This window comes from Actinoallomurus acanthiterrae (assembly GCF_054775715.1).
This window is the reverse complement of record NZ_BAAHCO010000002.1, coordinates 1-106,162: the sequence shown is the minus strand read 5'-3', so window position 1 is coordinate 106,162 and position 106,162 is coordinate 1. Positions and strand designations below refer to the sequence as shown.

Here is a 106,162-nt window from a genome sequence, read left to right as displayed (position 1 = left end):
CAAGACCAACCGAGCCAGTAGATGTAATAACCAATTGCTAAGGTTAACCTGGTAAACTGGGACAAGACTCAAGCACCTGCTCACCAACGAGACGACGCTGCGTTGGGTGGCGACGAAGGCACCAGGCGCGTTCCTGCTCGGTATGAGTTGCCGCTGGCGGTAGAGCACCGCCGCCGATTGGGAACACGTGCTGGACGTGGCGCGCCACGGCGGTGACAGGTGCTGGAACTTGTGTCCCAGTTACCAGGTCAACCTTAGCAAGACGCAACTGAACGAAGTAGACGCACAACCACTACCCAGGGGCCGTGCGCCGCCGGTGCCGCAGCGGGCGACCGCTACCCGGCGGCCCAGATGGCACACCTCGAGCTGAACGGGGCTCCGGGTACGGTCCGGGCATGCCACCACGACCAGCGAGACTTGACCGCCGAGCGCATCCTCGAGGCCACCGAGGAGGCGCTGCGCCGTCACGGCCCGGCCAAGGCCACCGTGGTGGACGTGGCGCGCGCGCTCGGTGTCAGCCACGGCAGCGTCTACCGCCACTTCCGGACGAAGGCGGCCCTGCGCGAGGCGGTCACCAAGCGCTGGCTGGACCGCGCCTCCGGGCAGCTGTCCGGGATCGTCGCCGCGGACCGCGTGCCGGAGGACCGGCGCTGCTCGGGACTGGCTCGCCGCGCTGTTCGCCGCAAGCGCCGCGAGGCGGGTGAGGACCCGGAGCTGTTCGCCACGTACATGGTCCTCACCGACGAGAACGGCACGGCGGTGGGCGAGCACATCACCGACCTGGAGACGCAACGACCCGCATCATCCAGGCCGGCGTCGAGGCGGGTGACTTCGCCGCCACCGACCCGGAGGCCTCGGCCCGCGCGGTCTTCCAGGCCACGGGCCGCTTCCACGACCCCGGTTACGCGAGGGAGTGGAGGAGCCGGGCACCGAGGCCGACTTCGCGGCGGTCGTCGACTCGCCGGTGCAGGGCCTGCGGCGAGCCCAGTAGTCCGGCGCGTCAGCGGCCTGAGCCTGCCCTGCCCCGGAGCCCCGTAGCCCCCGGCGGCTGCGAGCCCACCCTGCCCGAGGCGGCCGTCGGGTCCACGGTGGCCTGGTGGGCCTCCGGCAGCTGCTCCTCCGCCTTCAGCCAGGGCAGGAACTGGGCGCCTCTGTGCCAGCCGCAGTGTCGCGTACTGATCGTGCGCTGGACACCCGCTCCGGTGCACCCGCGCCCACGTGTTCCCGGCCGTGCTGGTCCCGCCCGGCTGACCTTGCTCGTGCTCGATCTGCGCCAGGACGCCTCCCGCGTCGAGAAATCCGCCGTCCCGATCCGCTCGCGGCACAAGGAGTGTGCAGCAAGACCGGCATCACAGGGCTTCCCGGAAGAGCTGTATCAGCTCGTGAGCGACCTCAGGCGATGGTGCGGGGCAGCCGCAGGCTGAGCAGGCCGGTCAGCACGACACCGCAGATCTGCACCAGCACGGTCGCGATCAGGGCGTCCCGCATGCCCCATCCCGGGACCAGGACAGGAACAGCGTGCCCAGGGTCGCCACACCGAGGGCCAGCGCGCCGTACTGCTGGGTCGTGATCGTCCGCGCCGCTGCCGACACCGGCGCGGGCGGGCGGCACCTCCTCGGAGAGGATCACCCGGTAGATGACGGGGAGTTGCAGCGCCTGTCCGGCACCGGCGACCAGCACCGCCCGGGAGCAGCTCGACGAAGCCGAGGTGCGGCCAGACCCACAGCGGCCAGACGCCATCAGGGTCAGGCCCGCCCCTGGAGAACGGCACCGGCCGTCACCACGCGCGTGCCGTACCGGGCGATCAGGCGCGGGCCCAGCAGCGAGAACCGAAGAACACCACCGCCAGCGAGGGCGAGCGCCAGGCCGGCGGCCACCGGACCCAGCCCGGCGCCCTGCTGCAGCGCGCCGCGATCACGAACATGAAGCCGCTGGAGCCGATCGAGAAGGGCAGTACCAGCAGCAGTCCGCGGCGCAGCGAGGTGAGCGCGAACAGGCTCGCGCGGCGGCACGCGGCGTACGGCCCTCGCGGTCGGCCCGCCGCTCCACCGCGTAGAACGCCGCCGCCACGAAGGGGAACGCCGCCAGCGACAGCCACGTCCACAGCGGCCAGCCCGCCGCCGGCCCTCGGCGGAGCGGGACGAGCAGCGTGAGGAGCGAGGCCGCGAGAAGGAACGTGCCCGGACGTCGACCGGCTCGGGCACGTGCGCACCTGGTCTCCAGGGGACGGCACGGGCGGCAGCACCAGCCCGGCGAGCACGACCGGCACGTTGACGAGAACGCCGACCGCCAGCCAGGTCCCCGCGATGTCGGCGGCCACCAGCACCCAGGTGCTGAAGAAAGTTGTCGGGGTCTTGTGTTAACCTTAGCATAGGAACTGAACCAGTGTACGACACAACACGATTACCCAGAGACTCGTTTTAACCTTAAGTGCTGTCGACGGTTCGAAGACTCGTTTTAACCTTAGCAATACGATGAATGAATGAACAAAGCACCGCGACTGCCCCAGTGCACCGGGAACGTGTGCTGAGGCGGCGGCTGTGGGCGACGGAGTGCTGGTCGCGATCTCGGTGACGGTCCGGCGGTGCCGCCTTCCGCGACCCTGCCCGCCGAGACGCCCGCCGAGACGCCCGCCGAGACGCCCGCCGGGTTGCTCGCCGGGATGCCCGCCGCCCCGGTGCCGGCCGCGCCGCCGGAGGGCGCCGAGCGTGCACGAGGACCAGCGCTGGGTGCTGGAGATGCTGCGAGCGCCAGGAGCGTGGAAGGTACCGGGGCGCGGGCGTCACCGTGGCCCTGGTCGACAGCGGGGTGGACGCCCAGGTGGCCGAGCTGCGCGGGCGGGTGATCTCCGGGCCCACACTATCGGTGAGTTCAGCACAGGAACTCCCCGGACGCCGGACGGCACGGCACCGCCATGGCCTCGCTCATCGCCGGGGCGGGCAACGGCGAGGAGGTCTTCTCGGGATCGCCCCCGAGGCCAGGATCCTCTCGCTGCCGCTGATCGTCGAGGAGCGGCCCGAGGACGGTTCCGTGCTGCCGGAGGAGGATCTGCGCTCTCGCGCAGCGACAGCCCGCTGGCCCGGGCGATCCGTTACGCCGCGGACAACGGGGCCAGGTCATCAGCATGTCGCTGGGCGCCTACGGACCGCACCGGAGCGAGCGGGAGGCGGTCTCCTACGCGCTGTCCAGGGGCGTCGTGCTCGTCGCCGCGGTGGGCAACGACGGGGACTCCCAGTACGCCAAGGACAACTCCACCTCCTTCTGGAACTTCCCCGCGGATATTCCGGGGTCATCGGTGTGGGCGCGGTGGACAGGCTGGGCAAGCCGGCGAGGTTCAGCAGCGACAATCTGTCGGTCCTGGTTTCGGCGCACCGGTCGCGGCCCTCGGGGCCGCCGGGCCGTACGGCGAGGAAGACCCGGCCGGGTCGAACCAGGGCTCCGCTCGCGCAGCCTCGAGGTCGTCAAGCGTCCACGCGCCCTGCTCCGGGTGGTCGGCGAAGGCCTTGGGGTTGAGGGCGAGCCAGGACCCTCCTGGTCGGAGGTGCCGGGCTGGAAGGTGCGGAGCCGTACGCCTCCGGGGAGGTCGAAGGCACCGATGTCGTGCGAGCGGGCGGCGCATCGGCCACAGCGACCTCGCCCTTTCGAACCCCTCCGACAGGGCGAGGGCGTCGGCCGCCGGGTGTCCGCCGTGCGCCCAGATACGCAGCGCCCGCTCGCGCGGTCGAGCACGGCCCGCAGCAGCCGCCGTCCGTATCCCCGCCCGCGGAACGCCGGTGGACTGACCAACTCGCGCTGGGCCCCTCGACGGGGTCTGTCGGGTCCAGGTGGCGTAGCCGCGCGGTCGTCCCGGCGGACAGGAGCACGAGCTCCGGCCCGCCCGTCGCCGCCGTAGCGCAGGTGCAGCATGACATGTTCGTTGCGTGGCCGGACCCCGTCGGCCTTCGTGGCCGCATCCACCACCGTGAGGACCTCGGACACCTCTTGTTCGCCGAGTGCTCCCCGGTGTTCAACACGCGCGTTCATGTTCTGGACTCTAGGCGGGGGCACGTCTCGTGAGAGACCGGGGACTGGCAAAAGCCGCCAGCTACCGGTCGGGTTAATCGTTATCTCTCGGACATTCCTTGCACAGATAGTCCCTAGTGTCGTGGACCATGATGTCTCGTTCCTTCCTGCGGCTGGCCATGGTGCGTGCTCGCCGGGGCCGGTGTAACGCTTGCGACGGGGCCTGCCTAGGCGGGAACAAGCGCCAAGACGGTGCCGGTCCGCCTGCTTCCCTCAAGGATTTTGACTGGACCCTTGAACTGTGGACTGGGCCCTCCTGGCCTGAATGGCTGACTGAGACTGTGTGGACGGGCTGAGTGGGTGGGGGCTGTTATGTGGCCACCAGGTGCTGAGTATGTGACTGTGAGTTGAAGCGTGACCTTAGTAGATGCTGAGTGAGTAGGCAGTAACATGGCCAATTGTGAAGGTTAGATATAAGTGATGATGAAATTCCTATTAGTACTCAGGGGTGTGTGATTAAAATTCAATGTTACGCCTTCTTTATTTCTTCTATAATTTAAGGACATTATCACCAAAAATGTCGTCTATTTTCCTCGCGTGCTCAGTCAAATGATTAGGCGCAAGGTGAGCATATCTACGAACCATTTCTCTGGACTCCCATCCGCCCATTTCCTGAAGCACTGATAATGGGACGCCTGACGGAATCAACAGCTTGCCCAGGTATGCCAGAGGTCATGGAAACGGAAATTTTCAACTCCTGCACGACGACAAGCTGATAGCCATGCTGTCTTGCTGTCAATGCGCATCTTCCTGAGCGCAGGCGTTGATGTTCCATCTGCTCGCTTAGCCGCCTGGTATGTACACCCACATTTGTGATGCTTGCCTGTTTGATCACGCAACACTTTAGAGGCGGTATCGTTCAGCGCCACACCAATGGCGCGGTTTGATTTGCTATCTTCTGGATTCACCCTGGCAACTTGTCGCTGCATGTCGATCTGTTGCCACTCCAGATTTATGATGTTCGACTTTCTCAGAACAGTTACCAGCGCAAACTTGACGACAGATTTCAGTGGCTTCGGGGCTCTCATCAATCAGGCGTTTTTGCCTGATTCTTTTGTAAGTCTCTTGTGCCATTCCACCTCATACAGGTTTGCCTGCAAACAGTACCGATATTGCACCGCCAGATATTCCGGCTGGCTTCGTGGTTGTTTTCAACAGTGATGAGGCATCGTGGCATCTCGTTGAAGACCATCGGGGTAAAACGGTTTATGACGTGGCATCAGGGGACGCGTTATTTATTTCTGAACTCGGTCCGTTACCGGAAAATGTTACCTGGTTATCGCCGGAAGGGGAGTTTCAGAAGTGGAACGGCACAGCCTGGGTGAAGGATACGGAAGCAGAAAAACTGTTCCGGATCCGGGAGGCGGAAGAAACAAAAAACAGCCTGATGCAGGTAGCCAGTGAGCATATTGCGCCGCTTCAGGATGCTGCAGATCTGGAAATCGCAACAGAGGAAGAAACCTCGTTGCTGGAAGCCTGGAAAGAAGTATCGGGTGTTGCTGAACCGTGTTGATACATCAACTGCACCTGATATTGAGTGGCCTACGAACCCTGTCAGGGAGTAATCATTGGGATTATGCCGCAGCACGTCTTAAGCAAGAACGTGCTGCGGTTGGATGCTATTTTTTCCCTGAAGCGGAAAACATTACTACAGTACCTTGAACCTTGGTTTTAACATTCTCGAAATGCTCTGAGAGTATATGTGTTAAGCCTTCTTCGGAATCTTTTGTGTTTGAAAAGATGCCTTTCTGATTGTAAATGCGCATCAGTTTTTGACCGAAGCTATTGTGCACAACTCCATCGCCAAGAATTGTGGCTCCGTATAGAGTTCCATCGTCAGTTAAGGCCTGCGCCGCATTGCGTATTACACAGCTTTTTGTAGATATATTTCCAGGCAGGCAGTGAAGAAGGTAAAACATGGAAATGGAATCAAATTGACCATGTAACGCCGCGGGATAAGGTTCAAAAACATCATGGCTAATTTTATGTTTAATTTTTGATTCCCCAGCCCTTGTAGATGCCGCGTTCAGGCTAGCTTCGTTCAAATCCATTAAAGATATCAGACTACTCTCAGGTACGTGAGTAAGGTAAAACCCAGTTCCAACACCAATATCCAGATGGTTGTTACCTAAATGTTCCAGAAAGTGTGGAAGAAGGTGTTCCTTTGTAGGACATCCCCATGCAAGCCGATTTGATACTCCCAAAACCCACCAGTCATAAAGCTTTAGGGTAAGTGGTGTGTAAATTTTAGCCCCATCATCTGTGTTTTTTTTCATTAATTTCACCATGTTATAGTTTTATTTGTGAATTAAATCAATTATGGCGATGAATTACAAGGGGTTAAATGATGCCACGGCATAACGAATTTGAATATATTGGGTCTTGTGTTGCGGTAAGAGGTTACACGTCATGACATCAGGTTAAATGCTTACAAAATTAGTGGGATATTGTCTGCTTGTAACGGTAAACAAATTCCCCGGGGCTATACAATACCACCGGGGAGAAAATCTGGTTAACGTTGTTAAAAGGTGTACTTAAGACCAGCAGTAGTGATGAAGTTATAGTTTTCTATGCCTGCACCATTTTTGCTGTAGTCTGAAGTGTTATCATTGTGATCATAAAGTGAAGTATTACCTTTTTTATTCGTAACCCGATTCCATGCGCCTTCAACATAAACTTTTGCGTTAGGTGTTACGTAATAACCTGCATTGACTGCAACAGAATAGTAATTTTGGTCTTTGACTTTACTGCGATAAGTGATTCTTTTCTTAACCACAGTGTCCTCATCTGTGATTGAAGAGGTGCCTCCAGAGTGCTGATGATAATGGAGTTGCTGGATGTTAACCTTAGCAATACTAACTGAACCAATATATACAACATAACCATTGCCAATTGCTAAGGTTAAGTAAGTTGGGTATGCAACGCAATGCAGCACCTCATAGAACGTAAACGCAGCATCATGCCGCTCTTAATCATCCACGGCGCTTTGACGATGCTCCACTCCTGCCCTTGCCAACGCAAACGCCCGTCCATCAACAAGCGAATTTCCCCCTGGCGAGCATTAATGCGCCGCTGGCTGCGAACGCAATCAAACACCACCAGCGAAAGTAACACCATCCATAACGGGGTGTAACTGAGCGGCCAGGGCATGAGTAAAATAACAGCGGCAACCAGCCCATGAATCAGCAAGGAAAGCCACTGTGCGCGCCAGGAGACGCGCAAATCAGATTGCCACAGGACCACGTTCCCGGTTCCGTGTCTGGATGAGTCGGACCATCATTTCCAGTTCTGCATCGGCCGGTTTACCGTGATTCATCAGCCAGTTAAACAGGTCCGGATCGTCACATTCCAGCAGACGAATAAAGATGCGTTTTTCGTCATCGCTTAAGCTGTCGTACTCATGTTCGAAAAACGGCATGATTGAAATATCGAGTTCGCGCATACCACGGCGGCATGCCCAATGAATGCGGGCTTTGTTGTTAATGTCCATCTTCTTCCTGTCTCACGAAAATCCAGTACCCCGCTATTGTAACGTGTTTTTCGACTTCTTTTACGGGAATATCAGTAAACACCATCGCGATCGCGAAATTAATTCACAACAATTCAAGGGCTTCATTTTTTTGGAAGTCGCCTCGCAGAAGGCACAGATCGCGTAGTGAAAGCACTTGCATTGCCTCATAGCTCTTTTACCATTAGTGATTAATACGCCGTTAAGCAACTCAGGACTCTATTATGGCTTTTACACCTTTTCCTCCCCGTCAGCCTACGGCTTCTGCCCGTTTACCGCTGACGCTGATGACGCTTGATGACTGGGCGCAGGTGCTGCATTGGGTTGCATACCCAACTGACTGAGCCTTAGCAATACGTAACTGAGCCAAGCAAACAGCACTGCCAAATTGCGGTGCCCACCAGTAAAGTCCTATAATGCTATCAGCACCTAGATCGTGAGTTCACGCGAGCAAGACTTGAGGTCATCAACACGCCAACGTAAATCAGCGCACCAGCTGCAGCGTAGCCTGGCACCATCCCCGCCAGCGGCGACAGAAAGATAACCAGCAGGAACAGCAGACCAACAACCACTGCCGTCAGACCGGTACGACCGCCAACGGATACGCCGGAAGAGGACTCAATATACGCCGTAACGGAAGAAGTACCGATAAACGAACCGGTCACGGAAGAGATACTGTCGACATACAGCGCCTGCTTCATGCGCGGGAATTTACCCTTCTCATCCGCCAGACCTGCTTTATCGGTCACGCCAATCAGCGTACCGGAGGAGTCAAACAGGTTGACCAGCATGAAAGAGAAAATCACCCCTGCCAGCCCGAGGTTAAACGACCCGGCTAAATCTACATGACCCACAACTGTCATTACGCTCGGCGGCGCAGAAACGATGCCATTGTAGTGGACATCACCCAGCATCCAGCCCAGCAGCGTCGTCACCACGATAGAAACCAGCACCGCTGCGTGAATGTTGCGCGAGGCCAGAATAGCGATGATGAAGAAGCCGAGGATACCCCAGCAGTACGCTGTGAGAAGTCAGATTACCGATGCTCACCAGCGTTTCCGGGTTAGCGACAATCACACCTGCGTTTTTCAGCCCCATCATGCCAATGAACAGACCGATACCGCTGGTAATGCCCACACGCAGACTCACCGGGAATGTTGGCTATCATCCAGTAGCGAACGCGGAAAATCGTCAGTAACAGCAGACCAATCGCGCCCCAGAAGATTGCGCCCATCCCGACCTGCCACGGCAAGCCCATCGCCTGTACAACGACAAAAGCGAAGAACGCATTCAGGCCCATAGCGGGTGCCAGTGCAACTGGCAGGTTAGCAAACAGTCCCATCATAATACTGCCGAATGCAGCGATCAGACAGGTAGTGACGAAGACGGCGCTGGTATCCATGCCAGCAACGCCAAGAATTTGCGGGTTAACAAAAACGATGTAAACCATCGTCAGGAAGGTGGTAAAACCGGCGATCACTTCGGTCCGTGCCGTCGTGCCATGTTCGCGCAGTTTAAACACGCGTTCCAGCATCCCCTGGCCAGAAGCCTGGGTTGTGTGTTGTTGACTCATTATCTATTTCCGAACAAGGAGGGAAAATCCGTCGCTATCGTATACCAAAATGAGACAATATGGACGGCTGAAGATAACTTTTTTTCATTGTATTTGCTTATACGGCAACGATTGCGTCATGCGAATTGGCATGACGAAAACGTTAAACTAACGATAAAGGAAAGACATGTCCCAGATAGAAGCGGTATTTTTCGACTGCGACGGTACGCTGGTCGATAGCGAGGTCATTTGCTCTCGCGCCTATGTCACGATGTTCAGGAATTTGGCATTACGCTGATCCTGAAGAGATATTCAAACCCGTTTCAAAGGCGTAAAACTGTACGAAATCATCGATATCGATCAGTAAAGAACAGGGCGTGACGTTAGCGAAAGGCAGAAGCCGAACACGTTTACCGTGCAGAAGTCGCTCGGCTGTTTGATTCAGAACTGGAAGCCATCGCAGGGGCTGAACGAATTGCTGGCAGCGATAACGTGCCGATGTGCGTGGTCTCTAACGGCCCGAAATAACAAAATGCAGCATTCGTATGGGCAAGCTGAACATGCTGCACTACTTCCCGGATAAACTGTTCAGCGGCTACGATATTCAGCGCTGGAAGCCCGATCCCGGCATTAATGTTCCATGCGGCAAAAGCGATGAATGTGAACGTTGAAAACTGCATTCTGGTTGATGACTCCAGTGCCGGTGCGCAATCAGGGATCGACGCAGGTATGGAAGTGTTCTACTTCTGCGCTGACCCGCACAATAAAGCCGATCGTTCACCCGAAAGTCACCACCTTTACCCATCTTTCGCAGTTACCGGAACTGTGGAAAGCGCGTGGTTGGGATATTACGGCATAGTTCTTCACACTCCCTTCACTTACCCCGCTTAAATTGGCACTCAAAGGTAAGTAAAGGGAGTTTGATATGTCTGTTTCACGTCGGGTAATTCATCACGGACTTTATTTTGCGGTTTTAGGGACCGTTAATTGGTGTTCTGTTTCTTGTCCTCTACATATTCTTCGCAAAAGAACCGCTGGTTCTTTTGGGTGATAATACAGGTACTTCCATTGTTTCTCTTATTGTCGATAACTACGGGAGCTATTCCTGCATGTTAACCGGCGTAATGGTCGCCTGTCTGCCGGAAAAGATCGGGTCACAGAAACGTTATCGTTGTCTGGCTGGTGGCATAGGTGGAGTCGTTATCACCGAGATCTATTGCGCTGTTATCGTACATATTAAGGGCATGGCTTCCTCAGCGTTGTTTGAAAACATTCTTTCTGGTGACAGTCTCGTTGTCCGCATCATTCCTGCATTGCTGGCAGGTGTGGTGATGAGCAGAATCATTACACGTCTACCCGGATTGGATATTTCATGTCCTGAAACAGACTCTTTAAGTTAAGCGGGATGACTTTATCTTTGGGCTACTCAAAAGCAGACAGGATGTTTCTATGACTCAAAATATCAGGCCGTTACCCCAATTCAAATATCATCCCAAGCCACTGGAAACAGGCGCATTTGAACAGGATAAAACCGTAGAGTGCGATTGCTGTGAACAACAGACGTCAGTTTATTACTCGGGTCCCTTTTATTGCGTTGATGAAGTTGAACATCTCTGTCCGTGGTGTATTGCGGACGGTTCTGCTGCTGAAAAGTTTGCAGGTAGTTTTCAGGATGATGCCAGCATAGAAGGTGTTGAATTTGAGTATGATGAAGAGGACGATTTGCCGGTATTAAGAACACATATCCTGATGAAATGCTGAAAGAGTTGGTTGAACGCACGCCAGGTTATCATGGATGGCAACAGGAATTCTGGCTCGCGCATTGTGGCGATTTCTGTGCTTTTATCGGCTATGTGGGCTGGAATGATATAAAAGATCGCCTCGATGAATTTGCCAACCTTGAAGAAGATTGTGAGAATTTCGGTATTAGAAATTCTGATCTAGCTAAATGCCTGCAAAAGGGTGGTGATTGTCAGGGTTATCTCTTCCGCTGTCTCCACTGCGGCAAGCTGAGACTGTGGGGTGATTTTTCGTAGTTATTTAAATAATGAGAACAGGCCGGAGCGTAATTCACACATCCGGCCTTATTTCTTAAGCTTAACCGAGCGCTAATTCTGCGGCAGCGGCTTTATCAGCGATTACCATCAGCGAAGGATGCAGCTGCAACACGGAAGCAGGAACATCTTCGGTAACCGGACCTTGCAGAACATTTTTCAGTGCCTGCGCTTTACCCTGCGCCACTGACAATTATCAGCAAGTTTTTCGCCGCCATGATGCTTTTCGGCCCCATCGTCACGTAGCTGTCAGGCACTAATGAAAAGTCGCCGCCCAACTCGCCATGCGCCACAATATCAACCATCTCTCCCTGGATCGGGAACTCCACGGTTTGCTCATGGAAATGGGTCGTATTTGGCAAATTGCCACAAAAATGACCATCTACACCTAATCCCAACACCACCAAATCCAGGCCGCCTTCACGCGCCAGTTTCTGATCATGCTCGCGGTAGTTATCAATAGTGAGCTTCTGGATATCTCTTCTTTGATCCCCTGCAGGGGTGAAAAACAGATTACGCAGATTGGTAATCGTTACGCCTTCTCCCTCTTTGCCGCGAAATGGAATTTCATCGAAATTGTAGAAATAGCAGTTATCGTACCAGGGCTTACCTTTAACCAGAGTGATGAGATATTCGTACATGCCTTTGGGCGTGCTACCGGCGGTAATTGCCAGGTTAACGCGACGCGTCTTCGACATATAACCAAGCAGATGATGTGCCGCGACACGGCTCATTTCCTGGTAATCTTCGGTAATGATTAATTTCATCTTAATGCCTTATTTTATTTAAATAATTTCTGTACGAAGGCTGCATAGGCAGGCCGCCAGACATCCATTTCATGGTTCAGACCCGGATATTCCTGGTAATCAAACTTAATTTTTTTCTGCTCAAGCTCAGTTTTCAGCCCGGCGATATCCTTGCCGGTTACGACATCTTTATCGCCCACGACCACAGTAAAATTACGTAGTTGCTGGTTAATAGCTGCCGGATCGTTCAGCCGGGCCGCGACACCCTTCATCCGGTACGGTTGTCGTGGTAACACCACTGAATGTGGCCAGCCAGCCAAAGCTTTCCAGATGATTCATTCCCGAAACCAGTGCCTGATACCCGCCTTGTGAAAGCCCTGCCAGCGCGCGACCATCGGCATCTTTACGGACATTAAAACGCTTGCTAATCAGCGGGATAATATCGTTCATCAGTTCGCGATCTGCCGCTTTAGCATTTAACGGATAAAAGACTTTACGTCTCTCCTGAGGAACGAAATCTTCGGGAATAATGCCCTTCGCATCGGTTTCGGTATCCGGGATCACCACCAGCATCGGTTTAATTTTCCCTTCAGCCAGCAGGTTATCCATGATTTGCGGGATACGCCCCTGATCAATAGCGGAACGTCCGGTATCACCAAAGCCGTGATAGAAATAGAGCACTGGCAAAGGCTCGCCTATGCCGGTGTATCCTGGCGGGGTCCAGACATACATCTGACGTTCGGATTGCAATGCGTTGGAGTGGTAAGTTATGGCGATCAAATCACCATGCACAACAGAACGTGTATCCAGATAACTGCCCGGTACCAGAATCATACTGGAGTTAACCTGGCGCTGAGGCTTAGTCATTGCGGTGCCTGTATCAATGCTGCGTACACCATCAACATTGAAAAAATACTCGTACAGGTTGCCTTTCAGAACAGGCGTGCGCCACGACCAGACTCCCGCTTCATCTTTGGTCATCGGGTGAATATTGTCCGGAACCGGAACACCCACCACTACGGAGACATTTTTTGCCCCAGGGGCAAAGTAGCGAAAGGTCACGCTGTTATCGGTATTGACCTGAGTCACATACTGTTTCACCGGAATAGTGGGTGCCGGGCTGGCTGGCATATCCGCTGCTATGGCCCATTGAGCAGAAATACCGCTGGCAATAGCCAGCGTTAAAGCAGCAATTTTTATATTCATCGTAATATTCCTTTTATTAAGTTCCATTACCACCAGATTTCAGCCTGGGCACCGACAGCAAACTGGTCGTCTTTATTGTCTTCAAAGGTGAAGCCATCCAGTTCGTTTTCCAGAGCTTTGATATACGTAGCGTAGAAACGAATTTCCGGGCGCGAGGTCAACATACTGGTATTGACTTTAAAGGTATGGAAGAGCGTGGTTTTATAACCAGACTCATTATATTTATTGCTATTCGCATCTTTGTTTTGCTGGGTGAAATAGCCCAGTTCAACACCTGTCTGGTTATATTGGTCCCAAATATAGGCCGGGCGAACAACCGCACGAATAGATTCGAAATCAGAATGTGCGCCTGTTTCGTAGCTATAAATATCGTTACCGAAGGAGTAAACAATCGCGTTAGCCACAATAAAATGATCGCCGATATAAGCTTCGCCCTGCGAAGTCAGACGAACTGCAGTTCCGCCTGTGTGATCACCATAATAACGACCATTAAAGGTAGTAAATGGACTTGCACCAGCATAACGACCAAAGTTACTGGCGATAGAGTTATTCGCAACCAGGAAGGAGAATTCGTTGAAGCCACCCTTTATCAAATTTCTGCGTTAAAGATGTACCAAACATCCAGGTATCTTTCCAGTCATAATACCCGTTATTATCCTGATTATCTTTTTCCGATGCGCTTTCATTTGCTGAGACATAACGACCGCTCACCATTAAGGTGGCTTTATCCCATAACGGGATATCTTTATAGCGTAAATCAATGGTATTGGTATTAATCTGCTGTTTGTTTTGCAGGCTGCGATCGTAATCATCGACATCTTCACGAACCAGCGCGATATCAATTTTACCCGGACCGACTTTCCAGTTTTCCAGACCTACACCCTGCGGCAGCATCGGTACGCTGCGTTTTCCAGTCAAGCATCTGGATTTCAATTTTCGGCGCACCGTGTTTACCCACCCAGAAATCAGCCTCTGGCGCAAAGGGCAGGAAACCTTTGGTGGTAACGTACATATCGGAGAACTGCATAAAGTTCTCGCCACCGGCGTTATCGCCAAACCAGCCGGTAGAGTACTGCTGACCCAACGTTACCATCCATCATCACGATGGCATCAACCCGTTTGCCGTTTTCGTTGTAGACACGTTGTTTTAACTGCAAATCAAACCAGCCGGAGTATTCGTTACCAAAGCGGCCCAGAGAACCAATTGCCCATGATTTAGGTGAACCATGAGAGGCTGTCCCCCAACCAGAACGGTAGTAGCCGTTGTAACTAAAGCCGATTTCATCTTTCACAAATTTACTGAAATCTTTCAGAGTCATGGAAGAATAAATCGAGCCTGTCTCACTGGCATTTTTCTCTTCATTTTTAACCAGTACAGCATCAGGCTTTGCGGCACGACTGGTCGGGAACGGATTGGCGGCATACCCTTGATCATTCGTACTTACGCTACGATTCACCGTCGCTGGCGTATACTTTTTCTTCTCTTCATCTTTATACTTTTTTCAGTTCGCTTTGCGTTTCTCTTAACGCCTTTTCTAATAGCTCAAGGCGTTGTTCCACTGTTAATGATTCAGCCAATGATTGTGCGGAAAAGGCTAACGGTGCCATTAATAAGATGGCAGAGGTAATAAGATTTCGTCTAAACATAATATCCCTTTATGGTGCAAAGAAAGAATTAACGCATCGCATCCAGACTGTTCTGAATGCGACGATAATTTAAGGTGCTTTATTGGTTATTTTTTTAATGACAGCCCCCGAGTTTTGATCACTTCTGCATACCATCCGAAGCTTTTCTTGCGCGTTCTTGTGAGGCTTCCTTCACCATTATCATCACGATCCACATAAATAAAGCCGTAGCGCTTAGACATTTGTGAATGAGATGCACTGACTAAATCAATTGGCCCCCAACTGGTGTACCCCATAATATCCACACCATCGGCAATCGCTTCATTTACCTGTACCAGGTGATCGTTTAAATAGGCAATTCGATAATCGTCCTGTATCGAACCATCCGCTTCAACGCTGTCTTTTGCGCCTAATCCGTTCTCGACAATAAATAACGGTTTTTGATAACGATCCCAAAGCGTATTTAACAGAACCCGTAATCCAACCGGATCAATTTGCCACCCCCACTCTGAACTTTTCAGATGCGGATTGGGGATCATATTCAGTATGTTGCCCTGCGCATTTTTATTAATGCTTTCGTCGTGGGAAACACAACCGGTCATGTAATAACTAAAAGAGATGAAATCTACGGTATGTTTTAAATCTTCTGCGTCACTTTCAGTCATCTCAATGGTGATATTGTGGTCGCGGAAGAAACGCTGCATATAGCCGGGATACTGACCACGCGCCTGAACATCACCAAAGAACATCCAGCGCCGGTTCTCTTCCATGGCCTGCAACATATCCTGTGGCTGGCAGGTGAGGGGGTAAACCAGCCCACCGAGAAGCATATTGCCGATTTTCGCTTCGGGGATCAGGCTATGACAGGCTTTAACTGCCCGCGCACTGGCAACCAGTTGATGATGGATCGCCTGATAAACTTCCGCCTCGCCACTCTCTTCTGCCAGCCCCACGCCCGTGAATGGCGCGTGTAATGACATGTTGATTTCATTAAATGTCAGCCATAACGCAACTTTATGTTGGTAGCGGGTAAAGACCGTGCGTGCGTAATGCTCGAAGTGATCGATGACCGCCCGATTAGCCCAACCGCCGTAGTTTTTCACCAGCCCATATGGCATTTCGTAATGGGATAACGTTACCAGCGGCTTGATCCCCGCCTGCGCCATTTCATCAAACAGCCGCTCGTAAAACGCTAACCCCGCTTCATTCGGTTCGGCTTCGTCGCCCTGAGGGAAAATTCGCGCCCAGGCAATGGAAATACGCAGACAGGTGAAGCCCATCTCGGCAAATAACGCGATATCTTCCGGGTAACGGTGATAAAAATCGATGGCGACATCTTTGATATTCTCTTTCCCCAGGATGCGCGGTTCCATTTTTCCCATTACGCCATGAGGCTGTAAATCTGAGGTCGAGATCCCTTTGCCATCTTCCTGCCAGGCACCTTCCACCTGATTGGCAGCTGTTGCGCCACCCCAAAGAAATGTTTCTGGAAATGCTTTCATAATTAACTCCTTTTATCGTTAGCGAATGATGGATAACAGCGGCTCACCAGCGTTTATCTGCGCCGTGCCGTGGGGTAATACGTCCGTAAAATCATCGCTATTACTGATTAATACCGGCGTCGTCAGATCAAATCCGGCCTCGCGAATAGCAGGGATATCAAAAGAAATCAGCCGATCGCCTGTATTGACCTTGTCACCCACGTTGACGTGAGCGGAAAAGAATTTGCCGTCCAGTTTTACGGTGTCGATACCGACATGAATCAGGATCTCCACACCATCATCTGACTCAATGCCAATGGCGTGTAATGTGGCGAACAACGAAGCAATTCGACCCGCAACCGGAGAACGCACTTCACCAACCGAGGGCAGAATGGCAATACCTTTACCCAACAGGCCACTGGCAAACGTGGTATCAGCGACGTGAATGAGCGGCACAATCTCTCCCGTCATCGGTGAACAGATACCGCCCTGCTCAGGTGTAATAACCTCTGGTGTTTCTCTTGCTGGGGCACCTGCGCTGGCTGACGTTTAGCGGTGATGAAATGAAGCATCACCGTACCGACAAATGCGCAACCGATGGCAATGACACCGCCAATAACGCTGGCCCATACGGTGAAATCAATTCCCCGTTGACGGGATGGTTTGCATGAAGGTGAAAATACCTGGCAAACCAAAGGAGTAAACTTTCGTTTGCGCGTAGCCAATGATGGTGGCCCCCAAAGCCCCACTGATGCAGGCGATAACGAAAGGGGTACTTACGCGGCAGATTGACGCCATATACCGCTGGTTCGGTGATACCAAACAGACCGTCAACGCCGCTGATCCCGCCACCACTTTTTTCTGCGCATCGCGTTCGCAGAGGAAGACGCCGAGCGCCGCCCCGACTGCGCCATAATGGCGGGCATTAACAGCGGGATCATGGTGTCGTAGCCCAGCACGGTGAAGTTATTGATAATTACAGGTATCAAAGCCCCAGTGCAGTCCGAACATCACGAAAGATTTGCCAGAAGCCGCCCATTACCGCGCCTGCAAATGCAGGAACCGCCTGATAAAGCCAGAGATAACCGGCGGCAATCAGTTCGCTTATCCAGGTTGATAGCGGCCCCACCAGCAGAAAGGTGACGGGTGTGATGACCATCAGACATAGCAAGGGTGTGAAGAAATTTTTGATTGCCGAAGGTAACCACGCATTAAGTCGGCGTTCCAGAATGCTGCACAACCAGGCAGAAAAAATAATGGGAATAACCGATGACGAGTAATTCAACAATGTGACCGGAATACCCAGGAAATCCAGCCCCAGCGCATCCGCTTTTTGCCCGTTCTCGAAAGCAGTCAGAATTAATGGATGCACTAACGCTCCGCCAATCACCATGGCAGTAAATGGATTACCGCCGAAGCGTTTCCCCGCGGTGTATCCCAGGATTATCGGGAAGAACCAAAACAAGGCATCACTGGCGCTGAAATAAAATTAAATAAGTACCACTTTGTTCGGTCGTCCACTGAAAAGTGAGTGCCAGAGCCAGCATACCTTTCAGGATCCCGGTTGCCGCCATCAAACCGATCAGAGGCGTAAAAATACCTGAAATAACATAAACAAAGCGGTTTAACAGATTACCTTTATCATCATTTTCCGGTGCCTGTTGCGCTTTTTCGCCAAGGCCTGCCACGCTGTTAACCGCCAGGAAGACATCGGCCACATGGTTACCTATGACAACCTGAAACTGGCCACCGCTTTCCACCACCATAATAATACCGGGGGTCTTTTTCAGTACCTCAGCTTGCGCTTTGCTTTCATCCTTTAACTTAAAACGTAATCGCGTTGCGCAATGCATCAGACTCACAATGTTATCTGCGCCCCCGACTCCTGCGACTATTGTTCTGGCTAACTCCGTCATAACTTGCCCTCTACCGCTTTGCGGCAAAACTCCAAAAAAAACCTGAAAAAAACGGCCTGACGTGAATCAAGCAATTTTTTTCAGGTTTTGCCCGCTTAGTGCGGTAACAATCCTTTACTCAGTAATAATATTTCAGTGTTCTTTGCGCACGCGCTCTATATTTATGGCTAAAAACATAATCTCTGCAGGGTGAAATTTTACGTTGATACTGCAAACCAATAAAAATGGCGATCCGTTCCGCACATTGCCATGCTTGCGGGTAATTTTGCTTTACTGCTTGTTGTAATGATTCATCACTATCGTTAATCGATGCATGTTCAAGAATACGCCAGGATAAAAATTTCAGATGCGTAACCAGTCGCTGATAACTCAAGCTTTCTTCCTGGTAATTAAGGCTGAACTGAAATTTTATTAATTGCAGCATTTCGCGCATTAATTGCGTGACACCTGCAACATCCTCCATATTTCCGCTCATTTGGGCACTGACCAGATGCATGGCAATAAAGCCCACTTCATCTTTCGGTAACTGCACGCCCAACCGTTTATCAATAATGGTTAACGCTTCTTCCCCTAGCTGGAACTCTTTCGGGTAAAGCCGCTGGATATCCCACAGCAGCGGGTTGGGCAGCAGCACGTTTTGCTGAAAGCGTTTAATCGCAAACTGGCAATGGTCAGTTAGCGAGATATAAATACTGTCCTGCAACTTTTCCCAGACGCTCCTGCGCCAGAGAGATAATACGATCACAGGTTGCCATCACCTCAAGAGGCATATGACTTAAGAGTTCGCTTAATCGCCCGTTCAGTTCATGACTGCTCAAGGCATACTCTTTTTCTATTCCACTTGAGTTAATTCTTTCGCCAGGCGTTTTTGAAAGCCAATTCCGCGCCCCATGACGACTTTTTCCCGCTGTTGATCATCAATAACCACCACAACATTATTGTTGAGAATTTTGGTGATTTGCATGTTCATAGCAAGGACCTTTTTTATAAACAAAAAAACCCGACTTCACCAGTATTCTCTGGTTATGTCAGGTTTTGCCTGCGAATGCAGTAACAATCCAGTCATTAATTAATGGTTTTTATAACGAACATCCAGGTTCGAAAATTAATTTAGTTGCGTGCAGAAAAAATAGCAATGCTCTATTTATAAAAGTATGACCATGCTCGCAGTTATTAATTTTGTGTAATTTTAGGATTTTATAAAGTTATATATAACAAATCCCAATAATTAAATTATTGGGATTTGCTTGGTGAATTATTTATCGCTATCTTTTTCCCGCCAGCAGTTTATCCAGCTCATCACCGCCGACATGACGGAAATCCTGCCCCTTCACGTAGTAGAAGATAAACTCACAAATATTCTGGCAGCGGTCGCCAATACGTTCGATAGAACGCGCACAGAACAGCGCGGTAAGTACGCTCGGAATGGTACGCGAATCTTCCATCATGTAGGTCATCAGTTGACGAACAATACCTTCGTACTCCTGATCGACTTTTTTATCTTCACGATAAATACGTACCGCTTCGTCAATGTCCATCCGCGCGAACGCGTCCAGCACGTCGTGCAGCATCTGGATGGTATGACGGCCCAGCGACTCCAGACTTACCAGCAACGGCTGATGCTGCTGGGAGAATTTCTCCAGCGCAGTACGGCAGATTTTGTCCGCCACGTCGCCAATACGCTCCAGCTCGGCAATGGTTTTACTGATCACCATAACCAGACGCAGGTCGCTCGCCGTCGGCTGACGTTTGGCGATAATGCGCACGCAGGCTTCATCGATCGCCACTTCCATCATGTTGACGTTCTTGTCGCCTTCGATGACGCGCTTCGCCAGATCGCTGTCCTGGTTATGCATCGCGGTGATTGCATCAGAAAGCTGCTGCTCCACCATGCCGCCCATGGTCATCACCTGCGTGCGGATGCTTTCCAGTTCGGCGTTGAACTGGCCGGAAATATGTTTATTAAGATTGAGACTGTCCATAACGCACTCCTGAATCAACCGTAACGACCGGTGATGTAGTCTTCTGTTTGTTTCTTCGCTGGCTTGGTGAACAGATCGTCCGTGTTGCTGAACTCAATCAATTCGCCCAGGTACATAAACGCCGTGTGGTCGGAACAACGCGCAGCCTGCTGCATGTTGTGGGTGACGATCACCACGGTGTAATCCTGCTTCAGTTCGGTGATCAGCTCTTCAATACGCCCGGTAGAGATAGGGTCGAGCGCCGAACACGGTTCGTCGAGCAGCAGCACTTCCGGGCGAATGGCGATACCACGCGCAATACACAGACGCTGTTGCTGACCACCAGAGAGAGTAACCGCTCTGGTGCAATTTATCTTTGGTTTCGTTCCACAATGCGGCTTTGGTCAATGCCCACTGCACGCGCTCGTCCATGTCGGCACGGGAGAGCTTCTCAAACAGACGCACGCCAAAAGCGATGTTGTCGTAGATGGACATCGGGAACGGCGTCGGTTTCTGGAACACCATGCCCACTTTCGCACGCAGCAGGGCGATATCCTGAGAGTTGGTCAGGATGTTGTCGCCATCAAGCAGAATTTCACCTTCCGCACGCTGCTCCGGGTACAGTTCAAACATTTTGTTGAAGGTACGCAGCAGCGTCGATTTACCGCAGCCGGACGGCCCGATAAACGCCGTTACCTGGTTTTTGGCGATATCCAGGTTGATGTTTTTCAGGGCATGGAATTTGCCGTAGTAGAAGTTCAAATTACGAACCTGAATTTTACTCGGGGCAGTTTCAACCATACTCATTGCAATCTTTTCCTCATCGTGCCTGATGCACTTCGCTAATCAGGCTTACCGTAGGCCGGATCAGGCGTTCACGCCGCATCCAGCAAAGTGTTAACCGTGTTTATTCTTCGCAAAAACAACGCGCGCCAGAATGTTCAGCAGCAGTACGCACAGGGTAATGATCAATACCCCGGCCCAGGCCAGTTGCTGCCATTCCGCAAACGGGCTCATCGCAAACTTAAAGATCGTCACCGGCAGGTTGGCGATCGGCTGCATCATGTCCGTGCTCCAGAACTGGTTGGAGAGCGCGGTAAACAGCAGCGGCGCGGTTTCACCAGCAATACGGGCAATCGCCAGCAGGATACCGGTCATGATCCCGGACACCGACGCTTTCAGCGTAATCGCGGAGATCATCTTCCACTTCGGCGTACCCAGCGCATAAGCCGCTTCACGCAGGCTGTCCGGCACCAGTTTCAGCATGTTCTCGGTGGTGCGGATAACAATCGGCACCTGCAACAGCGCCAGCGCAATCACGCCCGCCCAGCCGGAGAAGTGCTCCATCTGCGCCACCACGATGGTGTAAACAAAAGACCAACCACAATCGACGGCGCAGAGAGCAGAATGTCGTTAATGAAGCGAATCACTTCTGCCAGCCAGGATTTACGACCATATTCAGCCAGATAAATCCCCGCCATAATGCCCAGCGGCGTACCGAATACCGTGGCCCACAAAATTAACAGCCCGCTACCCGCCAGGGCGTTCGCCAGACCACCGCCTTCCGTATTGGGCGGCGGCGTCATTTCAGTGAACAGCGCCAGCGACATACCGTCGATACCGCGAGTGATGGTGGACATTAAAATCCAGATCAGCCAGAACAGACCGAAGGCCATCGTCGCCATCGAGAGCGTCAGCGCAATACGGTTTTTGAGGCGGCGACGCGCCTGCATTTTGCGGCGGGATTCAGCCAGCGCCGCAGTGGTTTGCATTTCAACCATAGCCATTAGCGTGCCCCCTCATTCTTAGCCAGGCGCATAATCATAAACTTCGATGCGGCGAGGACGATGAAGGTAATCACAAACAGGATCAGGCCCAGTTCCATCAGTGCGGCAACGTGCAGACCGGATCCGCTTCCGCAAATTCGTTCGCCAGCGCAGAGGTGATACTGTTGCCCGGCATATACAGCGAGGCGCTGTCGAGCTGGTAGGTGTTACCGATGATAAAGGTCACCGCCATGGTTTCACCGAGCGCGCGGCCCAGCCCCAGCATGATGCCGCCGATAACACCATTTTTGGTGAACGGAAGAACGATACGCCAGATAACTTCCCAGGTGGTGCAGCCAATACCGTAGGCCGACTCTTTCATCATCACCGGGGTTTGTTCGAACACATCGCGCATTACCGCCGCAATGTACGGAATAATCATGATGGCGAGGATCACGCCTGCCGCGAGGATACCGATACCAAAGGCCGGGGCCAGAGAACAGCGCGCCAACAATCGGGATATTCGACATGATATTGCCGACCGGCTCCTGGAAGTAAACGGCGAACAGCGGCGCAAAGATAAACAGGCCCCACATGCCGTAAACGATACTTGGAATGGCTGCCAGCAGCTCAATGGCGATACCCAGCGGGCGTTTCAGCCAGCCAGGCGCAAGCTCGGTCAGGAACAGGGCGATACCGAAACTCACCGGGACGGCGATCAGCAGCGCGATAAACGAGGTCACCAGCGTACCGTAGATCGGCACCAGCGCCCCGTAGATATCGTTCGGCGCATCCCACTCTTTGGTCCACAGGAAAGCCAGACCAAATTTCTGAATGCTCGGCCAGGAGGAGATGATCAGAGAGACAATAATGCCACCCAACATCAATAGCACAATCAGCGCCGCCAGTTTTACCAGCACGCTGAAAATTATGTCGCCCTTTTTACCCGGTGGGTTAAAAGCAGGCTTGGTTGCAGCCATAAGTTACTCTTCAGTTAAACGCGTTTACAAAGTCATTTTGTAATGCCGGATGCGGCGTAAAACACCGTACCCGGCCTGGAGTTTTATTAGTACAGCGGCTTGCCGCTACTGTCTTTAATATTGGTCTTCCACGCAGCGCGAACCTGTTCAACTACGCTATCCGGCAGGCTGGCGTAATCCAGGTCGTTCGCCTGTTTAGCCCCGGTTTTGTATGCCCAGTCGAAGAACTTCAGCACTTCTGTGCCTTGTTCTGGTTTCTTCTGATCTTTGTGGATCAGAATGAACGTGGTAGAGGTAATAGGCCATGCATCTTCGCCTTTCTGGTTGGTCAGATCCTGAGCGAAGGTTTTGCTCCAGTCTGCGCCTTTTGCTGCATTAGCGAAGTTTTCTTCGGTCGGACTAACCGGTTTACCATCAGCGGAGATCAGTTTGGTGTACGCCAGGTTGTTCTGCTTCGCGTAAGCATATTCAACGTAACCAATTGCACCCGGCAGACGCTGAACGAACGCGGCGATACCGTCGTTACCTTTACCGCCCAGACCGATCGGCCATTTTACGGTAGAGCCAGTACCAACGTTGTTTTTCCACTCTTCGTTCACTTTCGCCAGGTAGCTGGTGAAGACGAAGGAAGTCCCGGAGCCATCTGCGCGGCGTACTACAGCAATGTTCTGTGAAGGCAGTTTCAGACCCGGATTCAGTTTGGCGATGGCTTCATCATCCCACTTCTTGATTTTGCCCAGGTAGATGTCGCCGAGGGTTTTACCATCCAGCACCAGTTCGCCAGACTTCAGCCCTGGAATGTTAACCGCCAGCACCACGCCGCCAATCACGGTCGGGAACTGGAACAGACCTTCCTGAGCCAGTTTTTCGTCAGACAGCGGCGCGTCAGAGGCACCAAAATCAACGGTATTAGCGATAATCTGTTTTACGCCACCGGAAGAACCGATACCCTGGTAGTTAACTTTATTACCGGTTTCTTTCTGGTAAGTGTCAGCCCATTTGGCATACACCGGCGCAGGGAAGGTTGCACCTGCACCTGTCAGGCTTGCTTCTGCAAACACAGAGAAAGCGCTCATCGATAAGGTCGCGGCGACAACAGTTGCGACGGTGGTACGCATAACTTTCATAATGTCTCCTGGGAGGATTCATAAAGCATTGTTTGTTGGCTACGAGAAGCAAAATAGGACAAACAGGTGACAGTTATATGTAAGGTTTATGACAGTTTTATGACAGAGAGAGAAGTCTTCAGTCTGATTTAAATAAGCGTTGATATTCAGTTAATTACAAATATTAATAACGAAGAGATGACAGAAAAATTTTCATTCTGTGTCAGAGAAAAAGTAGCCGAAGATGACGGTTTGTCACATGGAGTTGGCAGGATGTTTGATTAAAAACATAACAGGAAGAAAAATGCCCCTGCTTACGCAGGGCATCCATTTATTACTCAACCGTAACCGATTTTGCCAGGTTACGCGGCTGGTCAACGTCGGTGCCTTTGATCAGCGCGACGTGGTAAGCCAGCAGCTGCAGCGGAACGGTGTAGAAGATCGGTGCAATCACCTCTTCCACATGCGGCATCTCGATGATGTGCATGTTATCGCTACTTACAAAACCCGCATCCTGATCGGCGAAGACATACAACTGACCGCCACGCGCGCGAACTTCTTCAATGTTGGATTTCAGTTTTTCCAGCAATTCGTTGTTCGGTGCAACGACGATAACCGGCATATCGGCATCAATCAGCGCCAGCGGACCGTGTTTCAGTTCGCCTGCAGCGTAGGCTTCAGCGTGAATGTAAGAGATCTCTTTCAGCTTCAATGCGCCTTCCAGCGCGATTGGGTACTGATCGCCACGGCCCAGGAACAGCGCGTGATGTTTGTCAGAGAAATCTTCTGCCAGCGCTTCAATGCGTTTGTCCTGAGACAGCATCTGCTCAATACGGCTCGGCAGCGCCTGCAGACCATGCACGATGTCATGTTCAATGGAGGCATCCAGACCTTTCAGGCGAGACAGCTTCGCCACCAGCATCAACAGCACAGTTAACTGAGTGGTGAATGCTTTAGTGGATGCCACGCCAATTTCCGTACCCGGCGTTGGTCATCAGCGCCAGATCGGATTCGCGCACCAGAGAAGAACCCGGAACGTTACAGATTGCCAGCGAACCAAGGTAACCCAGCTCTTTCGACAGACGCAGGCCCGCCAGGGTATCCGCGGTTTCGCCAGACTGTGACAAGGTGATCATCAGGCTGTTACGACGCACGGCAGATTTGCGATAGCGGAATTCAGAGGCGATTTCGACGTCGCACGGAATACCTGCCAGCGATTCAAACCAGTAGCGGGAAACCATACCGGAGTTATAAGAAGTACCACAGGCGAGGATCTGAATATGCTCAACCTTCGACAGCAGTTCGTCGGCGTTCGGTCCCAGCTCGCTTAAATCAACCTGACCGTGGCTGATGCGCCCGGTAAGGGTGTTTTTGATCGCGTTCGGCTGTTCGTAGATCTCTTTCTGCATGTAGTGACGGTAAATACCTTTATCGCCCGCGTCATATTGCAGATTGGATTCGATATCCTGACGTTTTACTTCCGCGCCAGTTTTATCGAAGATGTTTACCGAACGGCGAGTGATTTCCGCAATATCGCCCTCTTCAAGGAAGATAAAGCGACGGGTCACTGGCAACAGCGCCAGCTGGTCAGAAGCGATAAAGTTTTCGCCCATACCCAGGCCAATCACCAGCGGACTACCAGAACGTGCCGCCAGCAGGGTATCCGGGATGACGGGAGTCCATGATCACTGTACCGTACGCACCACGCAGTTGCGGGATAGCACGCAGAACTGCCTCACGCAGAGTACCGCCTTGTTTCAGCTCCCAGTTCACCAAATGTGCAATCACTTCGGTGTCGGTTTCAGAAACGAAGGTATAGCCACGCGCTTTTAACTCTTCACGCAGCGGTTCATGGTTTTCGATGATGCCGTTATGCACCACCACAATGTGTTCAGAAACATGCGGATGCGCGTTAGCTTCTGAAGGTTCACCGTGGGTCGCCCAGCGAGTATGAGCAATACCGGTGCCGCCATGCAGAGGATGTTCTTCCGCTGCCTGAGCCAGCATCTGGACTTTACCGAGGCGACGCAGGCGGGTCATATGACCTTCTGCATCAACAACGGCCAGACCGGCAGAGTCATATCCGCGGTATTCCAGACGACGTAAACCTTCAAGAAGGATTTCTGCTACATCACGTTGCGCGATCGCGCCAACAATTCCACACATAGTTTTTGATTCCGATTTATATCGTTGTCGGTCAACCTGTATGCCCGTTTTTTCGGGCGCCCCGAGCCTTGTAGAGAGTGGGGTTATTTTTATAGTTACTGCTTGTGGGCGGGAGATTATGTTATCTCCTCATCCCATGTGACCGGATTACCCGGCCAGAATTACTTTTTCTTTACCGGACGACGCCAGCCTTCTTTTTGAGTCTGCGGCACACGGCTGATAGCCAGGGCATTTTCGCCGACATTACGCGTCACAGTTGTACCCGCAGCAATGGTCGCGCCTTTGCCTACTGTTACCGGGGCCACCAGCTGAGTGTCGGAACCGACAAACACATCGTCGCCGATAATGGTCTTAAATTTATTCGCACCATCGTAGTTGCAGGTAATGGTTCCCGCGCCGATGTTAACGTTATCGCCAATTTCCGCATCGCCCAGGTAAGTCAGATGACCAGCTTTCGAGCCTTTACCCAGACGCGCTTTTTTCATCTCAACGAAGTTACCGACGTGTGCACCTTCCAGCAACTCAGCACCAGGACGCAGACGGGCAAACGGGCCAATGGTACAGGCCGCTGCCAGATTCGCATCTTCCACAACGGTATACGGACTGATTTCGCAATCATCGCCAATCACGCTGTTTTTAATCACGCAACCGGTGCCGATTTTCACGCGATGACCGAGAGTCACGTTGCCCTCGATGATAACGTTAGTATCAATTTCAACATCGCGCCCGTGAGTAAGCGTACCGCGCAGATCAAAACGCGCCGGATCGCGCAGCATAACGCCTGCTAACAGCAGTTTTTCAGCCTGTTCGGACTGGTAAACGCGCTCCAGTCGGGAGAGTTGCAGGCGGTTATTCACGCCTTCTACTTCGCTTAAACGTTGCGGATGAACGGCGACGATTTCACGCCCTTCCTGATACGCCAGCGCAATAATGTCGGTGATGTAGTATTCGCCCTGAGCATTATTGTTGGTCAGCTTCGCCAGCCAGCGTTTCATATCTGCGCCGTTGGCAATCAGAATGCCGGTGTTGATCTCCTGAATCTGACGCTGCTCGTCGGTGGCATCTTTGTGCTCAACAATGCCGGTAACTTTGCCGTTTTCACGGGTGATACGTCCATAACCGGTCGGATCATCCAGTTTTACCGTCAGCAGACCAATGCCACCCTGCGGTTTAGCATCACGCAGGCGCTGGAGTGTTTCGACAGAGATCAGCGGCACGTCGCCGTAGAGCATTAAAATGTCTTCATCATCGGCAAAGAAAGGTGCGGCCTGCTGCATCGCATGACCCGTACCCAGCTGCTCTGCCTGAAGCACCCAGTTCAGGTTGTCGTCTTTCAGCGCCTGTTTAAGCAGATCGCCGCCGTGACCGTACACCAGGTGAACGTGCGCTGCGCCTAATTCATTCGCAGCATCAATGACATGCTGAACCATCGCTTTCCCGGCAAGGGTATGCAGCACTTTCGGAAGATCGGAATACATGCGCGTGCCTTTGCCTGCGGCAAGGATCACTACGCTCATAGCATTATTCAACATACGCGTCCTGACTGTAATTTGAGAACGAATTTAAACCGCTTCACCTTGAAAAAACTACATTTTTTTCATCGTGAAATGGACAGAGGATAAATTGTTCAATAACGGATTATCCCCGCTGACGAAAGCGCCATTTTCGACCATCGTCACGCCTTTTGTCTGCAGAAAATTAAGGCAGTACCTTCATTTAAGCGTCAGGTGGATGTTTTTGCTCTTATTTCGATCAATGAATAAACGGGAAAACAGGGGGTGTTTTATATCATCAGGATCTATGTGAACGCTTTTCAGGACGGGTCAATACGCGTAAAAAAAGCCAGCCTGTTGCCAGACTGGCTTTTGTGCTTTTCAAGCCGGTGTTACATCGCTTTTTTGGTCAACTCGATAACGCGCAGCTGCGCGATCGCTTTGGCCAGTTCCGCAGACGCCTGAGCGTAATCTACGTCGCCGTGAGAGCTGCTAATGTGCTCTTCAGCCTTACGTTTCGCTTCCATGGCTCGCGCTTCGTCGAGATCCTGGCCGCGAATTGCGGTGTCGGCCAGAACGGTCACGTTGCCAGGCTGCACTTCAAGAATGCCGCCAGACAGATAGATAAACTCTTCGTGACCGTGCTGTTTCACGATGCGAATCATACCAGGCTTAATGGCGGTGAGCAGCGGTGCGTGGCCAGGGTAGATCCCCAGTTCACCTTCGCTACCCGTTACCTGGATTTTCTCGACCAGACCAGAGAACATTTGTTGCTCTGCGCTGACGACGTCCAGGTGGTAAGTCATTGCCATATCACCCTCCGATTAAGGCGTTAAAGTTTTTTGGCTTTTTCCACAGCTTCTTCGATGGAACCGACCATGTAGAACGCCTGCTCCGGCAGGTGATCGTATTCGCCTTCCATGATGCCTTTAAAGCCACGGATGGTGTCTTTCAGGGAGACGTATTTACCCGGAGAACCGGTGAATACTTCTGCCACGAAGAACGGCTGGGACAGGAAGCGCTGGATCTACGAGCACGCGCTACCACCAGTTTGTCTTCTTCAGACAGTTCATCCATACCCAGGATGGCGATAATGTCTTTCAGTTCCTGATAACGTTGCAGGATGGACTGAACGCCACGCGCGGTGTCGTAGTGTTCCTGACCAACCACCAGCGGGTCCAGCTGACGGCTGGTGGAGTCCAGCGGGTCAACGGCCGGGTAGATACCCAGAGACGCGATCTGACGGCTCAGTACCACGGTTGCGTCAAGGTGCGCAAAGGTGGTTGCCGGAGACGGGTCAGTCAAGTCATCCGCAGGTACGTATACCGCCTGTACGGAGGTGATAGAACCAGTTTTGGTGGAGGTGATACGTTCCTGCAGAACGCCCATCTCTTCCGCCAGGGTCGGCTGATAACCTACCGCTGAAGGCATACGGCCCAGCAGTGCGGATACTTCCGTACCGGCCAGGGTGTAACGATAGATGTTGTCAACGAACAGCAGAACGTCACGACCTTCGTCACGGAATTTCTCAGCCATGGTCAGACCGGTCAGAGCAACGCGCAGACGGTTTCCCGGCGGCTCGTTCATCTGGCCATACACCAGGGATACTTTGTCGATAACGTTGGAGTCGGTCATTTCGTGGTAGAAGTCGTTACCCTCACGAGTACGTTCACCTACGCCCGCAAACACAGAGTAACCGGAGTGCTCGATCGCGATGTTACGAATAAGCTCCATCATGTTTACGGTTTTACCTACACCCGCACCACCGAACAGACCAACTTTACCGCCCTTAGCGAACGGACACATCAGGTCGATAACTTTGATACCGGTTTCCAGCAGTTCCTGAGAGTTTGACAGCTCTTCGTAGGAAGGTGCTGCGCGGTGAATCGCCCAACGCTCTTCTTCACCGATCTCGCCTTTCATGTCGACCGGTTCACCCAGTACGTTCATGATACGGCCCAGAGTCGCTTTACCTACCGGGACTTCGATCGGGTGTTCGAGGTCTTTTACATCCAGACCGCGACGCAGACCGTCGGAGGAACCCATTGCGATGGTACGCACGATACCGCCGCCGAGCTGCTGCTGAACTTCCAGCACCAGACGCTCATTACCATTTTGCACCTCAAGAGCATCGTACACGCGCGGTACGGCATCCTGAGGGAATTCGACGTCAACTACGGCGCCGATTACCTGGACAATCTTTCCAGTAGCCATCTTAAATCCTCTACGAAATAACCTGTTTAAACCGCGGCGGCCCCCGAGACGATCTCGGTGAGTTCCTGAGTAATGCTGGCCTGACGAGCTTTGTTGTATACCAACTGCAGCTCTTTAATCAGGCTGCCGCCATTGTCGGTCGCGGCTTTCATCGCCACCATACGGGCGGCCTGCTCGCTGGCCAGGTTTTCAACCACGCCCTGATAAACCTGAGATTCGACATAACGACGCAGCAGGGTATCCAGCAACGCCTTCGGATCGGGTTCGTACAGGTAATCCCAGGATTTATGTTTCAGATCATCATCATCTGATGCCGGTAACGGCAGCAGCTGGCTGATGGTCGGAACCTGAGACATGGTGTTAATAAATTTGTTGCTGACAATGTAAAGCTTGTCCAGACGGCCTTCGTCGTAGGCCTGCAACATCACTTTTACCGGACCGATCAGTTCGGACAGGGAAGGGTTATCCCCCATGCCGGTGACCTGGGCAACAACATTGCCGCCCACGGAGTTGAAGAACGACACGCCTTTCGAGCCGATCATTGCGAGGTCGCATTGAACGCCTTTGTCGGTCCAGGTCTTCATTTCCGCCAGCAGTTTTTTGAACAGGTTAATGTTCAAACCACCGCACAAACCACGGTCGGTCGACACCACCAGGTAGCCCACGCGTTTAACGTCGCGGTCTTCCAGGTAAGGGTGCTTATATTCCAGATTACCGTGTGCAAGGTGACCAATCACTTTGCGCATGGTTTCTGCATAAGGACGGCTGGCCGCCATGCGATCCTGCGATTTACGCATTTTGGAAGCGGCGACCATCTCCATCGCTTTAGTGATCTTTTGCGTGTTCTGGACGCTTGCGATCTTACTACGTATCTCTTTTGCGCCGGCCATGAGCTTCTCCTCAATGCCTTGCGGCCTGCCCTAAGGCAAGCCGCCAGACGTTACCAGGATTGGGTTGCTTTGAAGGAATCGAGGATGCCTTTCAGCTTGCCTTCGATTTCGTCGTTGTAGCCACCGGTCTGGTTGATCTCTTGCATCAACGGAGCGTGATCACGGTCGACGTAAGCCAGCAGAGCGGCTTCGAAGCTGCCGATTTTCGACAGTTCAACATCCGCCAGGTAACCACGTTCTGCTGCGAACAGAACCAGAGACTGTTGCGCAACGGACATCGGCGCATACTGTTTCTGTTTCAGCAGTTCGGTCACTTTCTGACCGTGGTCAAGCTGCTTACGTGTTGCATCGTCAAGGTCGGATGCAAACTGAGAGAACGCTGCCAGTTCACGATACTGTGCCAGAGCGGTACGGATACCACCGGACAGTTTTTTCATGATCTTGGTCTGTGCTGCACCACCAACACGGGATACGGAAATACCCGGGTTAACCGCAGGACGAATACCGGCGTTGAACAGGTTGGTTTCCAGGAAGATCTGACCATCGGTAATGGAGATTACGTTGGTCGGAACGAACGCAGAAACGTCACCCGCCTGAGTTTCGATAATCGGCAGCGCGGTCAGAGAACCGGTTTTCCCTTTCACTTCACCTTTGGTGAAGGCTTCAACGTATTCGGCGTTAACACGCGCAGCACGCTCCAGCAGACGAGAGTGGAGGTAGAATACGTCGCCCGGGAATGCTTCACGTCCTGGCGGACGACGGAGCAGCAGGGAGATCTGACGGTAAGCAACAGCCTGTTTAGACAGGTCATCGTAAATGATCAGCGCATCTTCACCGCGGTCACGGAAGTATTCGCCCATTGCGCAACCGGCATACGGTGCCAGGTATTGCAGTGCAGCGGATTCAGACGCGGTTGCTACCACAACGATGGTGTTAGCCAGTGCGCCGTGCTCTTCCAGTTTACGTACCACGTTAGAAATGGTGGACGCTTTCTGGCCGATAGCGACATAGATACATTTGATACCGGAATCGCGCTGGTTGATGATGGCATCGATAGCCAGTGCGGTTTTACCGGTCTGACGGTCACCGATGATCAATTCACGCTGACCACGACCGATTGGGATCATGGAGTCAACGGCTTTATAACCGGTCTGTACCGGCTGATCTACGGACTGACGTTCGATAACGCCCGGAGCGATTGCTTCTACAGCAGAGAAGCCGTCGTGATCCAGCGGACCTTTACCGTCGATTGGTGCACCCAGAGTGTTAACCACACGGCCCAGCAGGCCACGGCCAACCGGAACTTCCAGGATACGGCCAGTACACTTAACTTTCATGCCTTCGGCAAGGTCAGCGTACGGACCCATAACAACCGCACCTACAGAGTCGCGCTCGAGGTTCAGTGCGATAGCGTAACGGTTACCCGGCAGGGAGATCATTTCACCCTGCATACAATCGGCCAGGCCGTGAATGCGGATAACACCGTCACTTACAGAAACAATAGTACCTTCGTTGTGAGCTTCACTCACAACATTGAACTGAGCAATGCGCTGCTTGATCAGTTCGCTGATTTCGGTGGAATTCAGTTGCATGCTCCAGTCCCCTTAAGACTGCAAGACGTCTGCAAGGCGCTCAAGACGACCGCGTACGCTGCCATCAATGACCATATCACCCGCTCGGATGATAACGCCTGCCATTACAGACTTATCGATTTTGCAATTCAGCTTAACTTTGCGTGACAGACGTTTTTCCATCGCAGCAGAAATTTTCGCGAGCTGTTGTTCACTCAGTGCGGCAGCGGAAATGACGTCTACCTCAGCGGTAGCCTCACTCACGGCACGCAGGTGAATAAACTGCTCCAGAACATCCGGGAGCGCGTTAAGACGACCATTTTCAGCCATTACCCGAATCAGGTTCTGACCGTTTTCGTCCAGTTGCTCACCACAAACTGCGATAAACGACTCGGCGAGCGTTTCTGGCGCAAGCGCGCCAGAGAGAAGCTCTGCCATTTGTTCGTTTTTGGTTACCTCGGCGGCAAACGCCAGCATGTCCTGCCAGCGTTCTACACTTTGGTGTTCGACGGCAAAGTCAAAAGCTGCTTTGGCGTAGGGGCGAGCTACCGTAATAAATTCAGACATCAGCCCCTCCCTCCTTACAGTTCAGCGACAAGTTTATCCACGATGTCGCTGTTAGCAGCTTCATCCACGGAACGTTCGATGATCTTCTCGGCGCCAGCAACAGCCAGGATAGCAACTTGCTTACGCAGCTCTTCACGGGCACGTTTACGCTCGGCTTCAATTTCCGCCTGCGCCTGGGCCACGATTTTAGTACGTTCCTGTTCTGCCTCAGCTTTCGCTTCGTCCAGAATCTGCGAGCGGCGTTTGTTCGCCTGCTCGATGATTACCTGGGCTTCCGCTTTCGCTTTTTTCAGCTGGTCGGTCGCGCTGGCCTTTGCAAGGTCAAGGTCCTTATGTGCTCGTTCTGCGGAAGCAAGGCCGTCAGCAATTTCTTTTTGACGTTTTTCGATGGCTGCCATTAATGGCGGCCATACGTACTTCATGCAGAACAGAACGAACAGGACAAACGCGATGGCCTGGCCGAGGATTGTTGCGTTAAGATTCACAGCACAATGCCTCTATTTAGTTAACGTTCTGATATTGCTCTTTAAATAAAAGCAACGCTTACTACGCGACAGCGAACATCACGTACAGACCCAGACCTACAGCGATCATCGGGATAGCATCCACCAGACCCATAACGATAAAGAACTGAGTACGCAGCAGAGGAATCAGATCAGGTTGACGCGCTGCGCCTTCCAGGAATTTACCCCCGAGGATGCCGATACCGATCGCAGCACCGATTGCCGCCAGACCCATCATCACAGCGGCAGCCATGTACAGCAGATCCATATTCAGGTTTTCCATGACAGTCTCCAGTTTGTTTCAGTTAAAACGTAGTAGTGTTGGTAAATTAATGTTCTTCAGACGCCATCGACAGATAGACGATCGTCAGAACCATGAAGATGAAGGCTTGCAGCGTAATGATCAGGATGTGGAAAATGGCCCACGGCACATTCAGGATCCACTGTGACCACCACGGCAACAGACCAGCAATCAGAATGAAAATCAGCTCACCGGCATACATGTTACCGAACAGTCGCAAACCGAGTGAAACTGGTTTGGACAGCAGGCTTACCCCTTCAAGGATTAAGTTGACAGGAATGAACGCCCAGTGATTGAACGGCTGCAGCGTCAACTCTTTCGTGAAGCCGCCGATGCCTTTCATTTTGATGCTGTAGAACAGAATCAGGATAAATACGCCCAGTGCCATAGACAGCGTTACGTTCACGTCCGCAGACGGAACCACACGCAGTGCAGGCAGACCCAGTACATGTTCAGCAATGTACGGCAGCAGGTCGATAGGCAGTAAATCCATCAGGTTCATCAGGAATACCCAGACGAAGATCGTCAGGGCCAGCGGAGCAATCAGCTTGCTTTTGCCATGGTACATGTCTTTCACGCTACCATTAACAAAGCCGATCACCAGCTCAATCGCGGTCTGAAACTTACCTGGCACACCGCTGGTCGCCTTTTTGGCTACGCTACGGAATAAAACCAGGAACAACAGACCCAGCACCACCGAGAAGAACATGGAGTCAATATTGATTGTCCAGAAGGTGGCTGGGGGGTTATGTGGATCCACCAGCGAGAATGTACGCAGGTCCAGCTGAAGGTTATTCAGGTGGTGTCCTATGTAATCCTGCGGCGTCATATTTTCTGAAGCCATGATGCCTTTTACCCTTTGTTGTTAATTACAGCCGGTGCCAGTATCTGAACCACCAGCACCAAAACCCACGTAACGATCAGCGGCAAGAATACCGCCTTTAAAACCGCCAACGCCACCACCAGTAACACCAACATCGCCAGAACTTTGAAAGCTTCGCCAAATGCGAATGTCCAGGCCACCCGGCCTTTCGCTGGTGTATGCGCCTGGTGACGCCAGGCAAATATCATAAACAAAACGTTAGGCAGAAAGACTGCCAGGCCCCCGCTTATTGCAGAGACGCCCCAGAAGGGGTCTTTGAGGCTGAACAGCAATCCACTTGCTATCACCACCAGTAACTGAACGAGCAGAAGCTTCCGAGCAACGTTTCGACTCACGAGCGACACAGACATCACGTTTTTCACTCCTGCTCCCTTCGAGGTATGCCGCGTGTCGTATAAAACTTTCTTTAAGGCTTAGAGTCAAGCATCAAAAAGCGGTCAAATTATACGGTGCGCCCCCGTGATTTCAAACAATAAGTAGCCAAAAGGTGAATAAATGTTTAAATATTTTTCCAGTGCATACAATTGCGACTTTTCTGCAAACCCTGTTCGATCATGAAAAACTGTAAATAACGCGTAAACACTGGTGATAAAGCGTGCTTCAGATCACATATTGCGCATGTTCGCGCACAGCATATTTATTTACTTGGCAAATGATGCCTTTGCAAGTTTATGATATTTCAGTCTAAAAACAGATACTGTTTTAATAAATGACATTTACACAACAAAAACCACCCATTGACATTTTTAATAATGTTTTAACAGCCAATGATGGTTCTTAGCGCCGATTTTTAGCAGACTGATATTTTCACTTATGACTTATTTTCTGCTTACCAAAAAAAGCCACGTTATCTTGTTGATGCAAAAGAGTGAACGTGGCGTTAAATGTAACCAGTTATATCAGTAGAAAACCTGGTTGTTGTTAACAGTCTAACCGGTCAATTTTTTATGATTTTTTTGATAAAAATTAAATTTTATTTGCTTTAATCACCACCAGATGACGTTCGCCATCCAGGGCTGGAACCTGAAGTTTAACCACTGATTCGACCTGATATTCTTCGGGCAACAAAGCGATTTCATCTTCCGGCATTTGCCCTTTCAGCGCGTAGAAACGGCCTTGCTCACCAGGAAGATGGTGGCACCAGCTCACCATATCGTTCAGAGAGGCAAAAGCGCGGCTAATTACGCCATCAAATGGCGGCTCTGAAGGAAACTCTTCTACCCTGCTCTGTACTGGCTCAATATTCTCCAGTTTAAGCTCATGTTGCACCTGACGAAGGAAACGCACGCGTTTACCAAGGCTATCCAACAGAGTGAAATGGGCTTCAGGACGCACGATAGAGAGTGGAATGCCAGGCAGTCCCGGTCCGGTGCCGACATCGATAAACCGTTCACCTTGCAGATACGGTGCCACCACAATGCTATCGAGAATATGGCGTACCAGCATCTCATTAGGATCGCGGACCGAAGTCAGGTTGTACGCTTTATTCCATTTATGCAGCATATTCACGTAGGCAATAAGCTGGTTTTTCTGGTGATCGGTAAGCGAAATACCTGCGTCTTTCAGCAGTAAGGAGAGTTTGTTGAGCACGGTGATTACCTGTTCTTGATGCGTTGCCTGGTAAGCGGGTGCTTACCAGGCATTTTTAATGCGTTATGCGCTACGACGCAGCATACCCTGTTTTTTCAGCCACACCAGCAGAATGGAGATGGCCGCAGGCGTGACGCCAGAAATACGCGAAGCCTGGCCGATAGAGGCCGGTTTGTGATCGTTAAGTTTGGCGATCACTTCGTTAGAAAGACCGGATACCTGGCGGTAATCCAGCGTCGCGGGTAGCAGGGTGTTCTCGTTACGCAGCTGCTTTTCGATCTCATCTTGCTGGCGCGCGATATAACCTTCGTATTTAACCTGAATCTCAACCTGTTCCGCCGCCTGTTCGTCTGTCAACGCAGGGGCAAACGGCGTCAGCGTGGTTAATTTTTCATAAGTCATTTCCGGACGACGCAGCAGATCTTCACCACTGGCTTCACGGGAAAGCGGCGCAGTCAGGTGAGCATTCACTTCGGCTGCAGCTTCCGCCGACGGGGTTACCCAGGTCGATTTCAGACGCTGACGCTCACGCTCGATATTCTCAAGTTTCTCGTTAAAGCGCGCCCAACGTTCGTCATCCACCAGGCCCAGTTCACGACCGATTTCAGTCAAACGCAGATCCGCATTATCTTCGCGCAGCATCAGACGATATTCTGCGCGCGAGGTAAACATACGATACGGTTCTTTGGTTCCTAAAGTGCACAGGTCATCAACCAGTACGCCGAGATACGCCTGAGAACGCGCCGGAGCCCAACCTTCTTTGTCAGCAGACAGACGGGCAGCGTTAAGACCAGCCAGCAAACCTTGCGCAGCGGCTTCTTCGTAACCGGTAGTGCCGTTAATCTGACCAGCAAAGAACAGCCCCTGGATAAACTTGCTCTCCAGCGTCGGTTTCAGGTCGCGTGGATCGAAGAAGTCATACTCAATGGCATAACCCGGACGCACGATCTTCGCGTTTTCCATCCCCTGCATGGAGCGGACGATTTGCATCTGCACATCGAACGGCAGGCTGGTGGAGATACCGTTCGGATAAATTTCGTTAGAGGTCAGCCCTTCCGGTTCAAGGAAGATCTGATGCTGATTTCTGTCGGCGAAGCGCATGACTTTGTCTTCGATCGACGGGCAGTAGCGTGGGCCGACACCTTCGATCACCCCTGCGTACATTGGGCTACGATCGAGGTTACTGCGGATCACATCATGGGTTTTCTCGTTGGTATGAGTGATATAACACGGCACCTGCTGGGGATGCTGGGACGCATTGCCCATAAACGAGAATACCGGCATTGGGTTATCGCCATGCTGTTGCGCCAGCACGCTAAAGTCGATGGTTCGAGCATCAATACGCGGTGGTGTCCCGGTTTTCAGACGACCAACGCGCAGCGGCAGTTCACGCAAACGGCGAGAAAGCGGAATGGACGGCGGATCACCAGCACGGCCACCGCTGTAATTATCCAGACCGATATGAATTTTACCGTCGAGGAACGTCCCAACGGTGAGCACGACGGCTTTGGCACGGAACTTCAGTCCCATTTGGGTAACAGCACCGACCACGCGATCGTTTTCGACAATAAGATCTTCAACCGCCTGCTGGAAGATCATCAGGTTCGGTTGGTTCTCCAGCGCCGTACGTACCGCCTGACGGTAGAGCACACGATCCGCCTGAGCTCGGGTAGCGCGAACCGCCGGTCCCTTGCTTGCGTTTAGTATCCTAAACTGGATACCCGCCTGATCGATCGCTTTCGCCATCAGACCGCCGAGTGCATCCACTTCTTTTACCAGATGTCCCTTCCCAATACCGCCGATCGCCGGGTTGCAGCTCATCTGCCCCAGAGTGTCGATATTGTGTGTCAAAAGCAGAGTCTGTTGACCCATACGCGCCGCGGCCATCGCGGCCTCGGTGCCTGCATGACCCCCGCCAATGATGATGACGTCAAAAGGATCCGGATAAAACATGGTGATTGCCTCGCATAACGCGGTATGAAAATGGATTGAAGCCCGGGCCGTGGATTCTACTCAACTTTGTCGGCTTGAGAAAGACCTGGGATCCTGGGTATTAAAAAGAAGATCTATTTATTTAGAGATCTGTTCTATTGTGATCTCTATTAGGATCGCACTGCCCTGTGGATAACAAGGATCCGGCTTTTAAGATCAACAACCTGGAAAGGATCATTAACTGTGAATGATCGGTGATCCTGGACCGTATAAGCTGGGATCAGAATGAGGGGTTATACACAACTCAAAAACTGAACAACCGTTGTTCTTTGGATAACTACCGGTTGATCCAAGCTTCCTGACAGAGTTATCCACAGTAGATCGCACGATCTGTATACTTATTTGAGTAAATTAATCCACGATCCCAGCCATTCTTCTGCCGGATCTTCCGGAATGTCGTGATCAAGAATGTTGATCTTCAGTGTTTCGCCTGTCTGTTTTGCACCGGAATTTTTGAGTTCTGCCTCGAGTTTATCGATAGCCCCACAAAAGGTGTCATATTCACGACTACCAATACCGATTGCGCCAAAGCGGACCGCAGAAAGATCGGGCTTCTGTTCCTGCAATGCTTCATAGAAAGGAGAAAGGTTGTCCGGAATATCTCCGGCACCGTGGGTGGAGCTGATAACCAGCCAGATCCCCGAGGCAGATAAATCTTCCAACAGCGGACCGTGCAGCGTTTCGGTGGTAAAACCCGCCTCTTCCAGCTTTTCAGCCAGGTGTTCTGCTACATATTCGGCACCGCCGAGGGTGCTGCCGCTGATAAGAGTGATATCTGCCATAAACCGCCACCTTTATTAAGAGTGGCGTATTGTACGCTGTGAACGCGTTGGGATCTACCTGTGGAAAAGTATGGGATTAAAAAAGCCGATCAGGGCTTGATGGTACGCATGATCGGGTTTTGCAGGACGATCAATGTCTCGGTGGACTGAATTTCATCAATTGTTTGGATCTTGTTGATAAGTACATGCTGGAGAGCATCGATCGAACGGCACATCACTTTTATAAAGATGCTGTAGTGGCCGGTTGTGTAATAGGCTTCAGTGACTTCATCAAGGCTTTCCAGCTTTGCCAGCGCGGAAGGGTAGTCTTTGGCGCTCTTTAATATAATGCCGATAAAGCAGCCTACGTCATAACCGAGCTGCTTCGGGCTGACATCAATACGCGCCCCGGTAATGATCCCCGCCTGCTTCATTTTCTCTACTCGAACGTGAATCGTCCCCGGACTGACGCCAAATTGTTTCGCCAGTTCGGCGTAAGCGGTGCGCGCATTGCCCATTAATGCTTCCAGGATGCCACGGTCCAGATTGTCGATCAGATAATTTTCCATAGGATTTTCTTATGCGGATTGATGATTCATTCTATTTTAGCCTTCTTTTTTAATGAATCAAAAGTGAGTTAGGCTTTTTATTGAATGATTATTGCATGTGTGTCGGTTTTTGTTGCTTAATCATAAGCAACAGGACGCAGGAGTATAAAAAATGAAAACCGCTTACATTGCCAAACAACGTCAAATTAGCTTCGTGAAATCTCACTTTTCTCGTCAACTGGAAGAACGTCTGGGGCTGATGAAGTCCAGGCGCCGATTCTTAGCCGTGTGGGGGATGGCACGCAGGATAACTTGTCGGGCTGTGAAAAAGCGGTGCAGGTAAAAGTGAAAGCTCTGCCTGATGCCCAGTTCGAAGTGGTTCATTCACTGGCGAAGTGGAAACGTCAGACCTTAGGGCAACACGACTTCAGCGCGGGCGAAGGGCTGTACACGCACATGAAAGCCCTTCGCCCCGATGAAGACCGTCTTTCTCCGTTGCACTCGGTCTATGTTGACCAGTGGGACTGGGAACGCGTAATGGGCGACGGTGAGCGTCAATTCTCGACTCTGAAAAGCACGGTAGAGGCGATCTGGGCGGGAATTAAAGCAACCGAAGCTGCGGTTAGCGAAGAGTTTGGCCTGGCACCGTTCCTGCCGGATCAGATCCACTTCGTACACAGCCAGGAGTTACTGTCTCGTTATCCGGATCTCGATGCCAAAGGGCGTGAGCGGGCGATTGCGAAAGATCTTGGCGCGGTATTCCTCGTCGGGATTGGCGGCAAGTTGAGTGATGGTCATCGTCACGACGTGCGCGCACCGGATTATGATGACTGGAGCACCCCGTCAGAGCTGGGCCATGCGGGTCTGAACGGCGATATTCTGGTATGGAACCCGGTACTGGAAGATGCGTTTGAGCTTTCTTCCATGGGGATCCGCGTGGATGCCGACACGCTGAAGCATCAGCTGGCGCTGACCGGTGACGAAGATCGCCTGCAGCTGGAGTGGCATCAGGCGCTGCTGCGCGGTGAAATGCCGCAGACCATCGGCGGCGGTATCGGGCAGTCTCGTTTGACCATGCTGCTGCTGCAACTGCCGCATATCGGCCAGGTTCAGTGTGGTGTATGGCCGGCAGCTGTTCGCGAGAGCGTCCCTTCTCTGCTGTAATAATTTATCGCCGCCAGCGTCTGAGCAGGCGGCTTCGCATCCCGGTATCAAAGCGCCAGATATGATCGAAAATGCGCATGATGCCGGGTTTGCCGTGTGCCGACATCGCCACGGCATGAAAGCGATGCTGATGTACCCGCTGCAGCTCTTTCACTTTACTCGTCACGTCGTCAGGCAACCGCTGGGCGATAAAATCAGAAATCACCACCGCATCGGCATCAAACCATTCCCTGCTTTGCAAGCGTTCCATAATGGCGCGAAAACAACTGGCAAGATCGGTGCCGCCACGAAACTGCTGGCTTAAAAAACGGATTGCTTGTTCGATGCCTTGTGGGCCTGAAAGCTCATAACGGACGATCTCGGTGGAAAATAGCATAATATAGCAGCGCCGGTTTTCAGCGAGAGCAATGCGCATCAAGGCCAGGCAGAACGCTTTCGCACACTGTTCATTAAAGCCGCCCATTGAGCCGGAAGTATCCACACAGACAATAAACGGTCCCGCGCGGCTGTTCGTCGTAATCTTTATGCACCACCGGGCGTTCGATCACTTTTTCACGCCACGACTCACCGTGCAGGCGATAGGTGAGCAACTGTTTTTCCACCAGCCGACGGTAAAACTCATACTCCAGTTCCGTTATCCCTAGTGTCGCCAGTTCTGGCGGCAGAGACGTAAAATATCATCGCTTTGTTGCAGACCATCAACCTGCTCAGGAACCGTCGCCGGTTCGCGCACCATGGTGCGGAAGGTTTCCATCTGCGCATCGTTGCGCGGTATTGATTTGGCTTCCCGGGAACGCCCCAGCTGTTCTGCCAGGCGTTTCAGTTCCGGCTGTTCGTTAAGAAATTCACCGTATTTCACAATCAACTGATAGTCGCCACGTTTAAGCTGACCGGCGCTCATATCCCACAGACGACCAGCTGCGGTATTGTTATCTGCGAGAATCGGTTCAAGTTGTCCCGCTCAGCGTCATGCGTTCCTGAACTTCACTCAACAGTTGTTCGCGTTCTTCTTCTAATAGCTGCTGATTTAACGTCGTTGCTTGCACGATCAGACTTAAACGCCAGCGCTGGAGAAAAAGCGTGTGTAACGCTGAAGTGATCGTGCTGTTAGCATCAACCAACTGTCGGGCTTGTTCTGCCCATGGGGAATTCAGACGATGCAGTAAGTCCAGGATCTGTGGTAGCTGCACAATAAACTGCGGCGTGGAGAGGAGCTGGCTTTGCTGATAGCACATCACCTCTTCGGTGAGTTCCGGCGGGACTCGGGCATCTTTCAGCCGACTGCGCAGCGCCTCACGCCAGCGGGGAACATCATCAGTGATTGCCGCCTTCAGTCGTGGGAATTTTTCAAAGAAGACTGCCAGCTGCGGTGAGGCCAGCAGCGCGATGATCATCTCTTCGATCAATCCCTCTTCGCTGACGGCCAGCATCACATTAAGCGTATCCAGCGTTAGCATTGTTGTGCCTGGCGAATCTGTGCGCCGACATCCTGTAGGCTGGCTTCAATGCGACCTAACCAGTCGCCAGGGATAAACAGACATTTTTGCTGTTCGCTGAATAAAGCGTGTTGCTTGCGCCAGTCGCTTTCAAGCTCTTCCAGTTGTTGTTTTATTTCACCTGGCAGACCTTCAGCCGATGAACCGGGAAGTGCCAGCGTACTGCCTTGTAAACTTACATCGCGTACAACAAGATGTTGGGCGCTATCAACTTCCAGATTCAGTTTCTGGGCAAAGCCGATACCGTTCAGTTTGCCGCGAATTTCACCACCTTTACTCAGCCACTGTTCCAGCGCGCTACGCTCAAAGGAGATATGAACCACTTCCATATCATGCAGTTTTAACGGTTTTTGCAGCAGCAGAGTCAGAGTGGAAGCAGTAACGTTAACAGGAAGTTGATACTGCTGACGACGGCTGAAAATGCCGCCCAGACGAATTACCGTTAAGGCTGTTTTATCGCTTTGTTGCTGCTGGAGTTGCAGGTGACGTTGCACAATCGCGCCCAGGCGGGTCAACATCCCTTGCTGTTGCCAGGCGTGACCGGTCATCAATACATCAATTTGTTGTTGTATCAAATTCAGGCTTTGCGCGTCATACCACAGGCAATCTTTCAGCAAAATGAGATCTACCGGGGCAACAGCACTGCGACCGCTAAAAAAGGCGCTGGCCTGCAATAATCGGATCGCTTTTTTCCAGCGACGATCCGAGACATAAGGCGCATCCGGTAATTTATCCAGTTGCTGGCGCAGCATAAAAATCAGCTCAAATACATGATCGGGCAGCGTAATTTCACCAATCTCTTTCTGCCAGCGTTCATATTCTTCATCTGTGACCTGCAAGGAGGCAGGAACCGGATTGTCGTTTTCATCCTGTTGACTGGTCAGCATGGAGCGGAAATTCGCTTTATCCTGCACTTTATCTAACCACAGACGAATCAGCATGCGGTCATATAACGCTTCCAGACTGCTGTCTGCTTCCGGCAGCTCGTTGGAGGCCGCCACCAGCAGACGCATCGGGATTTTTTCTACGTGTGCACCGTTGCGGAACTGGCGCTCGTTAATGGCGGTGAGCAAGGGTATTAAGAATTGCCGGGACCCGCTTTCCAGATCTCATCCAGAAAGACGATTTCTGCTTCCGGCAGGTAACCGCTGGTTAAACGTTCATAGCGCCCTTCATCTTTTAGCGCCTGAATAGAAAGGGGACCAAAAACTTCTTCCGGCGTGGAGAAGCGGGTCATCAGATATTCAAACGCGCGGGCATTCTGAAAGGCGAATTTTAAGCGCCGGGCGATCAAACTTTTGGCAATACCTGGCGGGCCAAGGAGGAACACACTTTCACCACTTAATGCCGCTAATAAACACAAGCGGATGGCGTGGCTACGTTCATAAAGCCCCTTTTCCAACGAACTGCTCAGGCGGGAAATTCTTTCCGCTAATAAATGAGGGTGAGCCATAATGAAGTGGCGTCCTTTCGTCAAAAGTTCTGCGTAAATTGCGAGTATAGACGTTTCTTGCTGGTGGCTAAAATAGTCTCAAAGGGGGGGTATTTTTCTTTGAGCCAGGTTAATGTGGCCGCATTTAGGAGTACGATTTTGCCGTTAATCGTGCATACTGTGCGCTTTTTTGTGGGCCAAGGGACTAAGCACACATTTCATATTTCAACGAAAGACTAGTCTATGAGCACTGATAATAAGCAATCATTGCCCGCGATTACCCTCGCGGCGATTGGAGTTGTCTACGGCGATATTGGTACCAGCCCGTTATATACACTTCGTGAATGTTTGTCCGGCCAGTTTGGTTTTGGCGTTGAACGCGATGCCGTGTTTGGCTTTTTATCGCTGATCTTCTGGCTGCTAATCTTTGTGGTTTCCATTAAATATCTCACCTTCGTGATGCGGGCAGATAACGCCGGTGAAGGGGGGGATCCTGACGTTGATGTCGCTTGCCGGGCGTAATACGTCGGCGCGAACCACATCAATGCTGGTGATTATGGGGCTAATCGGCGGCAGCTTTTTCTATGGTGAAGTCGTCATAACACCCGCTATTTCGGTGATGTCAGCCATTGAAGGTCTGGAAATCGTCGCCCCGCAGCTGGATACCTGGATAGTTCCCCTCTCAATTATCGTTCTCACTTTATTATTTATGATTCAAAAACATGGCACGGCTATGGTCGGTAAGCTGTTTGCGCCGATCATGCTGACCTGGTTTTTGATTCTGGCAGGGCTGGGGTTACGTAGCATTATTGCTAACCCGGAAGTGCTGCATGCGCTGAATCCGATGTGGGCGGTGCATTTCTTCCTTGAATACAAAACGGTTTCTTTTATTGCATTAGGGGCAGTGGTGCTGTCGATTACGGGGGTCGAGGCGCTGTATGCTGATATGGGGCACTTTGGTAAGTTCCCTATTCGCCTGGCGTGGTTCACCGTCGTATTACCTTCCTTGACCCTTAATTACTTCGGTCAGGGAGCGCTGTTGTTAAAGAACCCGGAAGCGATTAAGAACCCGTTCTTCCTGTTGGCACCGGACTGGGCGCTGATCCCGCTGCTGATCATCGCCGCACTGGCGACGGTAATTGCCTCGCAGGCGGTTATCTCTGGCGTCTTCTCATTGACGCGTCAGGCGGTACGTCTGGGATATTTGTCGCCGATGCGCATTATTCACACCTCCGAAATGGAGTCAGGGCAAATCTATATTCCCGTTTGTGAACTGGATGCTCTATGTCGCGGTCGTGATTGTGATTGTCAGCTTTGAGCACTCCAGCAACCTGGCGGCGGCGTACGGGATTGCGGTGACCGGAACCATGGTGCTGACGTCTATTCTCTCGACTACCGTGGCACGTCAGAACTGGCACTGGAATAAGTATTTTGTTGCGCTGATCCTGATTGCTTTCCTTTGTGTCGATATTCCATTGTTCACCGCTAACCTCGATAAACTGCTCTCCGGCGGCTGGTTGCCATTGAGCCTCGGTACGGTGATGTTTATCGTGATGACCACCTGGAAGAGCGAGCGTTTCCGCTTGCTGCGGCGGATGCATGAACATGGTAACTCTCTGGAAGCGATGATTGCTTCGCTGGAGAAATCACCGCCCTGTTCGCGTGCCCGGGACCGCGGTGTATATGTCGCGTGCAATCAACGTCATTCCCTTTGCGCTGATGCATAACCTTAAACATAACAAGGTATTGCATGAGCGGGTGATTCTGTTAACTCTGCGCACCGAAGACGCGCCATATGTCCATAACGTCCGTCGGGTACAGATTGAACAACTGTCGCCCACTTTCTGGCGCGTGGTGGCAAGTTATGGTTGGCGAGAAACGCCAAACGTGGAAGAAGTTTTCCACCGCTGCGGTCTGGAAGGATTAAGTTGCCGGATGATGGAAACCTCCTTCTTTATGTCGCATGAGTCGTTGATCCTCGGCAAACGCCCGTGGTATTTGCGTCTGCGCGGCAAGCTGTACTTGCTGCTGCAACGTAATGCGCTGCGTGCACCAGATCAATTTGAAATCCCGCCAAACAGGGTTATCGAACTGGGTACTCAGGTCGAAATCTAACGCCAGACGCCTCCTTTCTCCATAAGGGGGCGTTTTTGTTTTCATGGTTAATCACCATGTAAAACGTTTCGAGGTTGATCACATTTCCGTAACGTCACGATGGTTTTCCCAACTCAGTCAGGATTAAACTGCGGGTCAGCGAAACGTTTCGCTGATGGAGAAAAAAATGAAAAAAGGCACCGTTCTTAATTCTGATATTTCATCGGTGATCTCCCGTCTGGGACATACCGATACGCTGGTGGTGTGTGATGCTGGTTTACCCATCCCCAAAAGTACAACGCGTATCGATATGGCATTAACCCAGGGTGTACCTTCTTTTATGCAGGTGCTGGGCGTCGTCACAAATGAAATGCAGGTCGAGGCTGCCATTATCGCGGAAGAGATCAAACAACATAATCCGCAACTCCACGAAACGTTGCTCACTCACCTTGAGCAGCTGCAAAAACACCAGGGAAATACCATTGAAATTCGTTACACCACGCATGAACAATTCAAACAACAAACCGCAGAAAGTCAGGCGGTAATTCGCAGCGGAGAATGTTCTCCGTATGCGAATATCATTCTCTGTGCTGGCGTGACGTTCTGAGGCCGTCATGGAAGCATTACTTCAGCTTAAAGGCATCGATAAAGCCTTCCCGGGCGTAAAAGCCCTCTCGGGCGCAGCGTTAAATGTCTATCCGGGCCGCGTGATGGCGCTGGTGGGCGAAAACGGCGCGGGTAAATCCACCATGATGAAAGTGCTTACTGGTATCTATACTCGCGATGCCGGTACGCTTTTATGGCTGGGGAAAGAAACGACATTTACCGGGCCGAAATCTTCCCAGGAAGCCGGGATTGGGATTATCCATCAGGAACTGAACCTGATCCCGCAGTTGACCATTGCCGAAAACATTTTCCTCGGTCGTGAGTTTGTTAATCGCTTTGGCAAAATTGACTGGAAAACCATGTATGCCGAAGCGGATAAATTGCTGGCTAAACTTAACCTGCGCTTTAAAAGCGACAAGCTGGTGGGCGATCTTTCCATCGGTGACCAGCAAATGGTTGAAATCGCCAAAGTGCTGAGCTTTGAGTCGAAAGTCATCATTATGGATGAACCGACCGATGCGCTGACCGATACCGAAACCGAATCCCTTGTTCCGCGTCATCCGCGAGCTGAAATCGCAAGGCCGCGGTATTGTCTATATCTCCCACCGCATGAAAGAAATCTTCGAGATTTGCGATGACGTTACCGTTTTTCGTGACGGGCAATTTATTGCTGAGCGCGAAGTGGCATCACTGACCGAAGATTCGCTGATTGAGATGATGGTGGGCCGCAAGCTGGAAGATCAATATCCGCACCTGGACAAAGCGCCGGGAGATATCCGCCTGAAAGTCGATAATCTCTGCGGACCTGGCGTTAACGATGTCTCTTTTACTTTACGCAAAGGCGAAATTCTTGGCGTCTCTGGTTTGATGGGCGCAGGTCGTACCGAACTGATGAAAGTGCTCTACGGCGCACTGCCGCGCACCAGCGGTTACGTCACCCTGGATGGGCATGAAGTCGTTACCCGTTCACCGCAGGATGGCCTGGCAAACGGCATTGTGTATATCTCCGAAGACCGTAAACGTGACGGTTTAGTGCTGGGCATGTCAGTAAAAGAGAACATGTCGCTGACCGCGCTGCGCTACTTCAGCCGCGCTGGCGGCAGTTTGAAGCATGCCGATGAACAGCAGGCTGTGAGTGATTTCATTCGTCTGTTTAATGTGAAAACGCCGTCGATGGAACAGGCAATTGGTCTGCTTTCCGGTGGCAATCAGCAAAAAGTGGCGATTGCCCGCGGTCTGATGACACGCCCCAAAGTGTTGATCCTTGATGAACCTACCCGTGGCGTAGATGTCGGCGCGAAAAAAGAGATCTATCAACTGATTAACCAGTTCAAAGCCGATGGCTTGAGCATCATTCTGGTGTCATCGGAGATGCCAGAAGTATTAGGCATGAGCGATCGCATCATCGTCATGCATGAAGGGCATCTCAGCGGGGAATTTACTCGTGAGCAGGCCACCCAGGAAGTGTTAATGGCTGCCGCTGTGGGCAAGCTTAATCGCGTGAATCAGGAGTAAAAAAATGACAACCCAGACTGTCTCTGGTCGCCGTTATTTCACGAAAGCGTGGCTGATGGAGCAGAAATCGCTTATCGCTCTGCTGGTGCTGATCGCGATTGTCTCGACGTTAAGCCCGAACTTTTTCACCATCAATAACTTATTCAATATTCTCCAGCAAACCTCGGTGAACGCCATTATGGCGGTCGGGATGACGCTGGTGATCCTGACGTCGGGCATCGACTTGTCGGTAGGTTCTCTGTTGGCGCTGACCGGCGCAGTTGCTGCATCTATCGTCGGCATTGAAGTCAATGCGCTGGTGGCTGTCGCTGCCGCTCTCGCGTTAGGTGCCGCAATTGGTGCGGTAACCGGGGTGATTGTAGCGAAAGGTCGCGTCCAGGCGTTTATCGCTACGCTGGTTATGATGCTTTTACTGCGCGGCGTGACCATGGTTTATACCAACGGTAGCCCAGTGAATACCGGCTTTACTGAGAACGCCGATCTGTTTGGCTGGTTTGGTATTGGTCGTCCGCTGGGCGTACCGACGCCAGTCTGGATCATGGGGATTGTCTTCCTCGCGGCCTGGTACATGCTGCATCACACGCGTCTGGGGCGTTACATCTACGCGCTGGGCGGCAACGAAGCGGCAACGCGTCTTTCTGGTATCAACGTCAATAAAATCAAAATCATCGTCTATTCTCTTTGTGGTCTGCTGGCATCGCTGGCCGGGATCATTGAAGTGGCGCGTCTCTCCTCCGCACAACCCACGGCGGGGACTGGCTATGAGCTGGATGCTATTGCTGCGGTGGTTCTGGGCGGTACGAGTCTGGCGGGCGGAAAAGGTCGCATTGTTGGGACGTTGATCGGCGCATTAATTCTTGGCTTCCTTAATAATGGATTGAATTTGTTAGGTGTTTCCTCCTATTACCAGATGATCGTCAAAGCGGTGGTGATTTTGCTGGCGGTGCTGGTAGACAACAAAAAGCAGTAATAACGACTACAGGACATCTTGAATATGAACATGAAAAAACTGGCTACCCTGGTTTCCGCTGTTGCGCTAAGCGCCACCGTCAGTGCGAATGCGATGGCAAAAGACACCATCGCGCTGGTGGTCTCCACGCTTAACAACCCGTTCTTTGTATCGCTGAAAGATGGCGCGCAGAAAGAGGCGGATAAACTTGGCTATAACCTGGTGGTGCTGGACTCCCAGAACAACCCGGCGAAAGAGCTGGCGAACGTGCAGGACTTAACCGTTCGCGGCACCAAAATTCTGCTGATTAACCCGACCGACTCCGACGCAGTAGGGTAATGCTGTGAAGATGGCTAACCAGGCGAACATCCCGGTTATCACTCTTGACCGCCAGGCAACGAAAGGTGAAGTGGTGAGCCACATTGCTTCTGATAACGTACTGGGCGGCAAAATCGCCGGTGATTACATCGCGAAGAAAGCGGGTGAAGGTGCCAAAGTTATCGAGCTGCAAGGCATTGCTGGTACATCCGCAGCCCGTGAACGTGGCGAAGGCTTCCAGCAGGCCGTTGCTGCTCACAAGTTTAATGTTCTTGCCAGCCAGCCAGCAGATTTTGATCGCACTAAAGGTTTGAACGTAATGCAGAACCTGTTGACCGCTCATCCGGATGTTCAGGCTGTATTCGCGCAGAATGATGAAATGGCGCTGGGCGCGCTGCGCGCACTGCAAACTGCCGGTAAATCGGATGTGATGGTCGTCGGATTTGACGGTACACCGGATGGCGAAAAAGCGGTGAATGATGGCAAACTAGCAGCGACTATCGCTCAGCTACCCGATCAGATTGGCGCGAAAGGCGTCGAAACCGCAGATAAAGTGCTGAAAGGCGAGAAAGTTCAGGCTAAGTATCCGGTTGATCTGAAACTGGTTGTTAAGCAGTAGTTTTAATCAGGTTGTATGACCTGATGGTGACATAAATACGTCATCGACAGATGAACGTGTAATATAAAGAAAAGCAGGGCACGCGCCACCCTAACACGGTGGCGCATTTTATGGACATCCCGAATATGCAAAACGCAGGCAGCCTCGTTGTTCTTGGCAGCATTAATGCTGACCACATTCTTAATCTTCAATCTTTTCCTACTCCAGGCGAAACCGTAACCGGTAACCACTATCAGGTTGCATTTGGCGGCAAAGGCGCGAATCAGGCTGTGGCTGCTGGGCGTAGCGGTGCGAATATCGCGTTTATTGCCTGTACGGGTGATGACAGCATTGGCGAGAGCGTTCGCCAGCAGCTCGCCACTGATAACATCGATATTACTCCGGTCAGCGTGATCAAAGGCGAATCAACAGGTGTGGCGCTGATTTTTGTTAATGGCGAAGGTGAGAATGTCATCGGTATTCATGCCGGCGCTAATGCTGCCCTTTCCCCGGCGCTGGTGGAAGCGCAACGTGAGCGTATTGCCAACGCGTCAGCATTATTAATGCAGCTGGAATCACCACTCGAAAGTGTGATGGCAGCGGCGAAAATCGCCCATCAAAATAAGACTATCGTTGCGCTTAACCCGGCTCCGGCTCGCGAACTTCCTGACGAACTGCTGGCGCTGGTGGACATTATTACGCCAAACGAAACGGAAGCAGAAAAGCTCACCGGTATTCGTGTTGAAAATGATGAAGATGCAGCGAAGGCGGCGCAGGTACTGCATGAAAAAGGTATCCGTACTGTACTGATTACTTTAGGAAGTCGTGGTGTATGGGCTAGCGTGAATGGTGAAGGTCAGCGCGTTCCTGGATTCCGGGTGCAGGCTGTCGATACCATTGCTGCCGGAGATACCTTTAACGGCGCGTTAATCACGGCGTTGCTGGAAGAAAAACCATTGCCAGAGGCGATTCGGTTTGCCCATGCTGCCGCTGCGATTGCCGTAACACGTAAAGGCGCACAACCTTCCGTACCGTGGCGTGAAGAGATCGACGCATTTTTAGACAGGCAGAGGTGACGCTTGGCTACAATGAAAGATGTTGCCCGCCTGGCGGGCGTTTCTACCTCAACAGTTTCTCACGTTATCAATAAAGATCGCTTCGTCAGTGAAGCGATTACCGCCAAAGTTGAAGCGGCGATTAAAGAACTCAATTACGCGCCATCAGCTCTGGCGCGTAGCCTCAAACTCAATCAAACACATACCATTGGCATGTTGATCACTGCCAGTACCAATCCTTTCTATTCAGAACTGGTGCGTGGCGTTGAACGCAGCTGCTTCGAACGCGGTTATAGTCTCGTCCTTTGCAATACCGAAGGCGATGAACAGCGGATGAATCGCAATCTGGAAACGCTGATGCAAAAACGCGTTGATGGCTTGCTGTTACTGTGCACCGAAACGCATCAACCTTCGCGTGAAATCATGCAACGTTATCCGACAGTGCCTACTGTGATGATGGACTGGGCTCCGTTCGATGGCGACAGCGATCTTATTCAGGATAACTCGTTGCTGGGCGGAGACTTAGCAACGCAATATCTGATCGATAAAGGTCATACCCGTATCGCCTGTATTACCGGTCCGCTGGATAAAACTCCGGCGCGCCTGCGGTTGGAAGGTTATCGGGCGGCGATGAAACGTGCGGGTCTCAACATTCCTGATGGCTATGAAGTCACTGGTGATTTTGAATTTAACGGCGGGTTTGACGCTATGCGCCAACTGTTATCACATCCGCTGCGTCCTCAGGCCGTCTTTACCGGAAATGACGCTATGGCTGTTGGCGTTTACCAGGCGTTATATCAGGCAGAGTTACAGGTTCCGCAGGATATCGCGGTGATTGGCTATGACGATATCGAACTGGCAAGCTTTATGACGCCACCATTAACCACTATCCACCAACCGAAAGATGAACTGGGGGAGCTGGCGATTGATGTACTCATCCATCGGATAACCCAGCCGACCCTTCAGCAACAACGATTACAACTTACTCCGATTCTGATGGAACGCGGTTCGGCTTAGATTTACGCTGTCTTTTGATCAAATTATTACCATCGGTTGTTTTCAGAAGCATGAACATTGCTGCTGAAGCAACAGTAATAATGCCCATCGTGATAAACGTATAGTGGAATTGTTCGACAGTCGTTGTGCCTTCCATCCCTTCATAAACGCGAAGGACGGCCGCACTTACAGCAACGCCTAAACTGATAGACAGTTGCTGCGTGACCGCCAGAACACTGTTACCGCTGCTGGCGTTGTCATCGGTCAGATCGGCAAGTGTGATGGTATTCATCGCGGTAAATTGCGTCGACATAGCCATCCCTAATATAAACAACGGCAAGATCAGCATCCATATCGCCATTGCTGGTGATTGCAAAGAGAACTGAGCGATCATTAGCCCAATAATCACCGTGATCCCCACTAACGTATGGCGATAGCCCAGACGACGTAAGACTTGGGTAACCATCGATTTTGCAATAATGGAACCTAACGCTGTCGGTGCCATCATACAGCCAGCAATAAACGCCTGATAACCAAATCCTACCTGTAACATCAATGGCATAAGGAACGGTACACAGCCGGTCCCCAGACGGGTTGCAATATTGCCTACGATACCGATCGAGAAAGTGCGGGTTTTAAATAAATCTAATGAAATTAATGGGTTTGGCGTGCGTCGCGCATGGAGAATATAGAGAAGCAGTAACCCGATGCTGGTGACAATTACCGTCAAGGCAATCCAGCTGGCGACAATCTTTTCCCCGAATAGCTCTATTCCGCTTGAGAAGAGAACAAGGCTGAGGCCAAACAGCAAAAAGCCAGTGATATCGAATCTGCGTCGTGCGGTGGTGAAATTGGGCATATGTTTGCGCGCGTAAAGAAGGCCCGCAATACCTATGGGGATATTGATTAAAAATATCCAGTGCCAGGTTGCCCAGGTGACCAGCACGCCGCCAAGAACGGGGCCTAAAATTGGCCCCACCAGACCCGGCATGGCGACAAAATTCAATACAGGAAGAAGTTCATTACGAGGATAAGCGCGCAGTAAGGCCAGCCGAGCAACAGGCATCATCATTGCGCCGCCTATCCCCTGAATAACCCGGAAGACAACCAGCTGTGGTAGCGAGTTAGAAAGTGCGCAGGCCAGAGAACCCAACGTGAACAGACTCACGGCAAGGGTAAAAATGCGACGCGTACCGAAGCGATCGGCTAGCCATCCGCTTACCGGAATAAGCATCGCCACCGTCAGCGTATAACTGATGATGGCTGATTGCATCGCGAGAGGAGAACGATTAAGGCTATGAGCGATTGCGGGTAAGGCGGTATTCAGAATAGTGGCATCAAGTGCCTGCATGAAGAAGGCCATCGCCGCGATCCACGGCAAACCCGCCATACTGCGCTTCTTTTTATCGCTCATTCAATGTCCTGTTATCGGGTGTCACTTATCAGGTGAGCGTAGCAGCGCCTGACAAGCTTTAAATGCCGCGTCGCCATCGCTTTGGATAATCGCATCGACAATCGCCTGGTGCAGATCCAGCTTTATCACTGTGTCGCTGGTAATTGACGTGAAGTAAGTGTGATAAACCGAATGGAATAGCGAGGCGAATGAGGTCAAAAACGGATTGGCGCTCATTTCATAGATATGCTCATGCCAGGCCATATCGACTTCGATCCAGCGTTCACGGCGAAAGTTCTCTTTTAATGCCGCCATTTCGGCCATTAACGTATTGAGATGCGCCTTCTGTTCCGCGGTGCCAACCGTTGCTGCCAGTAGGCAAGCTTGCGGCTCCAGACAGATACGCATAACCAGAAAGTGATCGATGACCTGATGAAAGTTCTCTTCTGTCATCCACCAGGTAAGCAATTCCTGATCAAGAAAATTCCAGTTTCGATTGTGGCATGACCCGGGTACCAATTCGCGGTCGCGGTAAAACCATCCCTTTTGCCGTTAACGTTTTGACCGCTTCGCGTACCGCTGTACGACTCACTCCAAATTGCTCGCCCAGCTCAATCTCACCAGGCAAAATGGTGCCGGGTTCATATTCACCTTTTAAGATGCGTTGCGCCAGCTTCTCAGCCAGAACATACGAAAGGTTTTTCTGTGCAGCTAACTGTTGTGCGCTTAAAGGCATTACTAATCTTCCTTTTTCTTTTTATTCCTCCTTAGTATGCCACCAGGAAGTGTGATTACGGTTGCAAAAACGGCAAATTGCTTGTTTTATGGCACATTAACGGGGCTTTTGCTGAAAAAATGCGCGGTCAGAAAATTATTTTAAATTTCCTCTTGTCAGGCCGGAATAACTCCCTATAATGCGCCACCACTGACACGGAACAACGGCAAACACGCCGCCGGGTCAGCGGGGTTCTCCTGAGAATTCCGGCAGAGAAAGCAAAAATAAATGCTTGACTCTGTAGCGGGAAAGCGTATTATGCACACCCCGCGCCGCTGAGAAAAAGCGAAGCGGCACTGCTCTTTAACAATTTATCAGACAATCTGTGTGGGCACTCGAAGATACGGATTCTTAACGTCGCAAGACGAAAAATGAATACCAAGTCTCAAGAGTGAACACGTAATTCATTACGAAGTTTAATTCTTTGAGCATCAAACTTTTAAATTGAAGAGTTTGATCATGGCTCAGATTGAACGCTGGCGGCAGGCCTAACACATGCAAGTCGAACGGTAACAGGAAACAGCTTGCTGCTTTGCTGACGAGTGGCGGACGGGTGAGTAATGTCTGGGAAACTGCCTGATGGAGGGGGATAACTACTGGAAACGGTAGCTAATACCGCATAACGTCGCAAGACCAAAGAGGGGGACCTTCGGGCCTCTTGCCATCGGATGTGCCCAGATGGGATTAGCTAGTAGGTGGGGTAACGGCTCACCTAGGCGACGATCCCTAGCTGGTCTGAGAGGATGACCAGCCACACTGGAACTGAGACACGGTCCAGACTCCTACGGGAGGCAGCAGTGGGGAATATTGCACAATGGGCGCAAGCCTGATGCAGCCATGCCGCGTGTATGAAGAAGGCCTTCGGGTTGTAAAGTACTTTCAGCGGGGAGGAAGGGAGTAAAGTTAATACCTTTGCTCATTGACGTTACCCGCAGAAGAAGCACCGGCTAACTCCGTGCCAGCAGCCGCGGTAATACGGAGGGTGCAAGCGTTAATCGGAATTACTGGGCGTAAAGCGCACGCAGGCGGTTTGTTAAGTCAGATGTGAAATCCCCGGGCTCAACCTGGGAACTGCATCTGATACTGGCAAGCTTGAGTCTCGTAGAGGGGGGTAGAATTCCAGGTGTAGCGGTGAAATGCGTAGAGATCTGGAGGAATACCGGTGGCGAAGGCGGCCCCCTGGACGAAGACTGACGCTCAGGTGCGAAAGCGTGGGGAGCAAACAGGATTAGATACCCTGGTAGTCCACGCCGTAAACGATGTCGACTTGGAGGTTGTGCCCTTGAGGCGTGGCTTCCGGAGCTAACGCGTTAAGTCGACCGCCTGGGGAGTACGGCCGCAAGGTTAAAACTCAAATGAATTGACGGGGGCCCGCACAAGCGGTGGAGCATGTGGTTTAATTCGATGCAACGCGAAGAACCTTACCTGGTCTTGACATCCACGGAAGTTTTCAGAGATGAGAATGTGCCTTCGGGAACCGTGAGACAGGTGCTGCATGGCTGTCGTCAGCTCGTGTTGTGAAATGTTGGGTTAAGTCCCGCAACGAGCGCAACCCTTATCCTTTGTTGCCAGCGGTCCGGCCGGGAACTCAAAGGAGACTGCCAGTGATAAACTGGAGGAAGGTGGGGATGACGTCAAGTCATCATGGCCCTTACGACCAGGGCTACACACGTGCTACAATGGCGCATACAAAGAGAAGCGACCTCGCGAGAGCAAGCGGACCTCATAAAGTGCGTCGTAGTCCGGATTGGAGTCTGCAACTCGACTCCATGAAGTCGGAATCGCTAGTAATCGTGGATCAGAATGCCACGGTGAATACGTTCCCGGGCCTTGTACACACCGCCCGTCACACCATGGGAGTGGGTTGCAAAAGAAGTAGGTAGCTTAACCTTCGGGAGGGCGCTTACCACTTTGTGATTCATGACTGGGGTGAAGTCGTAACAAGGTAACCGTAGGGGAACCTGCGGTTGGATCACCTCCTTACCTTAAAGAAGCGTACTTTGCAGTGCTCACACAGATTGTCTGATGAAAATGAGCAGTAAAACCTCTACAGGCTTGTAGCTCAGGTGGTTAGAGCGCACCCCTGATAAGGGTGAGGTCGGTGGTTCAAGTCCACTCAGGCCTACCAAATTTGCACGGCAAATTTGAAGAGGTTTTAACTACATGTTATGGGGCTATAGCTCAGCTGGGAGAGCGCCTGCTTTGCACGCAGGAGGTCTGCGGTTCGATCCCGCATAGCTCCACCATCTCTGTAGTGATTAAATAAAAAATACTTCAGAGTGTACCTGCAAAGGTTCACTGCGAAGTTTTGCTCTTTAAAAATCTGGATCAAGCTGAAAATTGAAACACTGAACAACGAAAGTTGTTCGTGAGTCTCTCAAATTTTCGCAACACGATGATGAATCGAAAGAAACATCTTCGGGTTGTGAGGTTAAGCGACTAAGCGTACACGGTGGATGCCCTGGCAGTCAGAGGCGATGAAGGACGTGCTAATCTGCGATAAGCGTCGGTAAGGTGATATGAACCGTTATAACCGGCGATTTCCGAATGGGGAAACCCAGTGTGATTCGTCACACTATCATTAACTGAATCCATAGGTTAATGAGGCGAACCGGGGGAACTGAAACATCTAAGTACCCCGAGGAAAAGAAATCAACCGAGATTCCCCCAGTAGCGGCGAGCGAACGGGGAGGAGCCCAGAGCCTGAATCAGTGTGTGTGTTAGTGGAAGCGTCTGGAAAGGCGCGCGATACAGGGTGACAGCCCCGTACACAAAAATGCACATGCTGTGAGCTCGATGAGTAGGGCGGGACACGTGGTATCCTGTCTGAATATGGGGGGACCATCCTCCAAGGCTAAATACTCCTGACTGACCGATAGTGAACCAGTACCGTGAGGGAAAGGCGAAAAGAACCCCGGCGAGGGGAGTGAAAAAGAACCTGAAACCGTGTACGTACAAGCAGTGGGAGCCTCTTAATGGGGTGACTGCGTACCTTTTGTATAATGGGTCAGCGACTTATATTCTGTAGCAAGGTTAACCGAATAGGGGAGCCGAAGGGAAACCGAGTCTTAACTGGGCGTTAAGTTGCAGGGTATAGACCCGAAACCCGGTGATCTAGCCATGGGCAGGTTGAAGGTTGGGTAACACTAACTGGAGGACCGAACCGACTAATGTTGAAAAATTAGCGGATGACTTGTGGCTGGGGGTGAAAGGCCAATCAAACCGGGAGATAGCTGGTTCTCCCCGAAAGCTATTTAGGTAGCGCCTCGTGAATTCATCTCCGGGGGTAGAGCACTGTTTCGGCAAGGGGGTCATCCCGACTTACCAACCCGATGCAAACTGCGAATACCGGAGAATGTTATCACGGGAGACACACGGCGGGTGCTAACGTCCGTCGTGAAGAGGGAAACAACCCAGACCGCCAGCTAAGGTCCCAAAGTCATGGTTAAGTGGGAAACGATGTGGGAAGGCCCAGACAGCCAGGATGTTGGCTTAGAAGCAGCCATCATTTAAAGAAAGCGTAATAGCTCACTGGTCGAGTCGGCCTGCGCGGAAGATGTAACGGGGCTAAACCATGCACCGAAGCTGCGGCAGCGACGCTATGCGTTGTTGGGTAGGGGAGCGTTCTGTAAGCCTGTGAAGGTGTGCTGTGAGGCATGCTGGAGGTATCAGAAGTGCGAATGCTGACATAAGTAACGATAAAGCGGGTGAAAAGCCCGCTCGCCGGAAGACCAAGGGTTCCTGTCCAACGTTAATCGGGGCAGGGTGAGTCGACCCCTAAGGCGAGGCCGAAAGGCGTAGTCGATGGGAAACAGGTTAATATTCCTGTACTTGGTGTTACTGCGAAGGGGGGACGGAGAAGGCTATGTTGGCCGGGCGACGGTTGTCCCGGTTTAAGCGTGTAGGCTGGTTTTCCAGGCAAATCCGGAAAATCAAGGCTGAGGCGTGATGACGAGGCACTACGGTGCTGAAGCAACAAATGCCCTGCTTCCAGGAAAAGCCTCTAAGCATCAGGTAACATCAAATCGTACCCCAAACCGACACAGGTGGTCAGGTAGAGAATACCAAGGCGCTTGAGAGAACTCGGGTGAAGGAACTAGGCAAAATGGTGCCGTAACTTCGGGAGAAGGCACGCTGATATGTAGGTGAAGCGACTTGCTCGTGGAGCTGAAATCAGTCGAAGATACCAGCTGGCTGCAACTGTTTATTAAAAACACAGCACTGTGCAAACACGAAAGTGGACGTATACGGTGTGACGCCTGCCCGGTGCCGGAAGGTTAATTGATGGGGTTAGCGGTAACGCGAAGCTCTTGATCGAAGCCCCGGTAAACGGCGGCCGTAACTATAACGGTCCTAAGGTAGCGAAATTCCTTGTCGGGTAAGTTCCGACCTGCACGAATGGCGTAATGATGGCCAGGCTGTCTCCACCCGAGACTCAGTGAAATTGAACTCGCTGTGAAGATGCAGTGTACCCGCGGCAAGACGGAAAGACCCCGTGAACCTTTACTATAGCTTGACACTGAACATTGAGCCTTGATGTGTAGGATAGGTGGGAGGCTTTGAAGTGTGGACGCCAGTCTGCATGGAGCCGACCTTGAAATACCACCCTTTAATGTTTGATGTTCTAACGTTGGCCCCGTAATCCGGGGTTGCGGACAGTGTCTGGTGGGTAGTTTGACTGGGGCGGTCTCCTCCTAAAGAGTAACGGAGGAGCACGAAGGTTGGCTAATCCTGGTCGGACATCAGGAGGTTAGTGCAATGGCATAAGCCAGCTTGACTGCGAGCGTGACGGCGCGAGCAGGTGCGAAAGCAGGTCATAGTGATCCGGTGGTTCTGAATGGAAGGGCCATCGCTCAACGGATAAAAGGTACTCCGGGGATAACAGGCTGATACCGCCCAAGAGTTCATATCGACGGCGGTGTTTGGCACCTCGATGTCGGCTCATCACATCCTGGGGCTGAAGTAGGTCCCAAGGGTATGGCTGTTCGCCATTTAAAGTGGTACGCGAGCTGGGTTTAGAACGTCGTGAGACAGTTCGGTCCCTATCTGCCGTGGGCGCTGGAGAACTGAGGGGGGCTGCTCCTAGTACGAGAGGACCGGAGTGGACGCATCACTGGTGTTCGGGTTGTCATGCCAATGGCACTGCCCGGTAGCTAAATGCGGAAGAGATAAGTGCTGAAAGCATCTAAGCACGAAACTTGCCCCGAGATGAGTTCTCCCTGACTCCTTGAGAGTCCTGAAGGAACGTTGAAGACGACGACGTTGATAGGCCGGGTGTGTAAGCGCAGCGATGCGTTGAGCTAACCGGTACTAATGAACCGTGAGGCTTAACCTTACAACGCCGAAGATGTTTTGGCGGATGAGAGAAGATTTTCAGCCTGATACAGATTAAATCAGAACGCAGAAGCGGTCTGATAAAACAGAATTTGCCTGGCGGCCTTAGCGCGGTGGTCCCACCTGACCCCATGCCGAACTCAGAAGTGAAACGCCGTAGCGCCGATGGTAGTGTGGGGTCTCCCCATGCGAGAGTAGGGAACTGCCAGGCATCAAATTAAGCAGTAAGCCGGTCATAAAACCGGTGGTTGTAAAAGAATTCGGTGGAGCGGTAGTTCAGTCGGTTAGAATACCTGCCTGTCACGCAGGGGGTCGCGGGTTCGAGTCCCGTCCGTTCCGCCACTTATTAAGAAGCCTCGAGTTAACGCTCGAGGTTTTTTTCGTCTGTATTTCTATTATTGCCAAAATCGCAAAAATCCTCTGCGTTTTACGCCTTTTTCCGCAACAGTCTGAAGCCCATAATCACCTCAGTTAACGAAAATAGCATTAAAAGAGGCATATTATGGCTATCCCTGCATTTGGTTTAGGCACTTTCCGTCTGAAAGACGACGTTGTTATTTCATCTGTGAAAACGGCGCTTGAACTTGGTTATCGCGCAATTGATACCGCACAAATCTATGATAACGAAGCCGCAGTAGGTCAGGCGATTGCAGAAAGTGGCGTGCCACGTCATGAACTCTACATCACCACTAAAATCTGGATTGAAAATCTCAGCAAAGACAAATTGATCCCGAGTCTGAAAGAGAGCCTGCAAAAATTGCGTACCGATTATGTTGATCTGACGCTAATCCACTGGCCGTCACCAAACGATGAAGTCTCTGTTGAAGAGTTTATGCAGGCGCTGCTGGAAGCCAAAAAACAAGGGCTGACGCGTGAGATCGGTATTTCCAACTTCACGATCCCATTGATGGAAAAGGCGATTGCTGCTGTTGGCGCTGAAAACATCGCTACTAACCAGATTGAACTCTCTCCTTATCTGCAAAACCGTAAAGTGGTTGCCTGGGCTAAACAGCACGGCATCCATATTACTTCCTATATGACGCTGGCGTATGGCAAGGCCCTGAAAGATGAGGTTATTGCTCGTATCGCAGCTAAACACAATGCGACTCCGGCACAAGTGATTCTGGCGTGGGCTATGGGGGAAGGTTACTCAGTAATTCCTTCTTCTACTAAACGTGAAAACCTGGAGAGTAATCTTAAGGCACAAAATTTACAGCTTGATGCCGAAGATAAAAAAGCGATCGCCGCACTGGATTGCAACGACCGCCTGGTTAGCCCGGAAGGTCTGGCTCCTGAATGGGATTAAGCCTCTCTGACAGCTCCTCCGGGAGCTGTTTTTACATGCTCGCTAAGGAAATCGATAAAAGCCCGGATGCGCGTACTTACCGCACGGTCGCTGTAATAGACTGCACTGAATGGCATTTCCACTGGCAACACTTTATCTGCCATTAACTCCACCAATTCTCCGCGAGCGATTTCTTTGTCGATCATGTAGTCGGACAAACACGCAATCCCGTTGCCACTCAGGCAAAGCTGTTTCAGTGTTTCCCCACTATTGGATGACAAACCGTACTTCACCTCATGTAATTGTCCATCGCTACAGGCTATCGGCCAGGTATTGAGGGAAGCGGGTTCAGTGAATCCCAGGCAAACATGTTGCTTTAAATCGTCGATCGTTTCTGGCTTCCCGTAGCGGGAAATATAATCGGGGGAGGCGATAATTTTTCGATAACTGTTAAATAACGGCCTGGCACGTAAGCTGGAATCCGTTAACGTACCGGCGCGTATCGCGACATCCACTTTTCTTTCGATCAAATTAATAATCGTTTCGGAGGAGACTAGCGATAAAGTGACTTCCGGATAGCGTTCACGAAAAGGCTTAATCAACGGCATCAGAAAGTGCAGCACCACTGGAGTTGCGGCATCGATCCGTAACAGTCCACGCGGTGTATTACGCGTCTCCATAATTTCTGATTCTGCCGCTGCCATCTCCTGCAAAATTGACTGTACGCGACGAAAATAACGCTCGCCTTCTTCCGTCAGGCTAAGTTGCCGCGTGGTCCGATTAAGCAGGCTAACGCCAAGTTTCATCTCCAGCTTTTTCACCGCCCGGCTTACCGCTGAGTTTGCTTGCCCTAATTGTTCCGCTGCCCGGCTAAAGCTGCCGCTTTCGACGACTGAAACAAAAATGGCGAGTTCTTCCGACGTGGCTTTCATTTTTGCTCCTGTTGCAAAATAGAAGAGATATTTTGAATTTATTTGTCATTAAACCATCAGGATGCGTGATATGTCATCCGATTTAATGTTCTCAATAATGAGCAAAATTCTGACCGGTGTAAGCACTTGCTTACATAACAATATACAATTGCTCGTTGAAAGAGTGAGCTAAAATCCCTATAACAGTAGAACCCTCCCGAGTGCGGAAGGGTTGACGTGATAGAGGTTTCAAAGTCAAAAGTGCGAAAAAACACCTATGCCATGCGCTATGTTGCCGGACAACCTGCGGAAAGGATCTTACCGCCGGGGTCTTTTGCGAGCATCGGCCAGGCATTACCACCTGGAGAACCGTTAAGTACCGAAGAGCGTATTCGGATCCTGGTGTGGAACATATACAAACAGCAACGCGCTGAATGGTTGTCGGTATTAAAGAACTACGGCAAAGATGCACATCTGGTGTTATTGCAGGAAGCGCAGACAACGCCAGAGTTAGTACAGTTTGCGACTGCTAACTATCTTGCCGCCGATCAGGTACCCGCTTTCGTGCTGCCACAACATCCTTCTGGCGTAATGACCCTTTCGGCGGCACATCCAGTGTATTGCTGCCCGTTACGTGAACGAGAACCCATTTTGCGTCTGGCGAAGTCGGCACTGGTGACGGTCTATCCATTACCTGACACCCGCCTGTTGATGGTGGTTAATATACACGCCGTCAACTTCAGTCTGGGCGTGGATGTCTATAGTAAGCAGTTACTTCCTATTGGCGATCAGATAGCTCACCACAGCGGCCCGGTCATTATGGCGGGAGATTTCAATGCCTGGAGCCGTAGAAGGATGAACGCGTTATATCGCTTTGCGCGGGAAATGTCGCTGCGCCAGGTGCGTTTTACCGATGATCAGCGCCGTCGGGCGTTTGGTCGCCCGCTCGATTTTGTTTTCTACCGTGGTCTGAACGTCAGCGAAGCTTCTGTACTGGTTACGCGCGCTTCCGATCACAATCCGCTACTCGTTGAATTCAGTCCCGGCAAGCCTGATAAATAAGGTATGTCAGGTCTGCCACAGGGCAGACCAACGTTTGGCGCTGCCCTTTTATACTCAAATAACAAAAGGACAGCGCAATGACAACACAATCCCACCATGACCACGTAGAAAAGCAGTTTAGCTCTCAAGCCAGCGAATATCTGACCAGTACCGTACATGCATCCGGACGAGATTTACAGCGCCTGGCGGTGCGTCTGGCTGATTATCCTGATGCAAGTGTACTTGATATGGGCTGCGGAGCAGGGCATGCCAGCTTTGTCGCTGCGCAAAACGTGAGCACGGTGGTGGCGTATGACTTATCTGCCCAAATGCTGGATGTCGTGGCACAAGCTGCCGAAGCCCGGCAACTGAAAAATATCACCACCCGCCAGGGTTATGCCGAAAGTCTGCCATTTGCCGATAACGCATTTGATATTGTTATCAGCCGTTATTCTGCCCATCACTGGCATGATGTTGGTGCAGCACTGCGTGAAGTGAACCGGGTATTGAAACCCTGGCGGTAGGCTGATTGTGATGGACGTAATGTCTCCGGGTCACCCAGTGCGCGACATCTGGTTACAGACGGTAGAAGCATTACGCGATACCTCTCACGTACGAAACTACGCCAGCGGTGAGTGGTTGACGTTAATCAATGAAGCCAATCTGATAGTTGATAATTTAATTACAGATAAGTTACCGCTGGAATTTTCTTCATGGGTAGCGAGAATGCGTACGCCAGAAGCGTTAGTAGACGCTATTCGCATTTACCAACAGAGCGCATCGACAGAGGTGAAAACGTATTTTGCCTTGCAGAATGATGGCTCTTTCACCAGTGATATCATCATGGTAGAAGCACATAAAGCGGCATAAATAAAAAAGGCACCGGGGGAATCGGTGCCTTTTTATTATCTGGTTTGTCAGGAATCTGGCATGTTGTTGTTTTTCACAAACAACGTCAGCTTATCGCCTGGTTGCAGATTCGCAGTGTCGCTGTTCCAGCGCATCACATCTTTGATGTTCACGCCGTGGCGTTTAGCAATGCTTGAAAGCGAATCGCCTTTGCGCACACGATACGTAATGCTATCGCTGTTGTTTGCCAGTCGCTGTGCGCTACTGCCTGCGCCAATCGTCAAACTTTGGCCTGGCTTCAGCTTAGATCCGCGCAGTTTGTTCCACTGCTGCAAATCTTTGGTGCTTACGCCGAGACGTGAAGCGATACTTGAAAGCGTGTCGCCAGAGCGTACGGTGTAAACACGGCTGTTAAGCGGCGTATTGTCGGCAACCAGCGTCGACTGTACAGCAGCAATTTCGCCTGAAGCCAGAGATTCACGCAGTTGATCTGCATGCTTCTTTGGCACCATCACGTACTGCGGACCACTTGCGCCCAGCGTGGAGCCTTTCACGCCAGCGTTGAATGTCTTCAGCTTGCTGACGGAAATCCCCGCCATATCTGCAACCTTCGCCATTTCAACCGGGCTGCTCAGGTGCACACGCGCCAGAGCACGGCTTTCATCGGTCGTTGGCAGACGTACGCCATAACGCTTGCTGTTTTTGAGAATATCACTCAATGCCAGCATTTTAGGCACGTACTGCTTCGTTTCCTGCGGCAACGGTAACGACCAGAAGTCCGTGGATTTCCCACGCGCTTTGTTCGTTTTAATTGCCTTCATGACCCGACCTTCGCCGCTGTTATAAGCCGCTACGGTCAGAAGCCAGTCGCCGTCAAACATCTTGTTCAGACGCTGCATCATGTTCAGCGCGGCAGTTGTTGAAGCAACAACATCGCGACGCGCGTCATAATTGCGGGTCTGTTTCAAACCATAATTGCGCCCCGTGCTCGGAATGATCTGCCAGATGCCTGCGGCATTGGCGCCAGACGTTGCGTGAGGATCAAAAGCGCTCTCCACTATGGGTAGTAGTACCAGTTCCATAGGCATGTTACGTTTTTTAACTTGCCCGGCTATCCAGTACATATACGGCTCTGCCCGTAAAGTTACATCGTGGAGATAGCTCTTATTGCGTAAATATTTCTGTTTCTGTTCGCGAATCCGGTCATTTTCCGGAATTCCCATCTTTAGCTCGTCGCCAATGAAAGCCCACAAGTCACCATCTGGCGCGATAGACGTCCCATCGTCCATCCATCGTGCCTGACTTGTAAACTTTGCTGCTTCCCCTTGACCAGCTGCAGAAAGGCTCTGTGCGTGCTGTTGAACGTTGCCGGTACTCTGGCAACCCACGAGCAGGACAGAGGCGAGTAATATCGCTTTTGCCTTCATGTGTGTGTCAATAGTTGCTTAAAAGACGACCGATCATAACGGCGAACGGAGCCGATGACAAGAAAGTTTTATCAGAACCTATCTTTCTTTGACCTTAACCATGCAAAACGTTCTTCAGGTTGTTGCAATAATGTTTCTTCATTAATTACATTAATTAAATCAATATCTTCCGTTCTTAAAAAAACATTAATTTGCCGCTCATTTTTCAGAATTACGGGTAGTGTTATTTGATTTTTTGCCCGTAACTCCTTAACTTTACGATAATAATCATTTATGGACAAATCGTGCGGAAGAATACTCAAAGCAAACTTCATATTTGATAAGGTATATTCATGAGCACAACATACCAATGTATCGTCAGGTAACGCACTTAACTTTTTAAGTGATTGATACATTTGTGATGCTGTCCCTTCAAACAACCGACCACACCCACCAGAAAACAGCGTGTCGCCGCAAAATAGATAAGGTTTACTGAAGTAACAGATATGTCCTAAAGTGTGACCCGGTGTGGCAATTACACTAAATTCATGCCCCAAAACGAAGGCAGTTTCGCCATCTTTGACTACCTGTGTTGTTCCCTTATCTTGTGTCTCTTGTGGACCATACACCACAATTTGCGGAAACTTTTCCACCAGTTCTTTTACGCCGCCAACGTGATCGTGGTGATGGTGGGTGAGAAATATGGCCTCCGGTTGCCAGTTATTGGCGGCAATGGCGTTTAATACTGGCTCTGCGTCTCCGGGATCGACAATCAGGCAGCGACCTGCTTCATCATTCAAAACCCAGATGTAATTGTCATCAAAGGCGGGAATACTGTTAAGATTCATAGATTACCTCTCAGTGTGAAACGGAAGGTTGTGATGAAACCGGCAAGAGTCCCTCAAACTGTCGTGGCTCCTGATTGCTGGGGCGATTTGCCCTGGGGAGAGCTTTATCGCAAGGCGCTGGAGCGCCAGCTCAACCCGTGGTTCACTAAAATGTATGGTTTTCATCTGCTTAAGATTGGCAATTTAAGCGCAGAAATCAATTGCGAAGCGTGCGCGGTTTCTCATCAAGTGAATGTTTCTGCGCAAGGAATGCCCGTCCAGGTGCAGGCGGACCCACTTCATCTTCCTTTTGCCGATAAATCCGTTGATGTTTGTCTACTGGCACATACATTGCCGTGGTGCACCGATCCGCATCGTTTATTGCGTGAAGCCGATCGGGTATTGATTGATGATGGCTGGCTGGTGATTAGTGGCTTCAATCCCATCAGTTTAATGGGATTACGCAAACTTGTGCCGGTATTGCGCAAAACCTCGCCCTATAACAGCCGGATGTTTACTCTGATGCGGCAGCTGGACTGGCTCTCTTTGTTGAATTTTGAAGTGCTACACGCCAGCCGTTTCCACGTTCTCCCGTGGAACAAACACGGAGGAAAACTATTGAATGCGCATATTCCTGCGCTTGGTTGCTTACAACTTATTGTTGCCCGGAAACGGACTATTCCTTTAACGCTAAATCCGATGAAACAGAGTAAAAACAAGCCACGAATTCGCCAGGCGGTTGGAGCCACCCGGCAATGTCGTAAACCACAGGCTTAAACTTCGACTTGATAGCCTGTATCTTCCAGTGTGGGATTCATTGCCGCAGCACGAGCCAGTTCATCACAGCGTTCGTTTTCCGGGTGTCCGGCATGGCCTTTAACCCATTCCCATTTGATTTGATGCTGCCCCAGAGCAGCATCAAGACGTTGCCAGAGATCGACATTTTTTACTGGTTTTTTGTCTGCTGTTTTCCAGCCACGTTTTTTCCAGTTATGGATCCACTGGGTGATACCCTGGCGGACATACTGGCTGTCGGTACTCAAAATGACTTCGCAATGTTCTTTTAACGCCTCCAGCGCGACAATAGCGGCCATCAACTCCATACGGTTGTTGGTGGTGCGGGTGTAGCCAGCGCTAAAGGTTTTCTCGCGTCCGCGATAGCGTAAAATAGCGCCGTAACCCCCAGGTCCAGGATTACCCAGACACGAACCATCGGTGAAAATTTCTACCTGTTTAAGCATCTCTGGTAGACTTCCTGTAATTGAATCGAACTGTAAAACGACAAGTCTGACATAAATGACCGCTATGAGCACTGCAATTACACGCCAGATCGTTCTCGATACCGAAACCACCGGTATGAACCAGATTGGTGCGCACTATGAAGGCCACAAGATCATTGAGATTGGTGCCGTTGAAGTGGTGAACCGTCGCCTGACGGGCAATAACTTCCATGTTTATCTCAAACCCGATCGGCTGGTGGATCCGGAAGCCTTTGGCGTACATGGTATTGCCGATGAATTTTTGCTCGATAAGCCCACGTTTGCCGAGGTAGCCGATGAGTTCATGGACTATATCCGCGGCGCGGAGTTGGTGATCCATAACGCAGCGTTTGATATCGGCTTTATGGACTACGAGTTTTCGTTGCTTAAGCGCGATATTCCGAAGACCAATACCTTCTGTAAGGTCACCGATAGCCTTGCGGTGGCGAGGAAAATGTTTCCCGGTAAACGCAACAGCCTCGATGCGTTATGTGCCCGCTACGAAATAGATAACAGTAAACGAACGCTGCACGGGGCATTACTCGATGCCCAGATCCTTGCGGAAGTTTATCTGGCGATGACCGGTGGTCAAACGTCGATGGCTTTTGCGATGGAAGGAGAGACACAACAGCAACAAGGTGAAACAACAATTCAGCGCATTGTGCGTCAGGCAAGTAAGTTACGCGTTGTTTTTGCGACAGATGAAGAGCTTGCAGCACATGAAGCCCGTCTGATCTGGTGCAGAAGAAGGGCGGAAGCTGCCTCTGGCGGGCATAAATACCTGTAAAAGGCGCTAAAAATAGCGACTTGGGCGATTTTTGCAGCAAACGATTCAAAAGATGAGAAAAACCGTTGACGAAGGGTGAGGCAATCCGTAATATTCGCCTCGTTCCCAACGGAACACAACGCGGAGCGGTAGTTCAGTCGGTTAGAATACCTGCCTGTCACGCAGGGGGTCGCGGGTTCGAGTCCCGTCCGTTCCGCCAATATTGCAGAAAGCCCGAATCATTACTGATTCGGGATTTCGTCGTTTTGGTGAAGCGAGAAGTTCTTCACTCTCAAGTAAAACGAATATGATCTGAAAAAATGGCCAGATAATATAAATTCTGGCCACTTCTGTTACTCCAGCGCATCCCATTTTTCCAGCAGTTCTACTGGAATTTCATTTATTACCTCCGAGCAAGCGTTTTCCGACCAGACGTTCTGCCTGCGCAGCAAAGGAATGGTCGGGCTGCTCGGTTCGCTGTGCTCAAACCAGCGACGGATGACACGCAGGCGTTCCAGCGCGTCGTTCCGGTAACCTGCGCGACTCCGCTGCGGGTCTGCGCCGGACATCGGCGAGCATCTTCTCCGGATATGCACCGGTAGCGCAATCTGCTCTGATGATATCTGTTCAGTATGAACGATGGCGTGCTCTCCGCCTGTTCAGCCACTGGTTGTGGCAGGATCTCCGGCGCGTGGTCGATGATCGCTCCCGGCAACAGGGCCAGCAATTGTGTCAGACGGGATAGGTTCGGTGCCTGGTCATTCAGCGTTTCACGCGCATGGCGTTGCAGCCGCTCAGTGGTCTCTGCGGCCTGGCGAAAGGCATCCAGCGGCAGTGTGCCGCGCGCCTCCAGGTCGGCCAGTTGCTGGCGTACCGATTCTGGTGCCAGCGCATCCGCCGGGCGTGACGCAGACAGCGAACGACTCGACATCCCGTACTGAAGGCGTATGGCAGCATTGTTTGACAGTGTAATGCCACGAATATCCGCGCATCACGCCTTCATGGTCCAGCAACGCCGCCAGGGCGTTGCGACGCGCCACATGCACGCCTCTTCGGCGGTGATATCTTCAGTCGCGAGCAGTTGCGGGTGGTGGACGGCGTTCGGGTACGTGGCGCACAACGTTTCCAGCAGCGCGAGCGCCTCCGCCAGTCCCCTGGCACCGGCCTGCTGGATACGGCAGCGCAGCAGGACAACCAGAATGCGGAGATCTCTTTGCTGCGCGTCAGCAGGCGGCAGGCATCCCGCTCGAGCTCCGCCCAGTTAATGGTTTCCGGCGTACTGACAAAATCGCCGTATTGCGCTTCTTCACGCGGTGCGGCGCGCGTGAACAGTAGCAGGTATTCCGGATCGTACTCCAGATCCGGGCCGCAGGGGCATTCTTCCGAAATTGGGCTCAGACAGGGATGTATCCATTAAATGATCCTGAGTGCGCCAGGTAGTGTTCCGGGTCGACAATCAGGCCCGTCACCGGGTTTTCGTGCATGGCTTTACCCGCCCATGCGGTCCAGCCCAGTTGGTACGAACCATCGGTAACAGCCGGAGGGGCGGCGTGGGGCTTTAGCTGTAGCTGAATTTCCCAGCAGTATTCAAAACCGCTAAAGGCGCGACCAGTTCTGTCAGCAAGGACCGCAGGTTATTGCCGCCAGGCAGAAAACGTCGGTAACTTCGCTCAGCATCAGCGGGCCGATAACCAGCCGGAAGTTACAGATCTGCATGTCCGGCACGGCCTGGCCGATGAGTGCACCGTTGCCAATAACGGAAGAGGGGCTGGCATCCCCAGCCGGGTGATCTCATCTGCTTCGCGACGGCTATCCAGTGCAGGACATACTCCTGTATCCGGAAAGGTACACCGAAATAGTGCGCCAGCGTGGCGGCCAGACCGTCCGGATTGCGGTACTTACACGCACCAGATGGGCCGATGCCGCCAGCCGCGAGTGTGATCCGGCAACGGGCTGTCGGCGCTCTCCCGCACCTGCCCGCTGAGGCTGGCGATATAAAAGGCAAAACGGTCATGTTGTGGTTTATCCAGACCGCCCCCAGCGGACTGGCGCTGCGCCACGCCTGGTAAAACTGCGTCAGCCAGCGGTGATGAAAAGATCAGAAAAACGGGTTAGCGTCGGGTCTCTTTGGCTTTCAGTCGGTTGCGCGCCAGTTCGGTGAAGTGCAGCGGCAGCTGGACCGTTCGGCCCCCACAGCCCGAGACTGTAGACAAACCGAACGACGCAGCCTGCTCTTCCTGCCAGCTCACACTGGCGATTTCCCGTGGCGCAAAGGTCAGCGCGGAGTTCGTCCGAGGCGAAATTTTTCCATCGTGGTTGCCAGGTGTTGCCTGCCGGAACGGTACTCGAACTGCACATCCACGAAGCGGCGCATCAGGTTCAGAAAACCGTAACGCCAGGGGGTTTCCTGCGCCTGAGTGAAATCGTCGCTCATACGCTTCCCCGCTGTCCCTGTCCTGGCAGGCCGAAAGCGTGCCAGACCTTCGCCGCGCTGCATGCTGTGCAGCGTCATCGTGCGAGAAGGTATTAATGGAAACATGACGGGCGATACAGCGCTCCAGCACCAGACCTGAACAGATACGGACTGATACCGGAGAACCCTCATCCACGGTCAGTTCACAACGCTCGACGCCGCGCCCATAGCACCAGCAGCCGGAGACCGGGCAGACGGCGGGTGACCGGGGTGGCGTTCGCAGCCAGATCGAGAAAGCTGCGCACCTGGCGCGACTGCGGACTGTCATGCAGCGGAATAAACAGGTTAAGCAGATCGCGCAGCGCCTGACCACCGGTACGGTGATCCAGATCGGCCAGCGGCAGAGTAGCTCAAGGAGAACTGGCGGATCAACTGCCAGGCGATTTCACGTTCAGCCAGCGGAGGCTGCGGCGGACGCGGCGGGCAGCGGATAAGCCCACACACCCGCCACCGGGATGGCCGCATCCACGGTCAGATTGTCCCGTCGATTGCGGCAATAAGACAGGGCAGATCGCGGTTGGTGACCATAGCCGTGATGGTGATATGGCGCAGATTTTCCGGGTACGGCGCTTCATACTGGTCAACGAGCGACAGGAACACTTCGGATCCTGTATAGGAGGTGCGGGTGCCATAGCGGCGGGCATTTTCCGACAACCGGCGCGGCTCCCGTGGCGCAGGGAAAAATAACGTCCGTGATTGCCTTCATCATTATTGCGGGGGCGTGGTAGAGCGGGCGAAAAGCCACTTCCGTGCGGCGTCAGTTTCCAAGCCCTTCCACTTCTTGGACCGAGAACACCTCATAATCCAGCGGATGGGTTCTGTCCACCACCAGATGCTGTTCCGTCGTGCTGTGCGTGCACTCATTTGGGCGGCGACGCGGGAAACAGGTTGATAACCGGGGTACAGAACAGGCTGAACTGTGCCGCGTTTGTCTGGTGGATCACGATTCGGCGGCAGGCGGTTCAGCAGGATAACAATCTCCGCCACGCCGCCGTTAATTTTCTGAACTTGTTAGACAGGCCTGTCGGGGTGAAAAAAGAAGCGTTCCGGACAGGTAAATATTCATGTAGCAGGTTATGGCCGGTGAACACATTCCACGCCAGCGGCAACAGTCCCTACTGCATCGGTGCCTTCGTAATACAACCGGCTTGTTCCAGATTCACATCCAGTGCGCCTTAAAATGCCCCGGAATGCCAGCCAGGCTCGCGATGGCGCTGGTATGCAGTAGTTCGAACAGGTGCTAGGCCGTGCGCTCCTCGCCGCAGAGATAAAATGGCAGCTTGTTCAGCCCTGCAAGCTGACTGAACGTCAGTTCACCAGGCGCGCAGGGTAATACGCAGCGCACCAGCGACGTGAATGTTGGCTGGCAGGTAGCGGTGCAGGGCAGGCATATCCGGCGGCGCGGCGCAGCCGCACCTCTTCGATGGCAAGCGGCCACAGCGTCACATTCTGGCTGCTACGAAACTGGCAGGCTGGTACTTTCGCCTTCCGGAATGGCGGAAAAAAGGCCGTGTTGCGCGGGACGGTGAATCCCTTCGCCAGATCGCCTTCTTCCGGATCGGGATGAAGCTGCGCCACGCTCATTGAGGGCGTGGGTGTGACGTACTGGGCGCTGACCACTTCCAGCAGACGCTGGGTGAAACGGGGGAATTCAGCGTCAGGTTTCAGCCGCGTGCGGGCGGTCAGGAAGCTGAAGGCCTCGACCATTCGCTCCACATACGGATCGCGATATCCGTTCCCTGCATACCCAGTCGGGCGGCGACTTTAGGATGAATGACGGGCGGCAAGTCTGGTAACTCCTGTTTCCCGCAGATAGCTCAGTTCGCGGTTGTAGTATTCCAGTAGCCGTGGATCGATCGGTTTCTCTCTGAATTAAAAACGTAATGCGGCTCTGTTCCATATCCAGCGCGCTGCGTACCCGGATGCCATCGGGTAGGGCTGCGTGTAAGGATCTCGCCGCGAATTTCAAACTGTAATGTGTTATGGCCGCTCTGGTGGCGCTCATCCTGAAGTGGATGATTTGCAGGGTGGACGCTTTCAGCCGGGGTTCAAACCGGATGTACGGTACGCAAAATGGCCCTGCGAATATCGTCCCACTTGTGTTCATACACGAAAAGCTGCCCGCCAGTGGCGGCAGGCCGTAGTTCAGTACGGACGCTGCCGCGTCCGGATAACGTGCAGCATCAATATCATCTTCATGGCTGACGGTGTTGAGCAGAAATGACAAATCCCGGCGAATGATCTCCTTAAGCTGAACCGGGCTGACGCTGATATCGTGGTCGCGTTTCCTGTTTGGGGCATCATCACACAGGCGGTCAAAAGCAGCGTGGGCAGCAGGTGATTGCCCGGACGCTGGCGGGAAGCGCTCGACGCGTCGCTTCCTTCAGCGGTGTTAAAGGTACAGGTGGACAAATCCAGCAGGCTGATATCGCCGTGACCGGTGAACCAGCACCCTCTGACCCAGCGCCTGTACCAGAGTCTCTTCCGGCCCGTCCTGCCAGACCGTTTCCCGGCACAGACGCAGGGAGTCGGAGCCTTTTCAGAGCCGCTGTAGCGGGAAACAGCCAGGCACTGTGTGTGTCGCCATTATTCAGTGTGACGTTGACGGGTTTCCAGATCAAATCGGTCAGATGCGCAGGCCGCGGCGATTTCAGCGAACAGATTTGTGAAAACGGCAGCCAGATATACTCCGCCCGCGATGAGTTCGAGATACCGGACCGGTACGGAGTCGCTGTCGCTAATCCAGTCAAATGCGCCGCCATTCCACTGCCCTGCAGTATCTGTTATGGCCTCAAGTGCGCGGCTGCGGTGGGCGTCAGCTTCCTGCGCTTCACCACGAGCGTTACAGGCGAGGGCGGTCAGCAGATCCTCCATCCAGGCGGGCGGCGGGAGACAAAATCGGCCGCTGTTCTCCCTGAAAGCAGGCGTGGCGGTATATCTCACAGCGTATCAGCTCGCCAAATACCGCGCTTCGCGGGTAGAATTTGCGTCCATCCGGGCGCATAGCTGGATTCGTTGCAGTGCCCGCGACCAGTAGCCTGCCACGCACAATAACTGAAGAGGCTGTGGCGGCGGGAGGCCTGCGCCGGGTACATCCTGACCTGCTGCTCTGCCATTTGAATGCCCTCCGCCACGGATAATCCCGCAGCAGCGCCGACAGGGTAGCCGGTAGCTCGTTATTGTTTGTCATGAGATATCTCTCCGCTGTTGTGCCGGGTTTATCCGATAATGGCTGTCAATGCCAATGATGCGATGCTCTTTGCGTGTCAGGTCGGGTAGAACGGTGTTATGCGCTGTTTCCGGTGCGCATTCCGGGGATAGCAGGTGCAGGATATCTGGGGTGTCTTTTCGGCAGGCCAGGCGGTTTCCCCTTTGCCGGTGGCGTCCAGGACATCGAGAATAGCGTCAGGCTGCCGCCAGTGACCATATCCTGCAATGTCTCGGCTTCAGTGACCAGATCACGCAATGAATCCAGATCCTGTGAGGAGGGCTCTTCGTTAAAAGGAAAAGGATCAGCATGGCGATGAAGATCTGTTCAGGAGATAACAACGCCTCGCGGTATTCCTGATAAAGTCGAGTCAGGGCATTTTCTTTTTTAGCATCTTCTCCAGTGGAGGAGGCTCCATGAACAGGAATGATATCGAATGGATTTTGTGATGTCAGATGCTGCTGCCTGAACCAATCCAGATCCAGATATTCGGTTATTGTTTCCGACATGGTGGCAGTCTGCGATGTCGTTTTTACTGCGCTCAGGTCCGGAGATGATGGATCGCCGTGCACAAGGCACCATGAAGATAACCCCGGATCATCAGGTCGCCTTCATTCAGACGCATACGGTGATGAGGTTCCACAATCTGGTCGTTTACCGTACAGCAATATTCGGTAGACTGATTGATACCATCATGCTTTTCGTGGTGTAGACTGAGGGCAATCTTTACATCATCATTCACCTCAAAAACAGGAATCCAGGGTGAGGTAACGGTGAAGATAATTTGGGTTCCTTCAGTCGCGTAAATTGTGTTATCGGCGATCCCGTGCGCCGTATTTTTGTGAGTCCCCACGTAATATTTGGTTTCATTGTGTATCACTGTGTAGAATGTTTATTTCAAAAGAATAAGTTTTCTAAAGTTTTAGATAAGCAATGCATAATTACTCATCAATATAAGTTTTCGCGGAAATATATAGTGGCGATTTTTAATTTAATATATTCATTGTATGTATGAAATTGGCTTGCTCTATTGAATATCACCATGAAAAAGATACTACCTGCTATATTACATTGTGTTCTGTGATATGCATCATTGTTTCATTCGGCCTTTTTGATAATTCTATTAATTAGAAGTTTTAATCGGTACAGTTACGTTTATGTATCATTTATATGTTCTTACATCATTAGGTGTAACAGATGGACACTCCTGTTTTGCGCAGTGCACTGTATGGGAAGCTAACCAAATCTTTGTTTAGATCTTTGGAATCTGCGACGACGTTCTGTAAATTACGCGCTAATCCTTATGTTGACTGATGATTGGTTGCATCAGTTAATACAACAACCAGAGAATGACATTCACAATGTGCTTCGACATTATCAAATAACATCTGCTGATGTTGAGAAGGCGTTAATTCAGCAATTGAATATATTGCCTGCCGTAGTGAGGCGAATAACGATTTTTCCCATCATATCGATTTTCTGTTGAAAAGCCGATGTTGGCAAGTATCCGCTTTGGTGATCAAAAATTCTGTAGCGGATGGTTATTACTTGCCTGGTTAACCACGCCAGAATTGTATCGGGTGTTAAAAAATATCTGTGCGCCATTGGCAGGGCTACCGGTAGATGAACGATTAGATATTCTTCCGTCTTTAATCGCTTCATCTCCTGAATTAACAGAAATACCTTATGACGGCTCGGATTTAAATTTTGCAGTACCGGGGAAGCTAGCCAGGTCTTTGCCGGCGAATCAACCGGAAGTAAATCCGCGCTGGCGAAATACTGCCAGGACATGACTGCGCTGGCCCGTGAAGGCAATATCGATCCGGGTCACCGGACGCGAACACGAGATCCGGACCATGACGGATATTCTGCTGCGCCGTCGCCAGAACAATCCGCTGCTGACCGGCGAGGCGGGGGTCGGGAAACGGCAGCGGTGGAAGGATTCGCGCTGGCGATTGCCGGAAGTGCCGCCTTCACCGCGTAACGTGCGGTTGCTGTCACTGGATGTTGGAGCGCTGCTGGCTGGGGCGTCCATGAAGGGTGAATTTGAATCCCGCCTGAAAGCTTTGCTGGAAGAGGCCGCGCGCTCGGCGCAGCCGGTGATACTTTTTGTTGATGAAGTTCACACCCTGGTGGGCGCTGGTGGTACATCCGGTACGGGGGATGCTGCCAACCTGCTGAAACCGGCGCTGGCGCGTGGCACTCTGCGCACCATCGGCGCAACCACCTGGAGTGCGTACAAACGCCATATCGAAAAGGATCCGGCGCTGACCCGGCGTTTTCAGGTATTGCAGGTTGCTGAGCCGGAAGAGGTTGCGGCTGTTGAGATGGTGCGCGGATTAGTCACCACGCTTGAAGAACACCATGATGTCCTGATTCTTGATGAGGCCGTGCGCGCCGCTGTACAGCTTTCTCACCGTTACATTCCGGCCCGGCAACTACCGGATAAGGCCATCAGCCTGCTGGATACGGCGGCGGCCCGTGTAGCGCTGTCGCTGCATACCCCGCCTGCGAGAGTCCAGTATCTGCGCCAGCAGCTCAACGCTGCCGAACTGGAGCAGGAGTTGTTATTAAAGCAGGAAAAAATGGGTATCCGCTCGGAGCGGGGCGATGTACTGACGGCGCGGATTATATCGCTTAATGCCGATCTTTCTGACACCGAAGCGCGGTGGCAGCAGGAACTGGAGTTGGTTCGCAGTTTACAGGAGCAACGCGGCGCAGCGCCTGCGAGCGCGACGAAATCACTCTACAACAGGCAGAAACGGCATTAAGAGGCTGGGCAGGGTGAAAACCCCGTCGTGTACCCGGAAGTCAGTGCAACCGTGGTGGCAGAGATTGTCTCCGACTGGACCGGTATTCCCGCCGGACGGATGGTGAAAGATGAAGCCAGTCAGATACTGGAATTGCCCACCCGTTTGGCGCAGCGTGTTACCGGGCAGATGGATGCGTTGGCGCAGATTGGCGAGCGTATCCAGACCGCGCGGGCGGGGTTCAGGTGACCCGCGTAAGCCAGTGGGTGTCTTTTTGCTGGCCGGGCCGTCCGGAGTAGGCAAGACTGAGACCGCGCTGGCACTGGCAGAAGCAATCTATGGCGGTGAACAGAATCTGATCACCATCAACATGAGCGAGTATCAAGAGTCTCACACAGTCTCCACTCTGAAGGCGCGCCGCCCGGCTACGTCGGCTATGGCGAAGGCGGCGTGTCGACGGAAGCGGTACGCCGCCATCCCTGGAGCGTGGTATTGCTGGATGAAATTGAAAAAGCCCATCACGACGTCCACGAGCTGTTCTTCCAGGTGTTTGATAAGGGGGCGATGGAAGATGGCGAAGGTGTCCACATCGATTCAAAAATACCACGCTGTTGTTGACGACTAACGCGGGGGCGGAACTTATCAGCCAGCTCTGTGAGGATCCGGCGCTGATGCCCGATTCGGCAGGGTTAAAAGAGGCGTTAATGCCGGAGTTACGTAAACACTTCCCGGCGGCTTTCCTGGGGCGTGTGACGGTTATTCCTTATTTACCGCTGGATGAGACCGCGCGTGGTGTTATTGCCCGCCTGCATCTTGGCAGATTGATGGATCGGATGGCGGAGCAGCATGGCGTTTCACTGGTGTATGGCGATGAACTGATTACGCATATTGTGTCGCGCTGCCCGATGCACGAAACCGGCGCTCGTTTGCTCATCGGCTATATCGAACAACATATCCTCCCACTGTTCCGTTATTGGCTGCAGGCGATGACAGAGAAAACGGCCATCACGCAAATCCGCATTCGTGTTGATGAGGATGAACAGATTATTTTTGACACGGATTAATGGAGCATCCTTATGGCAAAAGAATTAAGTGGCGCACTGTGGGTCAGTCGCTTTCCTGGAAGTTCTTCCACTAATGATTTGCAGGGGACTTTTCGTGCATCGGTAAATAATTTTTTGCGAGCGCTTGGTAATGCACGCGCAAGGGTCAGTATTTCTGCAACATATCGCCCTCCCGCCAGAGCATATCTCATGCACTGGTCATGGTTGATTGCTCATGAAATCGTTCAGGCAAAAAACGTCCCGGCGATGGAGGGGGTGGATATTGAGTGGGTTCACCCGACTGAGCAAGCCTCGCTTGAAGCGGCGCAGGCTATGGTTACGGCCTATGGTATGAATAATCTGAATGTCGCGCCTGCACTGAGCTCCAACCATACACGCGGTACTGCGATAGATATGAATATCAGTTGGAGCGGAACATTAACAATTGCGGGGAGCAATGGTCAGAATGTTGCAATTAATACACTACCTCGAACCGGAATGAATGCCCAGCTTCAGGCGGTAGGTCTGGGTTACGGCGTCAGAAAATTTGTTGGCGGCAATACAGATATACCTCACTGGTCAATTGATGGACATTAAGTATGGCATTTCGTTATCCGATGTTGTTGACATTCCTGTTAATGATTTTCGCTTTCTGTGTTCAGGGGGAACCGCCTTTACCACAGGATGTGCAGCATTTTCTGAGTAATGCGGAAATGTGCCAGCATCTTGCTGGTGAATGGGACAGTTCTTTACCAGAGAAGGATAAAAGAGACATCGAAAAGGGGGTTGATACCTGTGTGTCCTCCGGCAAAGAAATCACTCCCTGTGCTGCGGGAAAAGTACAAAGAAAACAAAGAGATTATAAAAATACTCTCTGCGTATGATTTTTAAACTGTACCGTCGAACCGCTCCCCTGGTGGTCGTCGGCTCACTGATAAGGAAATGAAGGATTATGGCTATCAACAACAGCGCGCAGAAGTTTATTGCCCGCAACCGCGCGCCCCGCGTGCAGATTGAGTATGACGTTGAAGGTGCTGGATACGGTGCCTTCTTAGGTTTCATTAACCTTAGCAATACGTAACTGAACGAAGCAAAGACAAAAAACGATGAATTGCTAAGGTTAAGCATAGTTCTGCATGATGGGTTAGCAGCACCTCTGCCACGCCAATTTCATTGAGCAAGGAGTCAATCAGCGGTGCCTGTGTGCGGTAAGAGAGAGCGGCTGATAATGCTTGTTCCGCCAGGTTTCCGCCCCCCACATTACCCGTGTTTGCATCACCCGCAGCGCCGCCACGATTCAGACCATCGACCTGAATAATCTTGATACCGTCGATAGACTTCATCGGCTCAACGGATTTCTCATTACCGCAGGCAGCGCCTGCAACAAGGCCAGTTTGAATTTAAGGCTGGTTTGTTCATCAGAAAGTACGTTGATAGCATCGTTCAGCGCACGTTGTGCTTCTGCTTCCGCCAGACCCTTTTTACGTGTAGCTTCGGCTAACTCAACGATAGCCGCCGCCTGCATCTCTGCGGCTTCTTTTTCTGCTTTCGCCCGCACGGTCAGTTCAACCGCTTTGGTTTCTGCATCCTGCGCGGCAGCGATTAGGGCAACTTGTTTAGCACGATCGGCTTCGGCAGTCTGGCGAGTGGTTTCTACGTTTTGTTGGGCGCTTACTGCTTCTGCGAGTGCAAGGTTAGCACGCGCTTCTGCCTGGGACTGTTGTTCCGATTTGGCGGCAATAGCGATCGATTTCGTCTGGTTAGCGATTTCGGTGACCTGCTGCTGTTCGATCTCTTTAATGCGAACTTCACGTTCAGCCTCAACCTTTCTTGAGCGGACGGCCTGTTCGCGGTCGATTTCCGTTTCCTGAATCTGTCGTTCAGCCAGAATTCGCGTCTGCTCTGCTTCACGACGACGTTCAGCTTCAAAAGCCGCAATACGTGCATTCTGCTCAGCAGTACGGGTTTTAACCTGCTGCTCCTGCTCAAGCGTCATAAACGCTTCTTGTTGTTCAATCTCCAACTTGCGCGAAAGTGCATCACGGTTTTTCTCACGCACCGCAACTTCTACATCCTGTTCAACTTCGTTACGTTCGCGACGACGGCGCTCCGTCTCCTGAGTCAGTTTGGTTAAACCTTCGGCGTCAAAGGCATTGTTCGGATTGAAATGTTCTTTCGAGGTCTGGTTAAAGTTGGTAAGTGAAACGCTTTCCAGTTCCAGACCGTTTTTCGACAGGTCTTCAGCTACGGTATTTTGTACTCCCTGCACGAAGTTCTCGCGGGTATCCTGTAACTCATGCATGGTCATTTGTGCAGCTGTTGCACGGAGGGCATCGACAAATTTATCTTCAACCAACATACGTAAGTCTTCAGGCGACAGGGTGCGTTGCCCCAGCGTCTGGGCGGCGGTGGCAATCCCTTCTACTGAAGGTTTTACCCGCACAAAGAAAGCGACTACGACATCGACGCGCATACGATCTTTCGTAATCAGGCTATCAATGGTTGAGCGGCTGACTTCCAGCTTCAGAGTATTCATATTGATGGGGATTATTTCATGAAAGATCGGCATCACGATTGCGCCACCGCTCATCACCACTTTTTGCCCACCTAAACCAGTACGAACAAAAGCTTGCTCTGCCGAAGCGCGACGATAGAGCCTGGCGAAAATAATTCCAATAATAAACAGAATGCATACGGCAATAATCGCGGTAAACATCCAGGAGGGCACAGAATTAACAATATCATCCATTATTAAATTTCCTTTTGATTAATAAATTACAATATTTGGGGCCAGGGATTGTTTTCCGCCAAATATCGCGTTGCAGAAAGTCGGCAAATAATTAACACTTTGTCTCCTTTAGTGAAAATTTTTCCTTCTTCAGGCTCCAGTAGTAAATAATGTATTTGGCCAAATTGATCGGTGAGTTTTCCTTCGCAGGGATTACCTGAAGTGGCTTGATGACCGGTAATTAATGCCATGCTACCAATATATTCTTCTTCTGTAATAGCTGAACTATGGTCGCGTGGAATCCAGGGCGCAACTATTTTACCGGTATAATGCACCGCAATAATCGTAAACAGTAAACTGACAGGAACCACGAACAGGTTCGACAGTGGTGATTGCCAGACCATGATGCAGGCATGCTGCAACAGGATGCCAATAAGACCAAAAAAACCAGCCAGTAAGCAGAGAACGACGAGAGCTGGCAATCTTCCAATATTGAGATAATGAAGTGCCTGGCTAATATGACCTGTGGTTATGGAATCATAATGGTCAAGATGTGCATCAAGAGCACCGGAGAGCATGTGACCGCAGATAAGCGCAAAAATTTCTAAAAGGCCGATCAACAGTACAAAGGAAATAGCGAAAAGATAAGGGGTGTTATAGTCGGCGAATAAAATCATATGTCACTCCAATGTCCATTTAGTGACGCAATATTTACTTTGGAATAGTTTCCTTGCTTACATTTATCTTTGTTAATAATAACACATGTTAGAGAAGTTCTGGAAGAGAAAGTCTTTTAATATGGTTTTTTATTTTTCACTAAAAAGTGTGATCGGGGACAATATATTTACGCACGTTATGTTTAAAGGCACTACACTGATTGGGGAATACTGAAATCAGAAAAAGCATATGGCCTTAAAAGGTATGCGATAACCGGAGGATGTGCTTATGGATCATAGTCTTAATTCTTTAAATAATTTCGATTTCCTGGCGCGTAGTTTTGCCAGAATGCACGCAGAAGGTCGCCCGGTCGATATTCTGGCCGTTACTGGTAACATGGATGAAGAACATAGAACCTGGTTTTGCGCACGTTATGCCTGGTATTGCCAACAGATGATGCAGGCAAGAGAGCTGGAGTTAGAGCACTGATATAACGGGCCTGATGGCCCGTTTTAGTGTTTGTATTAGATACTAGTTATAGGTGATTTTCAGGATTACGTCTTTACTAAACGGTCCCTCAACAACCGTTTCTGCCGGGTTCGCACTCAGTTCTGCCCTGAATGGTGCGGTGACCGAAGGCGCACTAGACGATGAAAAAGAAGCAAATTGTGAGAAGCGGTTAAATTCCGTTGCTGTTCCATCGTTATGAAATATCTTCAATAGCAGACCATTACCTATATCCAGATGGCTATAATCACTCAAAATATCCGTAGTGAAAAAACTCCCTAAAATATTAAACTGCTCAGTACAGGCCGCACCCGGATCTTTGGTCATGACTACGCTAAACGTCTCACTCACGCTGGTATTTTTAATTGTTCGGGAATTTATTTTACCAAAGTCGACAACGCCATCAGCTGGTTCCAGATCAACATTAACAAAGCAGTCAAGGACATGAATGTTATTTAATCCGCGAATCCTGAAGGTCAGATTTTTATCTACTTCTATAGCACCTGCTCCGCTCATACCTTTAAATTCAAGTGCTATATATTCGTCAGGTAATACAAGTTTTTTATTTACTTTATTGGCATTTTTAGCTAGCTTAATATATAGCTGCACTCGTACTGGAAAAGTTACTGATAATTGCGGTTCAGGACCGCCACTACAGACTGCGGGCTTTTTGTAGCCATTCCCGAAGGTTCCGGCTCCCTTTATATCAATACATACAGGTGCTGCAATAGGTAGTGGAGATGTAGAATCATAATCAACCCCATTATAAGTTACACCGAAAGTATAAGAGTTTTGATTATAAAAGTCTTGACCTGATGCTAACAACATCATTATATTTGCCCATGCAGATGGGTATTCTTCTCCTGGAGATGGGCCTGGTAGTGCATTATTACAGAAAACATTCATAAAATATTCACTGCTTTGCCAGATTTTATCACCTTTTTACCATCGCTGGGGATAGAGATTCTTGGTACGTAACCAATGACAACGGTATTTCCACCTTCATGTTCAGCATAGCAGTCCATTGCCCATGCAGGTAATGAACTAAAACCCATAAAAAAAGTAATAACAATTAACAAGTAGCGCATATTATTGATCTCGGTTGGCTACAGAAATATTACAAATGTTATTTACTACAGGGCAGTTTATTTCATAAAAACTTAATCCACCAAAGTCATTGATATAACCCACCTGAAAAGTTGACGGAACATTTTTAAACTGCGTATTTGCATAGCTAAAAGGGGTTACCATTAAGCTTTGCGTTTGTGGTAACATCGTTACCCCATTTGTTCCGATATAACCCAGCGTAACGTGATAAGGCATCTTATTGTTAAAGCGGATCGAACCGTCATTTCTACGAATGATTTCAACTTTTTCGTAAGTCATTACCCCATCGTCTTCTAATTCAATGGCTTTTGGCCGCCAGAATAGTTTCAATGCGTGCTGCATAGTGACTTGCATCACATTTTTTTATCTGTTTTGGGCGGTATTTCTCGCACGTTAAAATAGAAGAGCGTTTCTCTGTCTTTAGGAAGTTGAGCAATTTTTTCCTGAGTTATCATTCTTATTTGAATTTGCTCACTGGGATTTAAACGCACCATTGGAGGAACAGTGACAATAAAGTCACGCGATTTATTGCCTTTCGTATCTTCTATCCATGTTTGGGCCAGATAGGGCAGGTTTTTACTTTGATTAGTAAGTTTTAATGCTTCGCCTTTATCTGACTCATTCATTATGATACGGGTACGATCCGGGATGATGGCACCCCAGGCAATGCTGCTCATACAGGAGAGTAATACTCCTGCTGCAATGATATTCTTTGTATTTAAGTAGCGCATTAGTTTCATCCTGAATTAATTTTGGCTAATACACGGTAAAATAGCCGTTCCGGTGGTTAAGTTGCTGCTATTGGGTGGTTGAATAAAACAAGATTTGTCACCCCAGCGTAAAGCAAGTTTGTTATCATCCTGAATGCCGTTGAGGTATACAAAGCCGCCATCAGCAACCAGTCCTAATTCTTTGTGGCTGGTTTCATCTTTTACGCTAATCCCCAGTGGTGGATGACTACCATCTGCCAGGCGAATAACCCCTATGATTTGGTAGCCCTTGCGGGTATCAAGTTTGGCGTAGCCAATAGCACCCTCGGTTAAGGTGGTGGTGATAACCGAGTTTTCGATATCCACATTTTCTGGCAGATTTCGGGTATCAACACTTAATGATGTTGTTATGTAACTGCTGACTGATGGAATAACTCCGATGCCATACCGATTAGTTACCGCGCGTTTATTGTTCAACGGAATATCTTCAGTGCCGTCTGCGTCGATCATAAAACGCGAGTCAGCACTACCGCTATAGTCGTGGAAAGCGGCACCGTGGCGAGTCGCAGTGAATGAACCATTCCAACTGGCATTCAGAGAATAATAACTGTCTCGCTGTGATGTACCGGAGAGGTAGAGTCGACCGTTCTCGGTATTATGCTGATAACTGGCGCGTAGTGACGCTTTCATATCTTTGAATTCATCATTGTCGCCTGAAGCAGAAACGCTCCAGGAATTATTTCGATCGGAAGAGTCATACCACGAAGCAGTATGCGAAATCTCATTATCCTGATTTCGTTGCATACCATAGCTCAATGTTCTACTAGTTCCCCAGGGAATCGAAATATTTAGGTACAGTTGATCCTGGTTGTCTTCTTCCCAGTTTATTCGGCTAAATGTTAGAGAAGTGGAGACGTTTTTTAATGGCCCGATATCAAAATCGCGGCTAAGTGATAATGAATAATTCACATTACTGCTGGCGTCCCAGTAAGTATTACGAGCCAAACTTACGTATGTATTTAACCTTAATGATTCAAGATACTGGTTAAACGTGACAATATAACTCTCTTTTTCATTCTGATAATTCGTGTAATGGTTAGTGTCATTGATATATTCATTCATTGTCACAAAGTTTTTATCAGAGAAACGGTAACCAGCGAAAGTGAGCTGGCTACCGGTAGATTCAAAACGTTTTGAATAGTTAGCGCGGTAGCTATAACCCGTTTCTTTATCCTGATTATGCAACTGAGCATCAGATCGTGTGACATCAAAAGATAATGAACCTAATGAGTTAAGATTAAAACCAACGCCGGCAGCCAGAGATTGATAATCACGGTTTGTTAAAACTGAACCACCATACAGGGATACATTGTTCAGCCAACCCCATGAGAATTCACCAGTCCAGAAGAAGGGTTGTTGTAAGGAATCACCACCAACGCTGGTCGGTTTACCCATAGCAGTGGTGTAGCGAATCTGCCCTTTACGCGTCAGATAAGGAATACTATTAGATGCAACTTGCCATTGCGTAACGCGTCCGTCCTCTTCTTCAACCTTGACGTCAAGTTGCCCCTGTAATGTATTGAATAAATTGGTAATAGCAAATGGGCCTGGAGGAACATTTTCTTGATAAATAATACGGTTGTTCTGTGAGACAGTGACCTTTGCATTCGTTTGTGCGACACCCGTGATTTGCGGTGCGTAACCACGTAGGTCTGGCGGTAACATATTCTCATCGCTTTTCAACGAAATGCCAGAAAAATGGAAAGAGTCGAAAATAGAGGATTCAGTATCGTATTGACCTATAGTTAGTTTTGCATTCATTGCTGGGATTGGGCGAAACAAATAAATACGCGGAAAATCCAGGTTGGTCGCCTGGCTTTTGCCATTGTTAAATGACTGATCGTACTGGTAATCAGTACGCAGGCGCCAGGCCCCAAGATTAACCCCAGCCTGCCCATAGGAACTTATATTTTGCGAATTATCGCCCTGATGTGGTGCATAATGAGAGGCATATAAATTGTAGTCAAGAAATGCCCCAGCAATACCATGATACCCAAGGTTCTAGGAGCAGGTCCAGTTTGCATCTTTGTATTCTAACCATGCCTGAGGTGCAGATAGGATAATTGCATTTTCCCTTGATCGAGATAAGTTGTAATTTGTTTTCTTTTCGATAGGGTACAACCATCGATCAGGTTTTGCTGAGCCTCTTCAATAATACTGATCAGTAAAGCCCAACAAGGTTAATTGCTCTGGCGTCAGACAAACTGCAGATTTGGTTATCATGATACCCATTGCAGGTCCAGATGGATTGGCGTCCTTTTATTATTAATAAGAGCGTTTAATGAGTATTTACCTACGGGTAATTGGCCATCAGTTTCAAATTGGAAAGGTTAACGTTTTCACGATCTTCGGCTTCGATTAAATCTTTGTTGAATTCAACGGCATAAGCTGACGCACAACCAATGATGAGAACGGATAATGAACAATAAATATTTTTAATCAATTCGCTTATTGTGGTTAATTTTAATTTTTTATACATCTGATCCACTTATCATTAATCCGTTAATGATGTGGCCGGGCGAACCCGGCCAAATGCGATTACTGGTAAGCAATCTTGTAGTCAGCCTGAGCGTAAACGTTGCCCGGGGTGGCATCTTTGCTTGGGGATTCCATACGAGCTTTGAAGTTCAGTTCCTGATAGCTGTTGGTATTGTTGAACGTAATTACTACCGGAGTACCTAAAGTTACTTCGCCGCTCTGGCTGTCCAGAATACGTACGCCAACGCCTGTGGCGCCGCCGATTTCAGTTTCTTTGGTATTTTTCAGAAAGGTCAGACTGACCGTCATGATTTGCTGTGTGAAAGTAACCTTCGCTTTTGAATAAGTGTTCCACCCTGACTCAGCATGCAGTCCTGCAGGTGAATAGTGAAAGGCTCAGCCAAAGATTTCTGGTCGCTTTTCAGAACGGTATCTGCTACTTCACCCAGATTTACAGTTAAAGTCTTCGTCACCTGGTTTAATAGAACATGGAGCAGAGATAACTTCACCTTTAAATTTAACAATGCCGTGACCTTCGTCAGCAAATACGTTATTGGAAAGAATCATTGCTACGCCAGCAACAAGAAGTGACTTTTTAAAAGCGGACATAATATTCCTTTATATAAAGATGAGTAGAAAAGAGAATGATTGGTAACTGTTATTTAAGGCTGACTAATCATTGAAATATGATATTTTACTTTTGTGTGTTTTATGAAATTAGTTTATCTAAATATGGATTAAGTAAAACTTAAAAAATACATAGCAATTATACTTTCAATTGCACTCATTCATTTTTGTGATGGTATTCTGAATGGGATTACGCGATAAGGTAATAGAAAGCACTGTAAATTAGAGGATTAATTCATAATTTACAGTGCATTAAAGACAAATGTTTACAGCGTTGGGGGGAGAGTCTCTGGATATGGCTGCTTTTTGATCTCAGTACTGCGATTTTCCAGTTCGCTGATTCTTTGTTCAAGCAGCGCCAGTTTTTCACGAGTCCGTAACAGGACTTGCGTCTGAACGTCGAATTCTTCGCGGCTTACCAGATCGAGACGCGTCAGCTGCGCTTGTAGGGTTTGGCGGATTTTTTTCTCCACATCTTCCCCGAACTCCCTGATTCCTTTAGGCATTGATTCGTGAACCTGGCGAGCGATTTGCTCAATTTTTTTCGGGTCAATCATTGTAGTTTCCCTGTACTGATAGGTGTTGAGTGCCATTGTAGTGCGATAAGGGTAAGTCATAAACCAGAATTATGTGAAGCTATGCGTTGCTGGCGCTAATCATTAGCGTTATAGTGAATCCGCTTATTCTCAGGGCGGGGCGAAATTCCCCACCGGCGGTAAATCAACTCAGTTGAAAGCCCGCGAGCGCTTTGGGTGCGAACTCAAAGGACAGCAGATCCGGTGTAATTCCGGGGCCGACGGTTAGAGTCCGGATGGGAGAGAGTAACGATTCTGTCGGGCATGGACCCGCTCACGTTATTTTGGCTATATGCCGCCACTCCTAAGACTGCCCTGATTCTGGTAACCATAATTTTAGTGAGGTTTTTTTACCATGAATCAGACGCTACTTTCCTCTTTTGGTACGCCTTTCGAACGTGTTGAAAATGCACTGGCTGCGCTGCGTGAAGGACGCGGTGTAATGGTGCTTGATGATGAAGACCGTGAAAACGAAGGCGATATGATCTTCCCGGCAGAAACCATGACCGTTGAGCAGATGGCGCTGACCATTCGCCACGGGTAGTGGTATTGTTTGCCTGTGCATTACTGAAGATCGCCGTAAACAACTCGATCTGCCAATGATGGTAGAAAATAACACCAGCGCCTATGGCACCGGTTTTACCGTGACCATTGAAGCAGCTGAAGGTGTGACTACCGGTGTTTCTGCCGCTGACCGTATTACGACCGTTCGCGCAGCGATTGCCGATGGCGCAAAACCTTCAGATCTGAATCGCCCAGGGCCACGTTTTCCCACTTCGCGCGCAGGCAGGTGGTGTACTGACGCGTGGCGGTCATACTGAAGCGACTATTGATCTGATGACGCTGGCAGGCTTTAAACCGGCTGGTGTGCTGTGTGAGCTGACTAATGACGATGGCACGATGGCGCGTGCACCAGAGTGCATTGAGTTTGCCAATAAACACAATATGGCGCTCGTGACTATTGAAGACCTGGTGGCATACCGTCAGGCACATGAGCGTAAAGCCAGCTGAAAACCGCTGCTTAATTTACTGCCTTAATCAAGAAACCGAAGTTGTAGCAGGCTTCGGTTTTTATTTTCCCTGCTATGCAAGATGTTAATTCCGCTTCTCTTTCTATGAGAAAATTTCATTAATATCAGGCATTCTTTTTCATTATGATCAAAATCATATAATTGTTCCGTTATTATGCGACCATATGAATATATCCGAAAAAGGATATGTGAAATTTATGCGCTAAATGTTTAGTAATGTTAAATTTTGAAGGTGAAAAGGATGTTTATTGCCTGGTACTGGATTGTATTAATTGTTCTACTGCTGGTGGGCTATTTCCTGCATCTTAAACGTTACTGTAAAGCTTTTCGCCATGACAGAGATGCGCTGTTAGCTGCCCGAAGTAAATAGATAAACGCTCCGATAAAGAAGTGTTTGAAAAGCATCAATAATACCTTTAATAACGATACAGATGTTGCCTTTAGCAATGGGCAACATCTGTCATTATCGTCTTTAACCAATTCCCGCCGTTTGTAGCAGCACTAAACTGAATCCCATCACTGACATTCCACATAGTACGCCATAGCTGGGGTTATTATTAGGGTCAATCTCTTTGGCGAGCGGCATTAATTCATCAACCGAGAGCGCCACCATAATTCCTGCAACCGCCGCCATGATTGCCGCCATGACCACCGGGGAAATCATGCTACCGAGGATTAACCACGCCAGCACACCACCAAGAATTTCTGCCAGTCCAGAAATCCCCGCCCACAGAATTGCGGTGCGTTTAGACCCCGTTGCCGCGTAAACCGGGCCTGCAACCGCCAGACCTTCAGGAATATTGTGCAACGCTACGGCCAGGGCGATGCCAAATCCCAGCTCCAGGTTGCTGCTCGCCGTGACAAAGGTGGCAATCCCTTCCGGGAAGTTATGCAGACTGATACCGAGAGTGAGCAGAATGGCTGTGCGCTTGATCGATTTTGGCAACGGCTGCACCGATTTTTGCATTAAATCCTGCGGATGCGCATGTGGCAACATGCGGTCCAGGCCAAAATAGCCAAGCAGACCGAAGATAAACATTCCATAACCCAACACAGGCGACATTCCTTCGGCGGCTAGTGCGGCAGGAAGCATTTCCATTAATGAGATGAGCAACATGATCCCCGCCGCAAATCCTAGCGAAAACGCCAGTAAGCGGTTCGAGGGTTTTTGCCCGAGAACGCCGAGAAACGCGCCAATAAACGTGGCTGCCCCCGCCAGTATGGTCAGAATGAGAGGTACTGACATCGACAACTCCTTATAAATCTTCACCTTCAGGCAGATCGTCAAAATAACTGATGATCATCATCATTGTTATCCGGGTTCTTACTCCGCCGAACAAGCGTATTGTGAGGATATCAAAATGACACCTTTAGTTAAGGATATCATCATGTCTTCAACACGTATGCCAGCATTGTTTTTAGGTCACGGTAGTCCGATGAACGTGCTGGAAGATAATTTGTATACCCGCAGCTGGCAGAAGTTGGGGATGACATTGCCACGCCCGCAAGCGATTGTGGTGGTTTCGGCTCACTGGTTTACCCGTGGAACAGGAGTGACCGCGATGGAGACGCCGCCCACGATTCATGACTTTGGTGGCTTCCCGCAGGCGCTGTACGATACGCATTATCCTGCTCCGGGTTCGCCTGCGCTGGCACAGCATCTGGTTGAGCTGTTAGCGCCGGTCCCGGTGACGCTGGATAAAGAAGCCTGGGGCTTTCGACCACGGCTCCTGGGGCGTGCTGATTAAGATGTATCCTGACGCCGATATCCCGATGGTGCAGTTGAGTATCGACAGTAGCAAACCTGCCGCCTGGCATTTCGAAATGGGGCGCAAACTCGCGGCGCTGCGTGATGAAGGGATAATGTTGGTCGCCAGTGGCAACGTGGTGCATAACCTGCGTACAGTGAAGTGGCACGGTGATAGTTCACCGTATCCGTGGGCGACGTCGTTTAATGAGTATGTGAAAGCGAATCTGACGTGGCAAGGGCCGGTGGAACAACATCCTCTGGTGAATTATCTCGACCATGAAGGTGGCGCGTTATCGAACCCAACGCCAGAGCACTATCTGCCGTTGTTGTATGTCTTAGGGGCGTGGGATGGGCAGGAGCCAATTACCATTCCGGTCGATGGTATAGAAATGGGCAGTTTAAGTATGCTGTCGGTGCAGATAGGTTAACAATTACCGGATGGCGAATGCCATCCGGCATCATTGATTACTCAACAAAAATATGTGGATAAAACCGAGACATATCCTGGGTGATCAATGCACGGTCTTCACGAATGCCAATTCCGGCAGGTTGATCGTTCACCAGCCAGCTACCAATCAGCATATAGCTGTCGCCGAATTTCGGTAACGGGTGGAATTGCTGAACAATCATCCCTTCTTCGCCATACGGACCTTCCGCTGCTTCAATGGTTTTGCCGTTCTCAATGATCGACACGTTTGCGCCTTCACGGGAGAAGATCGGTTTAACCACATATTTTTCCATTTGCGGATGATCATCTTCCGCAAAATAAGCGGGCAGCAGGTTCGGGTGATTCGGGAACATCTCCCACAGTAGCGGTAGAAGCGCTTTGTTGGAGATAATGCTCTTCCACGCCGGTTCCAGCCAGCGTACGCCTGCATCCTCCAGCTTGGTGGAGAACATCTCACGCAACATAAATTCCCACGGATACAGCTTGAACAGGTTGGAAATCACCTGATCCTGTAAATCCGTGAACTGACCTTTTTCACCTAACCCGATATCGTCGATGTAGAGGAACTCGGTAGCGATTTCAGCTTCCGTCGCGCAGTCCTGCAAATACTGAATGGTTCCGCGATCTTCCACCGTGTCGCGACAGCAGGTGAGATGCAGCAACTGGAAGCCATACTGTTCACGCAGCTCAACGAAGCGATCGATCAGCTTTTCTTGCAGACTGTTAAACTGGTCGCTGCCCTCCGGCAAGTTACCGGCGTTAAGCTGATCTTCCAGCCAGATCCACTGAAAGAACGCCGCCTCGTATAGTGACGTTGGCGTATCGGCGTTATTTTCCAGAAGTTTAGGTTCGCCAGTGCCATCCCACGCCAGATCAAGACGCGAATAAAGCGATGGCTGGTGCGTCAGCCATGACTGGCGCACAAAACTCCAGGTGTGTTTTGGAATGCGGAATTTGGTCATCAGCTCATCGCTGGCGATCACTTTTTCCACCACTTTCAGGCACATCTGGTGCAGTTCGGCGGTGACTTCTTCCAGCTTTTCAACCTGGGCGAGGGTCAACTTGTAGTAAGCATCTTCACACCAGTACGGCTCGCCGTACATGGTGTGAAAATTGAAACCGTATTCGTGGGCTTTTCGCGCCAGTCCGGGCGCTCGGTAATACTGACTCTTTCCATCGGTATCAGCCACCCATTGAACGAGAAGAGGTGCCGGTTGCGCTACGCTGCATAGTGCTTTGTTTGGCAACAGATTCACCAAAACCGCCACGGGTAACGGTAGTGGTGGTCGCCGGTTTTGGTGCCATTGCCGTCTTCGGTACGGTCATGGTGCGGCCTGGCTGGGCTGCGCCATAGTTTTTACCGGTCGCGTCGGTATATTTACCGTAAGCCGGGCTGGCCGGGTTTTTCGAGGAGAACAGCGGCTGCTGTGCAAATCCCGCGCCGCCGCCCATCAGACGACCCCATCATGTAACCGGCCATCAGCGGCATCCAGAAACTCCCGCTGGATTGCTGGGCCTGCGCCTGGTTTTCTGGTGCCATGCCAGCCTGGGCTGGTGCCTGCTGGCACTGACCTTCACCAAATTCAGCAACACAGTCTTCACGGGTGGCGTATTTCGGCGCAGTACGTTCGGCTTCTTTCAGCGCATTGTTGTACGCGGTGGTACATTCGGCGCTTTTGCCTGGGTTTGCAGCTGAACAGTCGTCAGCATTTTGATAGAGAGACACTGTTTCATCACTCTTTTCACAGCCAGCCAGCATAAAAACAGTGGCAACCGCGAGAGCGACTGGTGTCAGATGGCGTGCGCTCCAGTTTTTGCGGAACGATGCGTGGCGTATGGATTTTGTCCGTTTCATTTTTGTCTTCCGGGACCAGTGGTAAATACCCATCAGAATAGAGGATGGCTGGTCGAAATTGAAGCGAGAAGGGGGAAGAATGCGGCAGATAACCCGTATCTTTACGTTGCCTTACGTTCAGACGGGGCCGAAGCCCCGTCGTCGTCATCAGTTACGGAAAGGGTTATGACCGTTACTGGTGGTAGTGCGTGCGGATGTTTGCTGAACGACGGGTGCCGGGCTATCAGGCGCATAACCATCAGCAATAGCATTCTGTTCCGGCGTTTGCGGGGCAACGTTTTCCGGATTAGTGGAAACCGGTTTGCTCAGCGCATTGTTCAGTGCCAGCAGATCCTGCTCGTTCAACGTACCCAGAGCTGACTTAATATTCAACTGGTTAATCAGGTAGTTATAACGCGCATTTGCCAGCTCTTGCTTAGCGTTGTACAGCGTGGTGGTCGCATCCAACACATCAACAATGGTACGCGTACCGACCGAGTAACCCGCTTCCATCGCGTCTAATGAGCTTTGAGCGGAAACTACGGCTTGTTTGTAGGCGTTAATGCTACTGATAGAAGCATTAATGTTGTTGAAGGAGGAACGTACGGTTTGCACGACGCTACGATGCGCGCTTTCCAGTTGCTCGCTGGCACCAACAAAGTTGTACTGGGCCTGTTTCACCTGCGAGTTAACCATTCCGCCCTGATAAATCGGCAGCGAGAAGCTCAGGCCAACTTTGTTCTGGCCCATATTGCTATCGTCATACTGGGTACCAGCGGCACCACGGGTTTTCGAACCGCTATAAGAGGTGTCAGAAATCCCGGTAGAAGCCGTTAAATCCAGAGTCGGTAAGTGACCATCCTGCGCCTGGCGAATTTGCTCGCGCGCCAGGTCCTGGCTCAAGCGCGCCTGTAACAGCGACAGGTTGCGTTTTTCGGCTTCTTTCAGCAGCGTGTTAACCGGCTGTGGTTTGTCGGTTTTAAAGTTTTCGACATTCAGCGCCGCCAGTTCCGGATAGTAGTTACCGGTGATCTGGCGCAGCTGCTCTACCGCGTTATCAAGGTTATTACGTGCGGTCACTTCGTTCGCCAGCACGGTATCGTACTGTGCGCGGGCGTTCTGCACGTCGGTGATCGCTACCAGGCCCACGTTAAAACGTTGGGTGGTTTGATCTAATTGACGGTAGATCGCTTCTTTTTGCGCCTGTGTATAGGAAAGAACGTCAATAGCATTCAACACGTTGAAATAAGCGGTCGCGGTGTTGAGGATCAAGGTTTGTTGATCGGTCTGATACGTGACGTCCTGAATCCCAGCTGCTTTTTCCTGCAGCGTTAACGCACGCCATTTCGACATATCAAAAATGGATTGAGTTAACTGCAGGGACGCACTGGTCGCGTTAGAGTTGATGCCGTTCGCGTCGCGGTAGCCGTTGCTATAGGTGTAATCTGCACCTAAACCTAGCTGTGGCAGTAATGGACTGCGCGCTTCATTAATTTTTTCAAAGGCAGCATCACGATCGGCGGCAGACTTACGCAATTCCGGGTTACTAAGGCGTGCTTGCTGATAAACTTGCATCAGGTTCTCGGCCTGGCTCAACGAACTGAACCCAGAAAGGCTCAGGCCGATAAGAATGGGGAGCAATTTCTTCATTTGCATTCCTTGTGGTGAAGCAGTATTTAGCGCGATCAAACTGTAAAATTATTGCGGATTCTAGCAGAAGCCGCTACCGCAAAAGGTTGGCGTTACGTGCCATAGGGCGTTAATGTGCCTCAATTTAACACATGACTGCTCAAACGGCAGTCAAACGTCGCTGAAATTCACATTTAATTCACTATTAGTGCCAGGACATTAACAATGCTTAAGCCAGACAACCTGCCCGTTACATTTGGCAAAAACGATGTAGAAATTATTGCACGAGAAACACTTTATCGCGGCTTTTTTTCATTAGATCTTTATAGATTTCGTCATCGTCTATTCAACGGGCAAATGAGTCATGAGGTACGGCGGGAAATTTTTGAGCGCGGTCACGCCGCAGTCTTGCTACCCTTTGACCCAGTGCGTGATGAAGTTGTGCTGATTGAGCAGATTCGGATTGCCGCGTACGACACCAGCGAAACCCCCTGGCTACTGGAGATGGTTGCCGGGATGATTGAAGAGGGTGAAAGTGTGGAAGATGTTGCCCGTCGCGAAGCGATTGAAGAGGCGGGACTGATAGTAGGTGCTGCTAACCCATCATGCAGAACGATGCTTAACCTTAGCAATACGCTGAACCAGGCTACAGTACCACTGCGGCAGGCAGGTCGGGTCGCCCAGCAGAGGCGCCCATCGTGCTCGACTACGGCCTGCTCGAGCGCGGATGGGCGCCTCCTGGGCAGATCTGGCTCCTACCGCAGTCCGCGCACCGAGCCCGCCGTCCGGGCCGTGCACGCGCTCATGCCCCAGGCCGAGCTCTACACGCACAACGGCGTCCAGGTGCTGATCTCGACACTGCACGAGGAAACTAACCTTAGCAAGAACTGAACGAAGCAACAACATTGCCGTATTGCTAAGGTTAACAGCGACTACGCATTCTAATTCATATCTGGTTTAGGTGTCATGCTGGAACTGGCAGAACGCCTGAAAAATACGCCTACCGAGTATGGTATTCGATTTGTGGCGACCAGCGGCGAAGAGGAAGGGAAAATTAGGCGCTGAGAATTTACTCAAGCGGATGAGTGACACCGAAAAGAAAAATACGCTGCTGGTGATTAATCTCGATAACTTAATTGTTGGCGATAAATTGTATTTCAACAGCGGTGTAAAAACCCCTGAAGCAGTAAGGAAATTAACGCGCGACCGGGCGCTGGCAATTGCCCGCAGCCATGGAATTGCCGCCACCACAAATCCAGGGTTTGAATAAAAACTATCCGAAAGGCACTGGGTGTTGTAATGACGCAGAAATATTCGACAAAGCCGGTATTGCTGTACTTTCGGTGGAAGCGACTAACTGGAATCTTGGCAATAAGGATGGTTATCAGCAACGCGCAAAAACAGCCGCATTCCCTGCGGGAAATAGCTGGCATGACGTAAGACTGGATAATCAACAGCATATTGATAAGGCACTTCCTGGAAGAATAGAACGTCGCTGCCGTGATGTTATGCGGATAATGCTACCGTTGGTGAAGGAGCTGGCGAAGGCATCTTAATGGGTTTGAAATGATTACTCCCTTGCCTGCAGGAAATCAATGCCACCAGAAACAGAGTATAAAAAAGGGGTGCAGGAGAGCCAAACCATCACAATTCAGTACGCGGGGTTTTACCCCGCGTGGTGGCTACTTCTTCGATTCGTAAGCGAGAACTGCCTTAAACTCCATACCACGTTCTCTGATACTCAACTCACACAACGAGTCGCCTACCATCAGCGTGAATCCCAGTACTGTACAACACAGTACGATGATTGCCACAAGGGCATATTTTGTCAGCATGTCTTGCCTCCCTGCAAAGAAGAGACTAACATCCGAATTGCTAGGTTCGAACGTGAGCCTCAGGTTGATAGAAATATCGCCTGGGGCTTTTGTCCATCTGGAACCTCGCGAATGCTTAACGCCAGACAGCCTCAAGCACCCAACGCCATTCTATACCTGTTAATTCTCCCTGCGACGTTCACGTTTAAATGCCGGAATGCTGCTCGCAAAATAAAAACGCCCCCATCATTTCTGACAGAGGCGTTTAATTTATCCGGCAATATTTACCCTTCGTGTAATCCACATTCCCTTTTTAAGCCAAAGAAACGCGTTTCTTCTTCCGCCATGCCGGGTTCCCATTTACGGGTTGTATGGGTATCGCCCACCGATAAATATCCTTCGTCCCATAATGGGTGATATTTCAGGCCATGTTTTTGCAGGTACTGATAAATAGTTCGGTTATCCCAGTCGATAATCGGCAGCACTTTAAATACGCCACGCTGAATTGCCAGCACCGGTAAATTGGCGCGGCTGCCGGATTGTTCACGGCGCAGGCCAGCAAACCAGGTTTGCGCATTCAGTTCTTTCAGCGCCCGGTTCATCGGTTCGACTTTGTTGATGTCATTGTACTTTTCAATGCCTTCAACGCCCTGCTCCCACAGTTTGCCGTAGCGTGCTTCCTGCCAGGCGGCGCTTTCGGTAGCACGGTACACTTTCAGGTTGAGCTTGAGTTTGTCCGTTAACTCGTCAATAAAGCGGTAGGTTTCCGGGAACAGATAGCCGGTATCGGTGAGGATCACCGGAATATCCGGGCGAATCTGATTCACCAGATGCAGGCTCACCGCCGCCTGAATGCCAAAGCTGGAAGAAAGTACATATTCACCGGGCAGATTATCCAGCGCCCAGGCAACGCGGCCTTCAGCGTCCAGTTTTTCCAGTTCGGCGTTAGTTTCCGCCAGCGCCAGAATGCGATCTACCTTCGGCAGTTCGTTCAGGGCGTTTAGATCGAGTTTGGACATAGATTCCTCACTGTTTGCCTTGCCTGATGCGACGCTCACACGTCTTATCAGGCCTACAAGACCGGGCTGATGGTTAATCCCACAAATCGCGCGCCGGATCGAGCACCGGGCGAATGATGCCCGCACGCACCGTAAAGTCGCCGAAGCCTTCACCCGCTTCGCGCTCTTTCGCCCAGCGCCCTATCAGTTCATCAAGCGACGCCAGGATTTCCGGCTCGGTGATGTTTTCTTTATACATCCGTGGGATACGTGTCCCAATGCGGTTGCCGCCAAGATGCAGGTTGTAGCGACCCGGCGCTTTACCCACCAGGCCCACTTCCGCCAGCATCGCGCGACCACAACCGTTCGGGCAGCCTGTTACACGCATCACGATATGCTCATCGCTGACACCATGTTTCGCCATTAAATTATCGATGTTGTCGATAAAAGACGGCAGGAAACGCTCTGCTTCCGCCATCGCCAGCGGGCAAGTCGGGAATGACACGCAGGCCATTGAGTTTTCACGCTGCGGCGTGACGGCATTCATTAACCCGCTCTCTTTGGCGATCTTCTCGATCTTCGCTTTCTCGCTTTCCGGCACGCCGGCGATGATCAGATTCTGGTTCGCCGTAATGCGGAAATCACCTTTGTGGATCTTCGCGATCTCCAGCAGGCCGGTTTTCAGCGGACGCCCCGGATAATCAAGGATGCGACCATTTTCGATAAACAGCGTCAGGTGCCAGTTATCATCAATGCCCTTAACCCAGCCAATACGATCGCCGCGTCCGGTGAAACTCATACGGGACGAATCGGCTCGAATTTGATCCCCGCGCGACGTTCAACTTCCGCTTTAAACGTCTCAACCCCCACGCGCTCCAGCGTGTATTTGGTTTTGGCATTTTTACGATCGGTTCGGTTACCCCAGTCACGCTGAGTTGTCACGACGGCTTCCGCCACCGCCAGCGTATGCTCCAGCGGCAGATAGCCAAACTCACTCGCCGTGCGGGCGTAGGTTTTCTTGTTGCCGTGTTCGATGGAAAGCCCACCGCCCACCAGCAGGTTAAAGCCCACCAGCTTGCCGTTTTCGGCGATCGCCACGAAGTTCATGTCGTTGGCGTGCAGATCGATATCGTTCTGCGGCGGGATCACTACCGTGGTTTTGAACTTACGCGGCAGGTAGGTCTGACCAAGGATCGGCTCTTCATCAGTAGTGGCGACTTTTTCCTGATCGAGCCAGATCTCCGCATACGCGCGGGTACGAGGCAGCAGATGTTCAGAAATTTTCTTCGCCCATTCATATGCTTCCGCGTGCAGCTGCGACTCGTAAGGGTTCGAGGTGCAGAGTACGTTACGGTTCATGTCGTTAGCGGTCGCCAGCGCATCAAGACCGACCGAGTGCAGCATCTGGTGCACCGGTTTGACGTTCTTTTTCAGAATGCCGTGGAACTGAAACGTCTGGCGGTTGGTCAGGCGAATGCTGCCATAGATGGTGTTTTCACCGGCAAATTTGTCGATCGCCTGCCACTGTTTAGTGGTAATCACCCCACCCGGCAGACGACAGCGAAGCAGCATCGCGTGGCGCGGCTCCAGCTTCTGTTCAGCACGTTCGGCGCGGATGTCGCGGTCATCCTGCTGATACATGCCGTGGAAGCGGATCAGCAGGAAGTTGTCGCCCTTAAAGCCGCCGGTCAGACCGTCGTTTAAATCTTCCGCAATGGTGCCGCGCAGGTAGTTGCTTTCAAGCTTCATGCGCTCGGCGTCTGTCAGTTTTCCTTCGACCACTAAAGGCCCTGGATGTTTTTCGCTCATTAGTAGACATCTCGCTGATAACGGCGCTCTACGCGCAGCTCACTTAAAAATTCATCCGCCGCTTCGGTGTCCATGCCACCAAATTCGGCAATCACTTCCAGAAGTGCCTGCTCAACGTCTTTCGCCATGCGATTAGCGTCGCCGCAGACATAAATGTGGGCACCGTCATTGATCCAGCGCCACAGCTCTGCGCCCTGTTCGCGCAGTTTGTCTTGTACGTAAATTTTTTCTTTTTGATCGCGCGACCAGGCGAGATCGATGCGCGTCAGCACGCCTTCTTTGACGTAACGCTGCCATTCCACCTGGTAGAGGAAATCTTCCGTAAAGTGCGGGTTGCCAAAGAACAGCCAGTTTTTACCCGGCGCTTCGTCGGCGGCGCGCTGCTGCATAAAGGCGCGGAACGGCGCGATGCCGGTGCCTGGGCCAATCATAATCACCGGGGTTTCCGGGTTGGTTGGCAGGCGGAAGTTGTCGTTATGTTCGATAAATACGCGGACTTCGCCCTCTTCTTCCACACGATCCGCGAGGAAGCTGGAGGCACCACCGGCACGGGCGCGGCCTTCCACGTCGTAACGCACCACACCAACGGTAACGTGCACTTCGTTCTCGACTTCCGCCTGCGAGGAGGCGATGGAATACAGGCGCGGGGTCAGCGGGCGCAGCAGATTAATCAGCGCTTCGGCATCCAGTTGCGCCGGAGAGAAACGCACCATGTCGACAATCGGCGTCGTCGCGGCGTAATGCTGTAACTTCGCTTTATCGCCCACCAGCGGCAGCAGCGTTTCGCTGCGGGTAAGCGTGGCATAGTTCTCAACAATGTTGGCGGTGTTGACGGTCAGTTCGAAGTGCCACTGTAGCGCTTCGTTCAGAGGCAACGTTTTGCCCTCGACGGTGACAGGTTCATCGCCTTTCAGCCACAGCAGTTCGACAAGTTCTTTCACCAGTGCCGGATCGTTCTGATACCAGACGCCCAGCGCGTCACCCGGCTGGTAACGCAGGCCCAGAGTCACCTAAGTCAATTTCGAATGGACGAACGTCTTTTTCAGAGTTACGCCCGGTAATTTTCTGGTTAACCGAAAGGCTCGCCACCAGCGGCGCGTCTTTGCTATACGGGCTGGTGTGGATTTCATTTACCGCGCCAGTAGCGACGGATTGCGAAGGTGCCGCGACAGGCGCACGCGATTTAAGCGCATCAACCACGCGGGCGCGCCACTCGCTGGCAGCAGCCTGGTATTCAACGTCGGCATCGACACGGTCGAGCAGGCGTTCACCGCCCAGTTCCGCCAGCTTACTGTCAAAATCTTTCCCGGACTGGCAGAAAAATTCATAAGAGCTATCGCCGAGGCTAAACACGGCAAACGCGGTGTTTTCCAGCTTTGGCGCTTTTTTGGAGAACAGGAACTTATGCAGCGCGACGGCTTCTTCCGGCGGTTCCCCTTCCCCTTGCGTTGACGTCACCACGATAAGCAGTTTTTCGCTGGCGATTTGTTTGAATTTATAGTCGCCCGCGTTCACCAGCTTAACGTTCAGTTTTGCCGCTAATAAATCATCGCGTAATGCTTCAGCAACCCGGCGCGCATTGCCGGTTTGCGAGGCGGAGATAATAGTTATACCCGGCATTTCTGCGGCGGGCGCTGGCGTCGCTGCAAGCGCAGCAGGCTGCTGGTTGAGCACGCCCCAGAAATAGCCAGAAACCCAGGCAAGCTGGGTAGGAGTTAAATCGGTCGTGGCCGCCTGAAGGCGTGCCAGTTGCTCCGGGTTCAACGGAAGCAACGCGGAAGGTGGGACCTGTGTCGTCATGCGTCGTTATGTTCCAGTAAGCAAAGCTGTTTCTGCGCCCTGTCAGCGCCCATAAAACAGAAGAGAAGGTAAGGTTAACGGGGTGAACGGTGTGGATTAAAGACGGGATAGCGATAACTAATAACCAAATCGACTAACCTGTTTTAGCAATAGTCTTTAACAACAAAATAGATTAACCAACCCAATGAAAAACAAATGAATATAGCCCATCAATAAGATAAATCAGCGATTTTGCGCAACAAAGTCGTTTTAGATAATGCGAAAAAACAGCCTTTCCGGTACTCTACGGCGGTTTTATCGTCATGTAGAGAAATTATGATGTCCACCACGTTATTTAAAGATTTCACCTTCGAAGCCGCTCACCGCTTGCCGCACGTCCCACAAGGGCATAAATGTGGTCGCCTGCACGGGCATTCCTTTATGGTGCGACTGGAAATTACCGGGGAAGTCGATCCGCATACGGGCTGGATTATCGATTTCGCTGAACTGAAAGCGGCGTTTAAGCCAACCTACGAGCGCCTCGATCACCATTATCTCAATGATATTCCAGGTCTGGAAAACCCAACCAGCGAAGTTTTAGCAAAATGGATTTGGGATCAGGTTAAACCCGTTGTGCCGCTGTTAAGTGCGGTGATGGTAAAAGAAACCTGCACCGCAGGTTGTATCTATCGCGGCGAATGATAAGAGTGTGTCGGCGGTCAATTTCCCTTAAGTAACGCTATGTTAGGGTGTTGTGTTCTGGATATCTGGGGCATGACATGGAAGACGACTGCGACATTATTATTATCGGTGCCGGAATTGCTGGCACCGCTTGCGCGTTACGCTGCGCGCGAGCGGGTTTATCCGTTTTGTTACTGGAACGAGCGGAAATTCCCGGCAGCAAAAATCTTTCCGGCGGGCGTTTATACACCCATGCGCTCGCGGAACTCCTCCCGCAATTTCACCTGACCGCGCCCCTTGAACGACGCATCACTCACGAAAGTCTTTCTCTGTTAACGCCAGATGGCGCAACGACGTTTTCCAGCTTACAGCCCGGCGGTGAATCCTGGAGTGTATTACGTGCACGATTCGATCCGTGGCTGGTTGCCGAAGCCGAAAAAGAAGGTGTCGAATGCATCCCCGGTGCGACGGTAGATGCACTGTATGAAGAAAACGGCAGGGTGTGTGGTGTCATTTGTGGTGACGATATTCTCGCGCCCGTTATGTGGTGCTGGCAGAAGGTGCCAACAGCGTCCTGGCTGAACGTCACGGGTTAGTGACTCGTCCTGCTGGCGAAGCGATGGCGTTGGGGATCAAAGAAGTGCTGTCGCTGGAACCATCCGCTATTGAAGAACGTTTTCATCTGGAGAATAACGAAGGCGCAGCGTTGCTGTTCAGCGGCGGGATCTGTGATGACTTACCCGGCGGCGCATTTCTTTATACTAATCAACAAACGCTCTCGTTAGGGATTGTTTGCCCGCTCTCTTCCCTTACGCAAAGTCGTGTTCCGGCAAGCGAGCTGCTGACTCGCTTTAAAACGCATCCGGCAGTGCGCCCGCTTATCAAAAACACGGAATCACTGGAGTATGGTGCGCATCTGGTGCCAGAAGGTGGCTTGCACAGTATGCCGGTGCAATACGCCGGTAACGGCTGGCTGCTGGTGGGCGATGCGTTGCGCAGTTGCGTCAATACCGGAATTTCCGTGCGCGGCATGGATATGGCGCTAACTGGCGCGCAGGCGGCGGCACAAACGCTGATAAGCGCCTGCCAGCACCGCGAGCCGCAAAATCTGTTTCCGCTTTATCATCACAACGTAGAGCGCAGCCTGCTATGGGATGTTCTACAGCGTTATCAGCATGTTCCGGCGCTTTTGCAACGCCCTGGCTGGTATCGGGCGTGGCCTGCGTTAATGCAGGATATTTCCCGCGATTTATGGGATCAGGGTGATAAACCTGTTCCACCGCTGCGCCAGTTACTCTGGCGTCATTTACGTCGTCACGGCCTGTGGCATCTGGCGGGCGATGTTATCAGGAGTCTGCGATGTCTGTAGCCCGTAATCTCTGGCGCGTTGCCGATGCGCCGCACATTGTTCCGGCTGACTCCGTTGAGCGCCAGACGGTACAACGGTTGATTAACGCCTGTCCGGCTGGTCTTTTTTCGCTCACACCGGAAGGTGACTTACGCGTTGATTATCACGGCTGCCTGGAGTGTGGCACCTGCCGTTTGCTGTGCGACGAATCAACACTACAACAGTGGCGCTATCCGCCTTCCGGATTCGGCATCACCTACCGCTTTGGATAAATAATAAGGATAATTTATGCCCCTCTTACACCTGCTCCGCCAGAATCCGGTGATTGCTGCCGTTAAAGATAATGCCAGCCTGCAACTGGCAATCGACTCTGAATGCCAGTTTATTTCCGTGTTGTACGGCAATATCTGCACCATTAGTAATATCGTTAAAAAGATTAAGAACGCCGGGAAAATATGCTTTTATTCATGTTGATTTGCTGGAAGGCGCGTCAAATAAAGAAGTGGTGATTCAGTTTTTGAAACTGGTGACCGAGGCGGACGGAATTATCAGTACCAAAGCCTCAATGCTGAAAGCAGCAAGAGCGGAAGGTTTTTTCTGTATTCATCGACTGTTTATTGTTGATTCGATTTCGTTTCACAACATTGATAAGCAAGTTGCGCAATCGAATCCGGATTGTATTGAGATCCTGCCAGGCTGTATGCCTAAAGTGCTGGGCTGGGTGACGGAGAAAATCCGCCAACCGCTGATTGCTGGCGGGCTGGTGTGCGATGAAGAAGATGCGCGTAATGCGATTAACGCGGGTGTTGTGGCGCTTTCCACCACGAATACCGGGGTCTGGACGTTAGCGAAAAAATTGCTTTGACGGGATAATCGTAACAAGTTGAATTTGGTGTGATTTGTAGGCTGCACGCCACATCCGACATTCAGCGCCTGATGCGACGCTTGACGCGTCTTATCAGGCTACAAGTCCCCAGCCCAGAACCGTAGGCAGGATCATCCGGCAGCACGTTATTGGCAATCTGCGTGAATGGTTGTCACCAGTGCCTCCAGCACCGCTTTCCAGTCATCAACCACGCCAACATCTGCCTGTGAAAATACCGCCGCGCTGGCGTCATGATTAATCGCCACCACAAACTTGCTATTGCGTACGCCCGCCATTAACGCTGCTGCGCCGGAAGCGCCAACAACAATACACACCTCAGGTGCCAGCAGATGTCCGGAAATACCAATCACTTTTTCGGCATCAACGCCACCGTTCATCACTCGTGCCCGACTGTAGCCCACTTCGGCTCCCAGCTTTTCTGCCAGCATAGCGATTTCCTGGTTATCTGCCTCTCCGCCCTGCCCCACCACCAGCACCCGTCTGGCCTCAGCTAATGGGTCACGGGTAACATTTTTCAGATTTTCGATGCTGATAAGCCAGTCGGGAAGCGCGCCGGGGACAATGTTCAGTTGCTGCATCCCAGAGGGCAACGTGGCGTTTTTATCTGCTCCCGCCTGACGTGCCAGCGAAAGGCATAGCGGGCGTTTTTCTGTTTGCAGCGTCGCCGTTAGCGCATTTCCCCAGTGGGATTTGCGCACGCTTACGGTTGGAATATCGACGAAGTCACCTGGCAGATGCTTGCACCATGTAAACGCCAGGCCAGCCGGGTCGACAGTTCATCGCCAAACGCGCCCGGAGGAAAGAGAACAACGTCCGCAGGCGTTCGCTGCCACTGTTCCACCAGCGCATCCAGCACCTGTTCCGCAACATCGGCTGAGGTTCTATTTGCCAGTGCGCCAGGGTACAACCGCTGAAATCCTGCGCCGCCAGCCAGCTCGCTATTGCGGCATTCTCCTGATTTATTGTCACAATTGCGATATTCATGGCTGCATCCTTTGGCGTAAATAGTCCTGCCATAGCTTTTGCGCTTTTTCTGCTACCGTTTGCCCATCAATCAGCGTCGCTCCGCGTCGTTGCTCTGCTCTTGCCAGTTGCAGACACTGCATCGCTGGCATTTCGGCAGCAACAGTTTTACGGATAATTTCTGCTTTCCCCGCAGCCATTCGCTGGCGCATTCCCGGTACTGGCAAGGCCACTTCACCGCACTGACGCACGGCAATCACCGCAGGCAAGCGAACCCGGCAACAGCGCAGCCCCATGTTCAGTACGCTGTTCGAGGGTGATAAACGGCGCGTCGAGAGTGAAACGCTCCACCTGGGTGAAGCAGGGCCAGCCCAGCATTTCCGCCAGCAAAAATGGCGTTTGCCCATTCTGCCCTTCGCTGCTTTGGCAGCCGGTAATTATCAGATCCAGCGGATTCTGGTAGCTGCCATTCGGCAATATGGCGAGCGACAAATTCCGGCGCAAAGCGCAGATCTGCCGCCGTCTCCAGCAATACAGCTTCCTCAAACCCAAGAGCCATGAGATAGCGCAGCCAGTGCAACGCCCGTTCATCCCCCATGCTCAACGCGGTTAAAGACATCGACGTACCGTTTTTTCTCTGCGCCAACAGCAGCGCGGCGGCAGCCTGTTCATCAGCACCGAGTAAACTTCGCAGAAGCGAAACATCCGGTCCGCTATTACCCTGAGCCGCCTGCCACTCTTTTTCCGCCAGCATTCCGGCATCCGGTTCGGCTTTAAACGCTAACAGAATGTTCATTCGCACCTCCTACATTTCCCGCCGCCACCAGCGGGAGTGCTTTGGTTTCTGGTGCCCATAGCCAGGTCACAACAAAACCAACCAACAACACTGCCGCCAGGAGCAATAAGGTGGCTTGCATTCCCCACTGCGCCAGCACCCACGGCAGCAGGCCAGTACTTACCGCCGCCCCAACCGACTCATGGCGGTAGGTGCTGATGAGAATGCGTAGTCGCTGTATGTTAACCTTAGCAATACGTAACTGAACCAGTAGTACACAACAACAATTGCTCTGCATTTTATTAATGCCAGGGAAACATCATCATTGATAAAAACAGAGGATGGAATAGAAAAGAAAATGATCGAATTGGTGCAAAACGAATTGTCAGCTGCTGGAATTCGCAGAACCAATAAAAACAAAAACTACTATGACCGCTTGATGATTCATTTGAACTATTTCTTGGAACGGATCACGAGTGATTCAAATGATGCGGAACCTTTTTCTTTGAATTTTGAGGAGACATTGAAAAAGGATTATCCTCAAGCCTATCAAATAGGAAATCGAATTTATGAGTTAATCGAAAGTCACTTAGGAAAATCATTGAATGAGAATGAACGAATTGATTTTACGATCCACGTACAAAGGCTTTTATAAAATTTCAACAAAATACAACAAAACAACGAGGAGAAGAAAGAATGACAGAATTGAGAAAGCTTCCAGAAGATTTTTTAATGGGCGGAGCAACTGCGGCCTATCAAGTAGAAGGAGCCATTGATAAAGATGGGAAGGGACCTGTTGCTTGGGATACCTTTTTAGTAGAAAAAGGTCGTTACACGGCAGAGCCAGCCAGTGATTTTTATCATCAATATCCGGTTGATATCGAATTATGCAAAAAATTTAAAATCGATAGCTACGTATGTCAATCGCTTGGAGCCGGATCTTTCCAAAAGGTTACGGAGAAGTGAATCAAAAAGGTGTCGAGTATTATCACAAGGTTTTTGCAGAGTGTAAACATGGATCACGCCTTTTCGTAACCATCCATCACTTTGATACCCCTAGTATTGTTTGATGAGGGGATTTTTATCGCGAGAATGTTGAACACTTCGTAAATGACGCAAAATTCTGCTTTGACGAGTTTAAGGAAGTGTATTACTGGAGTACCTTCAATGAAATCTATCCGGTAGGCAACCAATCAATATCTAACAGGCGCATTTCCGCCAGAGATTCGGTTTGATTTACAAAAAACGATCACTGCTTTGCATAACATGATGTACGCTCACGCGCGAGCTGTAAACATTTTTAAAGAAGGAAATTACGAAGGAGAGATCGGTGTCGTTCACTCATTGGAACCGAAATATCCTGCGTCTGATGCACCTGAAGATATACATGCGGCGGAACTAGACGATGCTTTATCCGTGAAATTTTTGATGGATGCTACCTACTTGGGTATTACTCTGATCACACCATGGAATGTATCAACGAGATTTTAGAAGCAAATGAGACGAGTATTTCGATAGATGAAAGCGATTTTATAGAAATGGAAGCGGCGAATCGCAATGATTATCTGAGGAATCAACAATTACGTGAGTCATTGGGTAAAAGCTTATAACGATGAAGTGGATGTTTGATAACACGACAGGAGAAAAGGGACACAGGTTTATCGTATTAAGTAATCGGTGAACGTATCCAAAGAGATGATTTGCCGCGGAGAGACTGGGATTGGCTGATTTATCCTGAAGGAATCTATGATTCATTGATTCGCATCAAAGAGGATTATCCGAATTACCAAAAGATCTATATCACAGAAAATGGTTTAGGCTATAAGGATCACTTTGATGACGGCATTATTTTGGATGATGATCGGATCGACTATCTAGAGGCTATTTTAACTATATCTCTAAAGCGATTGAAGCAGGAGTGAATGAGGCTAGGTGCTGAGTTACCCAACCCAACCAAGTCTGTTAACCTTAGCAATACGTAC

Annotated in this window: 128 protein-coding genes, 4 tRNA genes, 3 rRNA genes, 17 pseudogenes and 1 riboswitch; of the genes and pseudogenes, 59 read left to right on the top strand and 93 right to left on the bottom strand. The window is 51.2% G+C overall.

The genetic code is table 11. The annotated features are described in order from the left end of the window. The first annotated feature begins 351 nt into the window (after positions 1-351). A pseudogene (locus ACYVF7_RS60195) lies at positions 352-1,424 on the top strand (TetR family transcriptional regulator). Here the strand turns inward: ACYVF7_RS60195 and ACYVF7_RS60190 are convergent. The 3 genes and pseudogenes from ACYVF7_RS60190 to ACYVF7_RS60180 all read right to left on the bottom strand — a co-directional run bounded on the left by ACYVF7_RS60190 (position 1,393) and on the right by ACYVF7_RS60180 (position 5,090). After that, positions 1,393-1,680, bottom strand: coding sequence for a hypothetical protein (locus ACYVF7_RS60190; RefSeq protein WP_460358927.1), 288 nt, complete (start codon positions 1,678-1,680; stop codon positions 1,393-1,395). The pseudogene ACYVF7_RS60195 and the gene ACYVF7_RS60190 overlap by 32 nt on opposite strands. Positions 1,681-1,804: 124 nt before the next feature. After that, positions 1,805-2,320, bottom strand: a complete 516-nt coding sequence (locus ACYVF7_RS60185; protein WP_460358926.1) for a hypothetical protein — start codon at positions 2,318-2,320, stop codon at positions 1,805-1,807. A gap of 2,231 nt (positions 2,321-4,551) precedes the next feature. Then, a pseudogene (locus ACYVF7_RS60180) lies at positions 4,552-5,090 on the bottom strand (tyrosine-type recombinase/integrase). A 62-nt stretch (positions 5,091-5,152) separates the two neighbouring features. Here ACYVF7_RS60180 and ACYVF7_RS60175 point away from each other — a divergent pair. Both ACYVF7_RS60175 and ACYVF7_RS60170 read left to right on the top strand, forming a co-directional pair. After that, positions 5,153-5,575, top strand: a complete 423-nt coding sequence (locus ACYVF7_RS60175) for a tail fiber assembly protein (RefSeq protein ID WP_460358924.1) — start codon at positions 5,153-5,155, stop codon at positions 5,573-5,575. Next, a complete protein-coding gene (locus tag ACYVF7_RS60170; protein ID WP_001314694.1) occupies positions 5,556-5,627 on the top strand; it encodes a tail fiber assembly protein in 72 nt (23 codons plus the stop codon). Before ACYVF7_RS60175 ends, ACYVF7_RS60170 begins: the two co-directional genes overlap by 20 nt. 54 nt (positions 5,628-5,681) lie before the next feature. On the opposite strand, the gene ACYVF7_RS60165 is transcribed toward ACYVF7_RS60170, so the two are convergent. The 5 genes and pseudogenes from ACYVF7_RS60165 to adeP all read right to left on the bottom strand — a co-directional run. Beyond that, positions 5,682-6,338, bottom strand: coding sequence for a class I SAM-dependent methyltransferase (locus tag ACYVF7_RS60165; protein ID WP_000742379.1), 657 nt, complete (start codon positions 6,336-6,338; stop codon positions 5,682-5,684). A gap of 245 nt (positions 6,339-6,583) precedes the next feature. Then, positions 6,584-6,997: an omptin family outer membrane protease gene (locus ACYVF7_RS60160; RefSeq protein ID WP_460358921.1), complete on the bottom strand. Its 414-nt coding sequence runs from the start codon at positions 6,995-6,997 to the stop codon at positions 6,584-6,586. After that, positions 6,964-7,305 carry a protein YgfX gene (locus ACYVF7_RS60155; protein WP_460358919.1) on the bottom strand — a complete coding sequence of 114 codons (342 nt, stop codon included), beginning with the start codon at positions 7,303-7,305 and terminating at the stop codon, positions 6,964-6,966. The genes ACYVF7_RS60160 and ACYVF7_RS60155 overlap by 34 nt, the downstream gene beginning before the upstream one ends. Further along, complete coding sequence (gene sdhE / locus ACYVF7_RS60150) at positions 7,286-7,552, bottom strand: FAD assembly factor SdhE (RefSeq protein ID WP_000354046.1); 267 nt, start codon at positions 7,550-7,552, stop codon at positions 7,286-7,288. The genes ACYVF7_RS60155 and sdhE overlap by 20 nt, the downstream gene beginning before the upstream one ends. Positions 7,553-8,010: 458 nt before the next feature. Next, a pseudogene (gene adeP / locus ACYVF7_RS60145) lies at positions 8,011-9,143 on the bottom strand (adenine permease AdeP); the annotation flags it as partial. Positions 9,144-9,667: 524 nt separating this feature from the next. On the opposite strand from adeP, the gene ACYVF7_RS60140 reads away from it, so the two are divergent. The 4 genes from ACYVF7_RS60140 (at position 9,668) to ACYVF7_RS60125 (ending at position 11,158) form a co-directional block, all read left to right on the top strand. Continuing rightward, complete coding sequence (locus ACYVF7_RS60140; protein WP_460358912.1) at positions 9,668-9,793, top strand: hypothetical protein; 126 nt, start codon at positions 9,668-9,670, stop codon at positions 9,791-9,793. Positions 9,794-10,108: 315 nt separating this feature from the next. Continuing rightward, a complete protein-coding gene (locus tag ACYVF7_RS60135) occupies positions 10,109-10,522 on the top strand; it encodes a hypothetical protein (RefSeq protein WP_460358951.1) in 414 nt (137 codons plus the stop codon). A 49-nt stretch (positions 10,523-10,571) separates the two neighbouring features. Next, the gene (locus tag ACYVF7_RS60130) at positions 10,572-10,883 is read left to right on the top strand and encodes a CbrC family protein (protein WP_460358911.1); all 312 of its coding nucleotides are present in this window, start codon (positions 10,572-10,574) and stop codon (positions 10,881-10,883) included. Further along, positions 10,877-11,158, top strand: coding sequence for a CbrC family protein (locus ACYVF7_RS60125; RefSeq protein WP_000910668.1), 282 nt, complete (start codon positions 10,877-10,879; stop codon positions 11,156-11,158). Before ACYVF7_RS60130 ends, ACYVF7_RS60125 begins: the two co-directional genes overlap by 7 nt. A gap of 191 nt (positions 11,159-11,349) precedes the next feature. On the opposite strand, the gene ACYVF7_RS60120 is transcribed toward ACYVF7_RS60125, so the two are convergent. The 15 genes and pseudogenes from ACYVF7_RS60120 to ACYVF7_RS60050 form a co-directional block, all read right to left on the bottom strand. Continuing rightward, positions 11,350-11,943 carry a glucosamine-6-phosphate deaminase gene (locus ACYVF7_RS60120; RefSeq protein ID WP_460358910.1) on the bottom strand — a complete coding sequence of 198 codons (594 nt, stop codon included), beginning with the start codon at positions 11,941-11,943 and terminating at the stop codon, positions 11,350-11,352. Between the two features lie 14 nt (positions 11,944-11,957). Next, the gene (locus tag ACYVF7_RS60115) at positions 11,958-12,194 is read right to left on the bottom strand and encodes a hypothetical protein (protein ID WP_460358908.1); all 237 of its coding nucleotides are present in this window, start codon (positions 12,192-12,194) and stop codon (positions 11,958-11,960) included. Further along, the gene (locus ACYVF7_RS60110; protein WP_460358949.1) at positions 12,151-13,155 is read right to left on the bottom strand and encodes an alpha/beta hydrolase-fold protein; all 1,005 of its coding nucleotides are present in this window, start codon (positions 13,153-13,155) and stop codon (positions 12,151-12,153) included. Before ACYVF7_RS60110 ends, ACYVF7_RS60115 begins: the two co-directional genes overlap by 44 nt. After that, positions 13,155-14,775, bottom strand: a pseudogene (gene bglH / locus ACYVF7_RS60105) (carbohydrate-specific porin BglH). The gene ACYVF7_RS60110 and the pseudogene bglH overlap by 1 nt, the downstream one beginning before the upstream one ends. Positions 14,776-14,861: 86 nt before the next feature. Continuing rightward, on the bottom strand, positions 14,862-16,256 hold the full coding sequence (gene bglB / locus ACYVF7_RS60100; protein WP_460358907.1) for a 6-phospho-beta-glucosidase BglB: 1,395 nt from the start codon (positions 16,254-16,256) through the stop codon (positions 14,862-14,864). A gap of 18 nt (positions 16,257-16,274) precedes the next feature. Continuing rightward, positions 16,275-16,706 carry a glucose PTS transporter subunit IIA gene (locus tag ACYVF7_RS60095; protein WP_460358906.1) on the bottom strand — a complete coding sequence of 144 codons (432 nt, stop codon included), beginning with the start codon at positions 16,704-16,706 and terminating at the stop codon, positions 16,275-16,277. 514 nt (positions 16,707-17,220) lie between these two features. After that, positions 17,221-17,700 (bottom strand): PTS transporter subunit EIIC, encoded by a 480-nt coding sequence (locus tag ACYVF7_RS60090; protein WP_460358904.1) that lies wholly within the window; start codon positions 17,698-17,700, stop codon positions 17,221-17,223. Positions 17,701-17,704: 4 nt separating this feature from the next. Then, a complete protein-coding gene (locus tag ACYVF7_RS60085) occupies positions 17,705-18,151 on the bottom strand; it encodes a glucose PTS transporter subunit EIIB (RefSeq protein WP_460358902.1) in 447 nt (148 codons plus the stop codon). A 118-nt stretch (positions 18,152-18,269) separates the two neighbouring features. Then, entirely contained in the window at positions 18,270-18,896 is a 627-nt protein-coding gene (gene bglG, locus ACYVF7_RS60080) for a transcriptional antiterminator BglG (protein ID WP_460358900.1), read from the bottom strand. Between the two features lie 87 nt (positions 18,897-18,983). Beyond that, entirely contained in the window at positions 18,984-19,121 is a 138-nt protein-coding gene (locus tag ACYVF7_RS60075) for a CAT RNA binding domain-containing protein (protein WP_460358898.1), read from the bottom strand. 295 nt (positions 19,122-19,416) lie between these two features. Further along, positions 19,417-20,133: a phosphate signaling complex protein PhoU gene (gene phoU, locus ACYVF7_RS60070; protein WP_460358896.1), complete on the bottom strand. Its 717-nt coding sequence runs from the start codon at positions 20,131-20,133 to the stop codon at positions 19,417-19,419. A 14-nt stretch (positions 20,134-20,147) separates the two neighbouring features. Next, positions 20,148-20,913: pseudogene (gene pstB, locus ACYVF7_RS60065) on the bottom strand (phosphate ABC transporter ATP-binding protein PstB). A gap of 96 nt (positions 20,914-21,009) precedes the next feature. Continuing rightward, complete coding sequence (locus ACYVF7_RS60060; protein WP_460358947.1) at positions 21,010-21,459, bottom strand: ABC transporter permease subunit; 450 nt, start codon at positions 21,457-21,459, stop codon at positions 21,010-21,012. Beyond that, positions 21,429-21,893 (bottom strand): ABC transporter permease subunit, encoded by a 465-nt coding sequence (locus tag ACYVF7_RS60055; RefSeq protein ID WP_460358894.1) that lies wholly within the window; start codon positions 21,891-21,893, stop codon positions 21,429-21,431. Before ACYVF7_RS60055 ends, ACYVF7_RS60060 begins: the two co-directional genes overlap by 31 nt. Before the next feature lie 103 nt (positions 21,894-21,996). Further along, the gene (locus ACYVF7_RS60050; RefSeq protein ID WP_460358945.1) at positions 21,997-22,320 is read right to left on the bottom strand and encodes an ABC transporter permease subunit; all 324 of its coding nucleotides are present in this window, start codon (positions 22,318-22,320) and stop codon (positions 21,997-21,999) included. Between ACYVF7_RS60050 and ACYVF7_RS60045 the strand changes: the two genes are divergently transcribed. Beyond that, positions 22,319-22,768 carry a hypothetical protein gene (locus tag ACYVF7_RS60045; RefSeq protein ID WP_460358893.1) on the top strand — a complete coding sequence of 150 codons (450 nt, stop codon included), beginning with the start codon at positions 22,319-22,321 and terminating at the stop codon, positions 22,766-22,768. The two genes, ACYVF7_RS60050 and ACYVF7_RS60045, sit on opposite strands and share 2 nt — an antisense overlap. A 176-nt stretch (positions 22,769-22,944) precedes the next feature. Here the strand turns inward: ACYVF7_RS60045 and pstS are convergent, their stop codons facing one another. The 18 genes and pseudogenes from pstS to asnC form a co-directional block, all read right to left on the bottom strand. Next, positions 22,945-23,976, bottom strand: coding sequence for a phosphate ABC transporter substrate-binding protein PstS (pstS, locus tag ACYVF7_RS60040; protein WP_001381562.1), 1,032 nt, complete (start codon positions 23,974-23,976; stop codon positions 22,945-22,947). Between the two features lie 322 nt (positions 23,977-24,298). Then, positions 24,299-24,931, bottom strand: coding sequence for an SIS domain-containing protein (locus ACYVF7_RS60035; protein WP_460358892.1), 633 nt, complete (start codon positions 24,929-24,931; stop codon positions 24,299-24,301). Then, positions 24,918-25,592: an SIS domain-containing protein gene (locus tag ACYVF7_RS60030; RefSeq protein ID WP_460358890.1), complete on the bottom strand. Its 675-nt coding sequence runs from the start codon at positions 25,590-25,592 to the stop codon at positions 24,918-24,920. Before ACYVF7_RS60030 ends, ACYVF7_RS60035 begins: the two co-directional genes overlap by 14 nt. 7 nt (positions 25,593-25,599) lie before the next feature. Then, positions 25,600-26,130, bottom strand: coding sequence for a class II glutamine amidotransferase (locus ACYVF7_RS60025; protein ID WP_460358889.1), 531 nt, complete (start codon positions 26,128-26,130; stop codon positions 25,600-25,602). A gap of 161 nt (positions 26,131-26,291) precedes the next feature. After that, a complete protein-coding gene (gene glmU / locus ACYVF7_RS60020; protein WP_000933736.1) occupies positions 26,292-27,662 on the bottom strand; it encodes a bifunctional UDP-N-acetylglucosamine diphosphorylase/glucosamine-1-phosphate N-acetyltransferase GlmU in 1,371 nt (456 codons plus the stop codon). Between the two features lie 353 nt (positions 27,663-28,015). Continuing rightward, entirely contained in the window at positions 28,016-28,429 is a 414-nt protein-coding gene (locus ACYVF7_RS60015; protein ID WP_001303734.1) for a F0F1 ATP synthase subunit epsilon, read from the bottom strand. 26 nt (positions 28,430-28,455) lie between these two features. Further along, positions 28,456-29,837: pseudogene (gene atpD / locus ACYVF7_RS60010) on the bottom strand (F0F1 ATP synthase subunit beta). Positions 29,838-29,863: 26 nt separating this feature from the next. Beyond that, positions 29,864-30,727 carry a F0F1 ATP synthase subunit gamma gene (atpG, locus tag ACYVF7_RS60005; protein WP_000896498.1) on the bottom strand — a complete coding sequence of 288 codons (864 nt, stop codon included), beginning with the start codon at positions 30,725-30,727 and terminating at the stop codon, positions 29,864-29,866. Positions 30,728-30,777: 50 nt separating this feature from the next. Further along, positions 30,778-32,319 (bottom strand): F0F1 ATP synthase subunit alpha, encoded by a 1,542-nt coding sequence (gene atpA, locus ACYVF7_RS60000; RefSeq protein WP_001176745.1) that lies wholly within the window; start codon positions 32,317-32,319, stop codon positions 30,778-30,780. Positions 32,320-32,331: 12 nt separating this feature from the next. Then, positions 32,332-32,865: a F0F1 ATP synthase subunit delta gene (atpH, locus tag ACYVF7_RS59995; RefSeq protein WP_001288587.1), complete on the bottom strand. Its 534-nt coding sequence runs from the start codon at positions 32,863-32,865 to the stop codon at positions 32,332-32,334. A 14-nt stretch (positions 32,866-32,879) separates the two neighbouring features. Then, positions 32,880-33,350 carry a F0F1 ATP synthase subunit B gene (atpF, locus tag ACYVF7_RS59990; protein WP_001052219.1) on the bottom strand — a complete coding sequence of 157 codons (471 nt, stop codon included), beginning with the start codon at positions 33,348-33,350 and terminating at the stop codon, positions 32,880-32,882. A 61-nt stretch (positions 33,351-33,411) separates the two neighbouring features. Next, complete coding sequence (gene atpE / locus ACYVF7_RS59985) at positions 33,412-33,651, bottom strand: F0F1 ATP synthase subunit C (RefSeq protein ID WP_000429386.1); 240 nt, start codon at positions 33,649-33,651, stop codon at positions 33,412-33,414. A 46-nt stretch (positions 33,652-33,697) separates the two neighbouring features. After that, positions 33,698-34,498: a F0F1 ATP synthase subunit A gene (gene atpB, locus ACYVF7_RS59980; RefSeq protein ID WP_001816555.1), complete on the bottom strand. Its 801-nt coding sequence runs from the start codon at positions 34,496-34,498 to the stop codon at positions 33,698-33,700. Positions 34,499-34,521: 23 nt separating this feature from the next. Continuing rightward, positions 34,522-34,914 carry a F0F1 ATP synthase subunit I gene (gene atpI / locus ACYVF7_RS59975; protein ID WP_000800243.1) on the bottom strand — a complete coding sequence of 131 codons (393 nt, stop codon included), beginning with the start codon at positions 34,912-34,914 and terminating at the stop codon, positions 34,522-34,524. Between the two features lie 604 nt (positions 34,915-35,518). Beyond that, positions 35,519-36,142, bottom strand: coding sequence for a 16S rRNA (guanine(527)-N(7))-methyltransferase RsmG (gene rsmG, locus ACYVF7_RS59970; RefSeq protein WP_000932839.1), 624 nt, complete (start codon positions 36,140-36,142; stop codon positions 35,519-35,521). 63 nt (positions 36,143-36,205) lie between these two features. Beyond that, the gene (gene mnmG, locus ACYVF7_RS59965; RefSeq protein WP_000499788.1) at positions 36,206-38,095 is read right to left on the bottom strand and encodes a tRNA uridine-5-carboxymethylaminomethyl(34) synthesis enzyme MnmG; all 1,890 of its coding nucleotides are present in this window, start codon (positions 38,093-38,095) and stop codon (positions 36,206-36,208) included. A 377-nt stretch (positions 38,096-38,472) separates the two neighbouring features. Beyond that, entirely contained in the window at positions 38,473-38,916 is a 444-nt protein-coding gene (gene mioC, locus ACYVF7_RS59960) for an FMN-binding protein MioC (protein WP_000763742.1), read from the bottom strand. Between the two features lie 89 nt (positions 38,917-39,005). Then, on the bottom strand, positions 39,006-39,464 hold the full coding sequence (asnC, locus tag ACYVF7_RS59955) for a transcriptional regulator AsnC (RefSeq protein WP_000432970.1): 459 nt from the start codon (positions 39,462-39,464) through the stop codon (positions 39,006-39,008). A 198-nt stretch (positions 39,465-39,662) separates the two neighbouring features. On the opposite strand from asnC, the gene asnA reads away from it, so the two are divergent. Then, entirely contained in the window at positions 39,663-40,607 is a 945-nt protein-coding gene (gene asnA, locus ACYVF7_RS59950; RefSeq protein ID WP_460358943.1) for an aspartate--ammonia ligase, read from the top strand. A gap of 4 nt (positions 40,608-40,611) precedes the next feature. On the opposite strand, the gene ACYVF7_RS59945 is transcribed toward asnA, so the two are convergent. Genes ACYVF7_RS59945 through ACYVF7_RS59920 form a run of 6 tightly spaced genes read right to left on the bottom strand, consistent with a single transcriptional unit; the run spans position 40,612 to position 43,556 of the window. Next, positions 40,612-41,088 (bottom strand): VWA domain-containing protein, encoded by a 477-nt coding sequence (locus ACYVF7_RS59945; RefSeq protein WP_460358850.1) that lies wholly within the window; start codon positions 41,086-41,088, stop codon positions 40,612-40,614. Then, positions 41,057-41,209: a hypothetical protein gene (locus tag ACYVF7_RS59940; RefSeq protein WP_460358849.1), complete on the bottom strand. Its 153-nt coding sequence runs from the start codon at positions 41,207-41,209 to the stop codon at positions 41,057-41,059. Before ACYVF7_RS59940 ends, ACYVF7_RS59945 begins: the two co-directional genes overlap by 32 nt. Positions 41,210-41,247: 38 nt before the next feature. Then, entirely contained in the window at positions 41,248-41,508 is a 261-nt protein-coding gene (locus tag ACYVF7_RS59935; protein WP_460358847.1) for a hypothetical protein, read from the bottom strand. Positions 41,509-41,554: 46 nt separating this feature from the next. Beyond that, on the bottom strand, positions 41,555-42,037 hold the full coding sequence (locus ACYVF7_RS59930; RefSeq protein WP_460358845.1) for a hypothetical protein: 483 nt from the start codon (positions 42,035-42,037) through the stop codon (positions 41,555-41,557). A 20-nt stretch (positions 42,038-42,057) separates the two neighbouring features. Beyond that, positions 42,058-43,176: an ATPase RavA domain-containing protein gene (locus ACYVF7_RS59925; protein WP_460358843.1), complete on the bottom strand. Its 1,119-nt coding sequence runs from the start codon at positions 43,174-43,176 to the stop codon at positions 42,058-42,060. Positions 43,177-43,181: 5 nt separating this feature from the next. Next, the gene (locus ACYVF7_RS59920) at positions 43,182-43,556 is read right to left on the bottom strand and encodes an AAA family ATPase (RefSeq protein ID WP_460358841.1); all 375 of its coding nucleotides are present in this window, start codon (positions 43,554-43,556) and stop codon (positions 43,182-43,184) included. Between the two features lie 222 nt (positions 43,557-43,778). Here ACYVF7_RS59920 and ACYVF7_RS59915 point away from each other — a divergent pair, with 222 nt between their 5' ends. The 12 genes from ACYVF7_RS59915 (at position 43,779) to rbsR (ending at position 51,687) form a co-directional block, all read left to right on the top strand. Beyond that, a complete protein-coding gene (locus ACYVF7_RS59915; RefSeq protein ID WP_085457877.1) occupies positions 43,779-44,057 on the top strand; it encodes a KUP/HAK/KT family potassium transporter in 279 nt (92 codons plus the stop codon). Beyond that, complete coding sequence (locus ACYVF7_RS59910; RefSeq protein ID WP_460358839.1) at positions 44,038-44,853, top strand: KUP/HAK/KT family potassium transporter; 816 nt, start codon at positions 44,038-44,040, stop codon at positions 44,851-44,853. The genes ACYVF7_RS59915 and ACYVF7_RS59910 overlap by 20 nt, the downstream gene beginning before the upstream one ends. Further along, positions 44,813-45,262 carry a KUP/HAK/KT family potassium transporter gene (locus ACYVF7_RS59905; protein ID WP_460358942.1) on the top strand — a complete coding sequence of 150 codons (450 nt, stop codon included), beginning with the start codon at positions 44,813-44,815 and terminating at the stop codon, positions 45,260-45,262. Before ACYVF7_RS59910 ends, ACYVF7_RS59905 begins: the two co-directional genes overlap by 41 nt. Continuing rightward, on the top strand, positions 45,219-45,650 hold the full coding sequence (locus ACYVF7_RS59900; protein ID WP_031935203.1) for a KUP/HAK/KT family potassium transporter: 432 nt from the start codon (positions 45,219-45,221) through the stop codon (positions 45,648-45,650). Before ACYVF7_RS59905 ends, ACYVF7_RS59900 begins: the two co-directional genes overlap by 44 nt. 154 nt (positions 45,651-45,804) lie before the next feature. Then, positions 45,805-46,236: a D-ribose pyranase gene (gene rbsD / locus ACYVF7_RS59895; protein ID WP_000412481.1), complete on the top strand. Its 432-nt coding sequence runs from the start codon at positions 45,805-45,807 to the stop codon at positions 46,234-46,236. A 7-nt stretch (positions 46,237-46,243) separates the two neighbouring features. Further along, the gene (locus ACYVF7_RS59890) at positions 46,244-46,873 is read left to right on the top strand and encodes an ATP-binding cassette domain-containing protein (RefSeq protein ID WP_460358837.1); all 630 of its coding nucleotides are present in this window, start codon (positions 46,244-46,246) and stop codon (positions 46,871-46,873) included. Beyond that, positions 46,845-47,750 carry an ATP-binding cassette domain-containing protein gene (locus tag ACYVF7_RS59885; RefSeq protein ID WP_460358835.1) on the top strand — a complete coding sequence of 302 codons (906 nt, stop codon included), beginning with the start codon at positions 46,845-46,847 and terminating at the stop codon, positions 47,748-47,750. The genes ACYVF7_RS59890 and ACYVF7_RS59885 overlap by 29 nt, the downstream gene beginning before the upstream one ends. Before the next feature lie 4 nt (positions 47,751-47,754). After that, positions 47,755-48,720 (top strand): ribose ABC transporter permease, encoded by a 966-nt coding sequence (gene rbsC, locus ACYVF7_RS59880; protein WP_000211858.1) that lies wholly within the window; start codon positions 47,755-47,757, stop codon positions 48,718-48,720. A gap of 30 nt (positions 48,721-48,750) precedes the next feature. Then, the gene (locus tag ACYVF7_RS59875) at positions 48,751-49,038 is read left to right on the top strand and encodes a substrate-binding domain-containing protein (RefSeq protein ID WP_460358829.1); all 288 of its coding nucleotides are present in this window, start codon (positions 48,751-48,753) and stop codon (positions 49,036-49,038) included. A 10-nt stretch (positions 49,039-49,048) separates the two neighbouring features. Next, complete coding sequence (rbsB, locus tag ACYVF7_RS59870) at positions 49,049-49,636, top strand: ribose ABC transporter substrate-binding protein RbsB (protein WP_460358940.1); 588 nt, start codon at positions 49,049-49,051, stop codon at positions 49,634-49,636. A gap of 98 nt (positions 49,637-49,734) precedes the next feature. Continuing rightward, on the top strand, positions 49,735-50,691 hold the full coding sequence (gene rbsK, locus ACYVF7_RS59865; RefSeq protein ID WP_001311240.1) for a ribokinase: 957 nt from the start codon (positions 49,735-49,737) through the stop codon (positions 50,689-50,691). Positions 50,692-50,703: 12 nt separating this feature from the next. Beyond that, positions 50,704-51,687, top strand: coding sequence for a ribose operon transcriptional repressor RbsR (rbsR, locus tag ACYVF7_RS59860; RefSeq protein WP_001296587.1), 984 nt, complete (start codon positions 50,704-50,706; stop codon positions 51,685-51,687). Here rbsR and mdtD read toward each other — a convergent pair. Genes mdtD through ACYVF7_RS59845 form a run of 3 tightly spaced genes read right to left on the bottom strand, consistent with a single transcriptional unit; the run spans position 51,653 to position 53,795 of the window. Then, the gene (gene mdtD, locus ACYVF7_RS59855) at positions 51,653-53,080 is read right to left on the bottom strand and encodes a multidrug transporter subunit MdtD (protein ID WP_001280852.1); all 1,428 of its coding nucleotides are present in this window, start codon (positions 53,078-53,080) and stop codon (positions 51,653-51,655) included. The genes rbsR and mdtD overlap by 35 nt on opposite strands. 21 nt (positions 53,081-53,101) lie before the next feature. Then, positions 53,102-53,512 carry a FadR/GntR family transcriptional regulator gene (locus ACYVF7_RS59850; protein ID WP_460358825.1) on the bottom strand — a complete coding sequence of 137 codons (411 nt, stop codon included), beginning with the start codon at positions 53,510-53,512 and terminating at the stop codon, positions 53,102-53,104. Between the two features lie 22 nt (positions 53,513-53,534). Then, a complete protein-coding gene (locus ACYVF7_RS59845; protein ID WP_460358823.1) occupies positions 53,535-53,795 on the bottom strand; it encodes a FadR/GntR family transcriptional regulator in 261 nt (86 codons plus the stop codon). 480 nt (positions 53,796-54,275) lie between these two features. Here ACYVF7_RS59845 and ACYVF7_RS59840 point away from each other — a divergent pair. From ACYVF7_RS59840 to dkgB, 7 genes are all read left to right on the top strand, one after another. Next, a 16S ribosomal RNA gene (locus ACYVF7_RS59840) occupies positions 54,276-55,817 on the top strand. 68 nt (positions 55,818-55,885) lie between these two features. Next, a tRNA-Ile gene (locus ACYVF7_RS59835) sits at positions 55,886-55,962 on the top strand. A 42-nt stretch (positions 55,963-56,004) separates the two neighbouring features. After that, a tRNA-Ala gene (locus tag ACYVF7_RS59830) sits at positions 56,005-56,080 on the top strand. 183 nt (positions 56,081-56,263) lie between these two features. Next, a 23S ribosomal RNA gene (locus ACYVF7_RS59825) occupies positions 56,264-59,169 on the top strand. Positions 59,170-59,263: 94 nt separating this feature from the next. Further along, positions 59,264-59,379 (top strand): 5S ribosomal RNA (rrf, locus tag ACYVF7_RS59820). Together the 16S, 23S and 5S rRNA genes with 3 tRNA genes alongside form the textbook arrangement of a ribosomal RNA operon. 54 nt (positions 59,380-59,433) lie before the next feature. After that, positions 59,434-59,510 (top strand) — tRNA-Asp (locus tag ACYVF7_RS59815). A 160-nt stretch (positions 59,511-59,670) separates the two neighbouring features. After that, positions 59,671-60,474: a 2,5-didehydrogluconate reductase DkgB gene (dkgB, locus tag ACYVF7_RS59810; protein ID WP_001624600.1), complete on the top strand. Its 804-nt coding sequence runs from the start codon at positions 59,671-59,673 to the stop codon at positions 60,472-60,474. Here dkgB and yafC read toward each other — a convergent pair. Then, a complete protein-coding gene (gene yafC, locus ACYVF7_RS59805; protein WP_000648577.1) occupies positions 60,471-61,385 on the bottom strand; it encodes a DNA-binding transcriptional regulator YafC in 915 nt (304 codons plus the stop codon). The two genes, dkgB and yafC, sit on opposite strands and share 4 nt — an antisense overlap. Before the next feature lie 240 nt (positions 61,386-61,625). On the opposite strand from yafC, the gene ACYVF7_RS59800 reads away from it, so the two are divergent. The 3 genes from ACYVF7_RS59800 (at position 61,626) to ACYVF7_RS59790 (ending at position 63,275) form a co-directional block, all read left to right on the top strand. Next, complete coding sequence (locus ACYVF7_RS59800; protein ID WP_001230983.1) at positions 61,626-62,426, top strand: endonuclease/exonuclease/phosphatase family protein; 801 nt, start codon at positions 61,626-61,628, stop codon at positions 62,424-62,426. 77 nt (positions 62,427-62,503) lie between these two features. After that, positions 62,504-62,929, top strand: a complete 426-nt coding sequence (locus ACYVF7_RS59795) for a class I SAM-dependent methyltransferase (protein ID WP_460358816.1) — start codon at positions 62,504-62,506, stop codon at positions 62,927-62,929. Positions 62,930-62,939: 10 nt separating this feature from the next. After that, positions 62,940-63,275, top strand: a complete 336-nt coding sequence (locus ACYVF7_RS59790; protein WP_460358814.1) for a hypothetical protein — start codon at positions 62,940-62,942, stop codon at positions 63,273-63,275. Positions 63,276-63,322: 47 nt separating this feature from the next. Here the strand turns inward: ACYVF7_RS59790 and mltD are convergent, their stop codons facing one another. Further along, positions 63,323-64,681, bottom strand: a complete 1,359-nt coding sequence (gene mltD / locus ACYVF7_RS59785; RefSeq protein ID WP_000644685.1) for a murein transglycosylase D — start codon at positions 64,679-64,681, stop codon at positions 63,323-63,325. Between the two features lie 71 nt (positions 64,682-64,752). Beyond that, positions 64,753-65,508, bottom strand: a complete 756-nt coding sequence (gloB, locus tag ACYVF7_RS59780) for a hydroxyacylglutathione hydrolase (RefSeq protein WP_001052715.1) — start codon at positions 65,506-65,508, stop codon at positions 64,753-64,755. Positions 65,509-65,523: 15 nt separating this feature from the next. Between gloB and ACYVF7_RS59775 the strand changes: the two genes are divergently transcribed. Further along, a complete protein-coding gene (locus tag ACYVF7_RS59775) occupies positions 65,524-66,264 on the top strand; it encodes a class I SAM-dependent methyltransferase (protein ID WP_000824562.1) in 741 nt (246 codons plus the stop codon). On the opposite strand, the gene rnhA is transcribed toward ACYVF7_RS59775, so the two are convergent. Further along, complete coding sequence (gene rnhA, locus ACYVF7_RS59770; protein ID WP_000917883.1) at positions 66,261-66,728, bottom strand: ribonuclease HI; 468 nt, start codon at positions 66,726-66,728, stop codon at positions 66,261-66,263. The two genes, ACYVF7_RS59775 and rnhA, sit on opposite strands and share 4 nt — an antisense overlap. 64 nt (positions 66,729-66,792) lie before the next feature. On the opposite strand from rnhA, the gene dnaQ reads away from it, so the two are divergent. Together dnaQ and ACYVF7_RS59760 are read left to right on the top strand one after the other, a co-directional pair. Further along, on the top strand, positions 66,793-67,533 hold the full coding sequence (dnaQ, locus tag ACYVF7_RS59765; RefSeq protein WP_460358802.1) for a DNA polymerase III subunit epsilon: 741 nt from the start codon (positions 66,793-66,795) through the stop codon (positions 67,531-67,533). A gap of 122 nt (positions 67,534-67,655) precedes the next feature. After that, positions 67,656-67,732 (top strand) — tRNA-Asp (locus ACYVF7_RS59760). A gap of 133 nt (positions 67,733-67,865) precedes the next feature. On the opposite strand, the gene ACYVF7_RS59755 is transcribed toward ACYVF7_RS59760, so the two are convergent. The 15 genes and pseudogenes from ACYVF7_RS59755 to ACYVF7_RS59685 form a co-directional block, all read right to left on the bottom strand. After that, positions 67,866-68,081 carry a hypothetical protein gene (locus ACYVF7_RS59755; protein ID WP_460358800.1) on the bottom strand — a complete coding sequence of 72 codons (216 nt, stop codon included), beginning with the start codon at positions 68,079-68,081 and terminating at the stop codon, positions 67,866-67,868. Between the two features lie 422 nt (positions 68,082-68,503). Next, positions 68,504-68,749 (bottom strand): type VI secretion system ImpA family N-terminal domain-containing protein, encoded by a 246-nt coding sequence (locus ACYVF7_RS59750; protein WP_460358938.1) that lies wholly within the window; start codon positions 68,747-68,749, stop codon positions 68,504-68,506. Beyond that, positions 68,749-68,901: pseudogene (locus ACYVF7_RS59745) on the bottom strand (type VI secretion system ImpA family N-terminal domain-containing protein); the annotation flags it as partial. The gene ACYVF7_RS59750 and the pseudogene ACYVF7_RS59745, both read right to left, overlap by 1 nt. A gap of 5 nt (positions 68,902-68,906) precedes the next feature. Next, a pseudogene (locus ACYVF7_RS59740) lies at positions 68,907-69,107 on the bottom strand (hypothetical protein); the annotation flags it as partial. A gap of 107 nt (positions 69,108-69,214) precedes the next feature. Then, a pseudogene (locus tag ACYVF7_RS59735) lies at positions 69,215-69,595 on the bottom strand (type VI secretion system baseplate subunit TssG); the annotation flags it as partial. 192 nt (positions 69,596-69,787) lie between these two features. Continuing rightward, positions 69,788-70,024 carry a hypothetical protein gene (locus ACYVF7_RS59730; RefSeq protein ID WP_460358798.1) on the bottom strand — a complete coding sequence of 79 codons (237 nt, stop codon included), beginning with the start codon at positions 70,022-70,024 and terminating at the stop codon, positions 69,788-69,790. Positions 70,025-70,456: 432 nt separating this feature from the next. Continuing rightward, positions 70,457-70,669 (bottom strand): annotated as a pseudogene (locus tag ACYVF7_RS59725) (type VI secretion system baseplate subunit TssF); the annotation flags it as partial. A 624-nt stretch (positions 70,670-71,293) separates the two neighbouring features. Then, positions 71,294-71,716: pseudogene (locus ACYVF7_RS59720) on the bottom strand (type VI secretion system baseplate subunit TssF); the annotation flags it as partial. After that, on the bottom strand, positions 71,643-72,227 hold the full coding sequence (locus tag ACYVF7_RS59715; protein WP_460358937.1) for a GPW/gp25 family protein: 585 nt from the start codon (positions 72,225-72,227) through the stop codon (positions 71,643-71,645). The gene ACYVF7_RS59715 and the pseudogene ACYVF7_RS59720, both read right to left, overlap by 74 nt. Positions 72,228-72,377: 150 nt before the next feature. After that, the gene (locus ACYVF7_RS59710) at positions 72,378-72,509 is read right to left on the bottom strand and encodes a hypothetical protein (RefSeq protein ID WP_460358935.1); all 132 of its coding nucleotides are present in this window, start codon (positions 72,507-72,509) and stop codon (positions 72,378-72,380) included. A 91-nt stretch (positions 72,510-72,600) separates the two neighbouring features. Continuing rightward, positions 72,601-72,747, bottom strand: a pseudogene (locus ACYVF7_RS59705) (hypothetical protein); the annotation flags it as partial. 424 nt (positions 72,748-73,171) lie between these two features. After that, a complete protein-coding gene (locus ACYVF7_RS59700) occupies positions 73,172-73,345 on the bottom strand; it encodes a TagK domain-containing protein (RefSeq protein WP_460358933.1) in 174 nt (57 codons plus the stop codon). A 45-nt stretch (positions 73,346-73,390) separates the two neighbouring features. Further along, positions 73,391-73,702: a hypothetical protein gene (locus ACYVF7_RS59695; RefSeq protein WP_460358796.1), complete on the bottom strand. Its 312-nt coding sequence runs from the start codon at positions 73,700-73,702 to the stop codon at positions 73,391-73,393. Between the two features lie 32 nt (positions 73,703-73,734). Further along, positions 73,735-74,046: a hypothetical protein gene (locus tag ACYVF7_RS59690; protein ID WP_460358794.1), complete on the bottom strand. Its 312-nt coding sequence runs from the start codon at positions 74,044-74,046 to the stop codon at positions 73,735-73,737. 560 nt (positions 74,047-74,606) lie between these two features. After that, positions 74,607-74,984 carry a hypothetical protein gene (locus ACYVF7_RS59685; protein ID WP_460358793.1) on the bottom strand — a complete coding sequence of 126 codons (378 nt, stop codon included), beginning with the start codon at positions 74,982-74,984 and terminating at the stop codon, positions 74,607-74,609. Positions 74,985-75,049: 65 nt separating this feature from the next. Here ACYVF7_RS59685 and ACYVF7_RS59680 point away from each other — a divergent pair, with 65 nt between their 5' ends. The 7 genes and pseudogenes from ACYVF7_RS59680 (at position 75,050) to ACYVF7_RS59650 (ending at position 77,870) form a co-directional block, all read left to right on the top strand. After that, positions 75,050-75,964: an AAA family ATPase gene (locus ACYVF7_RS59680; protein ID WP_460358791.1), complete on the top strand. Its 915-nt coding sequence runs from the start codon at positions 75,050-75,052 to the stop codon at positions 75,962-75,964. 27 nt (positions 75,965-75,991) lie between these two features. Continuing rightward, positions 75,992-76,192, top strand: a complete 201-nt coding sequence (locus ACYVF7_RS59675) for a hypothetical protein (RefSeq protein WP_460358790.1) — start codon at positions 75,992-75,994, stop codon at positions 76,190-76,192. After that, positions 76,137-76,403 (top strand): annotated as a pseudogene (locus tag ACYVF7_RS59670) (AAA family ATPase); the annotation flags it as partial. The gene ACYVF7_RS59675 and the pseudogene ACYVF7_RS59670, both read left to right, overlap by 56 nt. After that, positions 76,394-76,561 carry an AAA family ATPase gene (locus tag ACYVF7_RS59665; RefSeq protein WP_460358788.1) on the top strand — a complete coding sequence of 56 codons (168 nt, stop codon included), beginning with the start codon at positions 76,394-76,396 and terminating at the stop codon, positions 76,559-76,561. The pseudogene ACYVF7_RS59670 and the gene ACYVF7_RS59665, both read left to right, overlap by 10 nt. Next, positions 76,558-77,007 (top strand): hypothetical protein, encoded by a 450-nt coding sequence (locus tag ACYVF7_RS59660; RefSeq protein WP_460358786.1) that lies wholly within the window; start codon positions 76,558-76,560, stop codon positions 77,005-77,007. The genes ACYVF7_RS59665 and ACYVF7_RS59660 overlap by 4 nt, the downstream gene beginning before the upstream one ends. Before the next feature lie 12 nt (positions 77,008-77,019). Next, complete coding sequence (locus tag ACYVF7_RS59655) at positions 77,020-77,583, top strand: hypothetical protein (protein ID WP_042102250.1); 564 nt, start codon at positions 77,020-77,022, stop codon at positions 77,581-77,583. Positions 77,584-77,603: 20 nt separating this feature from the next. After that, entirely contained in the window at positions 77,604-77,870 is a 267-nt protein-coding gene (locus ACYVF7_RS59650) for a hypothetical protein (RefSeq protein ID WP_460358784.1), read from the top strand. Positions 77,871-78,053: 183 nt separating this feature from the next. On the opposite strand, the pseudogene ACYVF7_RS59645 reads toward ACYVF7_RS59650, so the two are convergent. Beyond that, positions 78,054-78,511, bottom strand: a pseudogene (locus tag ACYVF7_RS59645) (flotillin domain-containing protein). Between the two features lie 1,250 nt (positions 78,512-79,761). Next, positions 79,762-80,391, bottom strand: a complete 630-nt coding sequence (locus ACYVF7_RS59640; protein ID WP_000599926.1) for an OB-fold-containig protein — start codon at positions 80,389-80,391, stop codon at positions 79,762-79,764. A 268-nt stretch (positions 80,392-80,659) separates the two neighbouring features. On the opposite strand from ACYVF7_RS59640, the gene glgS reads away from it, so the two are divergent. After that, entirely contained in the window at positions 80,660-80,860 is a 201-nt protein-coding gene (gene glgS / locus ACYVF7_RS59635; protein WP_000350095.1) for a cell surface composition regulator GlgS, read from the top strand. A 42-nt stretch (positions 80,861-80,902) separates the two neighbouring features. Here the strand turns inward: glgS and ACYVF7_RS59630 are convergent, their stop codons facing one another. From ACYVF7_RS59630 to ubiK, 7 genes are all read right to left on the bottom strand, one after another. Next, positions 80,903-81,784: a fimbrial protein gene (locus ACYVF7_RS59630; RefSeq protein WP_001737510.1), complete on the bottom strand. Its 882-nt coding sequence runs from the start codon at positions 81,782-81,784 to the stop codon at positions 80,903-80,905. Positions 81,785-81,967: 183 nt separating this feature from the next. Continuing rightward, positions 81,968-82,339, bottom strand: a complete 372-nt coding sequence (locus tag ACYVF7_RS59625; protein ID WP_001326477.1) for a fimbrial biogenesis chaperone — start codon at positions 82,337-82,339, stop codon at positions 81,968-81,970. Further along, the gene (locus ACYVF7_RS59620) at positions 82,339-82,725 is read right to left on the bottom strand and encodes a fimbrial biogenesis chaperone (RefSeq protein ID WP_001326478.1); all 387 of its coding nucleotides are present in this window, start codon (positions 82,723-82,725) and stop codon (positions 82,339-82,341) included. The genes ACYVF7_RS59625 and ACYVF7_RS59620 overlap by 1 nt, the downstream gene beginning before the upstream one ends. Positions 82,726-82,731: 6 nt before the next feature. Next, entirely contained in the window at positions 82,732-84,663 is a 1,932-nt protein-coding gene (locus ACYVF7_RS59615) for a fimbria/pilus outer membrane usher protein (RefSeq protein ID WP_460358932.1), read from the bottom strand. A gap of 630 nt (positions 84,664-85,293) precedes the next feature. Then, positions 85,294-85,605: a fimbrial protein gene (locus ACYVF7_RS59610; protein WP_460358931.1), complete on the bottom strand. Its 312-nt coding sequence runs from the start codon at positions 85,603-85,605 to the stop codon at positions 85,294-85,296. A gap of 69 nt (positions 85,606-85,674) precedes the next feature. After that, positions 85,675-85,842 (bottom strand): hypothetical protein, encoded by a 168-nt coding sequence (locus ACYVF7_RS59605; RefSeq protein WP_460358775.1) that lies wholly within the window; start codon positions 85,840-85,842, stop codon positions 85,675-85,677. Between the two features lie 284 nt (positions 85,843-86,126). Beyond that, positions 86,127-86,453 carry a ubiquinone biosynthesis accessory factor UbiK gene (ubiK, locus tag ACYVF7_RS59600; RefSeq protein WP_460358773.1) on the bottom strand — a complete coding sequence of 109 codons (327 nt, stop codon included), beginning with the start codon at positions 86,451-86,453 and terminating at the stop codon, positions 86,127-86,129. Between the two features lie 85 nt (positions 86,454-86,538). Beyond that, positions 86,539-86,687, top strand: a riboswitch (FMN riboswitch). A 103-nt stretch (positions 86,688-86,790) separates the two neighbouring features. Here ubiK and ACYVF7_RS59595 point away from each other — a divergent pair. Genes ACYVF7_RS59595 through ACYVF7_RS59585 form a run of 3 tightly spaced genes read left to right on the top strand, consistent with a single transcriptional unit; the run spans position 86,791 to position 87,446 of the window. Further along, complete coding sequence (locus ACYVF7_RS59595) at positions 86,791-86,979, top strand: 3,4-dihydroxy-2-butanone-4-phosphate synthase (protein ID WP_241213886.1); 189 nt, start codon at positions 86,791-86,793, stop codon at positions 86,977-86,979. Between the two features lie 4 nt (positions 86,980-86,983). Then, positions 86,984-87,256, top strand: a complete 273-nt coding sequence (locus tag ACYVF7_RS59590) for a 3,4-dihydroxy-2-butanone-4-phosphate synthase (RefSeq protein ID WP_460358930.1) — start codon at positions 86,984-86,986, stop codon at positions 87,254-87,256. Next, entirely contained in the window at positions 87,186-87,446 is a 261-nt protein-coding gene (locus ACYVF7_RS59585) for a 3,4-dihydroxy-2-butanone-4-phosphate synthase (protein ID WP_460358928.1), read from the top strand. The genes ACYVF7_RS59590 and ACYVF7_RS59585 overlap by 71 nt, the downstream gene beginning before the upstream one ends. A gap of 492 nt (positions 87,447-87,938) precedes the next feature. Here the strand turns inward: ACYVF7_RS59585 and zupT are convergent, their stop codons facing one another. Next, positions 87,939-88,712: a zinc transporter ZupT gene (zupT, locus tag ACYVF7_RS59580; RefSeq protein WP_001295627.1), complete on the bottom strand. Its 774-nt coding sequence runs from the start codon at positions 88,710-88,712 to the stop codon at positions 87,939-87,941. Between the two features lie 190 nt (positions 88,713-88,902). Between zupT and ACYVF7_RS59575 the strand changes: the two genes are divergently transcribed. Beyond that, entirely contained in the window at positions 88,903-89,214 is a 312-nt protein-coding gene (locus tag ACYVF7_RS59575) for a DODA-type extradiol aromatic ring-opening family dioxygenase (RefSeq protein ID WP_460358767.1), read from the top strand. Then, positions 89,204-89,644 carry a 4,5-DOPA-extradiol-dioxygenase gene (gene ygiD / locus ACYVF7_RS59570; protein ID WP_460358765.1) on the top strand — a complete coding sequence of 147 codons (441 nt, stop codon included), beginning with the start codon at positions 89,204-89,206 and terminating at the stop codon, positions 89,642-89,644. The genes ACYVF7_RS59575 and ygiD overlap by 11 nt, the downstream gene beginning before the upstream one ends. A gap of 37 nt (positions 89,645-89,681) precedes the next feature. On the opposite strand, the gene ACYVF7_RS59565 is transcribed toward ygiD, so the two are convergent. The 4 genes from ACYVF7_RS59565 to tolC form a co-directional block, all read right to left on the bottom strand. After that, a complete protein-coding gene (locus ACYVF7_RS59565; protein WP_460358763.1) occupies positions 89,682-90,854 on the bottom strand; it encodes a glutathionylspermidine synthase family protein in 1,173 nt (390 codons plus the stop codon). Beyond that, positions 90,847-91,116, bottom strand: a complete 270-nt coding sequence (locus ACYVF7_RS59560; RefSeq protein WP_251000730.1) for a DUF1190 domain-containing protein — start codon at positions 91,114-91,116, stop codon at positions 90,847-90,849. The genes ACYVF7_RS59565 and ACYVF7_RS59560 overlap by 8 nt, the downstream gene beginning before the upstream one ends. Beyond that, complete coding sequence (locus ACYVF7_RS59555; protein ID WP_460358761.1) at positions 91,043-91,552, bottom strand: DUF1190 family protein; 510 nt, start codon at positions 91,550-91,552, stop codon at positions 91,043-91,045. The genes ACYVF7_RS59560 and ACYVF7_RS59555 overlap by 74 nt, the downstream gene beginning before the upstream one ends. A gap of 114 nt (positions 91,553-91,666) precedes the next feature. Next, the gene (gene tolC, locus ACYVF7_RS59550) at positions 91,667-93,148 is read right to left on the bottom strand and encodes an outer membrane channel protein TolC (RefSeq protein ID WP_000735289.1); all 1,482 of its coding nucleotides are present in this window, start codon (positions 93,146-93,148) and stop codon (positions 91,667-91,669) included. 204 nt (positions 93,149-93,352) lie between these two features. Between tolC and ACYVF7_RS59545 the strand changes: the two genes are divergently transcribed. Then, on the top strand, positions 93,353-94,018 hold the full coding sequence (locus ACYVF7_RS59545) for an NUDIX domain-containing protein (RefSeq protein ID WP_460358760.1): 666 nt from the start codon (positions 93,353-93,355) through the stop codon (positions 94,016-94,018). A 60-nt stretch (positions 94,019-94,078) separates the two neighbouring features. Beyond that, positions 94,079-94,683 (top strand): annotated as a pseudogene (gene iap, locus ACYVF7_RS59540) (alkaline phosphatase isozyme conversion aminopeptidase); the annotation flags it as partial. A gap of 126 nt (positions 94,684-94,809) precedes the next feature. Here the strand turns inward: iap and ACYVF7_RS59535 are convergent. The 6 genes from ACYVF7_RS59535 to ACYVF7_RS59510 all read right to left on the bottom strand — a co-directional run bounded on the left by ACYVF7_RS59535 (position 94,810) and on the right by ACYVF7_RS59510 (position 99,548). Next, positions 94,810-94,962 carry a Hok/Gef family protein gene (locus ACYVF7_RS59535; RefSeq protein ID WP_000956458.1) on the bottom strand — a complete coding sequence of 51 codons (153 nt, stop codon included), beginning with the start codon at positions 94,960-94,962 and terminating at the stop codon, positions 94,810-94,812. 263 nt (positions 94,963-95,225) lie between these two features. Next, positions 95,226-95,960, bottom strand: coding sequence for a phosphoadenosine phosphosulfate reductase (cysH, locus tag ACYVF7_RS59530; protein WP_000039850.1), 735 nt, complete (start codon positions 95,958-95,960; stop codon positions 95,226-95,228). Between the two features lie 73 nt (positions 95,961-96,033). Then, positions 96,034-96,738 carry an assimilatory sulfite reductase (NADPH) hemoprotein subunit gene (locus ACYVF7_RS59525; RefSeq protein WP_460358757.1) on the bottom strand — a complete coding sequence of 235 codons (705 nt, stop codon included), beginning with the start codon at positions 96,736-96,738 and terminating at the stop codon, positions 96,034-96,036. Further along, entirely contained in the window at positions 96,735-97,748 is a 1,014-nt protein-coding gene (locus ACYVF7_RS59520; protein ID WP_460358756.1) for an NADPH-dependent assimilatory sulfite reductase hemoprotein subunit, read from the bottom strand. The genes ACYVF7_RS59525 and ACYVF7_RS59520 overlap by 4 nt, the downstream gene beginning before the upstream one ends. Beyond that, positions 97,748-98,758 (bottom strand): ferredoxin reductase domain-containing protein, encoded by a 1,011-nt coding sequence (locus ACYVF7_RS59515; protein WP_460358754.1) that lies wholly within the window; start codon positions 98,756-98,758, stop codon positions 97,748-97,750. Before ACYVF7_RS59515 ends, ACYVF7_RS59520 begins: the two co-directional genes overlap by 1 nt. Then, on the bottom strand, positions 98,727-99,548 hold the full coding sequence (locus ACYVF7_RS59510) for a flavodoxin domain-containing protein (protein WP_460358752.1): 822 nt from the start codon (positions 99,546-99,548) through the stop codon (positions 98,727-98,729). The genes ACYVF7_RS59515 and ACYVF7_RS59510 overlap by 32 nt, the downstream gene beginning before the upstream one ends. 231 nt (positions 99,549-99,779) lie before the next feature. On the opposite strand from ACYVF7_RS59510, the gene queD reads away from it, so the two are divergent. The 6 genes from queD to ACYVF7_RS59480 all read left to right on the top strand — a co-directional run bounded on the left by queD (position 99,780) and on the right by ACYVF7_RS59480 (position 102,421). After that, positions 99,780-100,229 (top strand): 6-carboxytetrahydropterin synthase QueD, encoded by a 450-nt coding sequence (gene queD, locus ACYVF7_RS59505; RefSeq protein WP_002430540.1) that lies wholly within the window; start codon positions 99,780-99,782, stop codon positions 100,227-100,229. Positions 100,230-100,306: 77 nt separating this feature from the next. Further along, the gene (locus tag ACYVF7_RS59500) at positions 100,307-100,804 is read left to right on the top strand and encodes an FAD-dependent oxidoreductase (RefSeq protein ID WP_460358750.1); all 498 of its coding nucleotides are present in this window, start codon (positions 100,307-100,309) and stop codon (positions 100,802-100,804) included. Then, positions 100,753-101,577, top strand: coding sequence for a hypothetical protein (locus ACYVF7_RS59495; RefSeq protein WP_460358748.1), 825 nt, complete (start codon positions 100,753-100,755; stop codon positions 101,575-101,577). The genes ACYVF7_RS59500 and ACYVF7_RS59495 overlap by 52 nt, the downstream gene beginning before the upstream one ends. Further along, complete coding sequence (locus ACYVF7_RS59490; RefSeq protein ID WP_000109535.1) at positions 101,568-101,828, top strand: ferredoxin family protein; 261 nt, start codon at positions 101,568-101,570, stop codon at positions 101,826-101,828. The genes ACYVF7_RS59495 and ACYVF7_RS59490 overlap by 10 nt, the downstream gene beginning before the upstream one ends. 16 nt (positions 101,829-101,844) lie before the next feature. Next, positions 101,845-102,030: a glycerol-3-phosphate responsive antiterminator gene (locus tag ACYVF7_RS59485; protein WP_460358745.1), complete on the top strand. Its 186-nt coding sequence runs from the start codon at positions 101,845-101,847 to the stop codon at positions 102,028-102,030. Between the two features lies 1 nt (position 102,031). Next, a complete protein-coding gene (locus ACYVF7_RS59480; protein WP_460358744.1) occupies positions 102,032-102,421 on the top strand; it encodes a glycerol-3-phosphate responsive antiterminator in 390 nt (129 codons plus the stop codon). Positions 102,422-102,567: 146 nt separating this feature from the next. On the opposite strand, the gene ACYVF7_RS59475 is transcribed toward ACYVF7_RS59480, so the two are convergent. The 4 genes from ACYVF7_RS59475 to ACYVF7_RS59460 are packed head-to-tail and all read right to left on the bottom strand — an operon-like array spanning position 102,568 to position 104,201. Further along, positions 102,568-103,140 carry an FAD-binding protein gene (locus ACYVF7_RS59475; RefSeq protein WP_460358742.1) on the bottom strand — a complete coding sequence of 191 codons (573 nt, stop codon included), beginning with the start codon at positions 103,138-103,140 and terminating at the stop codon, positions 102,568-102,570. Between the two features lie 25 nt (positions 103,141-103,165). Further along, on the bottom strand, positions 103,166-103,426 hold the full coding sequence (locus ACYVF7_RS59470) for a hypothetical protein (RefSeq protein ID WP_460358741.1): 261 nt from the start codon (positions 103,424-103,426) through the stop codon (positions 103,166-103,168). Then, on the bottom strand, positions 103,423-103,701 hold the full coding sequence (locus ACYVF7_RS59465; protein WP_460358740.1) for a hypothetical protein: 279 nt from the start codon (positions 103,699-103,701) through the stop codon (positions 103,423-103,425). Before ACYVF7_RS59465 ends, ACYVF7_RS59470 begins: the two co-directional genes overlap by 4 nt. A gap of 2 nt (positions 103,702-103,703) precedes the next feature. After that, positions 103,704-104,201, bottom strand: a complete 498-nt coding sequence (locus ACYVF7_RS59460; protein WP_460358739.1) for an adenine nucleotide alpha hydrolase family protein — start codon at positions 104,199-104,201, stop codon at positions 103,704-103,706. Between the two features lie 337 nt (positions 104,202-104,538). Between ACYVF7_RS59460 and ACYVF7_RS59455 the strand changes: the two genes are divergently transcribed. The 4 genes and pseudogenes from ACYVF7_RS59455 (at position 104,539) to ACYVF7_RS59440 (ending at position 106,102) form a co-directional block, all read left to right on the top strand. Further along, on the top strand, positions 104,539-104,835 hold the full coding sequence (locus ACYVF7_RS59455) for a PRD domain-containing protein (RefSeq protein WP_460358737.1): 297 nt from the start codon (positions 104,539-104,541) through the stop codon (positions 104,833-104,835). 41 nt (positions 104,836-104,876) lie between these two features. Further along, a pseudogene (locus ACYVF7_RS59450) lies at positions 104,877-105,250 on the top strand (family 1 glycosylhydrolase). Positions 105,251-105,383: 133 nt separating this feature from the next. Then, positions 105,384-105,671: pseudogene (locus tag ACYVF7_RS59445) on the top strand (family 1 glycosylhydrolase); the annotation flags it as partial. A 209-nt stretch (positions 105,672-105,880) separates the two neighbouring features. Further along, positions 105,881-106,102, top strand: coding sequence for a family 1 glycosylhydrolase (locus tag ACYVF7_RS59440; protein WP_460358736.1), 222 nt, complete (start codon positions 105,881-105,883; stop codon positions 106,100-106,102). Positions 106,103-106,162: the final 60 nt, after the last annotated feature.

Excerpts from the sequence above, each read along its gene's own strand:
- ACYVF7_RS60165 (WP_000742379.1), bottom strand. The coding sequence starts at position 6,338 with ATGAAAAAAAACACAGATGATGGGGCTAAAATTTACACACCACTTACC.
- ACYVF7_RS59470 (WP_460358741.1), bottom strand. The coding sequence starts at position 103,426 with ATGAATATCGCAATTGTGACAATAAATCAGGAGAATGCCGCAATAGCG.
- ACYVF7_RS59795 (WP_460358816.1), top strand. The coding sequence starts at position 62,504 with ATGACAACACAATCCCACCATGACCACGTAGAAAAGCAGTTTAGCTCT.
- ACYVF7_RS59630 (WP_001737510.1), bottom strand. The coding sequence starts at position 81,784 with ATGAATGTTTTCTGTAATAATGCACTACCAGGCCCATCTCCAGGAGAA.
- ACYVF7_RS60025 (WP_460358889.1), bottom strand. The coding sequence starts at position 26,130 with ATGTGTGGAATTGTTGGCGCGATCGCGCAACGTGATGTAGCAGAAATC.
- rbsR (WP_001296587.1), top strand. The coding sequence starts at position 50,704 with ATGAAAGATGTTGCCCGCCTGGCGGGCGTTTCTACCTCAACAGTTTCT.
- asnC (WP_000432970.1), bottom strand. The coding sequence starts at position 39,464 with ATGGAAAATTATCTGATCGACAATCTGGACCGTGGCATCCTGGAAGCA.
- ACYVF7_RS59460 (WP_460358739.1), bottom strand. The coding sequence starts at position 104,201 with ATGAACATTCTGTTAGCGTTTAAAGCCGAACCGGATGCCGGAATGCTG.
- dnaQ (WP_460358802.1), top strand. The coding sequence starts at position 66,793 with ATGAGCACTGCAATTACACGCCAGATCGTTCTCGATACCGAAACCACC.
- ACYVF7_RS59935 (WP_460358847.1), bottom strand. The coding sequence starts at position 41,508 with ATGAGCGCCGGTCAGCTTAAACGTGGCGACTATCAGTTGATTGTGAAA.
- mnmG (WP_000499788.1), bottom strand. The coding sequence starts at position 38,095 with ATGTTTTATCCGGATCCTTTTGACGTCATCATCATTGGCGGGGGTCAT.
- ACYVF7_RS59575 (WP_460358767.1), top strand. The coding sequence starts at position 88,903 with ATGAACGTGCTGGAAGATAATTTGTATACCCGCAGCTGGCAGAAGTTG.
- glgS (WP_000350095.1), top strand. The coding sequence starts at position 80,660 with ATGGATCATAGTCTTAATTCTTTAAATAATTTCGATTTCCTGGCGCGT.
- ACYVF7_RS59510 (WP_460358752.1), bottom strand. The coding sequence starts at position 99,548 with ATGACGACACAGGTCCCACCTTCCGCGTTGCTTCCGTTGAACCCGGAG.
- mioC (WP_000763742.1), bottom strand. The coding sequence starts at position 38,916 with ATGGCAGATATCACTCTTATCAGCGGCAGCACCCTCGGCGGTGCCGAA.
- ACYVF7_RS59535 (WP_000956458.1), bottom strand. The coding sequence starts at position 94,962 with ATGCTGACAAAATATGCCCTTGTGGCAATCATCGTACTGTGTTGTACA.
- ACYVF7_RS59930 (WP_460358845.1), bottom strand. The coding sequence starts at position 42,037 with ATGCTGGCCGTCAGCGAAGAGGGATTGATCGAAGAGATGATCATCGCG.
- gloB (WP_001052715.1), bottom strand. The coding sequence starts at position 65,508 with ATGAATCTTAACAGTATTCCCGCCTTTGATGACAATTACATCTGGGTT.
- atpH (WP_001288587.1), bottom strand. The coding sequence starts at position 32,865 with ATGTCTGAATTTATTACGGTAGCTCGCCCCTACGCCAAAGCAGCTTTT.
- ACYVF7_RS59555 (WP_460358761.1), bottom strand. The coding sequence starts at position 91,552 with ATGGGTATTTACCACTGGTCCCGGAAGACAAAAATGAAACGGACAAAA.
- atpG (WP_000896498.1), bottom strand. The coding sequence starts at position 30,727 with ATGGCCGGCGCAAAAGAGATACGTAGTAAGATCGCAAGCGTCCAGAAC.
- atpA (WP_001176745.1), bottom strand. The coding sequence starts at position 32,319 with ATGCAACTGAATTCCACCGAAATCAGCGAACTGATCAAGCAGCGCATT.
- ACYVF7_RS59695 (WP_460358796.1), bottom strand. The coding sequence starts at position 73,702 with ATGTCGGAAACAATAACCGAATATCTGGATCTGGATTGGTTCAGGCAG.
- ACYVF7_RS59685 (WP_460358793.1), bottom strand. The coding sequence starts at position 74,984 with ATGTCCTGGCAGTATTTCGCCAGCGCGGATTTACTTCCGGTTGATTCG.
- ACYVF7_RS60125 (WP_000910668.1), top strand. The coding sequence starts at position 10,877 with ATGCTGAAAGAGTTGGTTGAACGCACGCCAGGTTATCATGGATGGCAA.
- ACYVF7_RS59520 (WP_460358756.1), bottom strand. The coding sequence starts at position 97,748 with ATGAGCGAAAAACATCCAGGGCCTTTAGTGGTCGAAGGAAAACTGACA.
- ACYVF7_RS59455 (WP_460358737.1), top strand. The coding sequence starts at position 104,539 with ATGATCGAATTGGTGCAAAACGAATTGTCAGCTGCTGGAATTCGCAGA.
- ACYVF7_RS60060 (WP_460358947.1), bottom strand. The coding sequence starts at position 21,459 with ATGGAGCACTTCTCCGGCTGGGCGGGCGTGATTGCGCTGGCGCTGTTG.
- sdhE (WP_000354046.1), bottom strand. The coding sequence starts at position 7,552 with ATGGACATTAACAACAAAGCCCGCATTCATTGGGCATGCCGCCGTGGT.
- ACYVF7_RS59920 (WP_460358841.1), bottom strand. The coding sequence starts at position 43,556 with ATGGCTCACCCTCATTTATTAGCGGAAAGAATTTCCCGCCTGAGCAGT.
- ACYVF7_RS60095 (WP_460358906.1), bottom strand. The coding sequence starts at position 16,706 with ATGACGGGAGAGATTGTGCCGCTCATTCACGTCGCTGATACCACGTTT.
- mltD (WP_000644685.1), bottom strand. The coding sequence starts at position 64,681 with ATGAAGGCAAAAGCGATATTACTCGCCTCTGTCCTGCTCGTGGGTTGC.
- ACYVF7_RS60055 (WP_460358894.1), bottom strand. The coding sequence starts at position 21,893 with ATGGTTGAAATGCAAACCACTGCGGCGCTGGCTGAATCCCGCCGCAAA.
- glmU (WP_000933736.1), bottom strand. The coding sequence starts at position 27,662 with ATGTTGAATAATGCTATGAGCGTAGTGATCCTTGCCGCAGGCAAAGGC.
- ACYVF7_RS60115 (WP_460358908.1), bottom strand. The coding sequence starts at position 12,194 with ATGAAGGGTGTCGCGGCCCGGCTGAACGATCCGGCAGCTATTAACCAG.
- rbsB (WP_460358940.1), top strand. The coding sequence starts at position 49,049 with ATGGCTAACCAGGCGAACATCCCGGTTATCACTCTTGACCGCCAGGCA.
- zupT (WP_001295627.1), bottom strand. The coding sequence starts at position 88,712 with ATGTCAGTACCTCTCATTCTGACCATACTGGCGGGGGCAGCCACGTTT.
- yafC (WP_000648577.1), bottom strand. The coding sequence starts at position 61,385 with ATGAAAGCCACGTCGGAAGAACTCGCCATTTTTGTTTCAGTCGTCGAA.
- rbsC (WP_000211858.1), top strand. The coding sequence starts at position 47,755 with ATGACAACCCAGACTGTCTCTGGTCGCCGTTATTTCACGAAAGCGTGG.
- ACYVF7_RS59545 (WP_460358760.1), top strand. The coding sequence starts at position 93,353 with ATGCTTAAGCCAGACAACCTGCCCGTTACATTTGGCAAAAACGATGTA.
- ACYVF7_RS59655 (WP_042102250.1), top strand. The coding sequence starts at position 77,020 with ATGGCAAAAGAATTAAGTGGCGCACTGTGGGTCAGTCGCTTTCCTGGA.
- ACYVF7_RS59890 (WP_460358837.1), top strand. The coding sequence starts at position 46,244 with ATGGAAGCATTACTTCAGCTTAAAGGCATCGATAAAGCCTTCCCGGGC.
- ACYVF7_RS60075 (WP_460358898.1), bottom strand. The coding sequence starts at position 19,121 with ATGAACATGCAAATCACCAAAATTCTCAACAATAATGTTGTGGTGGTT.
- ACYVF7_RS59605 (WP_460358775.1), bottom strand. The coding sequence starts at position 85,842 with ATGTCCGCTTTTAAAAAGTCACTTCTTGTTGCTGGCGTAGCAATGATT.
- ACYVF7_RS60140 (WP_460358912.1), top strand. The coding sequence starts at position 9,668 with ATGGGCAAGCTGAACATGCTGCACTACTTCCCGGATAAACTGTTCAGC.
- rnhA (WP_000917883.1), bottom strand. The coding sequence starts at position 66,728 with ATGCTTAAACAGGTAGAAATTTTCACCGATGGTTCGTGTCTGGGTAAT.
- ACYVF7_RS59905 (WP_460358942.1), top strand. The coding sequence starts at position 44,813 with ATGCTCTATGTCGCGGTCGTGATTGTGATTGTCAGCTTTGAGCACTCC.
- ACYVF7_RS60015 (WP_001303734.1), bottom strand. The coding sequence starts at position 28,429 with ATGACTTACCACCTGGACGTCGTCAGCGCAGAGCAACAAATGTTCTCT.
- ACYVF7_RS59485 (WP_460358745.1), top strand. The coding sequence starts at position 101,845 with ATGCCCCTCTTACACCTGCTCCGCCAGAATCCGGTGATTGCTGCCGTT.
- ACYVF7_RS59680 (WP_460358791.1), top strand. The coding sequence starts at position 75,050 with ATGACGGATATTCTGCTGCGCCGTCGCCAGAACAATCCGCTGCTGACC.
- ACYVF7_RS60130 (WP_460358911.1), top strand. The coding sequence starts at position 10,572 with ATGACTCAAAATATCAGGCCGTTACCCCAATTCAAATATCATCCCAAG.
- ACYVF7_RS59850 (WP_460358825.1), bottom strand. The coding sequence starts at position 53,512 with ATGACAGAAGAGAACTTTCATCAGGTCATCGATCACTTTCTGGTTATG.
- pstS (WP_001381562.1), bottom strand. The coding sequence starts at position 23,976 with ATGCGTACCACCGTCGCAACTGTTGTCGCCGCGACCTTATCGATGAGC.
- ACYVF7_RS59500 (WP_460358750.1), top strand. The coding sequence starts at position 100,307 with ATGGAAGACGACTGCGACATTATTATTATCGGTGCCGGAATTGCTGGC.
- ACYVF7_RS59625 (WP_001326477.1), bottom strand. The coding sequence starts at position 82,339 with ATGCAAGTCACTATGCAGCACGCATTGAAACTATTCTGGCGGCCAAAA.
- ACYVF7_RS60085 (WP_460358902.1), bottom strand. The coding sequence starts at position 18,151 with ATGACGGAGTTAGCCAGAACAATAGTCGCAGGAGTCGGGGGCGCAGAT.
- ACYVF7_RS59885 (WP_460358835.1), top strand. The coding sequence starts at position 46,845 with ATGAAAGAAATCTTCGAGATTTGCGATGACGTTACCGTTTTTCGTGAC.
- ACYVF7_RS60045 (WP_460358893.1), top strand. The coding sequence starts at position 22,319 with ATGATGGCGAGGATCACGCCTGCCGCGAGGATACCGATACCAAAGGCC.
- ACYVF7_RS59755 (WP_460358800.1), bottom strand. The coding sequence starts at position 68,081 with ATGTCCGGCGCAGACCCGCAGCGGAGTCGCGCAGGTTACCGGAACGAC.
- ACYVF7_RS59900 (WP_031935203.1), top strand. The coding sequence starts at position 45,219 with ATGTCGCGTGCAATCAACGTCATTCCCTTTGCGCTGATGCATAACCTT.
- ACYVF7_RS60050 (WP_460358945.1), bottom strand. The coding sequence starts at position 22,320 with ATGATTATTCCGTACATTGCGGCGGTAATGCGCGATGTGTTCGAACAA.
- atpB (WP_001816555.1), bottom strand. The coding sequence starts at position 34,498 with ATGACGCCGCAGGATTACATAGGACACCACCTGAATAACCTTCAGCTG.
- bglB (WP_460358907.1), bottom strand. The coding sequence starts at position 16,256 with ATGAAAGCATTTCCAGAAACATTTCTTTGGGGTGGCGCAACAGCTGCC.
- ACYVF7_RS59595 (WP_241213886.1), top strand. The coding sequence starts at position 86,791 with ATGAATCAGACGCTACTTTCCTCTTTTGGTACGCCTTTCGAACGTGTT.
- ACYVF7_RS59730 (WP_460358798.1), bottom strand. The coding sequence starts at position 70,024 with ATGACGCTGCACAGCATGCAGCGCGGCGAAGGTCTGGCACGCTTTCGG.
- ACYVF7_RS59875 (WP_460358829.1), top strand. The coding sequence starts at position 48,751 with ATGAAAAAACTGGCTACCCTGGTTTCCGCTGTTGCGCTAAGCGCCACC.
- ACYVF7_RS59465 (WP_460358740.1), bottom strand. The coding sequence starts at position 103,701 with ATGGGGCTGCGCTGTTGCCGGGTTCGCTTGCCTGCGGTGATTGCCGTG.
- ubiK (WP_460358773.1), bottom strand. The coding sequence starts at position 86,453 with ATGGCACTCAACACCTATCAGTACAGGGAAACTACAATGATTGACCCG.
- cysH (WP_000039850.1), bottom strand. The coding sequence starts at position 95,960 with ATGTCCAAACTCGATCTAAACGCCCTGAACGAACTGCCGAAGGTAGAT.
- ACYVF7_RS59640 (WP_000599926.1), bottom strand. The coding sequence starts at position 80,391 with ATGATTTTATTCGCCGACTATAACACCCCTTATCTTTTCGCTATTTCC.
- ACYVF7_RS59910 (WP_460358839.1), top strand. The coding sequence starts at position 44,038 with ATGTCGCTTGCCGGGCGTAATACGTCGGCGCGAACCACATCAATGCTG.
- rbsD (WP_000412481.1), top strand. The coding sequence starts at position 45,805 with ATGGAGAAAAAAATGAAAAAAGGCACCGTTCTTAATTCTGATATTTCA.
- dkgB (WP_001624600.1), top strand. The coding sequence starts at position 59,671 with ATGGCTATCCCTGCATTTGGTTTAGGCACTTTCCGTCTGAAAGACGAC.
- ACYVF7_RS59790 (WP_460358814.1), top strand. The coding sequence starts at position 62,940 with ATGGACGTAATGTCTCCGGGTCACCCAGTGCGCGACATCTGGTTACAG.
- phoU (WP_460358896.1), bottom strand. The coding sequence starts at position 20,133 with ATGGACAGTCTCAATCTTAATAAACATATTTCCGGCCAGTTCAACGCC.
- mdtD (WP_001280852.1), bottom strand. The coding sequence starts at position 53,080 with ATGAGCGATAAAAAGAAGCGCAGTATGGCGGGTTTGCCGTGGATCGCG.
- tolC (WP_000735289.1), bottom strand. The coding sequence starts at position 93,148 with ATGAAGAAATTGCTCCCCATTCTTATCGGCCTGAGCCTTTCTGGGTTC.
- ACYVF7_RS59620 (WP_001326478.1), bottom strand. The coding sequence starts at position 82,725 with ATGAAACTAATGCGCTACTTAAATACAAAGAATATCATTGCAGCAGGA.
- ACYVF7_RS60110 (WP_460358949.1), bottom strand. The coding sequence starts at position 13,155 with ATGGAACTTAATAAAAGGAATATTACGATGAATATAAAAATTGCTGCT.
- ACYVF7_RS59560 (WP_251000730.1), bottom strand. The coding sequence starts at position 91,116 with ATGGGCGGCGGCGCGGGATTTGCACAGCAGCCGCTGTTCTCCTCGAAA.
- ACYVF7_RS59490 (WP_000109535.1), top strand. The coding sequence starts at position 101,568 with ATGTCTGTAGCCCGTAATCTCTGGCGCGTTGCCGATGCGCCGCACATT.
- ACYVF7_RS59845 (WP_460358823.1), bottom strand. The coding sequence starts at position 53,795 with ATGCCTTTAAGCGCACAACAGTTAGCTGCACAGAAAAACCTTTCGTAT.
- ACYVF7_RS60120 (WP_460358910.1), bottom strand. The coding sequence starts at position 11,943 with ATGAAATTAATCATTACCGAAGATTACCAGGAAATGAGCCGTGTCGCG.
- ACYVF7_RS59525 (WP_460358757.1), bottom strand. The coding sequence starts at position 96,738 with ATGAGTTTCACCGGACGCGGCGATCGTATTGGCTGGGTTAAGGGCATT.
- ACYVF7_RS59650 (WP_460358784.1), top strand. The coding sequence starts at position 77,604 with ATGTTGTTGACATTCCTGTTAATGATTTTCGCTTTCTGTGTTCAGGGG.
- atpE (WP_000429386.1), bottom strand. The coding sequence starts at position 33,651 with ATGGAAAACCTGAATATGGATCTGCTGTACATGGCTGCCGCTGTGATG.
- ACYVF7_RS59915 (WP_085457877.1), top strand. The coding sequence starts at position 43,779 with ATGAGCACTGATAATAAGCAATCATTGCCCGCGATTACCCTCGCGGCG.